Annotated in this window: 89 protein-coding genes, 1 tRNA gene, 3 pseudogenes and 1 riboswitch (1 of these 94 cut by a window edge); of the genes and pseudogenes, 58 read left to right on the plus strand and 35 right to left on the minus strand. The window is 71.7% G+C overall.

The window, feature by feature from the left end:
• From ACFVFH_RS20095 to ACFVFH_RS20110, 4 genes are all read right to left on the minus strand, one after another.
• Positions 1–262, minus strand: the beginning of a protein-coding gene (locus tag ACFVFH_RS20095) for an EamA family transporter (protein WP_383770335.1). Its footprint begins 590 nt before the window's first position; only the first 262 of its 852 coding nucleotides appear in the window; its start codon is at positions 260–262; its stop codon lies off the left edge, out of view.
• Complete coding sequence (locus tag ACFVFH_RS20100) at positions 259–759, minus strand: YbaK/EbsC family protein (RefSeq protein ID WP_383770337.1); 501 nt, start codon at positions 757–759, stop codon at positions 259–261. The genes ACFVFH_RS20095 and ACFVFH_RS20100 overlap by 4 nt, the downstream gene beginning before the upstream one ends.
• A gap of 62 nt (positions 760–821) precedes the next feature.
• On the minus strand, positions 822–2,459 hold the full coding sequence (locus ACFVFH_RS20105) for a penicillin-binding transpeptidase domain-containing protein (RefSeq protein WP_383770340.1): 1,638 nt from the start codon (positions 2,457–2,459) through the stop codon (positions 822–824).
• 185 nt (positions 2,460–2,644) lie between these two features.
• Entirely contained in the window at positions 2,645–4,411 is a 1,767-nt protein-coding gene (locus ACFVFH_RS20110; RefSeq protein ID WP_383770343.1) for a dolichyl-phosphate-mannose--protein mannosyltransferase, read from the minus strand.
• 61 nt (positions 4,412–4,472) lie between these two features.
• On the opposite strand from ACFVFH_RS20110, the gene rsmI reads away from it, so the two are divergent.
• The 14 genes from rsmI to ACFVFH_RS20180 all read left to right on the plus strand — a co-directional run bounded on the left by rsmI (position 4,473) and on the right by ACFVFH_RS20180 (position 22,680).
• Entirely contained in the window at positions 4,473–5,360 is an 888-nt protein-coding gene (gene rsmI / locus ACFVFH_RS20115) for a 16S rRNA (cytidine(1402)-2'-O)-methyltransferase (RefSeq protein WP_383770346.1), read from the plus strand.
• Positions 5,361–5,531: 171 nt separating this feature from the next.
• On the plus strand, positions 5,532–5,924 hold the full coding sequence (locus ACFVFH_RS20120; RefSeq protein WP_383770349.1) for a hypothetical protein: 393 nt from the start codon (positions 5,532–5,534) through the stop codon (positions 5,922–5,924).
• Between the two features lie 61 nt (positions 5,925–5,985).
• Positions 5,986–6,852, plus strand: a complete 867-nt coding sequence (locus ACFVFH_RS20125) for a TatD family hydrolase (protein WP_383770352.1) — start codon at positions 5,986–5,988, stop codon at positions 6,850–6,852.
• Positions 6,853–7,042: 190 nt separating this feature from the next.
• Entirely contained in the window at positions 7,043–8,062 is a 1,020-nt protein-coding gene (rsmA, locus tag ACFVFH_RS20130) for a 16S rRNA (adenine(1518)-N(6)/adenine(1519)-N(6))-dimethyltransferase RsmA (RefSeq protein ID WP_383770355.1), read from the plus strand.
• Positions 8,059–8,958 carry a 4-(cytidine 5'-diphospho)-2-C-methyl-D-erythritol kinase gene (locus ACFVFH_RS20135; protein ID WP_383770358.1) on the plus strand — a complete coding sequence of 300 codons (900 nt, stop codon included), beginning with the start codon at positions 8,059–8,061 and terminating at the stop codon, positions 8,956–8,958. The genes rsmA and ACFVFH_RS20135 overlap by 4 nt, the downstream gene beginning before the upstream one ends.
• 271 nt (positions 8,959–9,229) lie before the next feature.
• Positions 9,230–11,047: an ABC-F family ATP-binding cassette domain-containing protein gene (locus ACFVFH_RS20140; protein WP_383770360.1), complete on the plus strand. Its 1,818-nt coding sequence runs from the start codon at positions 9,230–9,232 to the stop codon at positions 11,045–11,047.
• 60 nt (positions 11,048–11,107) lie between these two features.
• Complete coding sequence (locus ACFVFH_RS20145; protein ID WP_383770363.1) at positions 11,108–12,859, plus strand: PQQ-binding-like beta-propeller repeat protein; 1,752 nt, start codon at positions 11,108–11,110, stop codon at positions 12,857–12,859.
• A 242-nt stretch (positions 12,860–13,101) separates the two neighbouring features.
• Positions 13,102–14,970, plus strand: coding sequence for a PQQ-binding-like beta-propeller repeat protein (locus tag ACFVFH_RS20150; RefSeq protein WP_383770365.1), 1,869 nt, complete (start codon positions 13,102–13,104; stop codon positions 14,968–14,970).
• A gap of 134 nt (positions 14,971–15,104) precedes the next feature.
• On the plus strand, positions 15,105–17,003 hold the full coding sequence (locus ACFVFH_RS20155) for a PQQ-binding-like beta-propeller repeat protein (protein WP_383770368.1): 1,899 nt from the start codon (positions 15,105–15,107) through the stop codon (positions 17,001–17,003).
• 315 nt (positions 17,004–17,318) lie between these two features.
• A complete protein-coding gene (locus tag ACFVFH_RS20160) occupies positions 17,319–18,047 on the plus strand; it encodes a LuxR C-terminal-related transcriptional regulator (RefSeq protein WP_383770370.1) in 729 nt (242 codons plus the stop codon).
• A 284-nt stretch (positions 18,048–18,331) separates the two neighbouring features.
• Positions 18,332–19,375: a galactose-1-phosphate uridylyltransferase gene (gene galT, locus ACFVFH_RS20165; RefSeq protein ID WP_383770372.1), complete on the plus strand. Its 1,044-nt coding sequence runs from the start codon at positions 18,332–18,334 to the stop codon at positions 19,373–19,375.
• Positions 19,372–20,352 (plus strand): UDP-glucose 4-epimerase GalE, encoded by a 981-nt coding sequence (gene galE / locus ACFVFH_RS20170; protein WP_383770374.1) that lies wholly within the window; start codon positions 19,372–19,374, stop codon positions 20,350–20,352. The genes galT and galE overlap by 4 nt, the downstream gene beginning before the upstream one ends.
• Positions 20,349–21,578 (plus strand): galactokinase, encoded by a 1,230-nt coding sequence (galK, locus tag ACFVFH_RS20175; RefSeq protein WP_383770377.1) that lies wholly within the window; start codon positions 20,349–20,351, stop codon positions 21,576–21,578. Before galE ends, galK begins: the two co-directional genes overlap by 4 nt.
• A gap of 322 nt (positions 21,579–21,900) precedes the next feature.
• Positions 21,901–22,680 carry a LuxR C-terminal-related transcriptional regulator gene (locus ACFVFH_RS20180; RefSeq protein WP_383770744.1) on the plus strand — a complete coding sequence of 260 codons (780 nt, stop codon included), beginning with the start codon at positions 21,901–21,903 and terminating at the stop codon, positions 22,678–22,680.
• Here the strand turns inward: ACFVFH_RS20180 and ACFVFH_RS20185 are convergent.
• Positions 22,639–23,136: a MarR family winged helix-turn-helix transcriptional regulator gene (locus tag ACFVFH_RS20185; protein WP_383770379.1), complete on the minus strand. Its 498-nt coding sequence runs from the start codon at positions 23,134–23,136 to the stop codon at positions 22,639–22,641. The genes ACFVFH_RS20180 and ACFVFH_RS20185 overlap by 42 nt on opposite strands.
• Positions 23,137–23,224: 88 nt before the next feature.
• Between ACFVFH_RS20185 and ACFVFH_RS20190 the strand changes: the two genes are divergently transcribed.
• Together ACFVFH_RS20190 and ACFVFH_RS20195 are read left to right on the plus strand one after the other, a co-directional pair.
• Entirely contained in the window at positions 23,225–24,022 is a 798-nt protein-coding gene (locus ACFVFH_RS20190) for a trans-aconitate 2-methyltransferase (RefSeq protein WP_383770382.1), read from the plus strand.
• Positions 24,022–24,387: a VOC family protein gene (locus tag ACFVFH_RS20195; protein ID WP_383770384.1), complete on the plus strand. Its 366-nt coding sequence runs from the start codon at positions 24,022–24,024 to the stop codon at positions 24,385–24,387. The genes ACFVFH_RS20190 and ACFVFH_RS20195 overlap by 1 nt, the downstream gene beginning before the upstream one ends.
• A gap of 1,811 nt (positions 24,388–26,198) precedes the next feature.
• Here the strand turns inward: ACFVFH_RS20195 and ACFVFH_RS20200 are convergent.
• Both ACFVFH_RS20200 and ACFVFH_RS20205 read right to left on the minus strand, forming a co-directional pair.
• Positions 26,199–26,888 carry a TetR/AcrR family transcriptional regulator gene (locus tag ACFVFH_RS20200; RefSeq protein ID WP_383770387.1) on the minus strand — a complete coding sequence of 230 codons (690 nt, stop codon included), beginning with the start codon at positions 26,886–26,888 and terminating at the stop codon, positions 26,199–26,201.
• Entirely contained in the window at positions 26,885–27,886 is a 1,002-nt protein-coding gene (locus ACFVFH_RS20205; protein ID WP_383770390.1) for an acyl-CoA desaturase, read from the minus strand. Before ACFVFH_RS20205 ends, ACFVFH_RS20200 begins: the two co-directional genes overlap by 4 nt.
• Positions 27,887–28,212: 326 nt before the next feature.
• Here ACFVFH_RS20205 and ppc point away from each other — a divergent pair, with 326 nt between their 5' ends.
• Positions 28,213–30,942 (plus strand): phosphoenolpyruvate carboxylase, encoded by a 2,730-nt coding sequence (gene ppc, locus ACFVFH_RS20210; protein ID WP_383770393.1) that lies wholly within the window; start codon positions 28,213–28,215, stop codon positions 30,940–30,942.
• A 27-nt stretch (positions 30,943–30,969) separates the two neighbouring features.
• On the opposite strand, the gene ACFVFH_RS20215 is transcribed toward ppc, so the two are convergent.
• From ACFVFH_RS20215 to ACFVFH_RS20240, 6 genes are all read right to left on the minus strand, one after another.
• Complete coding sequence (locus ACFVFH_RS20215; protein WP_383770395.1) at positions 30,970–31,440, minus strand: hypothetical protein; 471 nt, start codon at positions 31,438–31,440, stop codon at positions 30,970–30,972.
• Positions 31,441–31,693: 253 nt separating this feature from the next.
• On the minus strand, positions 31,694–32,287 hold the full coding sequence (pth, locus tag ACFVFH_RS20220; protein WP_383770398.1) for an aminoacyl-tRNA hydrolase: 594 nt from the start codon (positions 32,285–32,287) through the stop codon (positions 31,694–31,696).
• Positions 32,288–32,423: 136 nt separating this feature from the next.
• Positions 32,424–33,011, minus strand: coding sequence for a 50S ribosomal protein L25/general stress protein Ctc (locus ACFVFH_RS20225; protein WP_383770401.1), 588 nt, complete (start codon positions 33,009–33,011; stop codon positions 32,424–32,426).
• A 203-nt stretch (positions 33,012–33,214) separates the two neighbouring features.
• Positions 33,215–34,189, minus strand: coding sequence for a ribose-phosphate diphosphokinase (locus ACFVFH_RS20230; protein WP_030926792.1), 975 nt, complete (start codon positions 34,187–34,189; stop codon positions 33,215–33,217).
• Positions 34,190–34,310: 121 nt separating this feature from the next.
• Entirely contained in the window at positions 34,311–35,759 is a 1,449-nt protein-coding gene (gene glmU / locus ACFVFH_RS20235) for a bifunctional UDP-N-acetylglucosamine diphosphorylase/glucosamine-1-phosphate N-acetyltransferase GlmU (RefSeq protein WP_383770403.1), read from the minus strand.
• 182 nt (positions 35,760–35,941) lie between these two features.
• Positions 35,942–36,826 (minus strand): hypothetical protein, encoded by an 885-nt coding sequence (locus ACFVFH_RS20240; RefSeq protein ID WP_383770406.1) that lies wholly within the window; start codon positions 36,824–36,826, stop codon positions 35,942–35,944.
• A 155-nt stretch (positions 36,827–36,981) separates the two neighbouring features.
• Here ACFVFH_RS20240 and ACFVFH_RS20245 point away from each other — a divergent pair, with 155 nt between their 5' ends.
• Complete coding sequence (locus ACFVFH_RS20245; protein ID WP_383770408.1) at positions 36,982–38,298, plus strand: sensor histidine kinase; 1,317 nt, start codon at positions 36,982–36,984, stop codon at positions 38,296–38,298.
• An 85-nt stretch (positions 38,299–38,383) separates the two neighbouring features.
• Here the strand turns inward: ACFVFH_RS20245 and ACFVFH_RS20250 are convergent, their stop codons facing one another.
• Together ACFVFH_RS20250 and ACFVFH_RS20255 are read right to left on the minus strand one after the other, a co-directional pair.
• The gene (locus tag ACFVFH_RS20250; protein ID WP_383770410.1) at positions 38,384–38,917 is read right to left on the minus strand and encodes an SUKH-3 domain-containing protein; all 534 of its coding nucleotides are present in this window, start codon (positions 38,915–38,917) and stop codon (positions 38,384–38,386) included.
• Positions 38,918–38,927: 10 nt separating this feature from the next.
• Positions 38,928–39,452, minus strand: a complete 525-nt coding sequence (locus tag ACFVFH_RS20255; RefSeq protein WP_383770413.1) for a YwqJ-related putative deaminase — start codon at positions 39,450–39,452, stop codon at positions 38,928–38,930.
• A 315-nt stretch (positions 39,453–39,767) separates the two neighbouring features.
• On the opposite strand from ACFVFH_RS20255, the gene ACFVFH_RS20260 reads away from it, so the two are divergent.
• The 3 genes from ACFVFH_RS20260 to ACFVFH_RS20270 all read left to right on the plus strand — a co-directional run bounded on the left by ACFVFH_RS20260 (position 39,768) and on the right by ACFVFH_RS20270 (position 44,449).
• On the plus strand, positions 39,768–40,745 hold the full coding sequence (locus ACFVFH_RS20260) for an SMI1/KNR4 family protein (protein WP_383770747.1): 978 nt from the start codon (positions 39,768–39,770) through the stop codon (positions 40,743–40,745).
• 5 nt (positions 40,746–40,750) lie between these two features.
• The gene (locus tag ACFVFH_RS20265) at positions 40,751–43,321 is read left to right on the plus strand and encodes an SUKH-4 family immunity protein (protein ID WP_383770415.1); all 2,571 of its coding nucleotides are present in this window, start codon (positions 40,751–40,753) and stop codon (positions 43,319–43,321) included.
• A 234-nt stretch (positions 43,322–43,555) separates the two neighbouring features.
• Complete coding sequence (locus ACFVFH_RS20270; RefSeq protein WP_383770418.1) at positions 43,556–44,449, plus strand: cellulose-binding protein; 894 nt, start codon at positions 43,556–43,558, stop codon at positions 44,447–44,449.
• 318 nt (positions 44,450–44,767) lie between these two features.
• Here ACFVFH_RS20270 and ACFVFH_RS20275 read toward each other — a convergent pair.
• The 3 genes and pseudogenes from ACFVFH_RS20275 to ACFVFH_RS20285 form a co-directional block, all read right to left on the minus strand.
• A pseudogene (locus ACFVFH_RS20275) lies at positions 44,768–45,298 on the minus strand (XRE family transcriptional regulator); the annotation flags it as partial.
• Positions 45,299–45,319: 21 nt separating this feature from the next.
• Complete coding sequence (locus ACFVFH_RS20280) at positions 45,320–46,942, minus strand: cation acetate symporter (RefSeq protein WP_383770420.1); 1,623 nt, start codon at positions 46,940–46,942, stop codon at positions 45,320–45,322.
• Positions 46,939–47,343, minus strand: coding sequence for a DUF485 domain-containing protein (locus tag ACFVFH_RS20285; RefSeq protein WP_383770423.1), 405 nt, complete (start codon positions 47,341–47,343; stop codon positions 46,939–46,941). The genes ACFVFH_RS20280 and ACFVFH_RS20285 overlap by 4 nt, the downstream gene beginning before the upstream one ends.
• A 585-nt stretch (positions 47,344–47,928) precedes the next feature.
• Here ACFVFH_RS20285 and ACFVFH_RS20290 point away from each other — a divergent pair.
• The 13 genes from ACFVFH_RS20290 to ACFVFH_RS20350 all read left to right on the plus strand — a co-directional run bounded on the left by ACFVFH_RS20290 (position 47,929) and on the right by ACFVFH_RS20350 (position 68,873).
• Complete coding sequence (locus tag ACFVFH_RS20290) at positions 47,929–48,717, plus strand: ABC transporter ATP-binding protein (protein WP_383770426.1); 789 nt, start codon at positions 47,929–47,931, stop codon at positions 48,715–48,717.
• Positions 48,714–51,299, plus strand: a complete 2,586-nt coding sequence (locus ACFVFH_RS20295) for an ABC transporter permease (protein WP_383770429.1) — start codon at positions 48,714–48,716, stop codon at positions 51,297–51,299. Before ACFVFH_RS20290 ends, ACFVFH_RS20295 begins: the two co-directional genes overlap by 4 nt.
• 549 nt (positions 51,300–51,848) lie before the next feature.
• On the plus strand, positions 51,849–52,082 hold the full coding sequence (locus tag ACFVFH_RS20300) for a hypothetical protein (protein WP_383770431.1): 234 nt from the start codon (positions 51,849–51,851) through the stop codon (positions 52,080–52,082).
• A gap of 7 nt (positions 52,083–52,089) precedes the next feature.
• On the plus strand, positions 52,090–54,021 hold the full coding sequence (locus ACFVFH_RS20305; protein WP_383770749.1) for a BTAD domain-containing putative transcriptional regulator: 1,932 nt from the start codon (positions 52,090–52,092) through the stop codon (positions 54,019–54,021).
• A 4-nt stretch (positions 54,022–54,025) separates the two neighbouring features.
• Entirely contained in the window at positions 54,026–56,272 is a 2,247-nt protein-coding gene (locus tag ACFVFH_RS20310; protein ID WP_383770433.1) for a TOMM precursor leader peptide-binding protein, read from the plus strand.
• On the plus strand, positions 56,262–58,235 hold the full coding sequence (locus tag ACFVFH_RS20315; protein WP_383770436.1) for a TOMM precursor leader peptide-binding protein: 1,974 nt from the start codon (positions 56,262–56,264) through the stop codon (positions 58,233–58,235). The genes ACFVFH_RS20310 and ACFVFH_RS20315 overlap by 11 nt, the downstream gene beginning before the upstream one ends.
• A gap of 84 nt (positions 58,236–58,319) precedes the next feature.
• A complete protein-coding gene (locus tag ACFVFH_RS20320) occupies positions 58,320–59,897 on the plus strand; it encodes a nitroreductase family protein (RefSeq protein ID WP_383770439.1) in 1,578 nt (525 codons plus the stop codon).
• Positions 59,898–59,954: 57 nt separating this feature from the next.
• On the plus strand, positions 59,955–62,711 hold the full coding sequence (locus tag ACFVFH_RS20325) for a lantibiotic dehydratase (RefSeq protein WP_383770441.1): 2,757 nt from the start codon (positions 59,955–59,957) through the stop codon (positions 62,709–62,711).
• On the plus strand, positions 62,708–63,784 hold the full coding sequence (locus ACFVFH_RS20330) for a lantibiotic dehydratase C-terminal domain-containing protein (RefSeq protein ID WP_383770443.1): 1,077 nt from the start codon (positions 62,708–62,710) through the stop codon (positions 63,782–63,784). The genes ACFVFH_RS20325 and ACFVFH_RS20330 overlap by 4 nt, the downstream gene beginning before the upstream one ends.
• Positions 63,781–64,992 carry a M50 family metallopeptidase gene (locus ACFVFH_RS20335; RefSeq protein ID WP_383770445.1) on the plus strand — a complete coding sequence of 404 codons (1,212 nt, stop codon included), beginning with the start codon at positions 63,781–63,783 and terminating at the stop codon, positions 64,990–64,992. Before ACFVFH_RS20330 ends, ACFVFH_RS20335 begins: the two co-directional genes overlap by 4 nt.
• Positions 64,993–65,090: 98 nt before the next feature.
• Entirely contained in the window at positions 65,091–66,077 is a 987-nt protein-coding gene (locus ACFVFH_RS20340; protein WP_383770448.1) for an ABC transporter ATP-binding protein, read from the plus strand.
• Positions 66,078–66,135: 58 nt separating this feature from the next.
• Complete coding sequence (locus ACFVFH_RS20345; RefSeq protein WP_383770451.1) at positions 66,136–66,891, plus strand: ABC transporter permease; 756 nt, start codon at positions 66,136–66,138, stop codon at positions 66,889–66,891.
• Positions 66,888–68,873, plus strand: coding sequence for a TOMM precursor leader peptide-binding protein (locus ACFVFH_RS20350; protein ID WP_383770454.1), 1,986 nt, complete (start codon positions 66,888–66,890; stop codon positions 68,871–68,873). The genes ACFVFH_RS20345 and ACFVFH_RS20350 overlap by 4 nt, the downstream gene beginning before the upstream one ends.
• Before the next feature lie 107 nt (positions 68,874–68,980).
• On the opposite strand, the gene ACFVFH_RS20355 is transcribed toward ACFVFH_RS20350, so the two are convergent.
• Entirely contained in the window at positions 68,981–69,157 is a 177-nt protein-coding gene (locus tag ACFVFH_RS20355) for a thiazolylpeptide-type bacteriocin (RefSeq protein WP_073790073.1), read from the minus strand.
• 249 nt (positions 69,158–69,406) lie between these two features.
• On the opposite strand from ACFVFH_RS20355, the gene ACFVFH_RS20360 reads away from it, so the two are divergent.
• Both ACFVFH_RS20360 and ACFVFH_RS20365 read left to right on the plus strand, forming a co-directional pair.
• Positions 69,407–70,669, plus strand: coding sequence for an amidohydrolase (locus tag ACFVFH_RS20360; RefSeq protein WP_383770456.1), 1,263 nt, complete (start codon positions 69,407–69,409; stop codon positions 70,667–70,669).
• A complete protein-coding gene (locus tag ACFVFH_RS20365; protein WP_383770459.1) occupies positions 70,666–71,022 on the plus strand; it encodes a hypothetical protein in 357 nt (118 codons plus the stop codon). Before ACFVFH_RS20360 ends, ACFVFH_RS20365 begins: the two co-directional genes overlap by 4 nt.
• Before the next feature lie 226 nt (positions 71,023–71,248).
• Here the strand turns inward: ACFVFH_RS20365 and ACFVFH_RS20370 are convergent, their stop codons facing one another.
• On the minus strand, positions 71,249–72,247 hold the full coding sequence (locus ACFVFH_RS20370; RefSeq protein ID WP_383770462.1) for a helix-turn-helix transcriptional regulator: 999 nt from the start codon (positions 72,245–72,247) through the stop codon (positions 71,249–71,251).
• A gap of 1,064 nt (positions 72,248–73,311) precedes the next feature.
• Here ACFVFH_RS20370 and mfd point away from each other — a divergent pair.
• Positions 73,312–76,854 (plus strand): transcription-repair coupling factor, encoded by a 3,543-nt coding sequence (mfd, locus tag ACFVFH_RS20375; protein WP_383770465.1) that lies wholly within the window; start codon positions 73,312–73,314, stop codon positions 76,852–76,854.
• Positions 76,855–76,911: 57 nt separating this feature from the next.
• Here mfd and ACFVFH_RS20380 read toward each other — a convergent pair.
• The 4 genes and pseudogenes from ACFVFH_RS20380 to ACFVFH_RS20395 form a co-directional block, all read right to left on the minus strand.
• A pseudogene (locus ACFVFH_RS20380) lies at positions 76,912–77,312 on the minus strand (ATP-binding protein).
• Between the two features lie 46 nt (positions 77,313–77,358).
• Entirely contained in the window at positions 77,359–77,817 is a 459-nt protein-coding gene (locus ACFVFH_RS20385) for a hypothetical protein (RefSeq protein WP_383770468.1), read from the minus strand.
• Positions 77,818–78,161: 344 nt separating this feature from the next.
• Positions 78,162–78,740, minus strand: a complete 579-nt coding sequence (locus ACFVFH_RS20390; protein ID WP_383770471.1) for a PASTA domain-containing protein — start codon at positions 78,738–78,740, stop codon at positions 78,162–78,164.
• Positions 78,737–79,258: a SigE family RNA polymerase sigma factor gene (locus ACFVFH_RS20395; protein WP_383770752.1), complete on the minus strand. Its 522-nt coding sequence runs from the start codon at positions 79,256–79,258 to the stop codon at positions 78,737–78,739. The genes ACFVFH_RS20390 and ACFVFH_RS20395 overlap by 4 nt, the downstream gene beginning before the upstream one ends.
• A 307-nt stretch (positions 79,259–79,565) precedes the next feature.
• Here ACFVFH_RS20395 and ACFVFH_RS20400 point away from each other — a divergent pair, with 307 nt between their 5' ends.
• Positions 79,566–79,898 (plus strand): PadR family transcriptional regulator, encoded by a 333-nt coding sequence (locus tag ACFVFH_RS20400; RefSeq protein WP_073810844.1) that lies wholly within the window; start codon positions 79,566–79,568, stop codon positions 79,896–79,898.
• A gap of 635 nt (positions 79,899–80,533) precedes the next feature.
• Here ACFVFH_RS20400 and ACFVFH_RS20405 read toward each other — a convergent pair.
• Complete coding sequence (locus ACFVFH_RS20405; RefSeq protein ID WP_383770474.1) at positions 80,534–80,722, minus strand: hypothetical protein; 189 nt, start codon at positions 80,720–80,722, stop codon at positions 80,534–80,536.
• A 353-nt stretch (positions 80,723–81,075) separates the two neighbouring features.
• Between ACFVFH_RS20405 and ACFVFH_RS20410 the strand changes: the two genes are divergently transcribed.
• Positions 81,076–81,540 (plus strand): hypothetical protein, encoded by a 465-nt coding sequence (locus tag ACFVFH_RS20410; protein WP_383770477.1) that lies wholly within the window; start codon positions 81,076–81,078, stop codon positions 81,538–81,540.
• Here ACFVFH_RS20410 and ACFVFH_RS20415 read toward each other — a convergent pair.
• The 5 genes from ACFVFH_RS20415 to ACFVFH_RS20435 form a co-directional block, all read right to left on the minus strand.
• Entirely contained in the window at positions 81,506–82,288 is a 783-nt protein-coding gene (locus ACFVFH_RS20415; RefSeq protein WP_383770480.1) for an IS5 family transposase, read from the minus strand. The genes ACFVFH_RS20410 and ACFVFH_RS20415 overlap by 35 nt on opposite strands.
• A gap of 403 nt (positions 82,289–82,691) precedes the next feature.
• Positions 82,692–83,591 carry an NAD(+) diphosphatase gene (gene nudC / locus ACFVFH_RS20420; protein WP_383770483.1) on the minus strand — a complete coding sequence of 300 codons (900 nt, stop codon included), beginning with the start codon at positions 83,589–83,591 and terminating at the stop codon, positions 82,692–82,694.
• Between the two features lie 350 nt (positions 83,592–83,941).
• A complete protein-coding gene (locus tag ACFVFH_RS20425) occupies positions 83,942–84,649 on the minus strand; it encodes a hypothetical protein (RefSeq protein WP_383770486.1) in 708 nt (235 codons plus the stop codon).
• Positions 84,639–85,361 (minus strand): hypothetical protein, encoded by a 723-nt coding sequence (locus tag ACFVFH_RS20430; RefSeq protein ID WP_383770489.1) that lies wholly within the window; start codon positions 85,359–85,361, stop codon positions 84,639–84,641. The genes ACFVFH_RS20425 and ACFVFH_RS20430 overlap by 11 nt, the downstream gene beginning before the upstream one ends.
• A 99-nt stretch (positions 85,362–85,460) precedes the next feature.
• A complete protein-coding gene (locus tag ACFVFH_RS20435; protein WP_383770492.1) occupies positions 85,461–85,775 on the minus strand; it encodes a hypothetical protein in 315 nt (104 codons plus the stop codon).
• On the opposite strand from ACFVFH_RS20435, the pseudogene ACFVFH_RS20440 reads away from it, so the two are divergent.
• Both ACFVFH_RS20440 and ACFVFH_RS20445 read left to right on the plus strand, forming a co-directional pair.
• Positions 85,748–86,026, plus strand: a pseudogene (locus ACFVFH_RS20440) (UTRA domain-containing protein); the annotation flags it as partial. The gene ACFVFH_RS20435 and the pseudogene ACFVFH_RS20440 overlap by 28 nt on opposite strands.
• A gap of 269 nt (positions 86,027–86,295) precedes the next feature.
• Positions 86,296–87,030, plus strand: coding sequence for an HNH endonuclease family protein (locus ACFVFH_RS20445; protein WP_383770755.1), 735 nt, complete (start codon positions 86,296–86,298; stop codon positions 87,028–87,030).
• A 93-nt stretch (positions 87,031–87,123) separates the two neighbouring features.
• Here ACFVFH_RS20445 and ACFVFH_RS20450 read toward each other — a convergent pair whose 3' ends face one another.
• Together ACFVFH_RS20450 and ACFVFH_RS20455 are read right to left on the minus strand one after the other, a co-directional pair.
• Positions 87,124–87,861 carry a hypothetical protein gene (locus ACFVFH_RS20450; protein ID WP_383770495.1) on the minus strand — a complete coding sequence of 246 codons (738 nt, stop codon included), beginning with the start codon at positions 87,859–87,861 and terminating at the stop codon, positions 87,124–87,126.
• 152 nt (positions 87,862–88,013) lie between these two features.
• Positions 88,014–88,850 (minus strand): DUF4352 domain-containing protein, encoded by an 837-nt coding sequence (locus tag ACFVFH_RS20455; RefSeq protein ID WP_383770497.1) that lies wholly within the window; start codon positions 88,848–88,850, stop codon positions 88,014–88,016.
• Between the two features lie 219 nt (positions 88,851–89,069).
• On the opposite strand from ACFVFH_RS20455, the gene ACFVFH_RS20460 reads away from it, so the two are divergent.
• The 3 genes from ACFVFH_RS20460 (at position 89,070) to ACFVFH_RS20470 (ending at position 93,558) form a co-directional block, all read left to right on the plus strand.
• On the plus strand, positions 89,070–91,241 hold the full coding sequence (locus ACFVFH_RS20460) for an N-6 DNA methylase (RefSeq protein WP_383770500.1): 2,172 nt from the start codon (positions 89,070–89,072) through the stop codon (positions 91,239–91,241).
• A 119-nt stretch (positions 91,242–91,360) separates the two neighbouring features.
• Positions 91,361–92,023 (plus strand): hypothetical protein, encoded by a 663-nt coding sequence (locus tag ACFVFH_RS20465; protein ID WP_383770503.1) that lies wholly within the window; start codon positions 91,361–91,363, stop codon positions 92,021–92,023.
• Complete coding sequence (locus ACFVFH_RS20470; RefSeq protein ID WP_383770505.1) at positions 92,020–93,558, plus strand: protein kinase; 1,539 nt, start codon at positions 92,020–92,022, stop codon at positions 93,556–93,558. The genes ACFVFH_RS20465 and ACFVFH_RS20470 overlap by 4 nt, the downstream gene beginning before the upstream one ends.
• A 39-nt stretch (positions 93,559–93,597) precedes the next feature.
• Here the strand turns inward: ACFVFH_RS20470 and ACFVFH_RS20475 are convergent, their stop codons facing one another.
• Positions 93,598–96,192: a YfhO family protein gene (locus ACFVFH_RS20475; RefSeq protein ID WP_383770508.1), complete on the minus strand. Its 2,595-nt coding sequence runs from the start codon at positions 96,190–96,192 to the stop codon at positions 93,598–93,600.
• Positions 96,193–96,315: 123 nt separating this feature from the next.
• Here ACFVFH_RS20475 and ACFVFH_RS20480 point away from each other — a divergent pair, with 123 nt between their 5' ends.
• From ACFVFH_RS20480 to ACFVFH_RS20540, 13 genes are all read left to right on the plus strand, one after another.
• A complete protein-coding gene (locus tag ACFVFH_RS20480) occupies positions 96,316–97,278 on the plus strand; it encodes a glycosyltransferase family 2 protein (RefSeq protein WP_383770511.1) in 963 nt (320 codons plus the stop codon).
• Positions 97,275–97,676, plus strand: coding sequence for a GtrA family protein (locus tag ACFVFH_RS20485; protein ID WP_383770514.1), 402 nt, complete (start codon positions 97,275–97,277; stop codon positions 97,674–97,676). Before ACFVFH_RS20480 ends, ACFVFH_RS20485 begins: the two co-directional genes overlap by 4 nt.
• A gap of 158 nt (positions 97,677–97,834) precedes the next feature.
• The gene (locus ACFVFH_RS20490) at positions 97,835–98,491 is read left to right on the plus strand and encodes a SurA N-terminal domain-containing protein (RefSeq protein WP_383770517.1); all 657 of its coding nucleotides are present in this window, start codon (positions 97,835–97,837) and stop codon (positions 98,489–98,491) included.
• Between the two features lie 43 nt (positions 98,492–98,534).
• The gene (locus ACFVFH_RS20495; protein ID WP_383770520.1) at positions 98,535–99,497 is read left to right on the plus strand and encodes a nucleoside triphosphate pyrophosphohydrolase; all 963 of its coding nucleotides are present in this window, start codon (positions 98,535–98,537) and stop codon (positions 99,495–99,497) included.
• Positions 99,498–100,113: 616 nt separating this feature from the next.
• Positions 100,114–101,400, plus strand: coding sequence for a cytochrome P450 (locus ACFVFH_RS20500; protein ID WP_383770758.1), 1,287 nt, complete (start codon positions 100,114–100,116; stop codon positions 101,398–101,400).
• 105 nt (positions 101,401–101,505) lie between these two features.
• The gene (locus ACFVFH_RS20505) at positions 101,506–102,462 is read left to right on the plus strand and encodes a transglycosylase family protein (protein WP_383770522.1); all 957 of its coding nucleotides are present in this window, start codon (positions 101,506–101,508) and stop codon (positions 102,460–102,462) included.
• Positions 102,463–102,762: 300 nt separating this feature from the next.
• Positions 102,763–102,934, plus strand: a riboswitch (cyclic di-AMP (ydaO/yuaA leader).
• A gap of 3 nt (positions 102,935–102,937) precedes the next feature.
• On the plus strand, positions 102,938–103,705 hold the full coding sequence (locus ACFVFH_RS20510; RefSeq protein WP_383770526.1) for a transglycosylase family protein: 768 nt from the start codon (positions 102,938–102,940) through the stop codon (positions 103,703–103,705).
• Positions 103,706–103,992: 287 nt separating this feature from the next.
• Positions 103,993–105,273 carry a phosphopyruvate hydratase gene (gene eno, locus ACFVFH_RS20515; protein ID WP_383770529.1) on the plus strand — a complete coding sequence of 427 codons (1,281 nt, stop codon included), beginning with the start codon at positions 103,993–103,995 and terminating at the stop codon, positions 105,271–105,273.
• Positions 105,274–105,381: 108 nt separating this feature from the next.
• Positions 105,382–105,852, plus strand: a complete 471-nt coding sequence (locus ACFVFH_RS20520; protein WP_329197884.1) for a septum formation initiator family protein — start codon at positions 105,382–105,384, stop codon at positions 105,850–105,852.
• A 62-nt stretch (positions 105,853–105,914) separates the two neighbouring features.
• Positions 105,915–106,448, plus strand: coding sequence for a DUF501 domain-containing protein (locus tag ACFVFH_RS20525; RefSeq protein ID WP_383770532.1), 534 nt, complete (start codon positions 105,915–105,917; stop codon positions 106,446–106,448).
• A gap of 283 nt (positions 106,449–106,731) precedes the next feature.
• Complete coding sequence (locus tag ACFVFH_RS20530; protein ID WP_383770535.1) at positions 106,732–107,673, plus strand: exopolyphosphatase; 942 nt, start codon at positions 106,732–106,734, stop codon at positions 107,671–107,673.
• 452 nt (positions 107,674–108,125) lie between these two features.
• Positions 108,126–109,511, plus strand: a complete 1,386-nt coding sequence (locus tag ACFVFH_RS20535; RefSeq protein WP_383770538.1) for an NAD(P)/FAD-dependent oxidoreductase — start codon at positions 108,126–108,128, stop codon at positions 109,509–109,511.
• 278 nt (positions 109,512–109,789) lie between these two features.
• Positions 109,790–111,094, plus strand: coding sequence for a class I SAM-dependent methyltransferase (locus ACFVFH_RS20540; protein ID WP_383770541.1), 1,305 nt, complete (start codon positions 109,790–109,792; stop codon positions 111,092–111,094).
• 90 nt (positions 111,095–111,184) lie between these two features.
• On the opposite strand, the gene ACFVFH_RS20545 is transcribed toward ACFVFH_RS20540, so the two are convergent.
• Both ACFVFH_RS20545 and ACFVFH_RS20550 read right to left on the minus strand, forming a co-directional pair.
• Entirely contained in the window at positions 111,185–113,716 is a 2,532-nt protein-coding gene (locus tag ACFVFH_RS20545; protein ID WP_383770544.1) for an ABC transporter permease, read from the minus strand.
• A 58-nt stretch (positions 113,717–113,774) separates the two neighbouring features.
• Complete coding sequence (locus ACFVFH_RS20550) at positions 113,775–114,545, minus strand: ABC transporter ATP-binding protein (RefSeq protein ID WP_383770547.1); 771 nt, start codon at positions 114,543–114,545, stop codon at positions 113,775–113,777.
• A 515-nt stretch (positions 114,546–115,060) separates the two neighbouring features.
• Between ACFVFH_RS20550 and ACFVFH_RS20555 the strand changes: the two genes are divergently transcribed.
• Positions 115,061–115,146: transfer RNA gene (locus tag ACFVFH_RS20555), tRNA-Leu, on the plus strand.
• Positions 115,147–115,343 lie beyond the last annotated feature (197 nt).

Consider the following 115,343-nt stretch of genomic DNA (forward strand, 5'->3'; position numbering starts at 1 on the left):
TCTGCCCGAAGTCGCCCAGGGTGAACGAGCGCATCAGCAGCAGCATGTACGCCACATGGAGCCCGGCCGAGACCAGCAGATACGGCCAGGCACCGGCGGCCGGGAACGGGACGAAGAGGGCGGCGGCCGCGCCGATCAGCAGACCGCCGCCGGAGATCAGGGTGAAGGAGACGAGCTGGTCCTTGATCGCGTGCGCGATGGCGTTCCAGCTGGCGTGGGTGACCGCCGCGATCAGGACCGCGCACGCGACCAGCGGCGTCACTTGGACTGCTCGCGCACGTCCACCACGGTGCCGCCGGCGTGTCCGATCAACGAGGCGGGGTCGAGCGGGAAGACGGTGTGCGGGGTGCCCGCCGCCGCCCACACCACGGCGTGGTCCAGCAGCCCCCGGTCGGCCAGCACCCGGGTCTTCGTACGGTGCCCGAAGGGCGGCACGCCGCCGATGGCGTACCCGGTCGTCTCCCGGACCAGCTCGGCCCCGGCCCGCTCGACCTTCGCGGCGCCCAGCTCCGCGCGTACCCGCTCCACGTCGACCCGCGAGGAGCCGTCCATCAGGACCAGCACGGGGGACCCGTCCGCCTCGAAGATCAGCGACTTGACGATCTCGCTCAGCTCGCAGCCGATCGCGGCGGCGGCCTCGGCGGCGGTGCGGGTGGCCTCGGGGAAGCGGCGGACCTCGACGTCGAGGCCCAGCTCCCGCAGGGCCTCGGCGAATCGGGGGTGGGCCTCGGCGGCGGCGGTGGCATCGGAAGTGCTCATGCCCCGCACGCTAGCGAACGGCGCGCGGGGCATGCGACGGGGTTCCGTACGGCGTCCGGTGTTCAGGACCCCGCGCGGAGCACGGCGGCGACCACCGGGCCCGCCGCGTCGCCGCCGTGGCCGCCGGCCTGGACGACCGCGGCGGCCGCCAGGTCGTTGTTGAAGCCGGTGAACCAGCTGTTGGACGTGGCCTGGCCGTCCACCTCCGCCGAGCCCGTCTTGGCGCCCTTGTCGCCGACGACCGAGGCCATCGCCGCCCTGCCGGTGCCCCAACTGGCGGTCTGCCGCATCATGCCGGTGAGCTGCTGAGAGACGGAGGCGGGCAGGGAACGCGCGGCGGTGGCGATCGGGCGGCCGTCCAGCTCCGGGGAGACGATGATCGGCTGACGGAAGGTGCCGGTCCGGGCGGTGGCGGTGATGGAGGCCATGTTGAGGGCGTTCATCTGGACCGTGCCCTGGCCGATGTACTGCGCGGCGGCCTCGCCCTGGGTCTCCTCGGGCACCTTGCCGTCGAAGGTGACGACGCCGGTCTGCCAGTTCAGGCCGATCCCGAAGACGTCACGGGCCTCCTTGGGGAGCGCCGCGTCGTCCTTGGTGTCGTCGATCAGCTTGATGAAGGCCGTGTTGCAGGACCGGGCGAAGCTGGTCGTCAGGGTGCCGTCGCCGATGGAGAACCCGTCCAGGTTCTTGAAGGTGCGGCCGTAGTACGTCGCGGTCGGCGGGCACTCGATCTTCTGGCCGGCCGAGGTGAGGCCCTTCTCGATCAGCATCGCCGCCGTCACGATCTTCATCGTCGAACCGGGGGCCTGCGTGCCCTGCATCGCCGCGTTGAAGCCGGTGGCCGGGTTGTTGGCGACCGCGCGGATCGCACCCGTGGACGGCCTGACGGCGACCACCGAGGCCTGGCTGAACTTCTTCACCGCCAGCTCGGCCGCCGCCTGGGCGCCAGCGTCCAGGGTGGTCTGCACCTTGCCCGGCCTGCCCTTGGTGAGGGTGAGCAGGGTCTTGCCGGGGCTGCCCGCGTCCGCGCTCTCGATCCAGGTCTCGATGCCCGCGGTGCCGCCGGCCTTCTCGCCGTACTTCTGGCGCAGCGTGTCCAGGATCGAACCCAGCGACGGGTACTTCTCCTTGGTGAGGACCTTGCCGTTGTGGTCGACGGCCTCGATCGAGGGGGCCGATGCCTCGCCCGTCTTGAGCGAGGCGCCGTCCTTCAGCTCCGGATGGATCACGGCGGGGGACCAGTCCACCAGCGGCCTGCCGGTGGTCTTCCCGCGGACCACGGTCAGCTCGGAGGAGTACGACCAGGGCTTGGACTTCCCCTTGAAGGAGACGGTCGCGTTCACCATGTACGGCACCTTCGGGCCCACCGCGGGTCCCGGGGTGATCACCGCCTTGGTGACATGGGCACTCTCGCGGTAGCCGGTGAGGGCCGGTCCGGCCTCGGCCGCGTTGTTGGTGAGCTGGGACGCGGTCTCCGGGTCGCCGCTCGCCCAGGCCTTGAGGAACTTCTTCGACGCGTCGTCGATCTCCGCCTTGGTGACCGGGCCCGTCTTCACCTCGGCGGAGGTGGACGTGGTGTCCGTACCCCCGCCCCCGCCGCCGCCCAGCCCGTCCAGGATGTTGTACGCCCCGTACCCCACCCCGCCGACCACGACCGCGAACACCCCGCCGACTATCGCTACCTTCGCTCCACTGCGCATACCTGCAGTCCCCCTCCCCAGGAGTTCCTTGTTGAACGCGTTCAACAAGATGCTGCTGGGCACCCTACGGGATGGCGGGGAAGGCCGGGGCGGTCGTTATCGGAACGCGATGCGAGGGGCGCGGGCACAGGGAGTGACCGGAGCGCGGGGGCCGTAGCGCCCGGCTCCCGCCCCGCGCACATCCATCAGATCCAGGTGTCCAGCCACATCCGGTCCCGCCACGACCCGTCCGGGATCGGGGTGCCCGTGTAGATCGGCCAGAAGTAGATGAAGTTCCAGATGATCAGCAGGACCAGGACGCCCGCCGCGATCGCGCCCAGGGTCCGTCTGCGCTCCCCCGAGGGGTCGCCGGTCACCAGGCCCAGCTCCTGTTTCGTCCCCGTCCCGGCCGCCGGGCCCAGCAGCGCGCCGATCATCATCGTCACCGCCAGACACAGGAACGGCACGAACACGACCGCGTAGAAGAGGAAGATCGTCCGCTCCTGGTAGAGGAACCAGGGCAGCCAGCCCGCCGCCACACCGCAGGCGATCGCGCCCGCCCGCCAGTCGCGACGGAAGAACCACCGCCACAGCACGTACACCAGGGCGAAGCACGCCGCCCACCACAGCAGCGGCGTCCCGATCGCCAGCACCTCGCGCGAGCACTTGCCGGTCTCCGACGCCGCGCAGCCCGACTGCTCCTCCCAGAAGTACGAGACGGGCCGGCCGAGCACGATCCAGCTCCACGGATTGGACTGGTAGGTGTGGCCGGACGTCAGGTTCACATGGAACTCGTAGACCTGGTACTCGTAATGCCACAGGCTGCGCAGCCAGTCCGGCAGCCAGCTCCAGGCGCCGCCCCGGCCCTCGGTCTGCGCCCAGTCGCGGTAGTAGCCCTTGCCGGTGACGATCCAGCCGGTCCAGGAGACGAGGTACGTCGCGAGCGCCACCGGGACCGTCGAGACGAACGCGGGCAGCAGATCCCGCTTCAGCACCGTCAGATACGGGCGGACCGCACCCGCCGTCCGCCGCGCGCCCACGTCCCACAACACCGTCATCAGGCCGAAGCCGACCATGATGTACAGGCCGTTCCACTTGGTGGCGAAGGCCAGCCCCAGCATCAGACCCGCGGTGATCCGCCACGGACGCCAGCCCAGCCGCAGCCGCTCCGCGACCTCCGTGTCCGGGCGCAGCACCCCGTCCTCGTCGACCGGCAGCGCCGCGGCGAGCCTGCGCCGCGCCCAGTCGCGGTCGATCAGCAGCGCGCCGAACGCCGCCAGCACGAAGAACATCAGCACCAGGTCGAGCAGCGCGGTACGGCTCATCACGAAATGCAGACCGTCCACGGCGAGCAGGGTGCCCGCCAGACAGCCCAGGAACGTCGAGCGGAACAGCCGCCGGCCGATCCGGCACAGCATCAGCACCGACAGCGTGCCGAGCAGCGCCACCATGAAACGCCAGCCGAACGGCGTGAACCCGAAGAAGTGCTCACCGAGCCCGATGACCCACTTGCCGACCGGCGGATGCACCACATAGCCCGGGTCCACCGGGATGTGCACCTTCGACGGGTCCGAGAGGATCAGCTTGTCGATGTCCTTGGGCCAGTCGCCCTCGTACCCCTGGTTGATCAGGGCCCAGGAGTCCTTGGCGTAGTACGTCTCGTCGAATATCAGCGCGTGCGGGCTGCCCAGCTTCCAGAACCGCAGCACCCCGGCGACCAGTGCCACCAGCAGCGGACCGCCCCAGGCCGACCACCGCACCAGACGCCCGGCCAGCGGCGGGGAGACCCCGAGCACCGCCCACAGCTGGGCGCCGGGCCGGGTGTACGGCGGGACCAGCCGCTCGCGCAGCCCGATCCCGGGCCTGGGCACATGGCCGAAGCGGCGCAGCCGCTGCTGCCAGGAGGCTGGTTCTTCGCCGTGCGGTTCCCCGGCGTCTTGGCCCTGCCGGGCTTCGGGCGCAGTACTCGTCACCGCGCCATCGTAGGGAACGCCGCTGTGCGAACGCTGCCGCCCGTGCTGGAAGGATGGCACCGTGACTGGAACGACTGGAACGCTGGTACTCGCAGGAACCCCCATCGGCGACGTGGCGGACGCCCCGCCCCGCCTCGCCGCCGAGCTGGAGACGGCGGACATCGTCGCCGCCGAGGACACCCGGCGGCTGCGCCGCCTCACCCAGGCGCTCGGGATCCACACCACGGGACGGGTCGTCTCCTATTTCGAGGGCAACGAGTCGGCCCGTACGCCCGAACTCGTCGAGGCGCTGACCGGCGGCGCCCGCGTCCTGCTGGTCACGGACGCGGGGATGCCGTCCGTCTCCGACCCCGGCTACCGGCTCGTGGCCGCCGCCGTCGAGCAGGACGTCAAGGTCACCGCCGTCCCCGGACCGTCCGCCGTGCTGACCGCGCTCGCCCTGTCCGCGCTGCCCGTCGACCGCTTCTGCTTCGAGGGCTTCCTGCCCCGCAAGGCGGGCGAACGGCTCGGGCGGCTGCGCGAGGTCGCCGACGAGCGCCGCACCATGGTCTTCTTCGAGGCCCCGCACCGGCTCGACGACACCCTCGCCGCGATGGCCGAGGTCTTCGGCGAGGGCCGCCGGGCCGCCGTGTGCCGGGAGCTGACCAAGACGTACGAGGAAGTGAAGCGCGGCCCGCTGGGCGAGCTGGCCGTCTGGGCGGCCGAAGGGGTACGCGGCGAGATCACCGTCGTCGTCGAGGGCGCGGCCGACTCCGGACCCGAGGAACTGGACGCCGAGGAGCTGGTGCGCAGGGTGCGGGTGCGCGAGGAGGCGGGGGAGCGGCGCAAGGAGGCGATCGCCGCCGTCGCCGCGGCCGCGGGGCTGCCCAAGCGTGAGGTGTTCGACGCGGTCGTGGCGGCAAAGAATGCGGCGCGAACCGTCCCCGAGAAAGGCAAAGGACTATCGTGAAAAGCAAAGCGAGAGCCGCGTATCGGGCCTTTCTGCCACGACCGGGCCAAAAGCGCTCCAACAGTCGACAGGGCCCGGTGCGCTGCTGCCGGTAGAGGCGTCCACTGGTTGCAGGACGCATTCTCCGGAGCGCTTGTCCGGAGTGCCTGTCCGACGGACAAAGGAGCGGGCATGAGCGAGATCGCAGCAATCACCGCACACGAGGCGTATGCCTTCGCCTGCATGAGGTGCGGACACGGCTGGGAACAGGCCTACGAGATAGAGCACCACGTCGACGGATCCAACCAAGCTTTCGTCATATACAAGGCGGACGGGGAACGTGTCCCCTCGCCCCTTTCCAGGCCCAGTTGCTCCAACTGCGGCGGACACGTGGTCCGGATCATGCGGGCCGGACGGGTCTCGACCGTTCAGCAACTGCTCCTCAACCCCCGGTCGGCCCGGTCGGCCCGGCCGACCATCGAGGACAGCGACGCCCGGGAGGGCGAGGCCGTGACTGCCGTACCCGCGGGCGCGGGGCACCACTGGCACCTGTCCGATCTGCTGCACCCCTTCCACCGGAAGTAGAACCCCCGGCTCCACCGAGGGCGGGGGCCATCGGCGTGTCCTCGTACGTACGATCGTCGTCATGAGCCGTACCGAAGCCCCGCCGCTGCCCGAACCCCTCCGGGTACCGGTCGCCGATTCGCACACCCATCTGGACATGCAGGACGCGACCGTCGAGGAGGGCCTGGCCAGGGCCGCGGCGGTCAATGTGACCACCGTGATCCAGGTGGGCTGCGACGTCGCCGGCTCGCGCTGGGCCGCCGAGACCGCCGCCGCGCACCCGCAGGTGCACGCGGCGGTGGCACTGCACCCCAACGAGGCCCCGCGCCTCGTCCTCGGCGACCCGGACGGCACCGCGCGCCAGGGAGCACGGGAGCCCGGCGGACCGGCGGCGCTGCACGAGGCCCTCGCGGAGATCGACGCACTGGCCGCGCTCGACCACGTGCGCGGGGTCGGTGAGACCGGGCTCGACTACTTCCGCACCGGCCCCGAGGGCGTGGCCGCCCAGGAGGAGTCCTTCCGGGCCCACATCGAGATCGCCAAACGGCACGGCAAGGCGCTGGTCATCCATGACCGCGAGGCGCACGCCGACGTGCTGCGCGTCCTCGCCGACGCGGGCGCCCCGGACCGGACGGTGTTCCACTGCTACTCCGGGGACGCCGAGATGGCCCGGATCTGCGCGGCCGCCGGGTACTTCATGTCCTTCGCGGGCAACGTCACCTTCAAGAACGCCCAGCCGCTGCGGGACGCCCTGGCCGTCGCGCCGACGGAGCTGGTCCTGGTCGAGACCGACGCCCCGTTCCTGACACCCGCCCCGTACCGGGGCAGGCCCAACGCGCCCTACCTCATCCCGGTCACGCTCCGCGCGATGGCCGAGGTGAAGGGGGTCGACGAGGACACCCTGGCGGCGGCGATCGCGGACAACACGGCCCGCGCCTTCGACTACTGAGCGAGTGCCGGGCGGCCGGGCGGCGGGTGCTGAGCGGCCGGGCGGTGGGTGCTGAGCGGCCGGGCGGCGGGTGCCGGGCGGCCGGGCGGCGGGTGCCGGGCGGCCGGGCGGCGGGTGCCGGGCGGCCGGGCGGTGGGTGCTGAGTGGCCGGGCGGCGGGTGCGAACCGTGCGGCGCCTTACGCTTTACAGGTGAGCACCACTGAGCCCGATGCCCTCCTGGGCCCCGCAGACATCCGCGAACTGGCCGCCGCGCTGGGCGTACGCCCGACCAAGCAGCGCGGCCAGAACTTCGTCATCGACGCCAATACGGTCCGCCGGATCGTACGGACGGCGGAGGTCCGCCCGGACGACGTCGTCGTCGAGGTCGGCCCCGGGCTCGGCTCGCTGACCCTGGCGCTGCTGGAGGCGGCGGACCGGGTCGTCGCCGTCGAGATCGACGACGTGCTGGCGGCCGCGCTGCCCGCCACCGTCGCCGCCCGGATGCCGGGGCGCGCCGACCGGTTCGCTCTGGTGCACTCCGACGCGATGCTGGTCCGGGAGCTGCCGGGACCGGCGCCCACCGCACTGGTCGCGAACCTCCCGTACAACGTCGCCGTGCCGGTCCTGCTGACGATGCTGGAGCGCTTCCCGTCCATCGAACGCACCCTCGTCATGGTCCAGGCCGAGGTCGCCGACCGGCTGGCCGCCCGGCCCGGCAACAAGGTCTACGGCGTGCCGTCCGTGAAGGCCAACTGGTACGCGGACGTCAAACGGGCCGGCTCCATCGGCCGCAACGTCTTCTGGCCCGCCCCCAACGTCGACTCCGGACTGGTCTCCCTGGTCCGGCGCACCGAGCCGATCGCGACCAGCGCCGAGCGGACCGAGGTCTTCGCGGTCGTCGACGCGGCCTTCGCCCAGCGCCGCAAGACGCTGCGCGCGGCCCTGGCGGGCTGGGCGGGCTCCGCCCCTGCCGCCGAGGCGGCCCTGGTCGCGGCCGGGATCTCGCCGCAGGCCCGCGGCGAGTCGCTGACGGTCGAGGAATTCGCCGCCATCGCCGAGCACAAGCCCTCCGGGGCCACGGGGAACCCTCCTCCCGGGGCCACCGGGAACCAGCCCTCCGGAACCACCGGCGCCGAGCCTTCCGGAACCACCGACAGCAAGCCCTCCAGGGCCACCGGCAACGAGCCCTCCGGGGCCACCGGCAACGAGCCCTCCGGGAGTGGCGAGTGAGCGTCACCGTCCGCGTACCCGCCAAGGTCAACGTCCAGCTCGCGGTCGGTGCCCCGCGCCCCGACGGCTTCCACGACCTGGCCAACGTCTTCCTCGCCGTCGGCCTGTACGACGAGGTCATCGCCACCCCCGCCGACGAGCTGCGGATCACCTGCTCCGGCCCGGACGCCGCCCAGGTCCCGCTGGACGCGACCAACCTCGCCGCCCGCGCCGCGCTCGCCCTGGCCGAACGGCACGGCATCGCACCCGATGTGCACCTCCACATCGCCAAGGACATCCCCGTCGCGGGCGGCATGGCGGGCGGCAGCGCCGACGGGGCCGCCGCCCTGCTGGCCTGCGACGCCCTCTGGTCCACCGGCGCCACCCGGGACGAGCTCCTGGCCATTTGCGCCGAGCTGGGCAGCGACGTCCCGTTCAGCCTGGTCGGCGGCGCGGCCCTCGGCACCGGACGCGGCGAGTGGCTGACCCCGGTCGAGGTCGGAGGCACCTTCCACTGGGTCTTCGCGGTCGCCGACGGCGGGCTCTCCACCCCGGCCGTCTACGCCGAGTTCGACCGGCTCACCGCGGACACCCACGTCCCGGCCCCCGAAGCCTCCCCGGCGCTCCTCGACGCCCTGCGCGCCGGCGACCCCGCCGCGCTCGCCGGGGCCCTCTCCAACGACCTCCAGCCCGCCGCGCTCTCCCTGCGCCCCTCGCTCGCCGACACCCTCGCCGCGGGCACGGCGGCCGGTGCCCTGGCGGCCCTGGTCTCGGGCTCCGGGCCGACCACCGCGTTCCTGGTGGCGGACGCGGAGTCGGCCCGGAAGGTGGCCGAGTCCCTGCTCACCTCGGGCACCTGCCGCAACACCCGCACCGCGGTCTCCCCGGCACCGGGCGCGGTGATTCAGCGGCCGTAGTGGTAGCGGCAGGCAGCGATGCGTACCTCGTCCTCGACTCCGGCGCGCGTCACCACGACCTCTTCGCGGTCGTTGACGACAGCGCTCAGGTCTCCGCGTACTCGGCGCGCGATTCCGTATAGGTCATGGTTCGCACACTCGCCCCCCGGCGTGAGCCCATGGACAGGAAGCTGTACGTACCAGGCGCCCGGTAGGCAAGACCACCCGAGGGAGACCCGCCTTCGGGCCCCGTACCCTGGGAAGCCGATCCATCCCCCCGGGCAGGAGTGAAATGGCCGTCAATCTGGTCAATGTCGAGCAGGTCAGCAAGGTGTACGGCACCCGTGCCCTGCTCGACGGAGTGTCCCTCGGGGTGTCCGAGGGAGACCGGATCGGGGTCGTGGGCCGCAACGGCGACGGCAAGACGACGCTCATCCGGATGCTCGCCCGGCTGGAGGAGGCGGACAGCGGACGCGTCACCCACAACGGCGGGCTGCGGCTCGGCGTCCTCACCCAGCACGACTCCCTCGACCCGCAGGCGACCATCCGCCACGAGGTGATCGGCGACCTCGCCGACCACGAGTGGGCGGGCAGCGCCAAGATCCGCGACGTCCTCACCGGGCTCTTCGGCGGGCTCGCCCTGCCGGGCTTCGAACACGGCCTGGACACCGTCATCGCCCCGCTCTCCGGCGGCGAACGGCGCCGGATCGCGCTGGCCAAGCTGCTCATCGCCGAGCAGGACCTCATCGTCCTCGACGAGCCCACCAACCACCTCGACGTCGAGGGCATCTCCTGGCTGGCCGGCCATCTGCGCGCCCGCCGCTCCGCGCTCGTCTGCGTCACCCACGACCGCTGGTTCCTCGACCAGGTCTGCACCCGGATGTGGGACGTCCAGCGCGGCACGGTCCACGAGTACGAGGGCGGCTACAGCGACTACGTCTTCGCGCGGGCCGAGCGGGAGCGGATCGCCGCGACCGAGGAGTCCAAGCGGCAGAACCTGATGCGCAAGGAGCTGGCCTGGCTGCGCCGCGGCGCCCCCGCCCGCACCTCCAAGCCGCGCTACCGCATCGAGGCGGCCAATGAACTGATCGCCGATGTGCCGCCGCCGCGCGACACCAGCGAGCTGATGAAGTTCGCCAACGCCCGGCTCGGCAAGACCGTCTTCGACCTGGAGGACGTGACCGTCCAGGCCGGCCCCAAGACGCTGCTCACCCACCTCACCTGGCAGCTCGGTCCCGGTGACCGGATCGGCCTGGTCGGGGTCAACGGCGCGGGCAAGACCTCGCTGCTGCGGGCGCTCGCCGAGGCGGCCCGCACCCAGGGCGACGCCCAGCCCGCCGCCGGGAAGGTCGTCGTCGGCAAGACCGTCCGGCTGGCGTACCTCTCCCAGGAGGTCCACGAGCTGAACCCGAACCTGCGGGTCCTGGAAGCGGTCCAGCAGGTGCGCGACCGGGTCGACCTCGGCAAGGGCCGCGAGATGACCGCGGGCCAGCTCTGCGAGCAGTTCGGCTTCTCGAAGGAGAAGCAGTGGACCCCGGTCGGCGACCTCTCCGGTGGTGAGCGGCGCAGGCTCCAGATCCTGCGGCTGCTGATGGACGAGCCCAACGTCCTCTTCCTCGACGAGCCCACCAACGACCTCGACATCGAGACCCTGACCCAGCTGGAGGACCTCCTCGACGGCTGGCCCGGGTCGATGATCGTGATCTCCCACGACCGGTTCTTCATCGAGCGGACCACGGACCGGGTGATGGCGCTGCTCGGCGACCGCACGCTGCGGATGCTGCCGCGCGGGATCGACGAGTACCTGGAGCGCAGGCAGCGGATGGAGGAGGCGGCCACGCCCTCCGCCGCCCCCGCGACGGCCAAGGAGAGCGCCGCACCGGCCGCGGCGGTCTCCCCGCAGGCCGCCCGCGCGGCGAAGAAGGAACTCCAGAAGGTGGAGCGGCAGCTCGACAAGATGTCGACGCGGGAGACCACGCTGCACGCGCAGATCGCGGAGCACGCCACGGACTTCGAGAAGGTGGCCAAGCTCGACGCGGAGCTGCGGGAACTGGTCGCCGAGCGGGACGAGTTGGAGATGCGCTGGCTGGAACTGGCCGAGGACGCCTGACGGCTACGGTGCGTCAGGTGTGACGGTCGTGGCTGGTGGGGCGGGTGGTAGAAAGAAACCTTGCCCGGCGCAGCAGCCGGACCGGTCCGCACGAAGGGGGACGTGCTGATGACCCAGCCGCCCGGCCAGCAACCGCCGCAGGGAGGCTTCGGCGCACCGTACGAGCCGCAGCCGGGTACGTACGGACCACCGCCGCCCCAGGCCGCCGCCGGCCCCTACGGCCCACCCGCGCAGCCGGGCCCGTACGGCGCTCCCGCGCAGCCCGGCCCGTACGGCTCCCCGGCCCAGCCGGGTCCTTACGGTCAGCAGCCCCAGCCCCCGTACGGTCCGCCGCCGCAGCCGGGCGGTCCGGCGGGCGGCGGTGGCGGAGGGTTCTTCCGGGGCCGTCGCGGGAAGGTCGTCGGGGCCGTGATCGCCGTGGCGCTGCTGGCGGGCGGGGGCGTCTGGCTGGCCACCGGCGGGAGCGACGAGCGGCCCACCGCGAAGTCGAGCCCGGCCCCCGGGCCCTCCACCGACGAGGACAAGGGCAAGGGCAAGAAGAAGGAGCCGGGGCCGAGCGATCTGCGCGCCGAGGCCGACGGGATCAACACCCTGCGCGACCCCGGCGAGGCCAAGGTCCTCTGGCTCCAGGAGGGCGGAGTCGACCTGCCCCGCAACGGCGCGAGCGTGTACGGCCCCTGGTTCGTCGGCGACACCGTCGTCAAGGCGATGTTCCACACCGTCTCCGGCTATTCGACCGCCGACGGCAGCGAGAAGTGGAGCTTCCGGCTGCCGGGCAAGGTGTGCGGGGCCCCCTCGCAGGCCACGACGGACGGCAAAATCGTCTTCGGGGTCGAGAGCGGCAACGGCACCGAGGCCGAGTGCAACGCGCTCCAGATGGTGGACCTCAGGACCGGCAGCGGCGGCTGGTACAAGACGTACAAGCGGCAGGGCACCTGGGACCTGCTCTCCGACGTGGCGATGGCGATCAACGGCGACACCGTGACCGTCGGGCGCACCACCAGGACGGATGCTTTCCGGGTCAGCGACGGCAAGGTGCTCTTCGGTGAACTCCCGGGCAACTGCCAGCCGTTCGGCTTCGCGAGCGGACCGCTGGGGATCGCGGCCGCCAGCTGCCAGACGGAGGCCGACGACCACAAGGAACAGCTGGTGGAGCGGATCGACCCGGTCAGCGGGAAGGTCCTGTGGAAGTACCGGGTCAAGAAGGGCTGGGAGGTCTCGCAGTTCTACTCGGTCGACCCGCTGGTCGTCTCCCTGAAGAAGGAGGGCGGCTGGGCCATCCTCACGCTCGACTCGAACGGTAGGTACCGCTCCCAGCTGGTCGGCGGCAAGGAGAACTACCGGGTGGAGTGCGACGCCGAACTCATCACCGGCGGCGGGAACCTCGACAACTGCCTCGGGGTGGCGGCCGACGAGCGGACGGTCTACCTGGCGACCGAGGCCACCGAGTCCGACTCCGGCTCCACCAACAAGGTCGTCGCCTTCGACGTGGCCGACGGCCGGGTCAAGTGGCGGGCCACGGCCCCGGCCGGGCAGACCATGATGCCGATGCGGGTGGAGAACGGGCGGCTGCTGCTGTTCGTGGAGCCGTCGAGGAAGAAGGGCGGCGGCATCGCCGGCCTCGCGCCGACCGGCGGCACCCCGCGGATGCTGCTGCGGCACCCGGACGGAGGTGTCCGGACCGAGCGGACCCTCTTCGAGCCGAGGGTCGCCTATGTGGACGGCCGCTCCCTACTGATGAGTACGAGCATCAGCGGAGTCGCGGACGGGGACGAGAAGCGGGCCAAGTCGATGGAGATGTTCGGCAACTGACACCCAGGCGTAACGGAGGCATCACGGGCCGGTTCTCCCTTGGGAACAGGGGATGGACCGACCCGGTGCCCGGAGTACTGCGGGTGGTACAAAGAAGGCCCGCTCGACTGTCGTAACACTGCGGGATCCATGCCCGATTCGCTCCTTTCCGGGAACTTCAGGGGGTTTCGGCCCCGTGGTGCTCCGCGGAATCGCGGGGGAGATCGGAACGGGCACCGGACCGCACGAAGGGGGACGTGCTGATGACCCAGCCGCCCAGCCAGCAACCGCCGCAGGGAGGCTTCGGCGCACCGAAGGAGCCGCCGGGAACTCCTCAGCCGCCCCAGGGCCCGCCCCCGGGAGCACCGCAGCCGCCCCAGGGCCCGCCGCCAGGAACCCCGCAGCCGCCGCAGACCCCGCCGCCCACCCAGCCGGGCTACGGCTACCCGCAGGCCCCCGGCAACGGCTACCCGCAGCAGCCGGGCCAGGCCCCGGGCTACCCGCAGCAGCCCGGCCCGTACGGTCAGCAGGCCCCGGGCCCCTACGGTCAGCAGCAGCCGGGCCCGTACGCCCAGCAGCCCGGCCCGTACGGTCAGCAGCAGCCGGGTCCGTACGGCCAGCAGCCCGGTTACGGCTACCCGCAGCAGCAGTACCCCGGCGCACCCGTCCCCGGCGGTCCGGGCGGTGGCGGCCCCTCCAAGCGCAAGCCCGCGATCATCATCGGTGCCGCGGCCGCCGCGCTGCTGGTGATCGGCGGCGGCATCTACCTGGCCACGAGCGGCGACGGCGACGACAAGCCGGTCGCGAAGGAGAGCGGGGACGCCAAGCCGAGCACCTCGCCCTCCGTCAACGAGGGCAGCGGCGACGGCGACGGCGAGGGCCGTGGCGCCGACGACGACCTCAACGCCGGGCGCAAGTCCGGCGAGTCCAAGGTCCTCTGGTTCAAGAAGAACGACATCGATCTGCCGCGCAACGGCTCCGACGTGTACGGCCCCTGGGTGGTCGGCGACACGGTCGTCAAGGCCATGTACCGCTCGGTCGTCGGCTACTCCGTGGCCGACGGCAAGCAGAAGTGGGACCTCAAGCTGCCCGCCGACCTGTGCGCGGCGCCCTCGCAGCCCACCACCAACGGCAAGATCGTCATCGGGGTCAAGAACGGCACCACCGACAAATCGGACTGCGCGGACCTCCAGATGATCGACCTCACCACCGGCAAGGCCGGCTGGAAGAAGGCGATCAAGCAGAACGGCACCTGGGACTTCCTCTCGGACATCTCGCTGGCCATCAGCGGCGACACCGTGACGGTCGGGCGCACCGGAAACTCCAACGCCTACCGGGTCAGTGACGGCAAGGAGCTGTTCGGCAAGCAGTCGGGCAACTGCCAGCCGTTCGCCTTCGCGGGCGGGTCCAAGCTCATCGCCGCCTCCAACTGCCGCACCTCCGACGCCGACAACCCGCAGCAGCAGATCCAGGAGCTGGACCCGGTCAGCGGGAAGCCCCGGTGGACGTACCAGCCCAAGCGCGGCTGGCAGGTCGACCGGGTCTACTCGGTGGACCCGCTGGTGGTCTCCCTGAAGAAGGACAAGGAGTGGAGCATCCTCGCCCTGAAGCAGAACGGAACCCTCCGCTCCGGAATCGTCAGCGACAAGGGCGACAAGTTCGCCCCCGACTGCGGCAGCGCCTTCGCCATCTTCGGCAAGTCCCTGGAGGGCTGCACCGGGGTCGCCGCCGACGCCAACACCTTCTACATGGCGACCTCGCCCGACTCCGGCGGCACCGCCCGCACGAACAAGGTCGTGGCGTTCAACCTGAACACCGGCAAGCCCCGGTGGAAGGCCGCGGCCCCGGCCGGGCGCACGGTGAAGCCGCTGCGCATGGAGGGCGCCGACGTACTGCTCTACGTGGAGCCCAGCTACCAGAAGGGCGGCGGCATCGCCACCCTCGCACCGACCGGCGGCACCCCGCGGATGCTGCAGAACCACCCCGCGTCGACGGCCGAGATCGAGAACGACTTCTACAACTCGAAGATCGTCTACGCGGACGGCCGCTGCTTCGTCGCGAGTGGCCGGGTCAGCGCCAGGAACGACAAGGAAGAGCTGGAGACGAAGACCATGATGGCCTTCGGCAACTGACGGCTCACGAAGCCCTTCGGCGGCCGCACCAGGCCGTCAAAGCCCCACGGCTCACCGCCGGCGGCGGACGGAGCACGACCGACCGCCGCCGGTTCCGTCCCACCGACTCCCTTTCCCCCAGAGGTACGTACGCCATGACGCAGCCGCCCCAGCCGCCCAACGAGCCGCCCCAGGGCGGATTCGGCGCCCCGCAGGATCCTCCGCCGGGTGGATTCGGCGCCCCGACCCCGCCGCCCGCCGACGCCCAGCCGCCCGCCGACCCGTTCGGCAAGCAGCCGGCCACCCCGCCCGCCGGTGGATTCGGTGCCCCGACCCCGCCGCCCGCCGGAGCCCCGCAGCAGCCGGGCCCCGGCTACGGCTATCCGCAGACGCAGCCGGGCTACGGCTACCCGCAGGGCCCGCCCCCGCAGCCCGGCTACGGCTACCCGCAGGCCCCCGTGCCCGGTCAGCCGCAGCAGGGGTACGGCGTCCCGCAGGGCCTGCCGCCCGGCCAGCCGCCGCTCCAGGGGTACGGCTACCCGACCACGCCGATGCAGCAGCCGCCCCAGCCGCCGCAGCAGAACGGGAACGGCGGCAAGAAGTTCTCCACCCAGATGCAGATCATCGTCGCCGCCTCGGTCGCCGTGGTACTGATCGTCGGCGGCGGCATCTGGTACGCCTCCGGCAGCGGTGACGACAAGCAGGACAAGGCCTCGCAGTCCAGCGGCTCCACCGAGGGCAAGGGCGGCGAGAACAAGGGCGGTGCCGCCCCCGACGGCGCGGGCACGGAGAAGGCGCCCGCGGACCCCAAGTCCAAGGTCGCCTTCCAGCTGCCGCTGCCGAAGGTCACCGACGTCACCAAGGTCGACGGCTCCTGGCTGACCGACAAGGCGTACGTGAAGTCCGGGCTGAACGAGGTCGTCGCCTACGACCCGGCCAAGGGCACCAAGCTGTGGTCCATCCCGCTGGCGGGCCAGGTCTGCGCCGCCTCGCGCCACATGTCCAAGGACTACCGCACCGCCGTCGTCTTCGAGCAGAGCAAGCCCACCAAGGCGCTCAAGTACCCGCCGTGCAACCAGGTCGGCGCGCTCGACCTGAAGACCGGCAAGCTGCTCTGGAGCAAGTCGGTGACCGCCGCCACCAGCGGCGACGCCCCGGTCAGGTTCGACGAGGTCACGGTCAGCGGCACCACGGTCGCCGCGGGCGGAACCGAGGGCGGCGCCGCCTTCGACCTCAACACCGGCGCCGAACGCTGGAAGCCCAAGGCCACCACCGACGGCTGCTACGACAAGGGCTACGGCGGCGGCGACGCGCTCGCGGTGGTCCGCAAGTGCGGTACGTACGACGACCCGCAGCTCGTCGTCCAGGCGCTCAACCCCACCTCCGGCGCCCCGATCTCCTCGTACAAGATGCCGCCCGGCGTCGACTACGCGAGCATCGTCTCCACCAAGCCGCTGGTGGTCGCGGCCGACGTCGGCGACACCGCCGGTGACGGCAGCGGCATCTCCGACTTCTTCTCGATCGACGCCTCCACCGGCAAGCTGCTCACCCGGATCGCCGCGGACGGCGAGAAGTACGCCGCGCGCTGCGCCTCCACCGAGGTCGAGGGGTGCAGCCAGCTGGCCGTGGGCAACAACCGGATCTACGTGCCGACCGAGGACCACGAGGGCTCCGGCGACTACGGGGACACCAACGAGATCGTCTCCTTCGACCTCACCACCGGCAAGCCGACCAGCGACCGGGCCGACGCGGGCGACCGCTACACGATGTTCCCGATCCGCATGGACGGCGGCAACATCATCGCCTACCGGGTCCCCCCGTACGACAAGGGCGGCCAGGTCGTCTCCATCGACGGCGCCACGTTCAAGCAGACGGTGCTGATGGAGAACCCGAGCGACGAGTCCATCCGGGACGCGGAGACCAGCTTCACGCCGGACTACTCCGAGTTCCGCTACAGCGACGGGCATCTGTACCTGGCCAGCACCATGGTCAGCAAGCCGAGCGGTTCGCTGGACACCAGCCGCCGACTGGCCGTCAGCTTCAGCAGGGACTGAGCACCGGCCGCGACACGCGCGGGGGTGGTGTCCGTTCCGGAACGGACACCACCCCCGCACGCGTGTCCGGCGCCGGAAGCGGCCCGGCCCCCTCCGGCGCATGGGCCCCGGAAAGCGGTCCACAACGGTCGGCAGACCGTGCGCAACGGGTGATCAGCCGGACATGACACACCATCAACCGGTCCTGAACATATGCCAATTCGGCGTTCGGGAGCCTTTTGGCCGGTAAGACGCCCCCGACGTCGAACAAGCGTGTAGCTTGCCGGGTCAGGAAAGCCGGGGGCCCGGTGTGCCGGTGCTACGGGGGAGTGTCCGATGGGTGTGCGGCTGATGGTGGTCGATGATCACAGACTGCTCGCCGAGGCACTCGCCTCGGCGCTGAAGCTGCGGGGCCATCGCGTCCTCGCTGCCGCCGCGCCGACCTCCGGGGCGGCGGAACTGGTGGTCAGCAGGGCCCCGGAGGTCTGCCTCTTCGGCACCGCCGCACCCGCCGAGCCCGGCACCTTCGACCCGATCGTACGGATCCGCCGCGAGCGCCCCCAGGTGGCCGTCGTGGTGCTCGGGCCGGTGCCCAGCCCGCGCGGGATCGCGGCGGCCTTCGCGGCCGGGGCCGCGGGATACGTCCGCCACGACGAGCGCATGGAGGGCGTCGAACGGGCGATGGCCAAGGCGCGCGCCGGAGAGGCGGTGGTGGCACCGCAGCTCCTCCAGGGCGCCTTCGCCGAACTGCTCAACCCCACCGCGGCACCGGACGACGAAGGACAGCGGCTGCTGCGGATGCTCACCCCGCGCGAGGTCGAGGTCCTGGTGCGGGTCGCGGAGGGGGAGGACACCCGGCTGATCGCGGCCGGGATGCGGATCGCGCCGAGCACCGCGCGCACCCATGTGCAGCGGGTGCTGATGAAGCTGGGCGTCGGCTCCCGCCTGGAGGCCGCGGCACTGGCGGCGCGTACGGGGCTGCTGGACCGTGCGGGGCCGGTGGACCGTGCGGGTCTGCCGGGCTGTGACGTACCGCCCGCCCGGCCGGGGCGCCCCGGCCTCTGAGCCGCCGCACCGCGGCCCGCCCTTCTGCCCCCACCCGTACGGCGCCGGACGCCGTACTCCGACACCTGACGCCTGCCGCCTGACCGGCTGCTGCCCTGATGCCTGGCGGTCTGCTGCCTGCTGCCCGGCGCCGGGCCTCCCGCACGGCCCGACCGGCGCGGATCGCCCGCCCCGGACCACCCTTGGCCGGACCGCGGCTGCCCCCGTACGCCCGGGGTGGCGCACTCATTGACGCCTTTGTTGATTTGTGGTTCATTGTGTTTGTTTATGTTTGGAGGAGCCTGGTGAAGAAGACGGTTACGACGCTCGCCGACGGTCGGGAGCTGCTCTACTACGACAGCCGTGACGACATCGTCCGGGACGCCGTCGACCGGCGCCCCCTCGACGCGGTGTCGACCTCGTCCGAGATCCGCCGTGACCCCTTCCTCGGCGACAGCGTCGCCATCGCCTCGCACCGCCAGGGCCGCATCTACCACCCGCCGGCCGACGAGTGCCCGCTCTGCCCCTCGCGGGACGGACGGCAGAGCGAGATCCCCGAGGCCGACTACGACGTCGCCGTCTTCGAGAACCGCTTCCCCTCGCTCGCCGGTGACTCCGGCCGCTGCGAGGTCGTCTGCTTCACCTCCGACCACGACGCGTCCTTCGCCGACCTCACCGAGGACCAGGCCGCCCTGGTCCTGGAGGCCTGGACCGACCGCACCGCCGAACTCGCCGAACTCCCGCAGGTCAAGCAGGTGTTCTGCTTCGAGAACCGGGGCGCCGAGATCGGCGTCACGCTCGGCCACCCGCACGGGCAGATCTACGGGTATCCCTTCGTCACCCCGCGCACCGAGCTGATGTTCCGCTCCATGGCGGCCCACCGCGCCGAGACCGGCGGCAACCTCTTCGACGACGTGGTGGCCCGCGAGGTGGCGGACGGCTCCCGGATCGTCATCGACGCCGAGCACTGGGTCGCCTTCGTGCCCTACGCCGCGCACTGGCCGTACGAGGTCCACCTCCACCCCCGCCGCCGCGTTCCCGACCTGCGGGAACTCGACGAGGCCGCACGCACGGAGTTTCCACAGGTCTATCTGGAACTCTTGAGGCGATTCGACCGGATCTTCGGCCCCGGCGAGCCGCCGACCCCGTACATCTCGGCCTGGCACCAGGCTCCGTTCGGCGTCCCCGGCAGGGAGGACTTCGGGCTCCATCTGGAGCTTTTCACCATCCGACGTACCTCCGGCAAGCTGAAGTTCCTCGCGGGTTCCGAATCCGGCATGAACGTGTTCATCAACGATGTGCCGCCGGAGGCCGCGGCCCAGCGACTGCGAGAGGTAGCGAGCGAGTGAGCAAGCCCCAGAAGAAGTACCTGGTCACGGGCGGCGCGGGATACGTCGGCAGCGTGGTCGCCCAGCACCTGCTGGAGGCCGGACACGCGGTCACCGTTCTCGACGACCTCTCGACCGGGTTCCGGGAGGGCGTCCCGGCCGGGGCCGAGTTCATCGAGGGCCGCGTCCAGGACGCGGCGAAGTGGCTCGACGCCTCCTACGACGCGGTGCTGCACTTCGCCGCGTACTCCCAGGTCGGCGAGTCCGTCACGGACCCGGAGAAGTACTGGGTGAACAACGTCGGCGGCTCCCTCGCCCTGCTCACCGCGATGCGCGACGCCGGGGTGCGCACCCTGGTCTTCTCCTCCACGGCCGCCACCTACGGCGAACCGGCCACCACCCCCATCACCGAGTCCGACGCGACCGCGCCCACCAACCCCTACGGCGCCACCAAGCTCGCCGTCGACCACATGATCACCGGCGAGGCGGCCGCCCACGGACTGGCCGCGGTCTCGCTGCGCTACTTCAACGTGGCCGGGGCGTACGGAAGTTGCGGGGAACGGCACGACCCCGAGTCGCACCTCATCCCGCTGGTCCTCCAGGTCGCGCTCGGCCGGCGCGAGTCGATCTCCGTCTACGGCGACGACTACCCCACCCCCGACGGCACCTGCGTCCGCGACTACATCCATGTCGCCGACCTCGCCGAGGCCCACCTGCTGGCGCTGGACGCGGCCACCGCGGGCGAGCACCTGATCTGCAACCTCGGCAACGGCAACGGCTTCTCGGTGCGCCAGGTCATCGAGACCGTCCGCGAGGTCACCGGCCACCCCGTCCCCGAGACCGCGGCCCCCCGCCGCGCCGGAGACCCCGCCGTGCTGGTCGCCTCCGCCGCCACCGCCAGGGAACGGCTCGGCTGGACGCCGTCCCGCGCCGACCTGACCGCCATCGTCACCGACGCCTGGACGTTCGCCCGCCGAGAGGAGCCCACCGCCCCATGACCGAGACCGACGAGCCGACCGCTTCCCCCACCGGAACCAGCGAGCCGACCCCCTCCCTCACCGGCGGGAACCATGAGCTGACCGCCTCCTTCACCGAGCTGTACGGGCATGCGCCCGAGGGGATCTGGGCGGCCCCGGGCCGGGTCAACCTGATCGGCGAGTACACCGACTTCAACGACGGCTTCGTGATGCCGCTCGCCCTGCCGCACACCGCGCGCGCGGCCGTCGCCCGCCGCACCGACGGCGAGCTGCGGCTCCACTCGACCGATGTGCCCGGCGGCGTCGTCCAGCTCCGGATCGACGAACTGGCCCCGCACCAGGGCCACGGCTGGGCGGCCTACCCCGCCGGAGTCGTGTGGGCGCTGCGCGAGGCCGGCCACCCGGTGACCGGCGCGGACATCCAGCTCACCTCCTCGGTTCCCACCGGAGCGGGCCTCTCCTCCTCCGCCGCGCTGGAGGTCGTCACCGCGCTCGCCCTGAACGACCTCTTCGGACTCGGGCTGTCCGCACCGGAGCTGGCCGTACTCGGCCGCCGCGCCGAGAACGACTTCGTGGGCGTGCCGTGCGGGGTCATGGACCAGATGGCCTCCGCCTGCTGCACCGAGGGCCACGCCCTGCACCTCGACACCCGCGACCTCACCCGGCGCCAGATCCCCTTCGACCTGGCCGCGGGCGGACTGCGGCTGCTGGTGGTCGACACCCGGGTCAAGCACGCGCTCGGCGACGGCGCGTACGCCGAGCGTCGGGCCGGCTGCGAGGCGGGCGCGGCGGCGCTCGGCGTACGGACCCTGCGCGAGGTGCCGTACGAGGGCCTCGGCGCGGCCCTGGACACCCTGGCCCTGGCCGACGTCGACGAGTCCGTGGTGCGCTACGTACGCCATGTGGTCGGCGACAACCAGCGGGTGGAGCAGGTCATCGCGCTGCTCGACGCGGGCGACGTGCGCTCCGCGGGACCGGTGCTGGTCGCCGGACACGTCTCGCTCCGCGACGATCTGCGGGTCTCCTGCCCCGAGCTGGACCTGGTGGTGTCGGCGGCCTGCGAGGCCGGGGCGCTCGGTGCGCGGATGACCGGCGGCGGCTTCGGCGGCTCGGCGATCGTGCTGGTGGAGGAGGAACGGGCGGACGCGGTCTCCGAGGCCGTGCTGAAGGCGTTCGCCTCGGCGGGGTACGCGGCGCCGGGGATCTTCCCGGCCGTCCCCTCGGCAGGCGCCCGCCGCCTCGTCTGAGCCGCACGGCCCCGCTCCGGGCCTCCCTTCTGTCCCAGGACGGAACACACACCACACCCGGGGCGGCCGGAGCCGGCCAGTTCCGCGAATCGCCTTCCCGCCCGGCCCGTCGGCCGTACCCTGATGCACAGCACCGGTGGGGGCCGGTGCTGATTCAGGGGTACGAGACAGTCGGGTACGGCGCCCGGGGCGGGTTGCAGTCGGCATACGGCGGCGGCCGTGGACTGCGGTCCATTCCCCGAACCGGGCGCCGTACCCGCACTGATCTGTCCCTTCGGCGGGCCGGGGGTGGCCCTGGAACAGATGCGGCATGGGGGTGCCTGTGGTTCGTATCCGGGTTCTCGTGGTGGACGACCACCGTATTTTCGCCGAGTCGCTCGCAGCGGCACTGGCGGCCGAGCCGGACGTCGAGGTGGCGGCGGCGGGCAGCGGTCCCGCGGCCTTGCGGTGCCTGGAGCGGGCCGCCGCCGAGGGGCGCGGCTACGACGTGATGCTGGTCGACGCCGAGCTGGGCACCCTGGGCCCGGCGGGCGACCGCAGGGCACCGGTCCCGGTCCCCGCCGACGGGGAGAACGCCCCGGTGGACGGCATCTCCCTGGTGGCCGGGGTCCGTGCGGACCGGCCGTCCGTGCGCTCCGTGGTGCTCGCCGAGAAGGACGACCCGCGCCGGGCCGCCCTGGCGTTGCAGGCCGGGGCCTGCGGCTGGGTGGCCAAGGACTGCTCGCTCCAACGGCTGCTGGCGGTCGTCCGCGGAGTGCTGCGGGACGAGACACATCTGCCCCCGGCCCTGCTCACCGGCGTACTGCGGGAGCTGACGGCGGCCCGCAAGCACCGTACCGAGAGCGAGCGGCTGGTCGAGGCGCTGACCCCGCGCGAACGCGAGGTGCTGCGCTGCATGGTGGCGGGTCTGGGCCGCAAGGCGGTGGCCGAGCGGCTCTTCCTCTCCCCGCACACGGTCCGTACCCATATGCAGAACGTGCTGGGGAAACTGGGCGTGCACTCCACCCTGGCCGCGGTCGCCCTGGCCCGCCGGGCGGGCGTGGGCCCGGCCGACCAGGCCCTAGCCGGGGATGTTGTCGAACGGGGCGGTCAACTGGCGTAGCAGCCCCGCCAGTTCGCCCCGCTGCTGGGTGGAGAGTTCGCCCAGGATGGCGCGCTCCTGGGCGAGCAGCCCGGCCAGCGACTGATCGGCCTTGTCACGCCCCTCGGCAGTGAGCCGGACGAGCACGCCGCGGCGGTCGCTGGGGTCGGGGAGCCGCTCGACGAGGTTCTTCTTGGTGAGCCGGTCGATACGGTTGGTCATCGTGCCGGAGGTGACCAGGGTCTGGGTGAGGAGCTGCCCGGGGGAGAGCTGGTAGGGAGCGCCGGCGCGCCGCAGCGACGTCAGTACGTCGAACTCCCACGGCTCCAGGTTGTGCTCGGAAAACGCGATCCGGCGGGCCCGGTCCAGATGCCGGGCCAGGCGGGAGACGCGGCTGAGCACCTCGAGTGGTTCCACGTCGAGGTCGGGGCGCTCACGGCGCCATGCAGCGACCAGTCGGTCGACCTCGTCCTCCATGTGGATCAGTGTAGAGGGTCTGTCGACATGAAGTCTCTTGATTTCAAGTGTCTTGACATCGAGAGATTTCTGACGTGATCCTGAATCCATGACCACACCCACCTGGGACCCGCAGCAGTACCTCCGCCACGCCGACCACCGCACCCGCCCCTTCCTCGACCTCCTCGCCCGCATCCCCGAACTCCCGACCGCCCCCGCACCCCGCATCGCCGACCTCGGCTGCGGCGCCGGCAACGTCACCGCCCTGCTCGCCGACCGCTGGCCCGAGGCCCGCATCACCGGCTACGACAACTCCCCGCAGATGCTCGAACGGGCCCGCGCCCACGCCGGCCCCCACCTCGACTTCGCCGCGGCCGACGCCACCACCTGGACCCCCGCCGAGCCCCACGACCTGATCGTCTCCAACGCCCTGCTCCAATGGGTCCCCGGCCACACCACCCGCTTCCCGGACTGGCTGGACGCCCTCACCCCCGGCGGCACTTTCGCCTTCCAGGTCCCCGGCAACTTCGACCAGCCCAGCCACGTCCTCATGCGCGAACTGGCCGAATCCCCGCGCTGGCGCGACCGCCTCTCCGGCACCCTCCGCCACGCCGACGCGGTGCTCACCCCCACCGCCTACCTCGACGCGCTGACCGCCCCCGGCACCACGGCGGACGTCTGGGAGACCACGTACCTCCACCTCCTCCAGGGCCGGGATCCGGTGCTGGACTGGGTGAAGGGCACCGGCCTGCGCCCCGTCCTGACCGCGCTGGCCGACGACCCCGAGGCCCGCGACGCCTTCCTCGCCGAATACCGCGACCTGCTCCGCACCGCCTACCCCCAGGGCCCGCACGGCACCGTCTTCCCGTTCCACCGCCTCTTCGTCGTGGCCCGCAAGGAGAAGTGATGATCGCCGTCCTCGACCACGTCCAGCTCGCCGCCCCCCAGGGCTCCGAGGACGCCCTGCGCGCCTACTACACCGACACCCTCGGCATGACGGAGATCCCCAAACCCTCGGCCCTCGCGGCCCGCGGCGGCTGCTGGTTCCGGGCGGGCCCGGTCCAGCTCCACCTCGGCATCGAGCAGGACTTCCACCCGGCGAGGAAGGCCCACCCCGGCCTGCGCGTCACCGACATCGAGGCATACGCGGCCCGGCTGGCGGAGCGCGGCGCCGAGGTGCACTGGGACGGCGCCCTGCCCGGCCACCGCCGCTTCTTCAGCCACGACCCGGCGGGGAACCGGCTGGAGTTCCTGGAGCCGCTGGACGGCTGACGAGCAGCGGCGCTCAGCCGTACCAGGCGGCGTCGCAGACGCACTCGCGGCGCGGGACGGCGAGAAAGCGGGACGACAAGGGCACCGGCTATCTCGACGGCGTCCTGAAAAGCATCAGCAAGTCCATCGGGAGAATGGTCGACCAGGTCTTCGCGTCTGGTGGAGACGTGCGAACACACGGCATATGTTTGGCACTGCACGGCGGCGTCGGTGGAATGGGAAATATTGGCGGCTGCGCCCTTGCCACCAAGACATCAAATGGATCATGGGAGCACCAACGTCGGAGGCGGCTTGGGTATTGAGGCAGGTCTGGAAGCCGGAGTGAACCACACTTGGACTTATACACACTGAACGCAGTCTTCTGGCCTGCCACCCGCCGGTTGAGGGGGGCAGGCCAGGGGGCTGTGCAATGTCTACGGTAATTGTCGCAGGAACGTTGTGCTGTTTACTCAGCTTTCGGGGGATCTCAGGCACAGTACATATCGAATCAGGGATGGAGCGCCTTGATAATTATCTTCTCGTTGATCTTCATGCTAATGGGTTTCAGTCTGCGCAAGAACTGGCTAGGTGTCACCGACTGGATATCCGGCGGATACATAACTCCGACACCTTCGACTCATCATCTGTCTCTTCCATGGCGTTTTGCTCGCGGATTCGGGGCGTTGCTCATGGCGTTCGGAATCTTCATAGCGGTCGTCTTTCTCTGGGGCGTTGTGCGCGACGCCGGGGGGCTGTGATGGCCTTCCTGGTTTTCATGGCACTCTTCCTGCCTCTGGGGTTGCTGGTGCTGAGAAATTCGGACAGGTGGACACAGGGGTTCAGGGAAGCGCTTGAAGGGGCAGGGATGCGGCGGGGCCTGATCTCTGGGATCGCTGTGGGCTGGACCATAGTCGGGGCTCTGGCCGTCGTGGCGATCCTCGTTGTGTCCATTGGCTGATCCGATGGGATGGCTCGGAGCCGCAAGACAAGGCGGCATCGAGTCAGGACGGCAGTAAGTAAGAGAATGTCTCACGTAGAACTCGTAATACGATCTTGTGACCTCAGGCGTTGCATCGCTGTCCGGGCATAGAGATCGAGTTCCAACCCAGTGGCCACTAGCTACTGAGAGGTCATATGGGATACGTGGGAGTTGCTGTGATGGTTATAGGTGGGCTAGGCCTGATCGTCTCAACGCGGGGGCAACGCGACTGGAAAAACTGGACAAGACGCCAGAAGGCGGGGGCCTCGCTGAGCGCTGTGATCCTCGTAGCCGGACTCACTCTGATGGGCATCGACCCTGGATCTGGTACCTGATCCTGGATGCACCGGTTCGGCCTGGGAGCGGGTGGGCTCCCAAGCCGGCAGGTGCGGGTTGCAGGGGCGCGAGGTGAGATTCGGGTTCCGGTCGGACGATCGGGGGAACGTAGTGATCGCCTACCCTCTCTGCCAGGCGCATACGGATTCCGGAGTCGAAGTCACTGTTCGTGTTCGGCGCGGAAGTGCGAGCAGCTTCAAGAAGTTGTGGGGGCCGCTTCCGAGGAGGTGAATCAAGGCGTGTTCACCGTGGGGACTCCAGGCAGCTTCCGCCAGGAAGGCACGCCCCTCGCAGGGGTGGACCACACCATGCACTCGGGGAAGTGCACGTGGCGCTTCGGATTCGGGCCATCCTGGACTGACCTGTGTCGACGCACGTGGAACCGCTTAGCAAGGGCGGCGGTGTTTCAGCTGGAAGAACAGCGACTGCCGGGCGCAGGAACCGCCCGCTCTCCCGGGAACGGCGCTCCACTCGCCCTATTCGGGCCGATCCGGCTGAACGGGTGACCACCCCCCGTTCAGCTCTTGCGGTGCCCGATCAGTCTCGGCTTCGCCTCCAGGTTCTCCAGGCCGTGCCAGGCCAGGTTCACCAGATGGGCGGCGACCTCCGACTTCTTCGGCTTGCGGGCGTTGACCCACCACTGGCCGGTCAGCGCGACCATGCCCACCAGCGCCTGCGCGTACAGCGGGGCCAGCTTCGGATCGAAGCCCCGGGCCTTGAACTCCAGGCCCAGGATGTCCTCCACCTGGGTGGCGATGTCGCTGATCAAGGAAGCGAACGTGCCGGTCGACTGGGCCACCGGGGAGTCGCGGACCAGGATGCGGAAGCCGTCCGTGTACGTCTCGATGTAGTCCAGCAGGGCGAACGCCGCCTGCTCCAGCAGCTCACGGGGATGGCCCGCGGTCAGCGCGCTCGTCACCATGTCCAGGAGCTGGCGCATCTCGCGGTCGACCACGACGGCGTACAGACCCTCCTTGCCGCCGAAGTGCTCGTACACCACCGGCTTGGAGACACCGGCACGGGAGGCGATCTCCTCGACCGAGGTGCCCTCGAAACCCTTGTCGGCGAAGAGGGTGCGGCCGATGTCCAGCAACTGCTCGCGGCGCTCCTTCCCGGTCATCCGCACCCGGCGGGTACGCCGGGCGGAAGGGGAAGGACGGGTGTTCTCGCTGCTGGTACTGGAGTCGGTCGCCACGTCGTCAATCATGCCGCGTCGGCGGACTCGCGGTCGCGCCGGGAGTCGATCCGGCGGGACTCGATCCGGGCGGCGTCCGGCCAGCGCACATCGTGCGCCCAGCCCAGCTTCTCGAACCAGCGGATCAACCGGGCGCTCGAATCGATCTGACCGCGCATCACGCCGTGCCGGGCGCTCGTCGGATCGGCGTGGTGCAGGTTGTGCCAGGACTCGCCGCAGGACAGGACCGCGAGCCACCACACGTTCCCGGACCGGTCACGCGACTTGAAGGGCCGCCTGCCGACCGCGTGGCAGATCGAGTTGATCGACCAGGTGACGTGGTGCAGCAGAGCCACCCGGACCAGCGACCCCCAGAAGAAGGCCGTCGCCGCACCCCACCACGACATCGTCACCAGACCCCCGACCAGCGGCGGGATCGCCAAGGACACGGCCGTGAGCGTCATGAAGTGCCGGGAGACGGCCCGGAGCGCCGGATCCTTGATCAGGTCGGGGGCGTACTTCTGCTGCGGCGTCTGCTCCTCATCGAACATCCATCCGATGTGGGCCCACCACAAGCCCTTCATCAGCGCGGGCAGAGTCTCGCCGAAACGCCACGGCGAATGGGGGTCGCCCTCCGCGTCGGAGAACCGGTGGTGCTTGCGGTGATCGGCCACCCAGCGCACCAGCGGACCCTCCACGGCCAGCGAACCCGCCACGGCCAGGGCAATGCGCAGCGGCCGCTTCGCCTTGAACGAACCATGCGTGAAATAGCGGTGGAAACCGATCGTGATGCCATGGCAGCCGATGAAGTACATCGCCACGAGCAGACCCAGATCGAGCCAGCTCACACCACGGCCCCAGGCCAGCGGCACCGCCGCGACCAGCGCCACGAACGGCACCACGATGAACAGCAGAAGGGCGACCTGCTCGATCGACCGCTTGTTGTCCCCGCCCAGCGTGGCGGAGGGAAGAACCTGACCGTCGGCCGCCGATGGCTGGGCATCGTCGATCACGGAGGGGCTGGTGTTCATGGGGAGTCCCCTGGGGATGAGGAATACGACGGATAGCTCTGGCTACGGTTCCGTAACCTACGGACACGTAAGTATGGCAGCGCGCGGGCCCACCGCACGAGAGCGCGACCGGCCACCCACGAAGGGGAAACCCGATCGGGCCGCCAACGGGGCCGACGGAGTGGACACCTATCCTGGTGGAGTCGGACAGCGCGGTCCGCACTCTGCTCTCCCGGGGTGGCGCCAGCACCGCTGTCTGTCGTGGCCCCCGGAGAACCCCCGGGGCCGCTGCCTGCCGCGGCCTCCGGTGAAACCCCGTGCTCAACCACTGCAAGGAGCCGCACACCGTGAGCAGTGCCGACCAGACCCCCGCCGCCAGCCCCGAGCTGCGCGCCGACATCCGCCGCCTCGGCGACCTCCTCGGCGAGACCCTCGTACGCCAGGAAGGCCAGGAACTCCTCGACCTCGTCGAGCGGGTCCGCGCCCTGACCCGCACCGACGGCGAAGCCGCGGCCCAGCTCCTCGGCGACACCGACCTGGAAACCGCCGCACAACTCGTGCGCGCCTTCTCCACCTACTTCCACCTCGCCAACGTCACCGAACAGGTCCACCGCGCCCACGAAATGCGCGACCGGCGCGCCGCCGAGGGCGGCCTCCTCGCCCGTACCGCCGACCGGCTTAAGGACGCGGACCCCGACCACCTGCGCGAGACCGTCAAGAACCTCAACGTCCGCCCCGTCTTCACCGCACACCCCACCGAAGCCGCCCGGCGCTCCGTACTCAACAAGCTCCGCCGCATCGCCGCACTCTTGGAGACCCCCCTCGTCGACGCCGACCGACGCCGCCAGGACCTCCGCCTCGCCGAGAACATCGACCTCATCTGGCAGACCGACGAACTACGCGTCGTCCGCCCCGAGCCGGCCGACGAAGCCCGCAACGCCATCTACTACCTCGACGAACTCCACGCCAACGCCGTCGGCGACGTACTGGAGGACCTCGCCGCCGAACTCGAACGCGTCGGCGTCGAACTCCCCGCAGGCACCCGCCCCCTCACCTTCGGCACCTGGATCGGCGGCGACCGCGACGGCAACCCCAACGTGACCCCCGCCGTCACCTGGGACGTGCTCATCCTCCAGCACGAGCACGGCATCACCGACGCCCTCGAACTCATCGACAACCTGCGCGGACTCCTCTCCAACTCCATCCGCTACACCGGCGCCACCGACGAGCTGCTGACCTCCCTCCAGGCCGACCTGGAACGCCTCCCCGAGATCAGCCCCCGCTACAAGCGGCTGAACGCCGAGGAGCCCTACCGCCTCAAGGCCACCTGCATCCGCCAGAAGCTCGTCAACACCCGCGAGCGCCTCGCCTCCGGCACCCCCCACCGCCCCGGCTGCGACTACCTCGGCACCGCCGAACTCCTCGCCGACCTCGAACTCATCCAGACCTCACTGCGCGAGCACCGCGGCGGACTCTTCGCCGACGGCCACATGGACCGCACCATCCGCACGCTCTCCGCCTTCGGCCTCCAGCTCGCCACCATGGACGTCCGCGAACACGCCGACGCCCACCACCACGCCCTCGGCCAGCTCTTCGACCGGCTCGGCGAGGAATCCTGGCGCTACGCCGACATGCCCCGCGACTACCGGCAGAAGCTCCTCGCCAAGGAACTCCGCTCCCGCCGCCCCCTCGCCCCCACCCCGGCCCCCCTCGACGCCGAGGGCGAGAAGACCCTCGGCGTCTTCCACACCGTCAAGGAAGCCTTCGAACGCTTCGGCCCCGAAGTCATCGAGTCCTACATCATCTCGATGTGCCAAGGTGCCGACGACGTCTTCGCCGCCGCCGTCCTCGCCCGCGAAGCCGGACTGATCGACCTCCACGCAGGCTGGGCCAAGATCGGCATCGTGCCGCTCCTCGAAACCACCGACGAACTGCGCGCCGCCGACGTCATCCTCGACGAAATGCTCGCCGACCCCTCCTACCGCCGCCTCGTCTCACTCCGCGGCGACGTCCAGGAGGTCATGCTCGGCTACTCCGACTCCTCCAAGTTCGGCGGCATCACCACCTCCCAGTGGGAGATCCACCGCGCCCAGCGCCGCCTCCGCGACGTCGCCCACCGCTACGGCGTACGCCTGCGCCTCTTCCACGGCCGCGGCGGCACCGTCGGCCGCGGCGGCGGCCCCTCGCACGACGCGATCCTCGCCCAGCCCTGGGGCACCCTGGAAGGCGAGATCAAGGTCACCGAACAGGGCGAGGTCATCTCCGACAAGTACCTCATCCCCGCACTCGCCCGCGAAAACCTCGAACTGACCGTCGCGGCCACCCTCCAAGCCAGCGCACTCCACACCGCACCCCGCCAGTCCGACGAAGCCCTCGCCCGCTGGGACGCCGCGATGGACACCGTCTCCGACGCCGCCCACGCCGCCTACCGCAAGCTCGTCGAAGACCCCGACCTGCCCACCTACTTCCTCGCCTCCACCCCCGTCGACCAACTCGCCGACCTGCACCTGGGCTCGCGCCCCTCCCGCCGCCCCGGCTCAGGCGTCTCGCTCGACGGACTGCGCGCCATCCCCTGGGTCTTCGGCTGGACCCAGTCCCGCCAGATCGTCCCCGGCTGGTACGGCGTCGGCTCCGGCCTCAAGGCCCTGCGCGAAGCCGGACTCGACACCGTCCTGGACGAAATGCACGAACACTGGCACTTCTTCCGGAACTTCCTCTCCAACGTCGAGATGACCCTCGCCAAGACCGACCTGCGCATCGCCCGCCACTACGTCGACACCCTCGTCCCCGACGAACTGAAGCACGTCTTCGCCGACATCGAGGCCGAACACGCACTCACCGTCCAGGAAGTCCTCAAGATCACCGGCTCCACCGAACTGCTCGACACCAGCCCCGCCCTCCAACAGACCTTCGCCATCCGCGACGCCTACCTCGACCCCATCTCCTACCTCCAGGTCTCCCTCCTGGCCCGCCAGCGCGAAGCCGCCGCACGCGGCGAAGAACCCGACCCGCTGCTCGCCAGGGCCCTGCTGCTCACCGTCAACGGCGTCGCCGCAGGCCTCCGCAACACCGGCTGACCCCCACCGGACCGGGCGCGGCCCCGCTCACAGCGCGAAGAACGTCGCCACGAGCAGGGCCGCACCCGCGATCCCGGTACACCAACCGGTCCGCGACATCCGCAACCCCCCACCGATCACCAGACCCGCCAACAACAACGCACCACCCAGCGGCACCCAGGCATGCAGAAAACCCGGCGTCCCGGTCCGCACCACATCATCCGTACCCGGCTTCACCACCACCGGGAACCGATCACCCCGGCGCGCCGCCACGGAACTGTCGATCGTCACCCGCGACCGCGCCGCCGCCTGCCCCGACGGCGCGAACGGCCCCGTACAGACATCGGCACCGCACCCCGTCACCGTCATCGTGCCGTGCTCACGGCCCTTGGCCAGAATGATGTGGTGCGCCTCGTCCCAGGACGACAGCACACCCGCCACCAGCAGCAACAGAACAACACAGCCCATGGCGGCGTTGCGGGCATGGACCAGGGCGCGGTGGGAGGAGCTCCGCTTCATGGGGAGCGATCCTTGGGCAGACCGGGGCCACCGGTCAACTCGTGGCCGAAAAACGCCGGGGTACCGGCAGAAATGTCAGAGTTGTACGCACCACCGCCCCCTACGAGTCGCACGCGCCACCGCGCAAACACCGCCCCCTACGAGTCGCACGCGCACCAACCCGCCACGCAACGCGCTACGAGTTGTACGCGCACCAACCCCGCCACGGAACGCCCTACGAGTTGTACGCGCACCAACCCCGCCACGCAACGCGCTACGAGTTGTACGCGCTCTGCGCCCGCTCCAGACCCTCCGCCAGCAGACTCTCCACCGAATCCGCCGCCCGGTCCACCAGATACGCCAGCTCCTTGCGCTCCACCGACGAGAAGTCCTTCAGCACGAAGTCCGCGACCTGCATCCGCCCCGGCGGCCGCCCGATCCCGAACCGCACCCGGTGATAGTCCGCCCCCATCGACTTGGTCATCGACTTCAACCCGTTGTGACCGTTGTCGCCACCACCCAGCTTCAGCCGCAACGCCCCGAAGTCGATGTCCAGCTCGTCATGGACCGCCACGACATGATCCGTCGGCACCTTGTAGAAATCACGCAACGCCGTGACCGGCCCGCCCGACAGATTCATGTACGACATCGGCTTGGCCAGGATCACCCGCCGACTCGCCGGTCCCGGCGGCCCCATGCGCCCCTCCACCACCTGCGCCTGCGCCTTCTGGGCCCGCTTGAACTTCCCGCCGATCCGCTCGGCCAGAAGATCGGCCACCATGAAACCGACATTGTGCCGGTTCGCCGCGTACTCGGGGCCGGGATTGCCCAGGCCCACGATGAGCCAGGGTTCGGTGGCGTCGGACATCTGCGCTCGGTCTCCTCGCGTACGACGGCTGATTGCGCTGAATACAGGAAAACGGGGCGGCAGGTCCCGAACAAGGAACCGCCGCCCCGTCAGTGAAGCAGTGAAGCAGTCAAGCGGTGAAGCAGTACGACGAGGCTCAGGCCTCGGCGCCCTCGCCCTCGGCACCCTCGGCAGCCGGCTCCTCGGCCTGCGCGGCGACGACCTGAAGCACGACGGCCTCCTCGTCACCGGCCAGCACGGAACCCTTGGGCAGCGGGATGTCCTTGGCGAGAACGGACGCACCCGCGTCCAGACCCGCGATGGAAACCGTGACCGACTCCGGGATGTGCGTGGCCTCGGCCTCGACCAGCAGCGTGTTCTGGACGTACTCCAGCAGGTTGCCGCCCGGGGCCAGGTCGCCCTCGACGTGCACCGCGATCTCCACGTTGACCTTCTCGCCGCGCTTGACGGTCAGCAGGTCGACGTGCTCGATGTTGCCCTTGAGGGCGTTGCGCTGCACGGCCTTCGGGATGACCAGCGCGTCCTTGCCGTCGATCTCCAGACCGATCAGGACGTTGGCGGTCTTGAGCGCCATCATCAGGTCGTGACCCGGCAGGGTGACGTGAACCGGCTCGGCACCGTGACCGTAGACGACCGCCGGAACCAGGTTGGCACGACGGGTCCGACGGGCGGCACCCTTGCCGAACTCGGTACGGACCTGGGCGTCGAGCTTGACCTCAGCCATGACTGCACTCCTCGTAAGGTGACAAAACTTGGACGGTCACCCGGCCCACGACAGGCCTGCTACGAAGAGCGCGTCGATAACGGACCACCGTACATACGAGTACGGCCTCCCTCGCCGAGCAACTCACTGAGTCTACCCGGCGGAGAGGCCGCCCCCAAAGTCGATCTTCGGAGCCGCCGCTCCGACGACCGCTCCCGCTGCTCCTACTGCTCCTCGAAGAGGCTCGTGACCGAACCGTCCTCGAAGACCTCACGCACCGCACGCGCGATCGTCGGCGCGATCGAGAGCACCGTGATCTTGTCGAGCTCCAGCTCACCCGGCGTCGGCAGCGTGTCCGTGAACACGAACTCGCTGACCTTCGAGTTCTTCAGCCGGTCCGCGGCCGGACCCGACAGCACACCATGGGTCGCCGTCACTATGACGTCCTCGGCGCCGTGCGCGAACAGAGCGTCGGCGGCGGCACAGATGGTGCCACCCGTGTCGATCATGTCATCGACCAGGACACAGACCCGGCCCTTCACATTGCCGACCACCTCGTGAACGGTCACCTGGTTGGCGACGTCCTTGTCACGACGCTTGTGCACGATCGCCAGCGGAGCATCCAGCCGGTCGCACCAGCGGTCCGCCACCCGCACACGGCCGGCGTCCGGAGAGACGATCGTCAGCTTCGTACGGTCGACCTTGGCACCCACGTAGTCCGCCAGGATCGGCAGCGCGAAGAGGTGATCCACCGGACCGTCGAAGAAGCCCTGGATCTGGTCCGTGTGCAGATCCACCGTGAGAATGCGGTCAGCACCCGCCGTCTTCATCAGATCGGCCACCAGACGCGCCGAGATCGGCTCACGACCACGGTGCTTCTTGTCCTGCCGGGCATAACCGTAGAACGGCACGATCACCGTGATGGAACGAGCCGAAGCACGCTTCAGCGCGTCCAGCATGATGAGCTGCTCCATGATCCACTTGTTGATCGGAGCGGTGTGGCTCTGGATCAGGAAGCAGTCGGCACCACGAGCCGACTCCTGGAAGCGGACGTAGATCTCACCATTGGCGAAATCGAAGGCCTTCGTCGGCACGAGGCCGACACCCAACTGGTGCGCGACCTCCTCGGCCAGCTCGGGGTGGGCGCGGCCGGAGAAGAGCATCAGTTTCTTCTCGCCGGTCGTCTTGATCCCGGTCACAGCACAGTCTCCTCAGACGTGTTCCTGGCGCTGCGCGCATGTTGTCCCGATGCGCAACGAGCCAGCCGAAATGGGGTGAGCATCTATCACGGTACGCCGTGCTCGGCGTACCTGTTTCCGGTCAGCTTTCGCTGTTGTGTTCCGACACGGCGGCCTGAGCCGCCTGCGCGGCGCCGCTTCCCGGACGCTTGCGGGCCACCCAACCCTCGATATTCCTTTGCTGGCCGCGGGCGACGGCCAGCGAACCGGGCGGTACGTCCTTGGTGATGACCGAGCCGGCCGCGGTGTAGGCACCGTCCCCGACCGTGACAGGCGCCACAAACATATTGTCCGACCCGGTACGGCAGTGGGAGCCGATCGTGGTGTGGTGCTTGGCCACGCCGTCGTAGTTCACGAAGACGCTGGCGGCCCCGATGTTGGTGTGGTCGCCGATCGTCGCGTCGCCCACGTAGCTCAGGTGCGGGACCTTGGTGCCCTCGCCGATCGTGGCGTTCTTCATCTCCACGTACGTACCGGCCTTGGCCTTCGCGCCGAGCCGGGTGCCGGGCCGCAGATAGGCGTACGGGCCGACCGTCGCGCCCTCGCCGATCTCCGCCCGGTCCGCGACCGTGTTGTCCACCCGCGCGCCCGCCCGGACGACGGTGTCCGTGAGCCGGGTGTTGGGGCCGACCTCGGCGTCCTCGCCCAGATGCGTGCTGCCGAGCAGCTGGGTGCCCGGGTGCACGAGCGCGTCCCGCTCGTAGGTGACGGTGGCGTCGATCACCGTGGACGCCGGGTCCACGACGGTCACACCGGCCATCATGGCCCGCTCCAGCAGCCGCTGGTTCAGCAGCCGCCGGGCCTCGGCCAGCTGCACCCGGTTGTTGATGCCGAGGATCTCGTGGTGGTCCCCGGCGACCGAGGCGCCGACCCGGTGCCCGGCCTCGCGCAGGATGGAGAGGACGTCGGTGAGGTACTCCTCGCCCTGGCTGTTGTCGGCGCGGACCTTGCCGAGGGCGTCGGCGAGCAGCCGGCCGTCGAAGGCGAAGACTCCGGAGTTGATCTCCCGGATCGCGCGCTGGGCGTCGGTGGCGTCCTTGTGCTCGACGATCGCGGTGACCGAGCCGTTGGCCGGGTCGCGGACGATACGGCCGTAGCCGGTGGAGTCCGGGACCTCGGCGGTCAGCACGGTGACGGCGTTGGCGTCGGCCGTGTGGGTGGCGGCGAGCGCGAGGAGCGTCTCACCGGAGAGCAGCGGGGTGTCGCCGCAGACGACGATCACGGTGCCCTCGACGACCCCGCCCAGCTCTTCGAGACCGACGCGCACGGCGTGGCCGGTGCCCTTCTGCTCGGCCTGGTGGGCGGTCCGCAGCCGGTCGTCGGCGGCGGTGAGCTGTGCGGTGACCCGCTCGCTGCTGTGGCCGACGACCACGACGAGGTGTTCGGGGTCCAGTTCGCGGGCGGCGGCGACGACATGTCCGACGAGCGGGCGCCCGGAGATCTCGTGCAGAACTTTGGGGGTCTTCGACTTCATGCGGGTGCCCTCACCCGCTGCGAGGACGACGACGGCTGCCGGGCGGTTGACGCTCACGGGTATGTCCTTCGGCTTCGGGTGGGGGACATCCGAAGGATACCGGGGGGTTATGGGGCAGGCATGGGTGAGGGCCCCGACCTCGGAGGTCGGGGCCCTCGCGAGCGGGCTCCCCCACCAGGATTTGAACCTGGACATACGAGACCAAAACTCGCAGTGCTGCCTGATTACACCATGGGGGATTAATCCCGGCTAAACCGGACATTGTGTCGGCTCGCCGGAGCGGCACTCAACACTATGCCGTACCAAGTGCCTTCTACGCGACGATAAAGGTCGGCGCTCTTGGTGACGTAGATGATCAGGCAGCCGCGGTATGCCTCGGTGGTGTTCTTGCGGGTGGTCCTGGGGTTGTGCTTCTTCAGGGTCGTCTTCTGGAGCGAGGAGGCGGGAACGCCCGCCAGGTCTGCCCAGAACTGCTCGGCCTCGGTGACGTTCCCCGACTCGTGGATGCTGACCCGGAAGTGCATGCGCTCACGTGGGACCTCAAGCAGTTCGAGCCAGCGAAGGTACAGCGTGATCACGTTGGGGTCGCTGTTGATGAAATGAAGGCTCTCGCGGCGACTGTATGTCTTGTCCTTGGCGCCTTCGGCCCAGTACAGGGCTACTCCGGCGAGGAAGAGTTCCCGGTCCGACAGCTGGCCGACCGCATCTCGTGCGCGATCCTTGACCCGGCTTCGTTCCTCGTCCTGGAAGGCGCGCAGGCGCGACAGCCCGGCGTTCATGAGGGCGCGGCGCTCCTCGTCCGTGTAGCGCGGCTCCGGCTTCGGCAGATCCCGTACCCACAGTGAGATCGAGCTCTTCGAGCACCCCAGCTCGACTTGGATCTGGTCGTACGTCATGCCCTGGCTGCGCAGTTCCCGGGCCTTCTCCCGGAGGTCGTCCTTGGCGCGTGGGCGTTTCGTCCACTCCGGTGCCGGCTCGCCCCTGACCAGGCGGCCCAGGAGGTCGTTGTTGTGGATGTGCAGCCGGTCGCGGATCTGCCTGAGGCTCAGGCCCTCCCGGCGCAGGGTGACGGCCTGCTCGCGCAGCTCTTCGAAGTTGGCGTACTTGCTCGTGATTTCCGTCATGCGACGAGCGTCGTCCGGAATGCGGACGTCCGGTGCGAAAGCCTGCTCGATTCACCATTTCAAGCGATATGCGGCCGTTCTGTCGCTGTTCGGCGGGAGCACGTGCTGTCCCCGTCGCCCGAAAACGGGGTGCGCCCGCCCGTAGGGTGGACGGCATGACCGCAACGGGGGCAGACCGGGCAGCGGCGGGAACGACCACCCGCGGCTACTGGTGGTGGGAGCGGCGGCGCAGTGTCGCCCTGGATGTGGGGCTCGGGCTCCTGTCGGCGCTGGAGTGCGCGCTGGAAGGGGTGGAGTTCGCCGGGGACACCGGGTTGCCGGTGCCGATGGGGGTGTTGTTCGGGCTCCTGGCGGGGTCGGTCCTGGTGGTGCGGCGGCGGTGGCCGCTCGCGGTGGTGCTGGTGGCGATCGCGACCACGCCGGCCGAGATGGGCTTCCTGATGGGCCTGGTCGGCCTCTACACGCTGGCCGCCTCCGATGTGCCGAGGCGGATCACCGCGGTGCTGATGGGGATGTCCTTCGCGGGGACGTTCATCGTCACCTATGTACGGCTGCGGCAGAGCGTCGCCCAGCAGGACGACTTCGGGCCGGGGGACTGGTACGTACCGCTGATCTCGCTCTTCATGTCGCTGGGGCTCACCGCGCCGCCCGTGCTGTTCGGCCTCTACATAGGGGCCCGGCGGCGGTTGATGGAGAGCCTGCGGGAGCGGGCGGATTCGCTGGAGCGGGAGTTGTCGCTGCTCGCCGACCGGGCGGAGGAGCGGGCGGAGTGGGCGCGTACGGAGGAGCGTCACCGGATCGCCCGCGAGATGCATGACGTGGTCGCCCACCGGGTGAGCCTGATGGTGGTGCATGCCGCCGCGCTCCAGGCCGTCGCTCCGAAGGATCCGGCGAAGGCGGTGCGGAACGCGGCGTTGGTCGGTGACATGGGCAGGCAGGCGTTGACGGAGTTGCGGGAGATGCTGGGGGTGCTGCGGGCGGGGGATCCGGTGACGGCCCGCCCGGCTTCGGTGCCGCTGGCGTCGGTCGGTCAGGCGGCGGCCGCAGCGGCTGCGGCGGCGACGGAGGACGGGCCGAGGCTGGACGAGGTGGAGACCCTGGTGGGGGAGTCCCGGGCGGCCGGGATGACGGTGGAGCTGTCGGTGGACGGCGAGGTGCGCGCGTATCCGCCGGAGGTCGAGCAGACGGCGTACCGGGTGGTGCAGGAGGCGCTGACGAACGTCCACAAGCATGCGGCGGGTGCGAAGGCCTGGGTGCGGTTGGCGCACCGGGGTGAGGAGGTCGCGATGCAGGTGGAGAACGGTCCCTCGGACGCGGCGACGGCGGATGCCGGGTTGCCGAGCGGGGGTAATGGTCTGGTCGGCATGCGGGAGCGGGTGCAGGGGCTGGGGGGTGTCTTCGTCTCGGGTCCGACGGATGCGGGTGGTTTCCGGGTGTCGGCGGTGCTGCCGGCGCGGGGGGCGGCGGCCTGACCCCCGAGGGGCCCCGGGTTTGAGGGGCGGTGGTGCGTCGGGTGGGTTCTCGGGTCCGCCCCGGGGTGCGCCCCGCCCCTGGCCGTCAGCTCGGGGCGAGGCGTTCGGGCTGGATGCCGGAGATGAGGGTGGCGAGTGCCTGGTCGATGTCGGGGCCGAGGTACCAGTCGCCGGTGTGGTCGATGCTGTAGACGCGGCCTTCGCTGTCGATCGCCAGGACCGCCTGTCCGTCTCCTTCCTCGCCCAGCGGGCTGACCTCGGTGTTCAGTGCCCGGCCGAGGTCGCCGAGGGTGCGGGCGAGGTGGAGTCCGCTCAGTGGGTCGATGCGTACCGGTGCGGGTGCGATCTGGCGGCCGGGTGCGGAGGCGGAGATGTGGAGTCCGCCGAATTCGGCCCAGGCCTCGACGGCGGCGGGGAAGACGGCGTGCTGGTGTCCGGCGGGCGAGGTGTGCGAGCGCAGTGCGTCGGCCCATTCCTCGGCCCGGCGGATGTCCCAGCGGCCGGGTTGCCAGCCGGCGGCGCGCAGGGCGGCGTCGACGGCGACGGGGAAGCGGGTGGAGTCGTGCCGGTCGCGTTCGGCGGGGCCCGTCTGTGCGGGCAGGTCGGTTCGGTCGTGCATCGGCGTGCGGTCAGCCCTTCTCGGCGGTGGTCGCCGCCCCGGCGGTCGTGAGGTCGACGGGACGTACGCCGAAGTGGGCGAGCATCGCCGTGCAGGAGCGGCAGGGTGGTGCGTAGCTGCCGTGCAGCGGGTCGCCGTCCTCGCGGATGCGCCGTGCGGTGAGTCGTGAGTGCTTGAGGGCGCGTCGGGCTTCGCCGTTGGTCATCGGCTTGCGCTGGGCGCGCTTGGAGCGGGTCGACTCCGCCGCGGTGAGCTGGCGGGAGAGCAGTATGGCTTCGGGGCAGCGGCCGGTGAAGCGTTCGCGTCGGCCGCTGGGGAGGGTGTCGAGGAAGTCCTGGACGAGTGGGTGCAGTACGGGGGGCTGGTCGCCCTTGCCCGCGGTGCAGGTGAAGGTCTCGCCGCGTACGGAGAGCGCGGCCGCGACGGCGGGCAGGATGCCGTCGCGGCGGTGGTGCAGGCGGGGTGTGCGGCCCGTGTCGGTGCTGCTCCAGCTGAGGCGCGGGTCCCCGGATGTGACTGATTGTGCAGTGGTCATGGTGCTTTCCCTCCCGTGCCCGCAGCGGTAGCTGCGCGATGTGCACGCCCCCGAGTTGCGGTGACAGCCTGCCAAATGTCCGGGCTGGTGGGGAAGCTGGGGCGGTGAAACGTGTCTCCGTGTCGTCTGTCGGGGGTGGTGGCGTTGCTCGTCCGTCACGTCGTTGTGACGGTTCGTGACGGGTGCGGAGGGGGAGTCGTACGACAGGTCACATGGGCGAGACCGGGCCTTGCGGCACCGCATAGGCTGTGCCCGGACCGTCGACCCTCGGGCAGGCCGGTCCTCACCAGCCAGACGCAGCAGGGGGCAACCGCCATGACGACAGGTCGGCTCGGGCAGCAAGCCGCGCCACCGAACGCGGCCTACGCCGGGCAGCTCGTGCATTTTCCGGATCCGGTCCGGGCGTCCCGCCATCCTGGTGGTGTGCGCATGGACGGGAACGGCAGCCCGGTCTTCGCGCCGTACGCGCGTGCTGCGGCGGAGGTCGCCGAGCCGCCGCAGGGTTTCGGGGTGGACGAGTTGCGGCTCACGGACTACGTGTCGGCCAATGCGGCGCTGGCGGCGAGCGGTCATGAGCTGTGGGACACGATTCCTTCGGTCGCCACTCCGCACGGCTGGACGTGGCACCACGTGCCGGGGGGTCGGCGGATGGAGCTGGTCCCGGTCGAGGTGAAGGCGTTGCTTCGGCATCACGGTGGGCTGGCGGCGACGGCGGTGGACCACGGCAAGCGGGGGACGCGCCCGTTGCAGGAGACCCGGCCGGCGCATTTCCGGCTGCCGAAGGGTGCTGTGGCGGTGAGCGAGGCGCAGGTGCTGAACGTCGAGGAGGATCTCGGTTACCGGCTGCCGGGTGCGTACCGTTCGTTCCTCAAGGCGGCGGGGGGTTCGGCGCCGGTCGGCGCGGCGCTCGACGCGGAGCTGGGGCTCCTGGTCGATCAGCCGTTCTTCACGGTGCGGGAGCAGGCCGCGGCGAACGATCTGGTCTACATCAACAAGTGTCTGCGTGATCACCTCACCAAGGACTTCCTGGGTGTCGGTTTCGTCCAGGGCGGCATTGTCGCGGTGAAGGTGAAGGGAAGCGGCGTCGGTTCGGTCTGGTTCTGTGCGTACGACGATGCCCGGGATCGGGACGGCTGGAATGTTCAGGAGCGGGTGGACCGGCTGCTGCTGCCGTGCGGTGATGACTTCGACGCCTTCCTGCGGCGGCTGGCGGGCAATCCGCCGGAGCTGGAGACCGTGGCGAACCTGATGGTGGACGGCGGCTTCGCGCGGGCCGTCCCGGTGGAGGGGTGAGCGCGATGGTGACCTTCGCTCAGGCGCAGGAGCGCGCGGACGAGTGGATCAACGGCGATGTGCCCGCGTATCAGCACCGTGAGGTGCGGGTGCGGGAGTTCGAGCTGGGTTTCGTGGTGTGGGGCGAGGACCGGGCCGAGGGTCCGGTCTCGGACGGTGGTGCGCAGCGGCTGGTGATCGCCCGGGACAGTGGCGAGGCCACTTTGTGGCCGGGGCTGCCGGTGGGTGAGGTGATCCGGCGCTACGAGGAGGAGTACGGCGCTCCCGTGGTGGCGGCTGCTGCTCCGGAGCCGCCCCAGCGCATCGATCTCAATCAGACGTCGTTCCTGTTGAGCCCCCCGGAGTGGCTCCAGGAGGCGGCCGACAAGCTGGGCATTCCGGATCGCCGGGAGGGTCAGGGCGGGAACGTGGCGCCTGCGGCCGCTCCGGGCGTTCCGGCGGCCGCTCCGGGCGTTCCGGCGTCCGGGGTTCCGCCCGTTTCTCCGGTTCCGCAGGCTTCGCCGCTTCCTCCGGCTTCTCCGGTGGTGCCGGGTGGGCAGGGCGGGCCGGTCGCGTACGAGCCCACGGCCAACGACGGTGTCCCGGTGTCCCCGCCGAATGTGCCGGACGGGTCCACTCCCTGGGCCGGTACGGACACGAACGCGGACAACGACGAGGGGGCGGTGCCGCTGCCCGCCACGGTGTTCGCGCCGCCGCTCTCGGGTGCCGATGACGAGAACACCCCGCCGCCGGTCGTGCCGGCGGATGCGCCGACCGCCCTGATGTCGGGGGGCAGCCAGCTTCCCCGGACGGCGATCGCGCCGGGCCTGCCTCCGCAGGGGGGCGCCCCGGCTGGTCCGGGTGCTCCGGGTCCGGGCGCTCCGGCGGGTGTGCCGGGTCCGGGTGCTGGTGACATCGCCGATGCGGCCACCAGCAAGGCCGCGGTGACGCCGCGTGGGGCGCGTGGTTCGTCGACCCCGCCGCCGCCCGGTGCTCCCGGGACTCCGGGTGCCAGGCCGGGTGCGCCGGTGCCGCCCCCTTCGGGCCCGGGTGCGCCCGGTGCCCCGGCGGGCGGGTACCTGCCGACGCAGCTGGCCCCCCAGGTGGGCTCGCCCGGAGCGCCGCTGCCGCCTCCGGGTCCGCCCGGCGCCCCGCTGCCGCCTTCCGGGGCGCCTGGGGCTCCTGGTGTGCCTGGTGTGCCTGGGGTTCCTGGGGCGCCTGGTGCTCCGGTGGCTCCGCCGGGTTCGACGCCGCCGCCGGGTGGCGGTATGCACCATGCTGCGACGATGTTGGCTGATCCGAGCATGGGTGGCCCTGGTGGGGTCCGGCCTCCTGGTCCGCCCGGTGCTCCTGGTGTGCCTGGGGTTCCTGGGGCGCCTGGTGCTCCGGTGGCTCCGCCGGGTTCGACGCCGCCGCCGGGTGGCGGTATGCACCATGCCGCGACGATGTTGGCTGATCCGAGCATGGGCGGCCCCGGTGGGGTCCGGCCCCCCGGTCCGCCCGGCCCCCCTGGTCCGCCCGGTCCTCCCGGAGTGCCGCAGGGCGGCGCCCCCGGCCCCGTACCGCCGAATCCGCAGGCCCCGCCGCCCCCGGCGTACGGGTATCCGCAGGCGCCGTCCGGGCAGCCGACCGTCGGCCCCGGCTATCAGGCCGTGCTGCGCTACCGCGCGCCCGATGGCAGCGAGCAGCAGCTGATCCGGCGTTCGGCGCCCGGCACCCCGCACCCCGAGTGGCAGATGCTGCACGAGCTGCGGGCGATGAACGTGCCGCCGCAGCAGGTCATCGAGCTGCACACCGAGCTGGAGTCCTGTGAGCTGCCCGGTGGGTACTGCGCGCGGATGATCCGTGAGACCTGGCCGCAGGTGCGGATCACCAGTGTCGCCCCGTACGGGACCGATCACGCCAGCCGCCAGCAGGGCATGCAGCATCTCCTCACCCACCAGGGCGAGCTGCACCAGGTGGCGGACGGGCCCGCCCGCCCGGCGCCGGTGCGGGCGCCGCTGCCGCAGATGCCGCCCGCGATGGCGGCACCGCCGGAGGCCATCGCGGACGAGTTGTTGCAGACCTTCGGGCCGCAGGGCATCTGCCGTTTCGATCAGCGGGCCGTCTCCCGGCAGGGGGTGCCCGAGACCGTGGCGCGGACGCTGGTGTGGGCGGGGCTGCCCGCCGACTTCGGGCCGTTCTTCTGGGCGCAGCCGGGTCAGCCGGTCGTACCGACGCTGGCCGAGCTCGCCGCGCAGCGTCAGGTGCAGGCCGCTCCCGACGCGGGGTCGTATCTCGTCATGGGGTCCGACTTCGGGCGGGCGATCTGTGTCCAGTACGGGACCGCGAACATCGTGGCCGTGCCGGTCGAGGCGGGGCCGGGCGGGCAGTCGGTGGCGCCGCAGTTCGTGAACACCGGGCTGCCGGAGTTCCAGCGTTCGATGGCGCTGCTCGGCCGGATGTGGCGGCTGCGCTTCGGGCTCGACCCGGAGCAGGCGGGGCGCTGGACGGTCGACTTCCAGGCCCAGTTGGTGGCGTTGGACGCGGCGGCGCTGGCTTCGCCGGAGAGCTGGTGGTCGGTGCTTCTGGAACAGATGTGGGACGGGCTGATCTGATCCGGCGGCCTCGCTGACGGCGCCCGGTTCCCGAGAGGGGGGCCGGGCGCCGTGCTGTGTGGTGCGGGGGCCGGGCCGGGTGCTTCGGGTTCCTGTGGGGCTCGCGGTGCCCGGGGCGCCTGTGATGCCTGTCGCTTCCGTCTGGAAATCAGTTGATCGATTCCGACTTCTTGGCCAATTGCCGCATCCTTGACGTGTCGCTGATGGTCGGAGAGTCGGAAAGAGGCTTCAAGGATGAGTTCTGCACCGGTGTCCGCGCACGGCTTCGTCGGCGGGCGGGGACGGGGCTACCGTCCGGAGCAGGTGGACCGCGCGGTGGCCGGGCTGTCGGCGGAGCGGGACGCGGCGCTGGACGAGGTGTCCCGGCTGACGGCGTTGGTGGAGGAGCTGTCGGCGGAGTCGGTGCGGCTGAGCGAGGTCGTCGCCACGCTCGCCCCGCAGACCTATGAGTCGCTGGGTGAGCGTGCCCAGCAGATCCTGGCGCTCGCCGAGGGCGAGGCGGAGACCGTGCGGGGTGCGGCCCAGGAGGAGGCGCAGGCGCTGGCGGACGCGGCGGACGAGGCGGGCCGCGGGGTCCGTGCCTCGGCGCGGGCGGACTCCGAGGCGATGCGGGCGGCGGCCGCGCGGCACGCGGACGAGACGCTGGCCGCGGCGCGGGACACCGCCGACACCACGGTCGCGGAGGCCCGCGAGGAGGCCGCGGAGGTGCGGGAGCGGGCGGAGTCCATGATGGCGGAAACGATTCGCCGCACGGAGAGCGTTCTCGCGCACCAGGAGCAGGAGCACTCCGAGCGGTGGCAGGCGGCCGAACTCGAACTGGCCGAGGCCGAGGCCGCGCAGGCGGCACACCATGACGAGCTGACCGAGCGGGCGGAGGCCCTGCTGGCCGAGGCGCGACGGGCCCTCGCGGAGACGGAGGAGGCCGCCCGGCACGGCCAGGAGGACGCCGAGGCGCAGGCCGCGGAGCTGCTCGCCGGGGCGAGGGTCCGCGAGGAGCGGGTGGTCCGGGAGACGGAGAGGATCGTGCGGGAGCACGAGGAGGGCCGCGAGGAGGTGCAGGCGCACATGGCACACGTACGGAATTCGCTCGCGGCGCTCACCGGGCGGGTGACCCCGGCGGAGGACTGAGCGGAGCGAGGGTCGAGCCCGGGAGGGGCCGAGCCCGGAGGAGGACTGAGCCGGGCGGAGGACTGAGCCGGGCGGAGGACTGAGCCCGGCGGAGGACTGAGCCGGGCTTCGGCTGGGTTCCATGCGCACGTGCGGTGCCTGAGCGGCGGGGGCGACCAGGTCCGCTGGGCGGCCCGGACCTTCTGGTCCCCTCAGGTACCCGTCGGTATATGCCTGCCAGGGCACGTACACCGGTGGTTGGCGCGCTTGCCGAGAGTCGCCGGGACGGCACGAAGCCCTGCCCGTCCCCTGCCGGACGGGCAGGGGACGGGCAGCGCCTCACTCCGGTGGGCTGCTGTACCGCTCCAACGTCGCCTTGCTGGTGGACCGGTCGACCAGACGCAGTTCCCACGGCCCGGTGTTCACGTCGAAGTCCTTGCCGAACCCGACCCACTTCCCGGCCATGCGTCGGCCGGTCGGCTCCACGAGGAGCTGAACGGCCCCGTGGTAACGGGCGCCGTTGTAGTAGCCGTCCGCAGCGGTCTGCTCGACCCATGACCCGGTGACCACGTTGCGGTCGACGGTCAGATCCAGTGTGAGCGGGCTGTCGGGGTTGCTGCTCGCCCCGGGCAGGCTCTGAGCGGTCAGCCGGCTCCCGTGCTGGACGATCACGACGTAGTGCTTGCCCTCGTACGTCTCCGCCCGGCTGGACGAGTAGAACTCGTAGCGGCTGAGCCACACCCCCGAGAACGTCTCGTCAGTCGCCTGTACGGCCTTCTGCGCACCTGCGGAGGCGGAGGTGACCCCGCCTTCTGCTCCTGCGTCCATGTCGTGCCCTCCTTTGCCGTCCGTGCGGACTCTTGCCAGGGGTGCTGTGCGGCGGGGCCGGGTTCAGTGGTGGGGTGGTGTCGGGCGTACGCCCGCCAGGATTCGGGGTTCCTCGCCCTGGTAGAGCCGGCGTGCCGCCGGGGCCGTGTGGCGGGGGAGGACCGTGCCCAGCCAGCCTGCCAGGAACCCGGCGGGGATGGAGACGAGTCCGGTGGTGGTGTACGGGAACCAGTTGAAGTCGTGGTCGGGGAAGACCGAGGTGGGTGAGCCGGAGACCAGGTTGGTGCCGGTGATCAGTACCAGTGTGGTGAGGGTGCCGACGACGAGCGTGCAGAGCAGTCCGGCGCGGGTGAAGCGCCGCCAGAACATGCTGTAGACGAGCGCCGGGGCGAAGGCGGACGCGCCGACGCAGAACGAGAGCGTGGCCAGCGCCTGTACGTTCCAGTGCCTGGCCACGACGGCGAGCACGGTGGCGAGCAGTCCGACGACGATCGCCGAGAACTGCGCCGTACGCATCTCCGACAGGCCGGGCAGGGGCTTGCGGTCCGGGTCGCGCACCCCGTGCAGGCCGTGGGCGAAGAGGTCGTGGGCGAGGGAGTTGGCGCAGGACAGGATCATTCCGGCGACCGAGGCGAGCAGGGTCAGGAAGATCGCGGTCGTCATCGTCGTGATGACCAGGGCCCCCATCCGCGTGCCGTTCGCGACCTCTCCGCTGATCTGGAGGATCGCGCTGTTCCCGGAGGCCCCGGCGGCGGTGATGCCCTCGTGGCCGACGAGGGCTCCCGCGCCGAAACCGATCACGACGAGCAGCAGACAGATCGTGGCGACCACGGCGACGGCCCAGGACATCGAGCGCCGGACGGCCTGGGTGGAGCGGGCGCTCGCCATGCGCATGGTGACGTGCGGCAGGCAGGCGGCGCCGAGGACCACGGTCAGTTCGGAGCTGACCATGTCGAGTCCGCTGCCCTCGAACTGGAGCCCCGAGCGGAGGTAGGCGGCCCCCGCGCCGCTGCTCTGGCGGGCGGCCGAGAGCAGGGAGTCGGTGTTCCAGTCGAAGCGGTTCATGATCAGTACGGCGATGGTGAAGGAGGCCACGAAGAGGACCACGGTCTTCACGATCTGGATCAGCGAGGTGCCCTTCATCCCGCCGATCGCCGCGTAGCCGATCATCAGGGTGCCGAGTCCGATGATGGCGCCGGTGCGGAAGCCCGAGGTGTCGAAGCCCAGGATGAAGGCGAGCAGATCGCCGCTGCTGGCGAGCTGGACGACCATCATCGGGACGAGCGCGGCGAGGGTGGCCGCGCAGGCGGTGATGCGGACGGCGCGGCCGGGGGCGCGGCGTACCAGCAGGTCGCCCATGGTGAACCCGCCCGCGTTGCGCAGCGGTTCGGCGAGCAGGAACATCAGCAGGACGAGCGAGAGGGTGATGCTCAGCGCGAGGATCATCCCGTCGTAGCCGGTGAGGGCGATGATGCCGGTGGTGCCGAGCACGGTGGCGGCGGAGAGGTAGTCGCCCGCGAGGGCGAGGCCGCTCTGCATCGGCGAGAGCGACCGGGAGCCGGTGTAGAACTCGTCGAGGTCGTCGCGGTCCGGGCCGGTCATCACGCAGAGCAGCAGCGCGACGGTGCCCACGGCGAGGAAGGCCACCAGGGACATCGACTGCGCGGAATTGTCGAATCCGTTCACCGTGCCGCTCCCGCTCTTCGGATGCGGGCGGCGAGCGGGTCGACCGTGCGCCGGGCGGTGCGCTCGTACACGACGATGGCGAGCACCGTCACGGGGAGCTGGCAGAGCCCCAGGGTCAGGCCGAGGTTGAGGCCGCCGAACAGGGGGACGTCCATCAGCTCCTTGGCGAAGCCGGAGAGCAGCAGGAAGGCGACGAAGTAGCCGAGTGCGGTGAAGGTCGCGACGCGTCGCAGCAGCCGGTACGCGGTGCGCAGCCGGCGGAGGTCGCTGTGGCGGCCGGGTGCGGGTGCGGGGGTGTCGGCCGGGCCCGGCGGTCGGTCGGGCGGTGCCTGTTCCGAGCTCTGCCAGGGGAGCAGGTAGTCGAGGTGGTGGGGGGAGGGGGGTGGGTTTCCGTGCGACATCGGGGTGCTGCTCCTTGCATGGCTCGGGTCCTGGTCTGGACGGCAAGGCAGGAGTGCGGGTGCGGTCGGAAGCGCGAATATTACTCGCGGGTACGGCAGTTGGGGAGGGGGTGGCCCGAATTGCAGGGGGTAATGGCTCAGTTGCATGTGGTCCCGTGAACGGGGGGTGGCGGCCGGGCGGGAAGGAGGCCCCGGCCGCCCCCGCCTCCGCACCCCTGGGTCCAGTCCCTGATACGGGCCTCCACCCAGGGGTCGAGACCCTTAGGGGGAGGTCCTTACTTCTGGGCAGGGGCGGTTCCTCCCGGCGGAGGACGTGGGGGCGGGAGCCCGTTCCTTAACGTGTTCCTACACCGCGAAAAGCGGCTGGATCCCACCGCGGAGGCGGGGGACACGGGGGCCGGGGTGGGGGAGACCCCACCCCGGAGCGGTGCCGGGCACCCATGCTTGCCGGGCACCGGCGGCCGGGACCCGCTCCCGGCGCCGGACTCCGCACACGCACACGCACACGCATACGCATACGCACCGACGCGACCGACGACGGATCAGTCGACGCGTCACCACGATGACCGACATAGGAGATAAACCGTGACAACGGCTGTGACCATTCCCAGGCACGGGGGTACTGGAGGGCGTACGGCCGTTGCTGCGCGGGCGCGGCAGGTCGTCAAGGCGTACGGGGCGGGGGAGACCCGGGTCGTCGCGCTCGATCATGTCGATGTGGACATCGCCCGCGGAGAGTTCACCGCGATCATGGGCCCGTCCGGCTCCGGCAAGTCGACCCTGATGCACTGTCTGGCGGGCCTGGACACCGTGAGTTCGGGGCAGATCTTCCTCGACGAGACCGAGATCACCGGGCTCAAGGACAAGAAGCTGACCCAGCTCCGGCGGGACCGGATCGGCTTCATCTTCCAGGCGTTCAACCTGCTTCCCACGCTCGACGCGCTGGAGAACATCACGCTGCCGATGGACATCGCCGGCCGCAGGCCCGACGCCGACTGGCTGCGTCAGGTCGTGGAGACCGTGGGCCTCGCCGAGCGGCTGAAGCACCGGCCCACCGAGCTCTCCGGCGGCCAGCAGCAGCGCGTCGCGGTGGCCCGTGCGCTCGCCGCCCGGCCGGAGATCATCTTCGGCGACGAGCCCACCGGGAACCTGGACTCCCGGGCCGGTGCCGAGGTGCTGGGCTTCCTGCGCAGGTCGGTCGACGAACTGGGCCAGACCATCGTCATGGTCACCCACGACCCGGTGGCCGCCTCCTACGCGGACCGGGTGCTGTACCTGGCCGACGGACGCATCGTCGACGAGATGCGCGACCCGACGGCCGAGCAGGTCCTCGACCGCATGAAGGACTTCGACGCGCGCGGGCGGACCTCATGACCGTCTGGAAGACATCGAGGCGGAACTTCTTCGCCCACAAGGGACGCATGGCGCTCTCCGCCGTCGCGGTCCTGCTGTCGGTGGCGTTCGTGTGCGGCACGCTCGTCTTCACCGACACCATGAACACCACGTTCGACAAGCTCTTCGCCGCGACCTCGGCCGATGTCACGGTCACCCCGAAGGCCGCCGAGGACGACGACCGGGGCCCGCGGAACGGCAAGCCCGCCACGGTCCCCGCCTCCGACCTCGGGCGGATCGCGAAGGCCACCGGCGCGAAGGCGGCCGAGGGCGCGGTCAGCAGCATGTCCGTCACCGTCGTCGACAGCCATGACAAGAACATGGGATCGACCACGGGCGCCCCGACGATCGCGGGCAACTGGACGCGGAACGACCTGCGTTCGATGGAGATCTCCTCCGGTCACGCCCCGCGCGGCCCGACCGAGGTGATGGTCGACGCCGACACCGCCGAGAAGCACCACCTGAAGCTCGGCGACGAGCTGCGCACCATCACCGCCAACGGCGACATCCGGGCGCGGATCAGCGGCATCGCCACCTTCACGGTCACCAACCCCGGCGCGGCGGTCGTCTACTTCGACACCGCCACCGCGCAGACGAAGCTGCTGGGCCGGCCCGATGTCTTCAGCCTGCTCTCCGTCACCGCCGAAGCCGGTGTGGCCGACGAGCAGCTGAAGAAGAACGTCGCCGCCGCGCTCGGCGACACCTCCGCCTACGAGCTCCGCACGCAGCAGGAGTCCGCGGACGCCAACAAGGACTCGATGGGCTCCTTCCTCGACGTCATGAAGTACGCGATGCTCGGCTTCGCCGGGATCGCCCTGCTCGTCGGCATCTTCCTGATCGTCAACACCTTCTCGATGCTGGTCGCCCAGCGCACCCGTGAGATCGGCCTGATGCGGGCCATCGGCTCCAGCCGCAAGCAGGTCAACCGGTCCGTGCTGATCGAGGCGCTGTTCCTCGGCGTCGTCGGCTCGCTCCTCGGGGTGGGCGCGGGCGTCGGCCTCGCCGTCGGCCTGATGAAGCTCATGGGCGCCGTGGGCATGGAGCTCTCCACCGGGGACCTCACCGTCGCCTGGACGACCCCGGTGATCGGCCTCGCGCTCGGCATCGTGGTCACCGTCGTCGCCGCGTACTTCCCCGCCCGCCGGGCCGGGAAGGTCTCCCCGATGGCCGCCCTGCGCGAGTCCGGTACCCCGGCGGACGGCCGCGCGGGCAAGGTCCGGGCCGCGATCGGCCTGGTCCTCACCCTGGCCGGTGGCGCGGCGCTCCTCGGCGCGACCCGGGCCGACAAGTCGAGCGAGGGCTCGCCCCTCCTCGGCGCGGGCGTCCTTCTCACCCTGGTCGGCTTCATCGTGATCGGCCCGCTGCTGGCCGGGTTCGTGGTCCGGGTGCTGAGCGCGGTCATGCTGCGGATGTTCGGCCCCGTGGGACGGCTCGCCGAACGCAACGCGCTGCGCAACCCGCGCCGTACCGGAGCCACCGGCGCCGCGCTGATGGTCGGCCTCGCCCTGGTCGCCTGCCTCTCGGTCGTCGGCTCCTCCATGGTCGCCTCGGCCACCGAGGAACTCGACAGGTCCGTCGGCGCGGACTTCATCGTCCAGCCGGCCGGTGGCGACGGATCGCCCCTCGTCGACCAGGCGGTGAAGGCCCTGAAGGCCGTGCCGGACATCGAGCACCTCACCGGCTACAAGTCCGTGGGCGCCCGGCTGACCGCCCCCGACGGCACCACCGTGCACGACGGCCTGGTCGCCGCCGACCCCACGTACAAGGACGACGTCCGCCGCGAGACGGTCTCCGGCGAGCTGGCCGCCGCGTACGGCAAGGACGCCATGTCGGTCGGCGAGACGTACGCCACCAAGCACCACGTCGAGGTCGGTGACCGGATCACCGTCGCGTTCGAGGGCGGCAGGACCGCGAAGCTGAAGGTCGCCGCGATCACCTCGGACGACGTGAACATCGACAAGGGCGCGATGTACACCAGCGTCACGACCGCCGCGCGGTACGTCCCCGCCGACGCCCTGCCGGGCAACATGCTCATGTTCGCCAAGGCCGCGGACGGCAAGGAGAAGGAGGCGTACGCCGCGCTCAAGAGCGCCCTCGCCAAGTACCCGCAGTACGAGGTGCGGAATCAGGCCGACTACAAGCAGCAGCTGAAGGACCAGATCGGCCAGCTGCTGAACATCGTCTACGGCCTGCTGGCGCTCGCGATCATCGTCGCGGTGCTCGGGGTGGTGAACACCCTGGCGCTGTCGGTGGTCGAGCGGACCCGGGAGATCGGTCTGATGCGGGCCATCGGCCTCTCCCGCAGGCAGCTGCGCCGGATGATCCGGCTGGAATCGGTGGTCATCGCGGTCTTCGGCGCGCTGCTCGGTCTCGGCCTCGGCATGGGCTGGGGCACCGCGGCCCAGAAGCTGCTGGCGCTGGAGGGCCTCGGCGTCCTGGAGATCCCGTGGCCGACGATCCTCACGGTCTTCGTCGCCTCGGCCTTCGTGGGGCTGTTCGCCGCGCTGGTCCCGGCGTTCCGGGCGGGCAGGATGAACGTTCTGAACGCCATCGCCACGGACTAGGCCCCGTCCGCGAACCGCCGTCTGCCGTGCGACGCCCGGCACGCACGCTCGCCGTGTTGTCGGGGGCGCCCCGATGCGTCCAGTCCCGATACGTCCAGTCCCGATACGTCCAGTCCCGATACGTCCAGTCCCGATACGTCCGGTATCGGGGCGGACCTCCGCCTTGCGCTCGCACGCGCCGGACGACCGCGGTTCGAAGACAGGTCCTGGGACGGCCGCCGACGTAGGATGACGGAATCCGGTCCCGGGGTGTTCCTCCAAACACTCCGGGGCCGGATTCCGTGTCTCTCCGGGAGGTTCCTCCAAGCCCCGGGGGCGCGGATTCCGCGCGGCCCGGCGTGCCCGGTCCCCGTGCTCCGCCGGGGGTTCCCGGCGCGGCGGCCCGGTTGCACGAAGCTGCCGCGGCGCGTGCAGCAAGCTGTCACGACGGCCCCTGCTGTCCTGCCTTCCCCGCTGGCATGGTCGTCCTGCCGGGGCACCCCCGGCAGGACGACACAGCCGAAGGGGACAGAAGTGTTCGGTTCTCCGCATTCATGTCGGCCGGCCATCGTGATCCGTACCGCCGCCGCCACCCGCACCGCGGCCGTCACGGGTCTCGCACTCGCCGCACTCACGCTCGGTACTCCCGCCGCCCTCGCCGCCCCGGGGGCCGATACGGACGGACAGCGTCCCGCCCACGGGGTGGTGCGGGTCTGCACGGAGGTGGAGGCGTTCCTCGCCCGGCTGCCGCTGCCCGCACCGGCACCGGTGCCGGTCTGCAAGCTGGTCAACGGCTGGGACTAGGGCCTTGATGCGGTTCCAGCTGCTCGGCCCCCTGACCCTCGCGGACGGACCCGAGGCCGTGGTGCTCCAGCCGTCGAAGCCGACGATCCTGCTCGCGGCGCTCCTCCTGCACGCCAACTCCGTCGTGTCCGCCGACTACCTCCAGCGGGCCGTGTGGGGAGAGGAACAGCCGGCCACCGCCAAGGCCGCGCTCCAGACCTGTGTGCTCCGGCTGCGCAGGCTCTTCGCCAAGCACGGCGTGACCGAGACATCGATCGAGGCGGTTCCCGGCGGCTACCGGATCACCGCCGGACCGCACACCCTGGACCTGCTCGGCTTCCGCGACCAGGTCCGCCGCGCGGTGCTGCTCTCCGACGACCCGGAGGCCGAACTCTGCGGGCTCAAGGACGCGTTGTCGCTGTGGCAGGGCTCGCTGCTCGCCAATGTGCGCTCCGACGTGCTGCACCGGGACGAGGTGCCGCGCCTCGCCGAGGAACGGCTGCGGAGCGTGGAACGCGTCTGCGACCTGCTGCTGGGGCTCGGACGGCACGGTGAGGCGCTCGTCGAACTGTGGACCGCTACGCGCGTATACCCGGGACACGAGCGGCTCCACGAGCTGCTGATCGAGGCGCTCTACCGGACCGGGCGGCAGACCCAGGCGCTCGCCGAGTACCGGAGGGTCAAGGGGTTCCTGCTGGACGAGCTGGGGGTCGATCCGTCACCCGCCCTCCAGCAGCTGGAACTCGCGATCCTGCGGGGCCGGGACCTGGGCCCCGTGGGCCCCCGGACCGCGCTGCCGGGCCGTCCCCCCGCGCCGGGCGCACGGCACAACGACGGGGGCCCGAGAGCGCTGGAAGGACCGGCGGCCCCCGCCGCGGACACGTCGGCACCCCCCGGCACGCCCGCCGGGGAGGTGGCCCCGGACCCGGCGGCGGGTGCGGCACGCCCGGGGGGCGGCCCGGACGTCCCCGCGCCGAGGGCCGTGGCGCGCGCCGCCGCGGCCGCGTCGCCCGAGGCCCGCCCCGTACCGAACTTCACGGGACGCGAGAACGAGACCGCCGCGATGGCCGCCCGGCTCACCGGGGCCGTGGCCGACGCCGACCGGCATCCTCCGCCCATCCTGGTGTCGGGGGCGCCCGGCGTCGGCAAGTCGGCCCTCGCCCACCACGTCGCCCACCTGGTGCGGGACGCCTTTCCCGGCGGCCGCGCGGTCGTCCGGGCGACCCGGCCGGACGGGGAGGCCCGTACCGCCGCCGACCTCGCGGCGGAGGCGGCCGAGGTGCTGCGGCCCGGCGCGGACGGCGCGCGGGTCCTGCTCGTCCTCGACGACGTCGTCCGGGCCGATCAGGTGCGCCCGTTGCTGCCCGCCGTCGCACGGGCCCAGGGAGCGGTGATCGTCACCAGCCGGATGGGCCTCGCCGGACTCGTCGCCACGCACGGCGGCTGGGTGCACCGGCTCTCGGTGTTCACCGCGGCCGAGTCGTACGCGCTGCTGGTCTCCGTCCTCGGCGCCGAACGCGTCGAGGCGGAACCGGAGGCCGCCCACCGGCTCACCGCGCTGTGCGGCCACTTCCCGCTCGCCCTGCGCATCCTGACGGCCCGGCTGCTGACCCGGCCCGCGCTGACGCTCGGGGACGCCGTCGACTGGTTCGGCGACGATCCGCTGGCCCGCCTCGCCCTCCCGGACGCGCCGGGGCTCTCCGTGACCGCCGTCCTCGACGCGGCGCTGAACCGGCTCGACCCGAGGCTCTCCGCGGCCTTCCACCGGGCCGCGACCGGCACCGGGGCCGCCTTCACCGCCGACGACGTCCCGGACACCACCGAGGCGGTCCTGGAACGGCTCGCCGACGCCGGGCTGCTGGAGGACGGCCCGCCCGGCCCCTACCGGATCCACGAACTGCTCCGCGCCCACGCACGGAGAACCGACCAGGAACGCATCCGCCGCACAGAGAAGGTGTGACCCCATGGCCGAGACCGCCGCCACCACCGAGCGCGCCCCCGATGCCGTGCCGACGGCCGAACCCGCCCGAAGCGCCTCCGCCCCGGCGGCGTCGGCCTTCGACACGCTGTCCGGGACCCGGCCGCGCATCCGCCGGGACGTGCTGTTCACCGAGACCCCCGGCGGGGTGCTCTTCCACAACGCCGACGGCGGCTTCCACCTGGCCGGACGCACCGCCTACCGCTTCGCCTCCCTCGTCGTGCCCCATCTGACCGGTGACCACCGGCTCGCCGACCTCTGCGCGGGCTTCGGCCCCGCCCAGCGGGCGATGGCCGCGGAACTCGTCAAGACGCTCTACGCCCGCGAGTTCGCCCGCGACGTGCCCGAACCCGGCACCGGACCGGGCCCGGTGCCCGACGAGGTCGCCGGGCGCTTCGCCGCGCAGATCGCCTACATCGACCACTACGCCGACGGCGCACCGGAGCGCTTCGCCCGGTTCCGCGCCACCCGGGTCGCCGTCCTCGGCGACGACGAGACCGCCCGCTGGTGCGCGCTGAGCCTGCTGCGCAACGGATGCGTACGGATCGGTACGAGCGCGGAGTCCGACGAGGTCACGGCCGAGGCGGACCGGGCGGCCGCGCACGTCGAACGGGTCACCGCCGGGGCCGGTGCGGGCTGGCCGGAGCTCGACGGCTACGACGTCGTCGTGGTGACCGGCGCCGGTGCCGGGCCGCGCACCCAGCGGCTGCTGGCCGCCGGGGTGCCCGAGGGCCGGACACTGATCCCCGCCTGGCGGTTCGGCGAGCGCCTGGTCGTGGGACCGCTGGCCACCGCCGCGTCCACCGGCTGCTGGTGCTGCGCCGTGCTGCGGCTGGGCGGCAACGTGGACGCGGGAGCGGCGGCGGAGCTGTGGAGCCGGGCGGCCGGGGCGGTGCCGGTGTCCTCGGACGCCGTGACCGGGCCGGTCGCCGCGATGGTGGGCAACCTCCTGGGGTACGAGGTCTTCCGCCTCACCACCGGCGCGCTGCCCGCCGAGACGAACCGCCAGGTCCTGATCCAGGACCTCGCCTCGCTGGACGTCGTGGCCGAGCCGGTCGCCCCGCACCCCCGCTGCGCACGCTGCGCGGACGCGGGCGGCCACACGCCCGCCGGGGCCCTGCCGGACGGGCTCGCCCTGCCGGTCACCGCGACGGTGGAGACCGCCCGCGACGCCGAGGAGCTGGTCGAGGAGCTGAACCGGCACGGCGCGGCGACGGTGCGCCCGCACACCGGGATCTTCCGGAGCTGGGACGACGAGGCGCTGACCCAGACCCCGTTGAAGATCAGCCGGGTCGAGGTGGCGCTCGGGGCCGGGGAGCGGCGCCGGATCGCCGCCTTCGACGTGCACCACCTGGCGGGGGCGCGGATGCGGGCCCTGTACGCGGCGGCGGTCGCGTACGTCGAACACGTGGTGCCGCTCGACGTGCCGGCGGCGGCCGGGGCGGCGGACCGGGTGCTGGGCCCGGACGCGTTGACCACCGGCGGCGGCACCGGGGCGGTCCCGGACGCCTGGACCGTCGCCACCTCGCTGACCGGCAAGGAGGCGGTCCGGGTGCCCGCCGCCGCCGTGCGGTCCTTCGGCGCGTACAACCGGGGGCGCGTCCACCTCGCGACGACGGCCGGTTCGGGGGCCGGGGCCGACGCCCGGGAGGCGGCGGGGACCGGCCTGATGTCGGCCCTGGGGCACGACGCCCTGCTGCGGGCGGTCCGCGGCACCACCGGGGTCCGCCCGGTCGCCGTCGACGGCGACGATCCGGAGCTGGTGTTCCTGCTGAAGTCCGCCGCCAATCTGGATCTCGCGGTCGAGCTGCTGGACCTGGGCGAGCACGGGCGCACCACGGCCCACGCGGTGCTGGCCCGGGAGGCCGAGGGCGGCAGTGCCCGGGGGCGCTGGGCGGTCGGCGCCGGGCTCTCCCGCCGGGCGGCGGCCTGTGCGGCGCTGCGGGACCTGCTCGGGCAGGCGCAGCTGGCCGCCGAGGACCCGGGCACCCCGGTGGACACCGGCGACCCGCTGGTCCGGGACCTGGCCGCGGCGAGCGTCGCGGTGACCGGTGCGCCGGTCGCCGTGGAGGGGCCCGCCACCACGTTCGACGCGGTCCTCGACGCGCTGCGGGCGGCGGGCCGGGACGCGCTGTACGTGCCGACCACCCCGGCCGACCTCGCCGCGGGCGGCATCAGCACCGCGCGGGTGCTGCTGACGGCGGACGGGGAGGCCGGCGCCGATGCCCGTTGACACCCCGGTCCGGGAGGCGCCCGTACTGTCCCGGACCGCGCACGCCCTCGCGGCGGCGCTCCGGGAGGCGCTGGCCGGATACGGCACCCCGCACCCGCTGGACGTGGCACCGCTCGGGGTGCGTGACGCCTTCGCCGATGTGCCGGAGGATGCGGACACATACGGCTCCCGCCGGGCGGACGCCGTACCCGTGCGGTTCTACGGGCGGCACGCCGTCGTCGGCCCCTTCGTGCCGGGCGGCGGTGCCCGGACCGGTGCGCCGGGCTGCGTCCGGTGCCTGGAGCGCCGCTGGCAGGCGGTCCGCTCCGTCGCGCTGCGCGAGGCGCTGGAGCTCGGCTCCGGAACCCGGGCGGCCGGGGAGTCCCCGTACCCCACACCGTTCGCCGTGCACGCGGTGGCCGGACTCGTCGCCGCCAGGCTCGCCGGTGCCGGGCCGCGGACCGGCACCCGATGGGCGGTGCACCTGGTGGACCTGGAGACGCTGACGGTCCGGCACTATCCGGTCGTCCCCGACCCCGAGTGCCCGCGCTGCGGGACGGGCGAGCCGGACACCGCCGAGGCGGCGGAACTCGTGCTCGGCCCCGCGCCCAAGCGCCGCCCCGGCGGCTTCCGGGTCCGGGACATCGAGGCGTACGACCTGCCGGTCGAGCCCTACGCCAACCCGGTGTGCGGCTCGCTCGGCCCGTCCGTCGTCCAGGACGTCTCCTCCACCTCCACCTCGGCGGCCATCGGCTGCTTCTCGATGCGCTCGGGCGCCTATCTGCGCGAGACGTTCTGGGGCGGCCATGCCGACACCTACGCCGCGTCCATGCGGATCGGGGTGCTGGAGGGGCTGGAGCGGTACGCGGGCATGCGGCCCCGCGCCAAGCGGGCCGGTACGACGGACTCCCTGGACGCCCTGCGCGCCCGCGGCGAGCACGCGCTCGACCCCCGGACCTGCGGGCTGTACTCGGAGGCGTTCCACCGTGCCAACCCCCGGGTCGCCCCCTTCACCCCGGACCGCCCGATCCCCTGGGTCCACGGCTGGTCGCTGCGCGACGGGCGCACGGTCCTGGTGCCCGAGGTCCTGACGTACTACCACGCCCCCGGGCTGGAGAACCGCTTCGTCCAGGAGAGCTCCAACGGCTGTGCCTCCGGCGGCTGCCTGGAGGAGGCCGTCTACTGCGGGCTGATGGAGGTCGTCGAGCGCGACGCCTTCCTGCTCACCTGGTACGGGCGGGCCGCGCTGCCGGAGGTCGACCCGGCCACCAGCCGCCGCCCCGCCACCCGGCAGATGACCGACCGGCTGGAGATGTACGGCTACGAGGCCCGCTTCTTCGACACCCGGATCACCTTCCCGATCCCGGTGGTCACCGGGGTGGCGGTGCGCCGGGACGGCGGGCCGGGCCTGATGTGCTTCGGCGCCGGGGCCGGGCTCGACCCGGAGGCGGCCCTGGCCGGGGCGCTGTGCGAGATCGCCACCGACGCGGTCAACCTGCCCCGCCGCACCGAGCGGGACCGGGACCGGCTGCGCGCGATGGCCGCCGACTTCGACCGGGTCGAGGCACTGCACGACCACCCGCTGGTCTACGGCCTGCCCGAGATGGGCCACCACGCGCACTTCCTGATCGGCGCACCGGGCGCGCCCCGCCCCGCGAAGCGGTCTTTCGACGAGCTGTACGGGAACGGGTCGGTGCCGCCGGTCTCCGACGATCTGCGCGAGGACCTGATCCGGTGCGTGGACGCCGTCGCCGCCGCCGGATTCGATGTGGTCGTCGTCGACCAGACCATGCCCGAACAGCGCGAACTGGGGCTGACCACGGTCAGTGTCCTGGTGCCGGGGCTGCTGCCGATCGACTTCGGCCGGAGCAGGCAGCGCGCCCTCGGCATGGACCGGCTGCGCACCGCGCTGCGCGTCGCGGGGCTGCGCGACCGCGATCTGACCGACGCCGACCTCAACCCGGCCCCGCACCCCTTCCCATGACCGCCGCCACCGCCCGGGGCCGCCCGCCGCGACCGTTGCCCCGCCGACCGCCCCGCACCCCTTTCCGTGACCGAGGAGCCCGCCATGGGGTACGCCCATGAATACGCCGCCGCGATCCTGCACCGCGGCCGCATCCCGATGGACCCCGCCGACTACGTGCCGAACTGGTCGGACGGGCCGCGCAAGACCAAGTTCTACCCCGGCACCGACAGCATGCCGCTGCCCGACTGCGACTACCCGGCCCACGCGGACCTGGACCGGGGCCTGGCCCGGGAGACCGGCGGGGACGGGGCGTTCGACCTCGCGCTGCTGTCCGGGATGCTCCGCGACTCCTACGGGCTGACCGGCCGCCGCCTCGGCGTCCAGACCAACACCGATCTGAACGCCCTGCCGTTCTACCCGCTCGCCAACTGGTCCCGGGGCACCGCCTCCGGCGGCGGCCTCTACCCGGTGGCCGTGCACTGGGTCTCCGGGGCCGGTGCCCCGGTGCCGCCCGGGGTGCACTACTACTCCACCCGCCACCACGCCATGCAGCGGCTGCTGACCGGCGACGTGACGGGCGAGGTGCGGGCCGCGCTCGGGGACGGGGCCCCGGGCCCGGACACCGACCAGTACCTGGTCCTGTCCATCAAGTACTGGCAGAACTCCTTCAAGTACAACAACTTCTCCTTCCACGCCGTGTCCATGGACCTCGGCGCGTGCGTGCAGACCTGGCGGATGTGGGCCGGGGCGCGCGGGCTGTCCGTGGAGCCCGCGCTCTGGTTCGACGAGGAACGCCTCGGACGGCTGCTCGGGATCGACACGGCACAGGAGGGCGTCTTCGCCGTCGTCCCGCTGAAGTGGGCCGGTTCCGCCGCCTCCCGCACCCCCGGCCCGGCCCCGGTGTCGGTGCGCCACCGTGATCAGGAGCGCTCGCGCACCGTCCTCGGCTTCGACGCGCTGCGCCGGATGCAGGCCGTGACCGCCGCCGCGGCCACCGAGCGCCCCGCCCCCTGGGCGCTCGCCCCGGCCGCCGCGCACCCCGTCGTCGCGGACCGCCCCGCGACGCCGCTGCCGCCCTGCCCGCCGCTCTCCACCGATGTCCGCACCGCGCTGCGCGCCCGCCGCAGCAGCTTCGGCCGCTTCGATGCCCAGCGCCCGCTGACCGCCGAGCAGTTGGCCTCCTGCCTGGCGGCCACGGCGGCCGGTTCGCTGATCGGAGGGGACGGCGGCGGGCACCGGCTGGCGAAGCTCTACGCGTTCGTCGGCCACGTCGACGGGATCGAACCGGGGGCGTACGAGTACGACCCCGACGCGCACGGTCTGCGCCTGGTGAAGCCGGGCGCGCCGGGCGCCTTCCTCCAGAAGAACTACTTCCTGTCGAACTACAACCTGGAGCAGGCGGCGGCGGTCCTGGTGCCCACCGTCCGCACCGACGCCGTCCTCGACGCCGTCGGGGACCGCGGCTACCGCCTGGTCAACGCCACCGTCGGGGCGATCGCCCAGACCACGTACACCACCGCCTCCGCCCTCGGCGTCGGCTGCGGCGTCGCCCTGGGCTTCGACAACATCTCGTACATCGAGGAACTCGGCCTCGACGGGACCGGCGAGGCCCCGCTGCTGATCATGATGATCGGCAACGAGCGGCCCGCCCCGGCCGACTTCCGGTACGAGATCGCCTGAGTGCGCCCGCCCCACGAGCACCACGAGACGACCGGAACGAGAAGGGGAGATCCCGCCATGACGCCGGAACACCCGGCCACCGCCGCCCCCGCGGCCGTCACCCGCCCCCGCTTCGTGCTGCGGGTCGCCGGGCTGCCCGTCGACAGTGTGCGGGGCCTGCGCTGCCCGGACAGCCGACGCTGGGCCGACGACGTGCTGCGCGCCACCGAACGGGTGCGCGCCGACGGCGAACGGCTCGGCGACCTGCTCCACGACCTGGTCGGCGGGAGCGAGGACGAGACGCTGCGCCGCACCCTGCTCGCGCTGCGCCGCGACCTCTTCAACAACCGGCTGCCCCGGCCCGCCGCGGCCGACCGCGCCCTGACCCTGCTGCGCGGGCTCGGCGGCCCGGCCGGCGACGCGCTGACCGCCTGGCTCGCCGCACGGCACCGCCTGGAGGAGCAGCGGGCGGCGGGCGCCGCCCTGCTCGCCGGGGAGACCGCCCGCGCCCGCGTCCAGCTGCGCGCCCTGGCGGGGGAGGAACGGCTGCGCAAGGCGCTGCTGCTCGCCTCCCCGGCCCTGGACGCGCAGCTGGACGCCTACGTACGGTCCGACGCCGCCGCGCCGCCGGACCGCAAGCAGCGCAAGATCGAACGCTCGCTGCTCTCGTACCTGTACCGCACGGCGTGCAAGACGAGCCCGTTCTCCACGTTCACCGGGGTCGCCCTCGGCACCTTCGGCGAGGGCGGCGGCCCGGACGGCGGCTCGGACCGGGGCCTGCGGGTGCGGATCGACGACGCGTGGGACGGCAGGCTGCGGCTGAACGTCGCCGCCGTCGGACGGCTCGCCGAGGCCGTGATCGCCGACCCGGCGCGCCGGGCCGACCTGCCGGTCGCGCCCGCCTCCGGCTGGGGCCGCGACGACGACCGGGTGCGCTACGTCCGCCGCTGGATCACCCAGGGCGACGAGGACACCGCCGTCACCTTCGACGCGGTGAAGGACCGGCTGTTCTTCCTGCGCCGCAGCGGCACCCTGGAACGCCTCCTCGGCCTGTTCGAGGAGCGCGGCACCCTCCGGTACGGGGAGCTGACCGACTGGCTCGCCCAGGACCGGGACGCGGACCCCCAGGAGTGCGCCCAGTACCTCCAGGCGCTGCTGGACATCGGCATGGTGCAGGTGCCGTGCCTGCGGACCGAGGTCCACGACACCGATCCGCTGCGCGCCTTCCAGGACTCGCTGCGCGGGCTCGGCCGCCCCTGGGCCGACCGGCTCGCCGGGCGTCTGGAGGCCCCGGCGTCCGGCATCGAGCGGTTCGCCGACGCGGACCCGGCCGAACGCCGTGCGCTGATGGGGGAGTTGCGCGGCGCGCTGCGCGCCCTCCAGGAGGAGGAGCTCGGCGTGGACGGGGCCCGGGTCCCCCAGACCCTGCTCTACGAGGACGTGGCGGCCGGACGCCACGCCGGACTGTCGGCGTCCGCCTGGGAGCGGCTGGCGGCCGGGCCGCTCGGGGCCGTGGAGCGCGTGCTCCCCGCCTTCGACCTGACGCTTCCGCAGCGCATCACCTTCCAGGGGTTCTTCCTCGCCCGCCACGGGCAGGGCGGGCGCTGCGACGACCTGCTGAAACTGGTCCACGACTTCCACGAGGACTTCTTCGACCAGTACATGTCGTTCACCGCGAAGCGCACCGCCTTCGACGCGGACGGCTCCTACGTCCCCGAGGAGAACTGGCTGTCGCTGCCGCAGCTCAAGGCCCTCGACACCGCCCGGCAGACCTTCGTCGAGCGGATGCGCGGTCTGTGGGCGGCCTGGGAGGCGGACCCGGGGAACAGGGCGCGGACCGGCGCGGCGGAGATCCGGGTGGACGGCGCCCTCCTCGACGAGGTCGCCGCCGAACTCGACACCGTACGCGGGGAGTTCGCACCGATGGCGCACCATGTGCAGATCGCGGACCGGCCCGGTGACCCGCTGGTCGTGCTCAACCGCTCCTACGGCGGGGTGTCCTTCCCGTTCAGCAGGTTCACCCACCTCTTCGACGGCCTCGACGAGCAGCTCCTGGCCGCCACCGCCGATCTGCTGCCCGACGGCGCCGTCCTGGCCGAGGTCACCGGCGGGCCGGTCACCAGCAACCTCAACCTGCACGGCCGTCTCACCGCGTACGAGATCGTCTGCCCCGGCGAGCGCGGCACCCTGCCCGAGGAGTACCGGATCCACCTGGACGACCTGCACCTCGTCCACGACCGCGACGCCGACCGTCTGGTGCTGCGCTCCACCCGGCTCGGCCGGGAAGTGGTGCCGGTCTATCTCGGCTACCTCGTCCCGCTCGCCCTGCCCGAACTGCCCCGCACCCTGCTCCTGCTCTCGCCGACCTCGATGTCCCCGCTGAACGTGTGGGGCGGTGTCCCGGAGGGCGTGCCCGTGGACGGGGTCACCGGCCGGCCGCGGGTCCGGCACGGCAGCGTGGTGCTCAGCCGGCGCAGCTGGAGCGCGCCCGCCGCCGTGCTGCCGCTGCGCGCACCGGGCGGGGCGGACGACGCGTGGTTCCTGGGCTGGCAGGCGTTCCGCCGTGCCCACGGGCTGCCGGACCGGGTCTTCGCGACCGTCGCCGACAGCGGGGCGCGCGGCGCGACCGGTGCCAAGCCCTGCTACGTCGACTTCGACAGCCCGCTCTCGCTGGCCGCGTTCGAGGCCCTGGTCAAGACGGCCGGGGCGCGGGTCGTGTTCCGGGAGATGCTCCCCGACGAGGACGGCCTGCACACCGTCTCCGGCCGGGGCCGCCACGTCGCCGAACTCGCGGTGGAGACCGCCGCCCCCGTCGAAAGGACCGACCCGTCATGAGTACGGCACAGCCCGCGCGGACCGCCCCCGGCACCGGCCGGGGAGCCTGGCAGGCCACACACGTCTTCTACGCCGCCAACCCGCGGCCCATGCTGACCCGGTGCGTCCGCCCGCTGGTCGAGGAGCTGGCGGCGGACGGTCTGCTCGACGGCTACTTCTTCATCAACTACTGGCTGGAGGGGCCGCACGTCCGGCTGCGGATCAGGCCCTCCTCCCCCGGGGCCGAGGCCGAGGTCCGGCGCCGTACGGAAGCGGCGGTGGACGCGTTCCTGGCCGAACGGCCCGCCCTGTACGAGGTGGACTCCGGCTTCCTCAACGACTTCTACAACACCCTGTTCGACATCGAGTTCCCCGGCGCCGAGCGCGGTCGCTTCACCGACGACCAGGGCCGGATGCGGCTGCGGCCCAACAACTCGCGCAGCGCCGAGCCGTACGAGCCGGAGTACGGCAAATACGGCGGCCCGGCCGGGATCGAGCTGGCCGAATGGCATTTCCGGCACTCCAGCGACCTGGTCATCGACGCTTTCCGGACGAAGAACCTCCATTTGCGGACCGTGCTGCTCGGCACCTCCGCCCAGCTGATGATGGTGATGTCCGCCGCGTTCCTCCCGGACCGCACCGAGCTGGCCGACTACCTGGACAGCTATTACGAGTTCTGGCACAAGGCGTTCCCCGGTACGGGGTTCATCGGCAGCGACGAGTACGACCGCAACTACGCCGCCATGGCGCCCGGTCTGGCCGCCCGGTTCGCCGGTGTCCGCGCCGCCGTCGCCGCACCGGTGGGGGCGGGGGCCGGGGAGGGCGGCCCGGCACGGCTGCCCGGCTTCCTCGCCGGATGGGCCGAGCACTGCGCCGAACTGCGGGAACGCGCGGTCCGGCTGAGCCGCGACGGCGACCTCGTGTTCCGCTCCTGGGACGGGGAGCGCGACGAAGTCGTCACCGATCCGGCGGCCGCGCTGCCGCTGCTGCTCTCCCCGTACATGCACATGACCAACAACCGGCTGCATGTGACGATCCGGGACGAGGCGTATCTCGCGCACATCCTCGGCCGGGCGCTGCGGGAGACGGGATGAGCGCCACCCCGCCCGGGGCCGCCGGGGGACTCGCCGGGTACCGGCCCGAGCTGGCCCCCCAGGTCCTGCTGAGCGACGCGATGCTCCAGGGCGCGGCCACGGTGCACCTGATCAAGGACACCGCCGGGGGAGGCTCCTTCCGGGTCGGCGCCAAGGAGCACTTCCTGATCGCCCGGATGGACGGCAGCCGCAGCCTGGCGGAGATCGGCGAGGAGTACGCGCGGGAGTACGGGCGCAGGCTGGACGGCGCCCGCTGGCAGCAGATCCTGCGGATGCTCGGCACCCGGGGACTGCTGGCGGGGGCACCCGCCCGCCCGGCCGACGGCCCCGTATCCGCATCCGCATCCACGTCCGCGTCCGTGCCCGTATCCGCACCCACGTCCGTATCCGCGCCCGTGCCGCCGCCCGTTCCCGCGTCCGCTCCCGCCGTGCCGGAGCGCGGGCTGTTGCGCGGCAGCATCCGGCTGGTCGCCGACGCGGACGCCACCACCGACCGGCTGCACCGGGCGGTCGGCTTCCTGCTGGCGCCCGGCTGGCTGGTGCCGCTGCTGGCCCTGGTGCTGGCGATGGAGACGGTGCTCGCCCTGCGGGCCGGTGAACTGCTCGACGCGACCAAGGCGCTGTTCGGTAATCCGGTGCTGCTGGTGGGGGCCGCCACGCTGCTCTGGTTCAGCACCGCGCTGCACGAACTGGCCCACGGGGTGGTTGCCCGGCACCACGGCGGCACCGTGGCCGAAATCGGACTGCGCTGGCGGCTGCCCGTGGTCATCATGTACTGCACGGTCGGCAACTACCTCTATTTCGGCTCCCGTTGGCAACGCATCCAGACGGCGTCGGCCGGTGCCGTGATGAACCTGCTGTTCCTGCTGCCGTTCTGCGCGCTGTGGCTGTTCGCCCCCCTGGACACCGCGACGCGCGACGCGCTCGGCGCGCTGCTGCTCCTGGGCAGCGTGCAGGCGCTGGCCATGCTCGTCCCGTTCCCGCCGCTCGACGGCTACCGGATCGCAAGCCAGCTGTGCGGGGCCACCGAACTGGCCGGTTCGACCGTCGCCTACCTGCGCCTGGCCGCCCGCCGCGACCCCGCGGCGGGCGACTACCCGCGCCGGGCCCGGATCGCGTACCGGGCGTACGCGCTGGGCACGGTCCTGGTGCTCGTGGGCATCGCGGCAGCCGTCGTGGCGGCGGCCCGTCACTTCCTGACCACCTGACCCCCCGACCGCCCGCCCGGCGGTCCCCGCCGCCGACCGTCCCCCTCCCCAGGCCCGACCCATCAGACCGCCGATCAGCGGCGGACAAGGAGAACTCCATGACCCCCACCGCCCCCTCCGCCTCCCCGGGCAACCAGGCAGACCCGGACGGCGAACGGTCCGCAGCGGCCGTCGTCCTCGACGCCGTGCACAAGAGGTACGGCGACCGGAACGCCGTCGACGGGGTGTCGTTCACCGTGCGGCGCGGCGAGTTCTTCGGGCTGCTCGGTCCCAACGGGGCGGGCAAGACCACCCTCGTGGAGATCATGGAGGGCCAGCGGAAGGCCGACTCCGGGACCGTCGCCGTGCTCGGCGTCAGCCCCTGGCCGCGCAACCCGGAGCTGCTTCCCCGGCTCGGCGTGCAGACCCAGAGCTCGGCCTTCTTCGTCCGCCTCACCGCCCGCGAGCACCTGCGCACCATGGCCGCGCTCTACCGGACGGACGACGCGGCGGCGGACCGGGCGCTGGCCTCCGTCGGCCTCACCGAACAGGGCGGGACCCGGGTGGACGACCTCTCCGGCGGTCAGCGCCAGCGCCTGGCCATCGCCTCCGCGCTCGTCCACGAACCCGAAGTGATCTTCCTGGACGAGCCCACCGCCGCCCTCGACCCCCAGGCCAGGCGCGCGCTGTGGCAGGTGCTGCGCGACCTCAAGGGCGAGGGCCGCACCATCATCTACACCACCCACCACCTCGACGAGGCCGAGGCGCTGTGCGACCGCGTCGCGATCATGGCCGAGGGGGCCGTCGTCGCCCTGGACAGCCCCGCCCACCTCATCGCCGCCGCCGCTCCCACCACCCGGTTGGTCGTCCCCGACGACCGGATCACCGCCGAACAGGCCCGAGCCATCGACGGCGTCGACGCCGTCACCGAGGAACCCGGCGCCCTCGTGCTGGAAACCCTCGAATCCGGCAAGGTGCTCGCCGCGATCGACGCCCTGGCCGGACTGCGCGGCGTACAGACCCGCACCGCCGGCCTGGAGGACGTCTACCTGGCGCTCACCGGCACCGGCACCGGCTTCGACCCGGACACCTCCCCCCAGCGGTAGCGCGCCCCCACCGCCCCGCCCCACCCACCGACTTCAGCAGTGATACGGAGACCTCCCGATGAGCGCATACGCTGCGCTGAGCCAGGCCGGATACCGGGCCTACACGCGCGACAAGACCACGCTCTTCTTCACCTTCGCCTTCCCGCTCATCTTCCTCGTCGTCTTCGGCCTGATCTTCCACGGGAAGACGGTCGAGGAGAGCGGACTGCCCTACATCAACTACATCGCCCCCGGCGTCCTGTCCTGGGGCGTCGGCAACGCCGCCGTCTTCGGGGTCGGCTTCGTCCTCATGCAGTGGCGGCGCGACGACATCCTGCGTCTCATCCGGATGACCCCGACCCCGGTCTTCGCCGTTCTCGCCTCGCGGTACGTCCTGGCGCTCGCCATCGGCGCCGTCCAGGCCGTGCTCTTCGTGGCCGTCGCCCTGCTGCCCCCCTTCGGCCTGGAACTGGACGGTCGCTGGCCCCTCGCCCTGCCCGTCCTGGTGCTCGGCATCACCGCGTTCCTCGCCCTCGGCGTCATCGTGGGCAGCTACACGCGGACACCCGAGGCCGTCGCCGCCGTCGCCAACTGCCTGATGATCCCGATGGCGTTCCTGTCCGGTTCGTTCTTCCCGCTGGACGCGATGCCGGGCTGGATGCAGAACCTCTCCCGGGTGCTGCCGCTGCGCTACCTCAACGACGGGATCTCCGGCTCCCTGACCGGCGGCGGCACCACCGGTGACATCGGCCTGGCCTGCGTGGTGCTCGCCGGGTTCGCCGTCGTCCTCGGCGCCGTCGCCCTCAAGACCTTCCGCTGGAGCGACAAGTCATGACGACGGCACCCGCCACATCCCCGGCACCCGCTCCGCCCCCGGTGCGCGGCGAGACCCCGCTGGAGGAGGCCCGCGCCGCGCTGCACGACGAACTCGCCCGCCGCCACCGGGAACTGCCCGCCCCGGTGACCCTTCCCGCCCCCCGCGTCGTGCCCCTCGGCGCCGCCGACACGCTCGGCTTCGGAAGCCCCGACCCGTACGCGGACCTCCGCCCGGCCGCCAACGTCCAGCTCACCTCCCGCGCGGTGCTGATCGGCCCCTGGGGCGGCGAGCCGGACACCACCGCCTGCGGCCAGTGCCTCGCCATGCGCTGGCAGCGGCTGCGCAGCCGCTCCGAGCGCGAGGCCCTGGAAATCGGACGGCGGCCGAACGGCGCCGCCCACTGGCCGGTCCTCACCCCCTACGCGGCCGACGCCGTCTGGGCCCTGTACCGGGCGGTCCTCGGCGGCGGCCACGACCTGCCCGGGGCCTCCGCCGCCGACCGGGCCCTGCCCCGGGTCAGCCGGATCGATCTGGTCACCCTCGCCACCGCGACCTTCCCGGTCCTGCCCGAGCCGCTCTGCCCGTCCTGCGTCCAGGAGGTGCCCGACACCGCCGAAGCGGCCCGCATGCACCTCGGGCCGACCCCGAAGCCGGACCCCGACGGCTACCGGCTGCGCCCGCTGTCCGCGTACCCGCTGCCGGTCGCCGCCCTCGTCAACCCGGTCTGCGGCGCCCTCGGTTCGGACCTCTGGATCAACCCGACGTCCACCACCACCGCACCCGCCGCCGGCACCCACTTCGTCCGCGGCTACGCCGGTCTGAACGACGTCACCTGGAGCGGCCAGGCCAACAGCTACGACACCAGCCGCGTCCTCGCCCACCTGGAGGGCCTGGAACGCTACGCGGGCACCACGCGCAGGCGCGGCACCTCGCCCGTCGTGGACAGCTACCATCGCCTCGCCGACCACGCCCTGGACCCCGCCGCCTGCGGCCTCTACGCCCCCGAGACCTACGCGAACGACCCGATGGTCTCCCCGTTCGACCCCGACCGCCCCATCCCCTGGGTGTGGGGCCACTCCCTGCGCGACGACCGGCCGGTCCTCGTACCCGCCCGGCTCGCCCACTACAGCGCCGGGGTCGAGGCCGACAACTTCGTCTTCGAATGCTCCAACGGCTGCGCCACCGGCGGCAGTCCCGAGGAGGCGATCCTCCACGGGCTGCTGGAGATCGTCGAACGGGACGCCTTCCTGCTGGCCTGGCACGGCCGGGCCCCGCTCACCGCGATCGACCTCACGACCTGCCGGTCCCCTGCCGTCCGCAGCATGATCGACCGGGCCGGACTGCACGGCTACGACGTCCACGCCTTCGACACCCGGATGGACCTGGCCGTGCCCGTCGTCACCGCCCTCGCCGTACGCCGGGACGGCGGACACGGCACCCTGTCGTTCGCCGCGGCCGCCGGATTCGACCCCGAGGCGACCGTGGAGTCGGCGCTCTCCGAAGTCCTCACCTACATCCCGCACCTGCCCTACCAGGTCGCCGAACGGCACGCCGAACTCACCGCCATGGCGGCCGACTTCGGCCGGGTGCGGCAGCTCAAGGACCACGCCCAGCTGTACGGGCTGCCCGAAATGGCGGTACACGCCCGGGAGTACCTGGAACCGGTCGACGTGCGCCCGCTGGCCGACACCTTCGCCGACTGGCAGCCGCACCGCCCGCGCACCGGCGACCTGCTGGACGACCTGCATCTGCTGCGCGACCGGATCGCCGCCGCCGGACACGATGTCATCGCCGTCGACCAGACCACCCCCGAACAGCGCCGCATGGGCCTGCACACGGTCGCCGCGGTCGTCCCCGGCCTGCTGCCCCTGGACTTCGGCTGGGCACGCCAGCGCGCCCTGCTGATGCCCCGGCTGCGCACCGCGCTCCGGGCCGCGGGCAGACGCGCCGACGACCTGCCGGAGTCCGCGGTCAAACGGGTCCCGCACCCCTTCCCGTGACCGCACCGGCCGGGGCGGACGGGCGCCGGCAGCACACAGGCCCCCTCCGTGCCCACGGCACGGGGAGGGCCTGCGGCCACGCGGACGACGTACGGCCGGCGGACCGGTCAGGCGCAGCAGGAGGTGGTGCTGGTGGTGCTGGAGCAGGTCGACGTGGAGGAGCAGGACGTCGAACCGGCGAGCACGACCTCCGCGGCGTCCGAGTAGTCCGAGATCTCGAAGGTCTCCGACTCCAGCTCCAGGATCTCGTCGGCGAGGGTGGCGAGCTCGGTCTTGGGGGCCATGGTCTTCTCCCTTGGTCGTCGGGGACGAACCGGCGGATCCGGCGCCGTTCCCCTGCACTGACGCCATTCCAGCGGGGGCCGCTGTCGGATCGGCAGCGGTTTCGCTGTCAGACCGCTGACACCCCATGACAGCGGAACGCCGCGTTACTGAAGCCGGGGCGGCGCAGGCTGATGCCGCCGGCCCCACACGTGCCCGGCGGGCCGGGCGGACGACGACCCGGCCCGCCCAGCGGAACGAGGTGAGATGACATGCAGGAGACGACGGAGCCCCCACGAAGGCCCGGACCTCCCGCGGTGGCGCGGGAGGTGCTGCGCCCGGCGCTGGAGCTGTACCTCGACACCCACGCCCACCCCGAGCCGTCCGGGGCCGAACAGCGCACCGCGGACCTGTTGGCCGCCCGGCTGGAGGCGAGCGGCTGCGCGGTGACCCGGAAGGTCGGCGGCGGCCACGGACTGGTCGGCGTCCTGCGCAACGGGGACGGCCCCACGGTGCTGCTCCGCACCGAGCTGGACGCCCTCGCGGTCACCGAGCGCACGGGCCTGGCCTACGCGAGCACCGTCCCGGGCGTGATGCACGCCTGCGGCCACGACCTCCACCTCGCCTCGGTCGCCGGCGCGGTGGACGAACTCGACCGGACCAGATCCGCCTGGCGGGGCACGGTCCTGGTGGCGGGCCAGCCGGCCGAGGAGACGCTGACCGGGGCGCGGGAGATGCTGGCGGACGGCCTGTACGAGCGCTTCGGCACCCCGGACGCGGTGCTCGCCCAGCACACCTCGCCCGCGCCCGCGGGGACCCTCGCGCACGCGGCGGACCCCGGTGCGCCGCTGATGGCGGCCGGCGCGTCGGTGGAGGTCACCCTGCACGGGCGCGGGGGCCACGCCGGGACCCCGCACCTGACCGTCGACCCGGTCCTCACGGCGGCGGCGACGGTGCTGCGGCTCCAGTCCGTCGTCTCCCGGGAGACCGCCCCGGCCGAGCACGCGGTGTTGACCGTCGGCGCCATGCGGGCCGGGAGCCCCGGCAACGTGATCCCGGACACCGCACACCTCTCGCTGTGCGTACGGGCGCTCTCCGAACCGGCCGTCGACCGGATGGTGGCCGCCGCGCTGCGCATCGTACGGGCCGAGTGCGCGGCGTCCGGCTGCCCCGAGGAACCGGACTTCACCGTGACCGCCCGCTCGCCCGCCCTGCTGACGGACGCGGCCGCCACCGCCGTGGTGCGCCGGGCGCACGAGGAGCTGTGGGGCCCGCACCGGGTCGTCGGCACCGGCCCGCTCACGGCCAGCGAGGACTTCGCCCTGTTCGGCGCCGGGGGAGTGCCGCTGGTGTACTGGCTGCTCGGGGTCACGGGGGCCGGGCCGTGGCGCCGGGCCCGGGACGGCGGCCCGCCGCCACCGCCGAACCACGCGCCGGAGTTCGCCCCGGACGTCCGTACCGCCCTGCCCGCCGGGATCGTGGCCATGGCATCGGCCGCGCGGCGGCTCCTGGACCCGGCGGGGAGCACCCCATGACCCGCCGGGGCGAGACGGCCCACGGGACGGGCTACGAGACGGCGTACGAGACGGCGCATGGCACCGGTTGCGAGATGGCGTACGGCACCGGCCACGAGACGGCGTACGGCACCGGCCACGTCGACCTGGTCGCCGTCCGTCGCGACGGCTCGGCCGCGACCGGCGAGACCACCGTCGTACGGCTGCTGAGCCTGCTGCCCGCGCACTGGCCGTGCACCCCCCGGTCGGTGGGCCCCGACCGGATCACCCTGCGCATCGGCCTCGACGGGGCCGTCGACCCGGACACGGTCCGCCGGGCCGTCGCGGACGCCCTCGCCGACCGGGCGCTGGACGGCTGGACGGAGGAGCCCTGACACCCGCGAACGCTCGGGTCGGGTCGGGCCGTGTTGCCGGGGTGGCGGGGGCCGGGGTGTGCGGGTCGGGCCGTGTTGCCGGGGTGGCGGGAGCCCGGGTGCCCGGACCCGGCAGTGTTCCCGGGGCGACGGGGGCCGGGGCTCGGACCCGGCAGTGTTCCCGGGGCGACGGGGGCCGGGGTGTTCAGATCCGGCCGCGTTCCCGGGGCGGCGGAAGCCAGGCTGCTCAGATCCAGCCGCGTTCCCGGGCCAGCAGCGCGGCGTGGGCGCGGCTCGCGGCGCCGAGGGTCTGCATCAGCTCGGCCACGTACCGCCGATAGGTGCGCACCGAGACGCCCAGTTCTCGCGCGCCCGCCTCGTCCTTGCCCACGGAACACATGGACACCAGAACCCGGCGCTCGGTCTCCGACAGCCGGTCCTCCGCCGCTCCCCCCGCCCCGCCCTCCGCCTGGGCGAGGTCCGCCGCCTGGTCCCAGATCTTCTCGAAGAGGGCGATGATGTTGCACACCAGGCCGCTGCGGTGCGCCAGCAGCGCGCCACGCGAGGTGTCGTGCGGGTCCAGCGGCACGAGCGCCGCCTTGCGGTCGTAGACCAGCAGCCGTTCGGCGCCGCGCTCCGTCACCCGGATCATCGCCCCGTGACCGGCCAGCTCCTTCAGATACGCGGCGGTCGCCGGATCCCGCAGGGCATCGCGGATCACCACGTTCCGGATCTTTACGCCGCGCCGCAGACACCGCAGATCCAGCGGGCGTGAGCGGGCGATGTTCTCCGGCGACAGCTTGGTGTACGGCTCCACGGAGAGGATCTCCTCCCGCGCGAAGAACGCGAGGTCGTCGATCCGGTTGCGGATCTGCGCGAGCCCCTCCAACTGCTCGATCCCTGCCGGGGGCGGCTTGCGGGTGTTCTGCTCCGCGCGCAGCCCGTCGATGACGTGCCGGGACCGGGTGACGCGCTGGAACTCCTGGTGCAGGGCGTGTAACCGCAGGTCGATCAGGCGTGCCACGGCGATCTCGGGATCGGTCGGGAAGACGCGCAGATCCGGTTCCTCGGGGTGGAGCAGCCCCAGTTCCTGGAGCCGGTCGACGTGGGTGCGCGCGGACGCCGGGGACGTGTGCAGCAGGAGGTGCAGATCGTCCATGGTGGTGCCGGGGTTGCGCAGGAAGTGCCGGTACGTCTCTTCCTCGGCCTCCGAGACTCCGAACACGGACATCTCGTTGTCGCCCACGTGTGCCCCCGCTGCCTGGTCCCCGTACGGCCGCACGCATCCCCGGAGGTCGACCGCCGGATCCGGTCTGCGGCTGCCGTACTGACTGCCCGTGCACCTGCTTGTGGAATCTTTCGGCCAAAGAGTAGACGCTGAGATCATTTCTGTGAGGGCCCCGAACACAACTGTGTGCGAGATGGAGGCGAACGGTGTGTGTCCCGCGACGAGCGGCCCTCCGCGCACGACGGACGGTCCGGGCGCCCGGCGGCCGGGACCACCCCGGCCCACGACACATTCCGGCCACGGCGCCGCGCAGCGACGCGCGCTCGCGGTGCCGGTGGCGGTGGCGGCAGCGGCAGCGGTGGCGTGCCGGGGGCCGGGGGCCGTGGGCCGTTCCGCGGTGATGCAGTCCCGGGCCCGCGAACCGGTCGGTGGCGGTGTGCGTTCTGGTCTTTTCCGCGCCCCGGTTGGTGGTGGTGTGCGTTCTGGTCTTTTCCGCGCCCCGGTTGGTGGTGGTGTGCGTTCTGGTCTTTTCCGCGCCCCGGTCGGTGGCGGCGTTCGCTCCGGTCCTTTCCGTAGCCCGGTCGGTGACGGTGTTCGCGCGGGTCTCTTACGCGCCCGGTCGGTGGTGGTGTTCACGCCGGTCCGTCCGTGGTGCGTTCGGCGGTGACGCTGTGCCGCGCCGGCTCCATGGTCCGTTCGGCGGTGGTGTCGCGCCGTCCACGGCCCGTCCGGAACCCGCCGCCCGCCCCGCCCCGGGGTGGAGCGCGGGCGCGGGGGCCCCGGCGGAGTCGTAGGCTGGTGGTCCCCGGCCCGTCCGGGGGTGGCTCCTGGACCGTGCCGGGCCCGGCACGCGCGGGCGCGACAGCGAGGGCCCGGCCACGGGCGGGCGCCCGTGGCGCCCTGTCGCCGCCCGTGCCCCGCCCGTGGCGCGGACCCGTCGACGAGGACCGCGCGCACCGCACGCGTTCCCGGCCCGGCCCGGAAGCCGCCCCCGCACACGTGTCGGGCCCTTCGCGTTGTCCCGCCCCTGGCAGCAGCCGGCTGCCGGGACCTGCCCTTCGTTAACCGGACGGAAGCCCTTCATGAGCCTGCACGGTCTGCTGGATGTCGTCGTACGTGACCCGGCGCTCGACGAAGCGGTGAAGGCCGCCGGCGATGGCCACCGGATGCATGTCGACCTCGTCGGCCCGCCCGCCGCCCGCCCCTTCGCCGTCGCCGCGCTGGCCCGCGAGACCGGGCGGACGGTGCTCGCCGTCACCGCGACCGGCCGGGAGGCCGAGGACCTGGCGGCCGCGCTGCGCACCCTGCTGCCGCCGGACACGATCGCCGAGTTCCCGTCCTGGGAGACCCTGCCGCACGAGCGGCTCTCGCCGCGCTCGGACACCGTGGGCCGCCGCCTCGCCGTGCTGCGGCGCCTGGCGCACCCGAGGGCGGACGACCCCGAGACCGGCCCGGTCTCGGTCGTCGTCGCGCCGATCCGTTCCGTGCTCCAGCCGCAGGTCAAGGGGCTCGGCGACCTGGAACCCGTGGCGCTGCGCATCGGCCGGAGCGCCGATCTCGGCAAGACCGTCGAGGCGCTCGCGGCGGCCGCGTACTCCCGGGTCGAACTGGTCGAGAAGCGTGGCGAATTCGCCGTGCGCGGCGGCATCCTGGATGTCTTCCCGCCGACCGAGGAGCACCCCCTTCGGGTGGAATTCTGGGGCGACGACGTCGAGGAGATCCGCTACTTCAAGGTCGCCGACCAGCGGTCGCTGGAGATCGCCGAGCACGGGCTGTGGGCGCCGCCCTGCCGCGAGCTGTTGCTCACCGACGAGGTGCGGGAGCGGGCCGCCGCGCTCGCCGAGGCCCACCCCGAGCTGGGCGAACTCCTCAACAAGATCGCGGAGGGGATCGCGGTGGAGGGCATGGAGTCCCTCGCCCCGGTCCTCGTCGACGACATGGAGCTGCTGCTCGACGTGTTGCCGAAGGGCTCGATGGCGCTGGTCTGCGACCCGGAGCGGGTCCGTACAAGGGCCGCCGACCTGGTCGCCACCAGTCAGGAGTTCCTCCAGGCGTCCTGGGCGGCGACCGCAGGCGGCGGAGAGGCCCCGATCGACGTCGGTGCGGCCTCGCTGTGGGGCATCGCGGACATCCGGGACCGGGCCCGTGAGCTGGAGATGATGTGGTGGTCCGTCTCCCCGTTCGCCGCCGGCGAGGCCGACGAGGCCGATGAGGGCGCCGACACGCTCAAGCTCGGCATGCACGCCCCGGAGGCGTACCGGGGCGACACCGCCCGCGCGTTCGCCGACACCAAGGGCCGGCTCGCCGACGGCTGGCGCACGGTGTACGTCACCGAGGGCCAGGGCCTGGCCTCCCGCACCGTCGAACTGCTGGGCGGCGAGGGCATCGCCGCCCGCCTCGACCCGGACCTGGCGGAGATCACCCCGTCCGTCGTCCACGTCTCCTGCGGCGCGATCGACCACGGCTTCGTGGACCCGGCGCTGAAGCTCGCCGTGCTCACCGAGACGGACCTCACCGGCCAGCGCACCGCCACCAAGGACCTGGGCCGGATGCCGGCCCGCCGCCGCAAGACGATCGACCCGCTGACGCTGGAGACCGGCGACTACATCGTCCACGAACAGCACGGCGTGGGCCGCTACATCGAGATGGTGCAGCGCACCGTGCAGGGCGCCACCCGCGAGTACCTCCTCGTCGAGTACGCCCCCGCCAAGCGCGGCCAGCCCGGCGACCGCCTGTACATCCCGACCGACCAGCTGGAGCAGGTCACCAAGTACGTCGGCGGCGAGGCGCCCACCCTGCACCGGCTCGGCGGCGCCGACTGGACGAAGACGAAGGCGCGCGCCAAGAAGGCCGTCAAGGAGATCGCCGCCGACCTGATCAAGCTGTACTCGGCCCGGATGGCGGCCCCCGGCCACACCTTCGGCCCGGACACCCCCTGGCAGCGCGAGCTGGAGGACGCCTTCCCGTACGCGGAGACGCCCGACCAGCTCTCCACCATCGCCGAGGTCAAGGAGGACATGGAGAAGTCCGTCCCGATGGACCGGCTGATCTGCGGCGACGTCGGCTACGGCAAGACGGAGATCGCGGTACGGGCCGCGTTCAAGGCGGTCCAGGACGGCAAGCAGGTGGCCGTGCTCGTCCCCACGACTCTCCTGGTCCAGCAGCACTTCGGCACATTCACCGAGCGCTACTCCCAGTTCCCGGTCAACGTACGCGCGCTCAGCCGCTTCCAGTCCGAGACCGAGTCCAAAGCAACTCTCGAAGGGCTCCGCGAGGGCTCCGTCGACCTGGTCATCGGCACCCACCGCCTCTTCTCCTCCGAGACCAGGTTCAAGGACCTCGGCCTGGTCATCGTCGACGAGGAGCAGCGCTTCGGCGTCGAGCACAAGGAGCAGCTGAAGAAGCTCCGCGCCAACGTGGACGTCCTCACCATGTCCGCGACGCCGATCCCCCGTACGCTCGAAATGGCCGTGACCGGCATCCGCGAGATGTCGACGATCACCACCCCGCCCGAGGAGCGCCACCCGGTCCTCACCTTCGTCGGCCCGTACGAGGAGAAGCAGATCGGGGCGGCGATCCGCCGTGAACTGCTCCGCGAGGGGCAGGCGTTCTACATCCACAACCGCGTCGAGTCGATCGACCGGGCCGCCGCCCGGCTCCGCGAGATCGTCCCGGAGGCCCGTATCGCGACGGCCCACGGCCAGATGTCCGAACAGGCCCTGGAGCAGGTGGTGGTGGACTTCTGGGAGAAGAAGTTCGACGTGCTGGTCTCCACGACGATCGTCGAGTCCGGCATCGACATCTCCAACGCCAACACCCTGATCGTGGAGCGCGGCGACAACTTCGGCCTCTCGCAGCTCCACCAGCTGCGCGGCCGCGTCGGCCGGGGCCGCGAGCGCGGCTACGCCTACTTCCTCTACCCCCCGGAGAAGCCGCTCACCGAGACCGCCCACGAGCGCCTCGCCACGATCGCCCAGCACACGGAGATGGGCGCGGGCATGTACGTGGCGATGAAGGACCTGGAGATCCGTGGCGCGGGAAATCTTCTGGGCGGCGAGCAGTCCGGCCACATCGCGGGCGTCGGCTTCGACCTGTACGTACGCATGGTGGGCGAGGCGGTCGCCGACTACCGGGCCTCCCTCGAAGGCGGCGTGGAGGAGGAGCCGCCGCTGGAGGTCAAGATCGAGCTGCCGGTCGACGCCCATGTCCCGCACGACTACGCCCCCGGCGAGCGGCTGCGTCTCCAGGCGTACCGCGCCATCGCCTCCGCCACCACGGAGGACGACATCAGGGCGGTCCGCGAGGAGCTCACCGACCGCTACGGCAAGCTGCCCGAGCCGGTCGAGAACCTCCTCCTGGTCGCCGGCCTGCGCATGCTGGCCCGCGCCTGCGGCGTCGGCGAGATCGTCCTCCAGGGCCCGAACATCCGGTTCGCCCCGGTGGAACTGCGCGAATCCCAGGAGCTCCGTCTGAAGCGCCTGTACCCGCGTACGGTCATCAAACCCGCCGTCCACCAGATCCTGGTCCCCCGCCCCACCACCGCCAAGGTCGGCGGCAAGCCGGTCGTGGGGCGCGAACTGCTGGCGTGGACGGGGGAGTTCCTGACGACGATCCTGGGGTCGTAGTTCCTGGAGCGGTACGTGAAGAGGTCCCGCCGGACACCCGCCGGGACCTCTTCCTCGTCATGGGGTGGCCGGTCTTTTGAACGTGAGCCAGACGGTCTTGCCGACGACGTGGTGGTCGACGCCGAAATCGTCGGCGAGTTCACTGACGAGGTGTAACCCGCGCCCCGAGCAGGCGTCGTGGTCGGGGCGCCGGGGCGCCGGGCCGTCGGGAGACCGGAGCCGCTGTCGCGAACCTCCAGCCGCACCAGCTCCTCGTCCCCGTGGAGAACGACGCGGAATTCGCGTCCCGGTGGTACGCCGTGCAGCAGCGCGTTGGTGGCCAGTTCCGAGACGCACAGCTTGATGTCCTCGATCAGAGGGTGGAGTTTCCACTCGATGAGGACGCCGGTGACGAATTCGCGTGAGGCGCCAACTGAGGTGCGCCTGCGGGGGAATCGCCGTTGCTGCGACAGGGACACGGCGGTTCACCGCCTTGCTCGCGGGCCGCTGCGCGAAGCGGCCCTGTTATCTGCGGCAAGGGGAATCCGGTGCCCGTCCTGCTGCTGCCGACCGGGAAGGCGCTGACCGTCCGGACGGCGGCCGACGCTGCGCGGCGTTGTTGGCGAGGGTGGTGTCGTCCTTTCCGGCCTTGATCTCCTGGCAGACGTTGAGGGCCTTGCCGATGGCCTTGGCCTGGTCGGCGGCGAGGGCGGGGTCGACGGCCTTGAGGGCGGCGATCAGCCCGGCGGTCTGGGCGACGTCGGGCGACGGGACGCTGCCGACGGCCGGTGCGCCGGCGGCGGCCGGTGCGCTGGATGCCGGGGAGGCGGCGCTGCTGGCCGGGGCCGCGCTGGTGGTGGCGGGTGCGGGCGCGACGGGGGCGCTGCTGGTGGCGGAGGCGCTGCCGCTGCCGTCGTCGTCGCAGGCGGTCAGGGTGAGGAGTGCGGCGGCGGTCAGGCCGACCGTGAGAAGTCGGAGTCTCATGACTGACGCGGTGTCAGCAGCGAGGGTGCGGCGGTGCCGTTGTCGCTGGACCGTGACGAGGCCATGGCGCGGCCGGGACGGGGAGTCGGCGGTCGGCGCGCACGGGCGGAGCGTCTGTGCGCGCATGCTCCGCCGACGCCACGGCCCTGCGCCCCACCGGCAGGAGCCCTTCCCCCCACCGGTAGGAGCCCTCCCCCCCACTCCCCTCCCCGCACGCGCCCCTCGGAAAAGTCCAGCAGCGGCCCGGAGGGGCGGGCGTCCAGCCGGTGCGCCGCGGTCGACGGACTGCCCGGCACCGGCCCCTGGGTCACTCGGCCGGTGCGCGGGCCGAAGGGCCCGGTCGCTCAGGTTCTGCCGGGTTTGCCCGTCGAGACCAGCAGGAGGACGGACGAGCCCGGTGCCACCGGTTCTGCGCCGCCCCGGGGCTGACTGCTGATCACCTGCCCGGCGGGAGCGTTCCAGTCCGTGTGCCGCATGATCGTGCAGCTCAGTCCGAGTCCGCGCAGCAGGCTTCCGGCCTGCTCGACCGGCATGCCGGCCAGGTCCGGCAGCGCGATGCCCGCTCCCGTGGTCTGCTCCTTTTTCTGTCCCGGAGTCGCATCGGCGCTTCCGCTCTTGGGGGTGCCGGTGGCGAGCGGGGTGCACGCCCCGTTCGCCGGTGAGGACAGGGACGGGGAGGCGCCGGGCGCGGACGGCACGGGCTTCAGCGCGAAGAACCCCACCGTGGCGCACGCCAGCACGCAGCACGCCGCAGCGGTGCCGAGGAGCGCCCGGCGGGTGCGGCTGCGGCTGACGGCTCGCTCGATCGCGGCCGCGTCGACGACCGGAGCCGTCGGCCCGTCGGCGAAGGAGGCCACCGCGGCACGCAGCTCGGCTTCGAGGTCCGGCTCGAACGGGGCCGGTCCTGACGACGTGTTCCTCACTTCGTACCTCCGAAAGCGGCCGACGGCGTGTGCGGCGCCTGGGCGCCCGATACGGAATCGCGCAGCTTGGCCAGGCCGCGGGCGAGCTGGGACCTCACCGCACTCGAAGAGATGTCCAGGACGTCGGCGATCTGCTGGGTGTCCAGATCGTGCAGGTAGTACAGGACCACCACGCTGCGCATGCCCATCGGCAGCCCGAGCAGTGCCTCGATCAGTTCCGCGCGCAGATCCACCTGCCCGAACCGGTCCCGGGGGTCGGCCGTCTCGGGCACCCCCGACAGTCCGGGGCGCTCGCCCCGGCGCGACAGCCGCCGCCAGCGGTCGTTGGCCAGGTTGACCAGCACTTTGCGCACGTACGCCTCCGGCGAGTCCGCCACCGCGACCTTCCGCCACTGTCGGCACGCCCGCTCCAGCGCCTCCTGCACCAGATCCTCGGCCACGTGCACGTCACCGGTCAGCGCATATGCGGCGCGGAACAACGCTCCCGACCGCTGTGCGACGAACTCCGTGAATCCGATGCCCGGACCGCTCCTGCGAAACCTCACCTGCCGACCTCCTCTCCTCGTTCCGTTCCGATCACTGCCCCCATGACGGCGGAACGGGGCCGGGTGCTGCACCGAGCCGCCGGTAGTGACGTGAATCACAGCCGGGACGGAAGGGTGTCCCAGGATCTCGCGCCGCTGCCGCCCGGGGTGCGGGCGGGGCCCGGCGAAGCGGAGGGCCGCCGGGCGGGCGGCCCGCAGTCGGCCGAGAAGAACGGGGGCGCCTCTTGCCAGATACTACGGTGACCGTACTACGGTGTGCCGGGTGAAGAACAAACGCTCCATGCAGGAGCCGACCTTCCTCCTCCTCACCGCACTCGCCGACCGGCCGCGCCACGGCTACGCGCTCGGGGACGAGGTCGCCGCGATCTCCGACGGGCGGGTGCGACTGGGCGCAGGCAGCCTCTACGGCACCCTTGACCGCCTGCTGGCTGAGGGGCTGATCCGCGTCGAGCGCGAGGAGACGGTGGACGGACGCCCCCGACGCGTGTTCACCCTCACCCCGGACGGAGAACAGTCGCTCAGGACCGAGGCCGACCGCCTGCGCTCCGCCCTGCGCGAGGCGGACCGCCGCCTGGCGGCACCCCGGACCCGTTCCGCAGGAGGCTCGGCATGACCTCGAAGCACCCCTGAACGCCTGGCTTCTCCGGCGGGCCCTCGCGCTCTACCCGTCCTCGTACGGCACCGGCGCGCTCGCGGAGGTGACCGACTTCGCCGCCCGCCGGATCGCTCTCCGGTCCGGCCGGAGGGCTGCGCGAGGTGGCCGATGTCGCCGGGCACGGAGTCCGGGTCCGGCTCGGCCTGGTCTCCCACCGCCCGACGGGCCGGGCGTTCGCCACCGCGGCGCCGATCGCCGCCCTGCTCGCCGGAACCTACGCGGCAGCCTCGGTCGTGCGCGACGTGCGAACCGCCTTCAGCCCCGAGACCCACGGCTCCTCCACCAGCGGCTTCCCCGACGGAGGCCCGCTCCTGGCGGCGGTCTCGTTCCTCGTCCCGGCCGCGCTCACGGCCTGCGCGGTGGTGGCCGACCGCTGGTCCGCCGCACGGGTCCTGGCCCTGCTGGCCGCCGCTTCGGCGGCACTGTTCTGCCTGCTGTCCTACACCGGGCCGCTCGGCCCGGACCGAGCCGCAGCAGCCGGACTCGGCCTCGGCCCGCGCGGGTTGGGGCTGATCACGCTCAACACCCTGATCCTCCTGCTCGCCCCGCCCGACCGGGAGCGCCGCATCCGGAGCGAGAGATCGTATGACCGGCTATGCGCTCGCCCCGCCCGACCGGGAGCGCCGCCCCGGCACCGGGCCTTCGCCGCCGCCCCAGGGATGGGCCGTGGTGACGACCCGGCAGGCGTCGAAGACGAACAACGGGCGGCGGAAGACCGCCACCAGGCTGCGCAGCGGGTGCCGGACCACGTCCGGCACCCGCTGCCGGGAACGGGGGGCCATCCCTGCGGGCGCGGGGAGCAGTCGCGCATCCGGCGCAGCGCCTCGTCGGCCTGGGGGCCATCCCCGCCCGCGCCGGGGCGCCGTAGAACGCCCCGTACCGGGACGCCTGCTCATCCGTCAGAAACTCGACCGCCACAACGGCCTTCCGAAGATCGACAACATCGACCCGCGAAGGTTGGAGCCCACGATCAGCCCAGGTCAACGGCCTCCGGAGACCGGCCCGGCCTTAGAAGCCGTTGTCGTACCGAAGGTGATCGCTGAGTTTCTGCTGGTCAGGAGTGAGGGCGGCGTCTCGGCGGCAGGGATGACGTGTCGTGTCGTCGCTTCGCTGGAGGTGCTTGGTGCCGTCGGTCATGGGGTTGCTGGAGGAACGGGAACGCGCGGCCCGACAGCGGGTTGAGGGTCTCCAGGCGGAACTTCGGGACGCGGAAGCCGCCTGGGAGCGGTTCGTGATCGCCCGTGAGACGGTCTCGCAGGTCCTGGCGGAGCCTGACGAAGGCGTGCAGGCTCCGGTCGCCGGGGCCGAGCGGGCTGTGCCGGCGGCGGGTGCGGTGCCCGGCTCGGTGGTGCCGGTGTGGCGGGCAGGGCTCGACGCCACCATCCTCGCGCCGGACTACCGGCGGATCATGGACATCGTCGCGGGACGGGGCGAGGCGGTGGACTGTCGGCAGCTCGCCTCGGCGCTCGGCCTGGAGCCGCTGCCGGCGAAGGTCGAGGGAGTGCGGTCGAAGGCCAAGCGCCTGGCCGCGCGGGGCTGGCTGGCCGAGGAGAGTCCGGGGATGTTCAGCAGCGTCGACGGGCGAGGCGGCGGCTCATGACCATGCTCATCGACCACCAGATCATGGTCTCCGAACTGTCGGTGCGGGCCTCGTAGTCACGGGCCAGGCGGCGTGAGCGCATCAGCCACGCGAATGTCCGCTCGACCAGCCACCTCTTGGGCAGCACTACGAACCCCGAAGCGTCGTCGCTGCGCTTGACCACCGTCAGCGCGAAGCGCAGAACACTTCGGGCGAAGTCGACAAGCTTTCCCGTGTAGCCGCCGTCCGCCCACACCAGGGCGATCCGCCAGTGCCGCCCGCGCAGTGCGGCCAGCACCCTCTGCCCGGCCTCGCGATCGGTGACCGAGGCCGCGGTGACCATCACGACGAGCAGTAGGCCGAGTGTGTCGACCACGATGTGTCGCTTGCGCCCGTTCACCTTCTTCCCGCCGTCGAAGCCCCGCGTCGCGGCGGGCACGGACGTGGCCCCCTTCACCGACTGCGCGTCGATGACGCCAGCGGTCGGCTCCCGGTCACGACCCGCAGCCTCGCGGACCCGGTCCCGCAGCCGGTCGTGCAGTTCCCGCGTGAAGCCCTTGTCCCGCCACCTGCGCCAGAAGGCGTAGACCCGGTCCCAGACGGGGAAGTCGGCCGGCATGGCCCGCCACTTGATCCCGTTGTCGACCAGGTAGCGCACCGCGTCGATCATCTGTCGGTGGCAGTAGCCCTCCGGCTGCCCGCCCCTGCCCTCCAGCCATCCCGGCACCGGCAAGGACACACGGACTTCGGCCCACTCGGCGTCCGTCATGTCGGACGGATAGGTCCGCGCCCGCTCGGGACGGTCGGCCGCATTTCCGAACCGGTGAGCGAGGCAATCACACGACCGGGGAACCGAGTTGGACTCCACGGGCAGGACAGCGCAAGACTGCAACATGAGGGCCTCCTGGGCTTCGGGCTTCGACAATCCCGAGCTGACCAGGAGGCCCTACCTTCATGCACGCTCCCACTGAGGATCACCCGACCGAGCTGCACTCATCGAACCGACGCTCACCATGATCGGTACGACAACGGCTACTCATGCCTTACGGCGCCCCATGGCCTCTGAGCTGCGCTTTTGGCTACTCAACCCCAGATAACGGACGCAGGCGGTGGCCGAGTTGAAGCAGAAGATGAGCGAGGCAGCGTAAAATCTGTCTTCGCACCGCATCGGTTCAGTCTGTGTCGGCCAGCCACTGGTCGATGAGCGCCTTGCCAATCGAATCGATCCGGTACGGGCCGCCGAGAGCAGCGTCCGCCAGCCGCGCGCGCAGTTCCGCGGCCGTGAACCAGCGTGCCTCCACCACTTCCACGTTGTCCACATCGATCGCGTCGGAAAGGGCCTCGGCGCGAAACCCGATCATCACCCCCGCCGGGAACGGCCACCCCTGGGAACCCTGGTAGGTCACCGCACCCACGGTGACGCCGGCTTCCTCCCGCACCTCGCGGCGCACCGTGTCCTCGAAGCTCTCGCCGATCTCGACGAACCCGGCCAGGGTGCTGAAGCGGTTCGGGCCGGATGCCGCATGGCGGCCGAGCAGGCAGCGCCGGGGCGTGCCCGGAAGCTCGACTAGCACGATCACGGCCGGTTCGATCCGCGGGAACAGCAGCTTCCCACAGTTCTGGCAGGTCCGCAGGTGGCCACCATTGCAGGACCGGGCCGGGCCCCCGCAGGCGCCACAAAACCGCTGATTGCGGTTCCAGTGCAGAATTCCCCGCGCGTACGCCAGCAGACCCGCTTCGTCCGGCGTGATGGTGGGAACCATCGCCCGCACGTCCAGCATCCTGTCCGCGCCGGCCAGCTCGACGGCGCTCTCCCGTTCGAGCCCGGACACATCAGCCGCGAACACCGCCCTCTCGCCTTCGAGGCCGAGCAGCACCCGGTCGCCGGCCGCGACGAGGATGTCCCTCGCCTGGGCCAAGGGCAGCCGCAACGGCGTTTCGTTTCGCACCAGGCACTGGTCCTGCCACAGGGGAATGACCTGGGTACTGGCCCTGGTCAGCAGTGCCTCGATCCAGTCCGAGTCTCCGCGCCGATCAACGACACGGTCGAGCCCCAACCCGCTGTAGTACACCGTTCCTCCTGGATCACAGTGTCCGCCTGTCCTCGACAGTAGCGGATACGTCCGCCGACACCCTCCGCAGCCAGAACTTGCCTAAGAAGCCGTTGTCGTACCGAAGTTGATCGCCGAGTTTCCGCTGGTCAGGAGTGAGGACGGCGTTTCAGCGGCAGGAATGGCACGTCATGTCGTGGCTTCGGTGGAGGTGCTTGGTGCCGTCGGTGATGGGGCTGCTGGAGGAGCGGGAACGTGCGGCCCGGCAACGGCTTCGGGCTTCGACAATCCCGAGCTGACCAGGAGGCCCTACCTTCATGCGTGCGCCCACTGGAGATCACCCGACCGAGCCGCACCAGTCGAACCGATGCTCACCGTGATCGGTACGACAACGGCTTCTTAGCGCACGATCTGGCATGGATGTTCCTCAACCCCCAGGTCCCGGTCCGTGAGATACCCAAGTAGGCTTCGAGAGCCTCCTTGATCACTTCATAGGGCGAAGAGTCGGTTCGGCGCGCGTGATCATGAAGCCATTCCTCCAGGTCCGCCGGCAAGTATTTGGCGCGATTATCAAGATTCTCCAGCCTCGTCACCCACCGGCAATTATCTGGACTGTAACCCAGATTGTTGTCAATCCGGTCGATCTCCTTTCCGTCCATGTAGTCGCTGGCTAGCGCCCAGTCTCGAAAAGTGACAAAGTCCTGCCACTCATCACAGACAGTGACGCCTTTGAGTGAATAGCGGTGCGCATGTCGATGGGTGGTGTTTTTGCAGCGGTATTTCATAGATGCCCAGACGCCGTAAAGGCGGGTCTTGTGATCGCCATGTGTTGTAGTGCGGGCCCTTGTCGTCTCGCTGGCAAGGCATCCGCAACTGCGGGTGTTTCCGGACCTGAGGCTTGAGAGCCGAATTTCCTTGCGCGTTCGTTTCTCGCATGAGCATTCAACGAGGACCCGCGGAATCCACTCGCCTCTGCGACTCTGGCGCCTGTCGAGGAACTCGATGATCGTCAGCCGCTCATGGACGTCGCCGACGGCGGCCGGTGGGCGCTTCGCTGCCCCCTTGCGCTCACTGGCCATCGCCGCCTCCTGCCTGCCGGTTCGCTTCACGGTGGGCTTCCAAGGATCGGCGGATCACGGTGCAGGTGTCGGTGCCGTCGCGGGCTGCCCGCGCTTCGAGCGCCTCATGCAGTGGGGCTGGGAGAAACCTGCTTCGGTTCATGAGATTCTCAAGGTCGGTGACCCACCGGCAGTTCTCCGGGGTGTAACCCAAGTCGTTGTTGATCCGGTCGAGTTCCAGACCCTCTTGATATCCACTCTCCTCTGCCCACCGGGCGAAGGTGAGGAAGTTCTCCCAGGCTGGATCTACCATGACTGCTATGTCACGGCCACCATATGTGGGATATTTTTCCGACTTTGGATTTCCGCATCGCTCTCGCATGCTGGTCCAGACACTGTGAAGGCGACTGCGGGATTTTCCGTGATATCGGTATCTTTCATAGACCTGAACCTGACCGTTCCATACTCTCTCGACATGGATTCGGGCTTCCGGGTCGCCATCAACGCTCGCGTAACAGTAGCCGCAGGCGGACGTTTTCAGCTTCTCCAGCGCATCCTCCCGGACATGCTTTTCTCTCTTGCAGGCCGTGCAGCGGGCGGGGACAAAAAACCGGTTCCGCTTGGCTGACTGCCCGCTGCGGCCCGTCAAGAGCTTCGGGAACGACGGCCCGGTCACCTCGTGGATGCCGAGCACGCTGCCGACCGGCAGGTCCTCACGTTTCCTTGCAGGCAATGCAACTCCCCTCAGTGATAGCGGACTTGATCAGGCATGGGCGCTGTCTCGCCATCTTTCCGCAGGGCAGTGACGATGGCCGGGGCGACCGCCTCGGGGTCATTCGGAGCGTGGTAGGCCGATGGCGATGACGGCTCCGGTCTGTGTGTCCAGCTGCCGGTGGAGGGCTTCGTTGTCGTGGTGGAGGGCGGCGATGACCGTGGCGGAGGCGTCGAGTCGTCCCAGGAGCCGGGTCTGCTCTCGCTTGAGATTCCTCAACTCTGGGTTTAGTTCGTGGAGTTCGTCATCGCGCCGGGCTTCGCCGGGGGTGCGGGCGTCGGTGGCGGCCGTGCGGTGGTCCCATTCGGCGAGGATGCGGTGGGCCCGGTTCATCGTGGCCCGGCGGACGCCGGCGTGGCACGGCGATGGAGGCACGCCGGAAGATCCCCGGCGGCACGCCGATACTCCTCGCCGAACTGGGCTACCCGCCCCGGCTCAGTGTGGACCGGGTCTCCGCCCGGATTCCCGCACAGGAGCAGTGCCGGGCCCTGCGGCTGCCCGGTGACCTGCCGGTGCTCCGCACCCTGCGTGTCGTCTACAGCGACAACGACCGGCCCATCGAGGCGACCGTCATGGTCAAAGCGGGGCATATGTACGAGCTGCAGTACGAGTTCACAGCCGAGTGAGCGCCGCAGGAGGCGGGGGAGGTGCGGGAGCCGTCAGTCGGCGACCTCCCGGGCCACCCGTTCCAGCCGGGGGCGGAATCGTACATCTGGGTAACGTACATGGATGTGCCTCAAGTGACTGGTGGCTCGGCCGGTGTGATTCAGGCCGCAATCTCCCGAAGCGTCGGCATGTGCATGCCCGCGAGGAGAAGGCATCCGTAGGATTCCCGGATTCAGCTTTCTCCCCGTCAGGACGGTTTCGAGTGATATCCCCCCGTGCTTCCCGAGTGATGCTGCCCGCCCTCAGCGTGGCCGCGGTGCTGGCCCTGTCCGGCTGCGACCCGGAGTCCTCGCCCTCCAAGGGGGACGGCGGTGGGCGGGCCGTCACCGGATTCGGGGCCAGCCCGCTCGACAACGCCGACGGTACGAAGCCCGGCCTCGCGCCGCTCACCTCCGAGGCGGACCGGGCGGCCGGGCGGAAGGTCATCGAGAAGGTGACGACGAAGGGCCGGGGGCCGAAGACCGGTTACGCGCGGGACAAGTTCGGCTACGCGTGGAAGGACTCGGTCGACGGGATACCGCTCGCGAGGAACGGCTGCGACACCCGTAACGACCTCCTCGCCAGGGACGGCAAGGACGTGAAGTTCCGGTCCGGTTCGGACTGTGTGGTCGTGTCGATGACCCTCAAGGACCCGTACACCGGCTCGACCATCGACTGGCGCAAGCAGCAGGCCACCAAGGTCCAGATCGACCACGTCATGCCCCTCTCGTACGACTGGCAGATGGGCGCCGCGCGCTGGAACGAGGCCAAGCGGCAGCAGATCGCCAACGACCCGCTCAACCTCATCCCGGTGGACGGCCCGGCCAACAACGCCAAGCGCGACTCGGGGCCGGCCTCCTGGCTGCCGCCGTACAAGCCGGTCCGCTGCTCGTACGCGGTGCGGTTCGCGCAGGTGTCCCTGAAGTACGAACTGCCGGTCACCACCGCCGACAAGAAGGCGATGCTGGAGCAGTGCGGCGGGTGACCGTCCGGGCGGGCCGCTGACGGGGCGGGTGCCGGACGGGCGGAACCCGCCCCGGGGCGGGGCGGGTTCCGGTGGGCCGGTGGTCCGGGGGCTTCAGGTCCTCGGCGCGTTCGCCGTGAACGGCTGGTCGAACGCGGAGAATTCGACTGTCGCGGGGGTGGAGCCGCCGCCTCCCGTTCCGCCGTGCGGGAGGCGCAGCTCCAGCTTCAGCAGGAAGGGCTTGCCGGTGGTGGCGATGGCCGCCGTCCATTTCCCCTCGGCTGCTTTGCCGGTGACCGTCAGGGCGGGGGCGTCGGAGCCGGGGGCGGTCGTCCTTCCTTTGCGGGCCGTTCCGCTCTGCGGTGCGAAGGGGCCGAGGAAGGTCTCCCGGTCGCAGTAGCGTTCGGCCAGCTCCGCGTGGTGGTCGCCGGGGGCGGGCTTCGTCCAGCGGCCTGCGCGGCCGGCGGTATCGGTGGCGGTTTTGGCGGTGGCGGCGGGGGCTGTGGCGGTGGTTCCGATGTCGGATCTGATACGGACCGTGCCGCCCGTCCGCACCAGCTCCAGAGTGCCGGTCGCGCCCAGGGAGAGCGTGACCGTGCACGCGCCCCTGATGTCCGTGGCCACGAACGCCTCGACCGGGCCCTCGGGGGAGGTCGTCTCCACCGCCATGCGTACCGACTTGGCGGCCCGGGTCGCCGCGAGGGCCTTGTTGACGACCTCGGGGCCGGTCAGCCGCGCATAGGGGGCGGTGGAGTCGGGGGCGTCCTCCGGAAGCATGCCGCAGGCCGTCGCGAGGGCGAGGGCGGTCGCGGCACTCAGGGCAGCCGTCGAGGCGCGGGCGAGAAGGCGCATGGTGGGCGGCTCCGGTCTCTCCGGTTCGTTCTGTCCGGTTCGCGTTCTGTGCGGTGCGTTCTGTGTGGTGCGGCCTCTGTGGTGCGGCCTGTGTGGTGCGGCCTCTGCGGTTCGTTCTGTGTGGTTCGTTCTGGCCGGGTCCGGGAGGACGGTCAGAGCTTCAGGTCCCACTGGGTGGCGTCGTACGTGAAGCCGGGGTTGACCTCGACCGTCAGGTCCTTGGCGTCCGCCGGGGCGTCGAAGGCGAACTGGACCGTGACCTTCTTGCCTGGCAGGACCGTGCCGCTGAAGCCCGCGCCGACCTTGTTGTCGAAGATCTGCTCGGCGTCCACGCCGTCCTTCCCGGCCCGCGCCGAGACGCTGACCAGCGCGGAGTCGAACTTCTCCTTGCCCGCGTTCTCGATGACGACGGCGACCCGGTAGGCCTTCTTGCCCTTGGTGTGTCCGGCGGCGTAGGCGTCCGGGGTGTACGAGGTGGCGTCGCCGACCGTGACCGTCAGATCGTCGTCGTACACGGCCGAGTCACCGGCCTCCAGCGCCTTGCCGGTGTCCTTCTTCTTCGCGTCGTCCTTGCCCTTCGCGGAGTCGTCGCCGGGCTTCGGCTTCGCGGAGGCCGTGGTGTCCGACACCGCCTTGTTGAGGTCGTCCACGGCGTCCCCCACGGCCTTGAACGTGATCACCGCACCCACCACCGCCAGGATCAGCGCGATCAGGCCGAGCACGGCGCCGAAGGTGGTCACGCCCTTGTTGGTGGCCTCGCCGCGCTTCGCCCGGCCCCGGCCCGCCAGGCCGAGGATCAGGGCGATGAGGCCGAGGACGCCGGCCAGCCAGAACAGGAACGGGACCAGGCCGGACACGGCGCCGATGACACCCAGGACGAGAGCGGCGATGCCCAGTCCGTTGCGGGCCGGGCGCGTCCCCGGCATCTGGGCGGGGGCGTACGGCTGCTGGGGCTGCGGGGACTGCGGCGGCTGCGTGAACTGGGACATGGCTGTGCCCTCCGGCAAAAGCGGAAATGGATGGTGAGCGGCCTCGTGCACCGCTCCGGTGTTGCGATGGGTCAATCACAGCAGAGCTTGTGAACCGAGTCAACACGGTTCATCGTGAAGGGGTTGGTGCACGCTGTGAATCGATGTCGTGTGAACCGGGTCGGTATGCTCGCCGACAAGCCAGTACCGGGACGAGCGCCAGGACCAGGGAGACAGTCAGTGCCGGAGAACTCGACAGAGGTGACCGCGGCCGGGATCGCACGGCTGGCCGGAGTGGGGCGCGCCGCGGTCAGCAACTGGCGCCGCCGCCACGCCGACTTCCCCAAACCCGTCGGGGGCACCGAGACGAGCCCGTCCTTCGACCTGTCCGAGGTCGAGCAGTGGCTCCGCGACCAGGGCAAACTCGCCGAGGTCCCGCTGCGCGAACGGGTCTGGCAGCAGCTCTCCGGGCACCCCGCCGGTCCGGTCCCCGCCCTGGTCCACACCGGCTGCGCCCTGCTGCTCCTGCGAACCTCCCCCCACGCCTGGCCGGAGATCACCGCCGCGTCCGACGAAGGGATGGCCGGCGTGCTCTCCCTCGCCGTCGACAAGGCGCTCACCGCCCGCTTCGGCCCGGCGGAAGCCGGACGGGCCGTCCACGCCCCGAGCCCGGCCGAACTGCTCCCCTCCGTACCGCTGCTCCGCGCCGCCGCCGAACTCGCCGCGGAGACCGGGGCCCAGGAGACCTTCGAGTTCCTGCTCGGACGTCAGCTGGACGCCAACCCCCGCCAGTACACCCTCACCCCGCCCGGACTCGCCGAGCTGATGGCCGCCCTGGCGGAGACGGCGGAGCGGCCCGCTCGCACGGTCCTCGACCCGGCCGCGGGCACCGGAGCCCTGCTGCGCGCCGTCGGCCGCCCGGCCGCCCTGTACGCCCAGGAGGCCGATCCCGACCTCGCCGCGCTCACCGCGCTGCGACTCGCCCTGCACACCGACACCGGCTGCGCCCTGGCGGCACGGACCGCCGACACCCTGCGCGCCGACGCCTTCCCGCAGCTCGCCGCCGACGCCGTGCTCTGCCACCCGCCGTTCAACGAACGCAACTGGGGCCACGACGAACTCGCCTACGACCCGCGCTGGGAGTACGGTTTCCCGGCCCGCACCGAGTCCGAGCTCGCCTGGGTCCAGCACGCACTGGCCCATCTGCGCGAGGGCGGCACCGCCGTGCTGCTGATGCCCCCGGCCGCCGCCTCACGCCGCTCCGGCCGCCGGATCCGCGCCGATCTGCTGCGCCGCGGCGCCCTGCGCGCCGTCATCGCGCTCCCGGCCGGGGCCGCGCCCCCGTACGGCATCCCGCTCCACCTCTGGGTGCTCCGCAAGCCCGGCAGCGGTCGGCACCCCTCGCCCGAACTGCTGCTCGTCGACACCGCCGAACCCGCCGAATCGCCTTCGGCGGGCCCGGCGCAGGCCGCCCCCACGGGCGGGCGCGACCGGCTCGACTGGCAGGCCGTGCACCGCGCCGTCCTCGCCGCCTGGCAGTCCTTCGAGGGCCCCGGACGTGCCGACCGCCCCGGACGTGCCGATCACGCCGAACGCGCCGAACGCGCCAGCCACGCCGACCGCCCCGGCCACGTCGAACGCGCCGACCACTCCGCCCGCCCCGGCACCGGCCGCGCCGTGCCCGTCATCGAACTCCTCGACGACGACGTGGACCTGGCCCCCGCCCGCCATCTGCCGCCCGCCGCCGCGGGCGGACCCGCCGAGCTGATCCGCGTACGGGAACGTCTCACCGAGACGCTCGGCCTCACCGGCACCCTCACCCCGCCCGCCGTGACCCCCTCCGACCCGGCCCACTGGCCGCTCACCACCGTCGGCGAACTCGCCCGCGCCGGCGCCCTCCAGCTCCGTACCGGCGGCTCCGGCACCGGCCAGGGCCCCGTCCTCACCGAACACGACGTCCTCGGCTCCGCCGCCCCCTCGGGAAGCCTGCCCGCCGACGGACCCCCCGAGGAGCCCGTACTCGTCGAACCGGGCGATGTCGTCGTCCCCGTGCTCGGCGGCGGCTCCGTCGCCCGGGTCGTCGACGACGCCACCGCGGGCGCCGCGCTCGGCCGCAACCTCCAGCTGCTGCGCCCCGATCCGGCCGCCCTCGACCCCTGGTTCCTGGCCGGGTTCCTGCGCGGCACCGCCAACAACCGCCAGGCCAGCAGCTACGCCTCCACCGCCACCCGGCTGGACGCCCGCCGCCTCCAACTGCCGCGCCTGCCGCTCGCGGAGCAGCAGCGGTACGGGCAACGGTTCCGGGCCCTGGCCGAGTTCGAGGACGCCCTCAGACTGGCCGGACGGCTCGGCGGACAGCTCGTCCAGGGGATGTACGACGGGCTGACGGACGGCACGGTCGCGCCGGGGTGAGCTGAACCACAGCGGATCCGTACAACCCGGGGCCGGTTGTCGGTGTCGCCCTTTACGCTCGGTCTGCGTGCACGGAGCGTGTGCGCGGATGTTCAACGACCAGGTCTCCAGGAGCAGCCATGTACGCCCCGGGTCATCCGCCGACGCCGCCGCGCCGGGTTCCCAGCCGGGCCTGGATCGTCTCCATGCGGGTGCTGTTCGTCGTGCTCTCGGTGGGCTCGGTCGGGATACTGCTGTGGAGCCCGCTGCTCCGCCTCGCGATCGTGCGCCGCAGGGCGTCCGACTGGTGGCTGACCGGGGCCGGGTTCGTCTTCGTCTGCGTGCTCATCCCGATCCTCGGCCGGGACGGCAACGACGAGCCGACCGGCATCGACAACGTCCTCATCCCGCTGCTGCTGGTGACGATGCTGGGCTCGATCGCGTACTACCTGGTCGGAGACGTCCGCCACTACGAACGGCTGACGAAGCAGCACCCGATGGTCGGCTACTCCGCCGTCCCGCCTGCGCCGGGGTACGGATACGGGTACCCGTACGCGCCCACGGTGCCGACGCGGATGCCCTCGGCCGTGCCCATGCCCGCCCCAGTGCCCCGGCCGGCCGCCCCGGCGCCCGTGCCGCCGGTACAACCGGCACAACAGTCCCAGCAGCCGCAGCCGCAGCCATCACCTCAGCAACAGCAACAACCTCATCCCCACCCCCACCCGCACCCCCACCGCATCGACCAGGTCCGCGCCGAACTCGACGAATTGAGCGACTACCTCCGTAAGGAGGAGGGCCGGTGAGCGGCCGTCTCATCGGCGGGCGGTACCAACTGGCGACCATCCTCGGCCAGGGCGGCATGGGCCAGGTCTGGACGGCCTACGACCAGCGCCTGGACCGCCGCGTCGCGGTGAAGCTGCTCCGCCCCGACCGGGTCACCGGCCCCGTCGACGGCGAGGCCGCCGACGAGCTGCGCCGCCGCTTCGTCCGCGAGTGCCGGGTCACCGCCCAGGTCGACCACCCTGGCCTGGTCACCGTCCACGACGCGGGCAGCGACGGCGACGACCTGTTCCTCGTCATGCAGTACGTCGAGGGCGCCGACCTCGCCGACCACCTCGCCGAGCACGAGCCGTACCCCTGGCAGTGGTCCGTCGCGGTCGCCGCCCAGCTCTGCGCCGTCCTGTGCGCCGTGCACGCGGTGCCGATCGTCCACCGCGACCTCAAGCCCCGCAATGTGATGGTGCGCCCGGACGGCACCGTCACCGTCCTCGACCTGGGCGTCGCCTCCGTCCTGGACACCGACACCACCCGGCTCACCCACACCGGTTCACCGATCGGCTCCCCGGCCTACATGGCCCCCGAGCAGGCGATGGGCGGCGCCGTCGGCCCGTACACCGACCTGTACGCCCTCGGCGTCCTCCTTCACGAACTGCTCAGCGGGGACGTGCCGTTCTCCGGGTCCACCGCCCTCGGCGTGCTGCACCGCCACCTCTACGAGCCGCCGCTCCCGGTCCGCCGGATCAGGCCCGACATCCCCGAGGCGCTGGAGACCCTGGTGCTGCGGCTGCTCGCCAAGGACCCGCAGCACCGCCCGTCCGGCGCCCAGGAGGTGTACGAGCACCTCGCCCCGCTGCTCCCGCCGCCGGGCACCGCACTCCGTACCGGACCGCTCGACCCGACCCGCCCCTTCCTCCGCCCGCACGCCCCCTGGCCCGACCGCGCCTCCGCCCCGCCCCCGCCACCGGCCCCGCCCGCCCCCGCGGCCGCCCGGCCCGATGTGGCCGCCGCCGTCGACGACGTCAAGAGGCTGCTCGGCGAGGGCCGGATCACCCAGGCCGTGGACATCCTCGGCTCGATCCTCCCGGTCGCCGCCGCACAGCACGGCGAGGACTCCGCCGTCGTCCGCATCCTGCGCAAGCAGTACGCGGCGACCCTGATGGACGACGGGCAGTACCGCCGCGCCCTGCCCGAACTGCGCCGCCTCGCCGACGACCGCGCGGCGGAGGCGGGCCCGGCCGACGCGCAGACGCTCCAGTTCCGCTACGACGCGGCCCAGTGCCTGGAGCAGCTCGGCGAACCGGCCGCCGCCCTCGCCGAGTACCGCGCGGTCCTCCCGTACCACGAGAACCACGGCACCACCGGCGGCGACCCGGCCCGCTCCTTCGAGATCCGCAACCGCATCGCCCACCTGCTGCTCGCGCTCGGCGACCATGTGACCGCGCGCGTCCAGCTCCAGGCGCTGCTGTACGACGCCGAACGGGCCTACGGCCCCCACCACCCGCTGCCGGTGGAACTGCGCCGCAGGCTCGACCGCCAGGTGGAGGTCCGGGGCGGCTGACCACCGCCCCAGGAGCGGGCGCCCCGCCCCCGGGGCGGGTCAGGCATCCACGGGCTCCGGTGTTCCGGTGTGCCGGGGCTGCCGTGCGGGACCGGGCCGCCCGGCCCCCGCGTCCCGTCGCCGCCGGTACGCGAGCACCGCCCCGCCGAGCACCAGCGCGGTGAGCGCCCCCGCCCCCGCCAGGGCCCCCGCCCGCAGCCCCGGCGGCCGGAACGTGCAGTCGACGGCCGTGCCGTCGGCCGGGGCCGGGGTGGCGACCAGGCCCAGATAGCTGTCGGCGGGGCGGCCCTGGCAGCTCCAGCCCGCGATCCGGGGCGCGGCGAGCACGACCGTTCCGGTGGTGCCGGGCGGCAGTTCGGCGCGTACGCCGTGGTCGGTGACGTGCACGGCGTACGCGCCGGTGCGCTTCAGCCCGGCGACCGCCGAGGACAGCCGGGTCCGGTCCAGACAGCCGACCGCTCCGTGCGGCACGGTCCCGGCGCGTACCGGGGCCAGCGCGACGTGTACGTTCCCGTCCTCGCCGACCGTGCCCAGGTGGTGCATCGCGGCACGCCGGGCCGGCAGCTGCCCCTTGAACTCGACCTCCGGGCCGTCGCCGAGCCGGGCCCGGCCGAACATGTCGGGCGCCCACAGATACGCCTCGGTGCCCGCCGGGCAGGCGGCGGTCAGCGTGTACGCGCCGCGCCCCACCCGGTAGTCGTCCGCCCCCTTGTCCGCCACCGCGCCGCCGTCCGCCGCGCGCAGCGCCGTCGCCGGGACCGTGTAGACCCGCGAGCCGAGCAGCAGCTCCTGGTTCCGGAACGGCGAACGGCCGTACGCCACCGGCCCGTCCGCGGCCGCACGGCCGTCCGTCAGCGCGGGCCCGCCCGTCCCGCGCACCGTCACCAGCGGCGGCACCTCGGCACGGCTCGCCGTCACCGGCCGGCCGTCCGTGCCGCCCATGCCCGTGTGCCCGGCGCCCTGGTGCGGATCGCGCGGCCCGCGCACCCGCGCGCCGACCGAGAAGACCGCGTCGGTGACCGGGTTGTCGAGGCTTTGCAGCGCCCGCCCGTTCGAAGTCCACCCGCCGCCCAGCGCACGCATCGTGCGGGTCAGCACATCGGGTGTGTGGCTGCTGTAGTACGAGCCGCCCTGCCCGCCCACCAGCAGCGGATCGTTGGCGGTGGTCTGCTCCCGGCCGGGATCCGTGCGGTAGTCCGGCCAGCCGTCGGCGCCCGCGACCACGGCCGCCCAGGTCCGCTGCCGCTGACCCCAGGGCGCGTAGTCGTCGAGCCGGTTCAGCCGCTCCCGGTCGAAGTACGCGGTGGACGCGGCGGCCTGCCCGGCCTGGGCGCCGATCAGCAGCACCGCGGCCAGCACCGCGAACCGCCGCCCCCGCCCGACCAGCAGCAGCGCGCAGACCGCCGCCGCCAGCCCCGCCGCGAACAGCGGGTACGTCCACCCGGTGACCAGCGCGCTGAAACCGGCCCCGGCCGCGAGCAGCACCAGGACCGCGACCCCGCCGAGCAGCGCCCGCCGCCCCGGCCAGCCGTACGAGACCGAGACCCAGGCGGTGATCACCACCAGTCCGGCCAGCACGAACGTCTGCCGGTACGGGCTGCCGTTGGGCGTGGCGAAGGCGTGCCACAGCAGATGCGTCGGCTCCCACTGCAACGACAGCGCGACCCCCGCCACCAGCCCCGTCCACGCCCACCGCTCACGCCCCGGCACGGACCGCTGGAAGGCCGGCGCACAGGCCAGCAGCAGCGTGCCGGTGCCGAGGAAGAGCGCCGGGGTGAAGAAGCTGTACGTGGCGGGCAGCAGCCGGGCGAGCACATCGGGCCAGGCGGCGGGCGCGAACGCGCGGTCCCAGCCCGGGTAGGCGTGCTTGGTGCCCAGATAGACGGGGAGCAGGACGGGCGCCGCGAGCCCCACGCCCACCCCGACCGTGCAGACCGCCCGCACCAGCGCCCGGACCACCGTGCGCCGGTCGTCCCGCTCGGTGAAGAGCCGGACCGCCAGCACCAGGGCGGCTCCGAGCGTCGCCATGTACGCCGTGTAGAAATTGGCCACCCACACCACCGCGACGAGCAGCGGCCCGGCGATCCGGTGCCGCCCCGTACGGGCCCACTCGGCGACCAGACAGAGCAGCGGCAGGGCGACCAGCCCGTCCAGCCACATCGGGTTGTACGAGGCCTCGGCGACCGACCAGCCGCACAGCGCGTACGAGCCGCCGAGCGCCCCGGCCGCCCACCAGCGCCCGCCGCGCAGCGTCAGCAGGAACAGGGCCATCAGGGCGGCGGCCGACGCCATCTTCAGAACCGTCACCACATAGACCGCGAGATCGATCCGGTCACGCGGGAAGACCCCGACGAGCAGGGCGAACGGGCTGGTCAGATAGGTGCCGAGATCCGGCAGGAAGCTCGTCCCGAAGCCGGAGGACCAGTTGAGCAGCAGCCCGCCGTCGGCGTTTCCGTGCAGCAGGTCCCACAGCCGGGCGTGGAACGGCACGAACTGATTGCCCAGGTCGTTGACGCTGCGCGTGTACGGCCCGAACGGGAAGACGCGGGCCACGGCGTCTCCCGCGCAGACCGCGGCGACGGTGAGCAGCGCGGCGAGCGAGCCCGCGCGAAGGCGGGGGCGGGAAGTCGGCATACGCAGGAATATGCCAGCTTCGAACGCCCAAACCCGCCCCGAATTGGGTCAGTTCACGTGATGGACGCTCACCGGCCACGTACTGCATCGGGTTCCGACATCTGGCCGCGCTGATGTACATCCGTGCTGATCTCGCTGGTGGTGCCTTGTTACAACGAGGAAGAGATCCTCGAACGCTTCCATGAACGTGTCACGGACGAAATGGCCGGGCTGGGACATGAATTCCAACTGGTGTTCGTCGACGACGGCAGTGCGGACCGGACCCTGGTGATCCTCCAGGAACTGGCCGCCGCCGACCCGCGGGTGCGCTATGTCTCCTTCAGCCGCAACTTCGGCAAGGAGGCCGCCATGCTGGCCGGTCTCCAGCACGCCGAGGGGGACGCCGTCGTCATCATGGACGCCGACCTCCAGCACCCGCCCGAGCTCGTGGGCCGGATGCTCCAGGAGCACGCGCAGGGCTACGACCAGGTGATCGCCCGCCGCACCCGCAAGGGCGACCGGGTCACCCGCACCCTCAGCGCCCGCGCCTACTACTGGCTGATCAACCGGCTGGTGGACGTGGAACTGGTCGACGGCGTGGGTGATTTCCGGCTGCTCTCCCGCCGCACCGTCGACGCCGTACTGGAACTCACCGAATACAACCGGTTCTCCAAGGGCCTTTTCGCCTGGGTGGGATTCCGTACGACGACCTTCAGCTACGAGAATGCCGTCCGCGAGCAGGGAAGTTCCGCCTGGACCTTCGGAAAGCTGCTCAATTACGGCCTCGACGGTCTGCTGTCCTTCAACAACAAGCCGCTGCGCGCCGCGCTCTACCTGGGCATGCTGTTGCTGTCGGTGGCCTTCGCCTATGCCGCGTGGATCGTGGGTGTCGCGCTGGTGCGGGGGGTGGACACCCCCGGCTATGTCACCCTGATCGTCGTGGTCACCGCGCTCGCCGGGGTCCAGATGGTGATGGTCGGGGTGGTCGGCGAGTACGTCGGCCGTATCTACTACGAGGTGAAGCGGCGCCCGCACTTCCTGGTGAAGGCCACGAACACCGGGGCGTCGCACCGGACACGGGAGCCCCAGGAGTTCGTACGCCGATGACGGTCACCGCGCAGATGGCCCGGTTCGCCCTCGTGGGGGTGGTGAACACCGGCACGTACTACGGCTGCTACCTGGTGCTGCTGACATGGCTGCCCTATATCGCCGCCCATGTGATCGCCTTCGCGCTGAGCATGGTCGGGTCCTTCTTCCTGAACTCCTGGTTCACCTACCGGACCCGTCCCACCTGGCGGAAGTTCCTGCTCTTCCCGCTCACCAACGCCGCGAACTTCGTCATCACGACCGGTGGCGTCTATCTGCTGGTCGACCTCGCCGGGTTCAGCAGCCGGTACGCCCCCCTGGTCGCGGCCGCGGCGGCCATCCCCATCACCTTCGTCGTCTCGCGCACGATCATGCTGCGGCCGGAGCCCCGGACCCCGTCGCCCGAACGCGTGCCCTGAACCCCGCCGGGCGGTCCGGGGCGGCGCCGGCCGGGCCCACATCCCCAACTCCTTCCGAATCGTTGGTCGAATCAGTGGCCCCAGCCACGTCCACTGCCTAACATCGATCACCGCAAGGTCTTGTGCACTGATGCACAAAGTCTCCCCGGGAGGTTCCTTTGCACCGCCGCCGTCGCACCGCGCTCACCGTCTCCGCCGCCCTGCTCGCCGGCGCCCCACTCCTGTCCGCCTGCGGCAGCGAGGCCCACCCGGGCGCCGCGGCCGTCGTCGGCGGGGACCGGATCGAGGTCTCCACGCTTCAGAGCCAGGTGGCCGCCGTGCGCGAGGCCCAGCGCGATTCGAAGGACGCCTCCCAGCTCATCGACAAGTCCGGACAGCTCGGCCGGGCCAAGCTGCACGGCATGATCTTCGACCGGGTCCTGGACCGGGCCGCGCAGGACGCGGGCGTCTCCGTGAACCGCAACGAGATCCAGCAGATGCGCAAGGCCGCGGCGGCCCAGTCCGGCGGCGAGGAGCGGCTGCGGGCGGCGATGCTCCAGCAGAGCTGGGTGGCCCCCGGCCAGATCGACGCCGTCCTGCGCGAGCAGGTCCAGCTGACGAAGCTCGCCCAGGCGCTCGGCGCCGACCTCCAGCAGCCCGCAGGGCAGCAGGCCGTCGGTGAGGCGCTCAGCAAGGCGTCGAAGGCGCTGCGCGTCGACGTCAACCCGCGCTACGGCACCTGGGACGACAAGCAGACCCAGCTGGCCGACTACAAGGCCCCCTGGATCAGCCAGGTCACCAAGCCCGCCGGCGCGAACGCCGAGGCGGGCGCCTGACCGGCCGAACGGTCGGCGGAAGCGGCCGGGGTAGATTCGAACGGTGAACGCTGAAGACCCCGGCCGTATCGTTCTGCTCACCGCCAGCCACCGCGTCGCGCCCGGCCTCCTGTCCTGGCCCGCCTGGCAGACGCTGCGCACCGCCGACCGGGTGCTCTGCGCCGAGCCGGACCACCCGCAGCTGCCGTACCTGCGCGAGGCGGGCGTCACCGCCGAGCACTCCGCGCCCACCGCGGCGGAGCTCGTCGACGCCTGCGCGGGCGGCCGGTCCGTCGTCGTCCTCGTGGGCGGCGAGGGCGACCGGCCGCTGACCGACGGCCTGGCCCGGCTCGCCGGATCGGGCCGCGTACACATGCCCGGCCTGGAGCTGCTGCCCGGTTCGTACGACCTGCCGGGGGCCCGGCTCCTCGATCTGGTCCAGATCATGGACCGGATCAGGATCGAATGCCCGTGGACCTCGCAGAAGACCCACGAGGGCCTCGCCAAGTACGCCATCGAGGAGGCGTACGAGCTCGTCGAGGCGATCGAGGACGGCGACCGCGACGAGCTGCGCGAGGAACTCGGCGACGTGCTCCTCCAGGTCGTCTTCCACGCCCGGATCGCCGAGGAGGCCGAGGAGGAGCCCTTCTCCGTCGACGACGTGGCCGCGACCCTCGTCGAGAAGCTGATCCACCGCCACCCGCACGTCTTCGGCGACGAGAGCGCCGAGACCCCGGAGGACGTGCACGCGCACTGGCTGCGGACCAAGGCCGTCGAGAAGCAGCGCGACTCGGTGACCGACGGGGTCCCGCTCGGCCAGCCCGGCCTGGCCCTGGCGGCGAAGCTGGCCGGCCGGGTCCGTACCGCCGGGCTCGACGTGCCGCTCCCCAGTGGTGAAGGCATCGGCTACGAACTCCTCGCCCTCGCGGTGCGCGCGGAAGAGGACGGCATCGACCCCGAGGCCGCCCTGCGGGCCGCGGGCCGCGCCTACCGTGACGCCATCAGGGCGGCGGAGGGCAACGCGTAGGCCCTCTCGTCCGACTCGTGCCGGGCTCGCGCGCCCCGGCGCCGCACCTCGCCGCGTCGTCGTCGGCCACCGGGGCGGTGCACCGACGGCCAGGAGAGCCACGCACAAGCGGCGGGTGGCGACGAGGGTCACGTACAAGGCGGTGAGCGGTGCCGTGGGCCACGTGCAAGGTGGCGGGTGGCGCCGAGGGGCGTGCGGCGCCGAGGGGTACGTGCAAGGTGGCGAGCGGCCCGGAGGGCGCCGGAGTGCGCCCCGGGGCAGCGGATAACGTCGGGGGGTGAACCGCAGCCCCGCCGACCAGCCCGCCGACCGCCCCACCGCCTGCCCCGCGGACCAGCCCGCCGACCGCCCCACCGCCTGCCCCGCGGACCAGCCCGCCGACGGCTCCGCCGCGTGCCCCGTGGACCAGCCCGCCGACCGCCCCGCAGAGCAGCCCGCCGACGGCTCCGCCGCGTGCCCCGCAGACCAGCCCGCCGACCGCCCCGCGGACCAGCCCGTCGACGGCCCCGCCGACCAGCCCGCCGACCGCCCCGCCGCCTGCCCCGCAGACCAGCCCGCCGACGGCTCCGCCGACCGCCCCGCGGACAGCCCCGTGGACCAGCCCACCCCCTGCCCCGTGGACCAGCCCCCCGCCTGCCCCGTCGACGTGCCCGAACTCTTCACCTGGGAGTTCGCCACCGACCCGTATCCGGCGTACGCCTGGCTGCGCGAGCACAGTCCCGTGCACCGGACCGCGCTGCCCAGCGGGGTCGAGGCATGGCTCGTGACCCGGTACACCGACGCGCGGCAGGCGCTCGCCGACGCCCGGCTCTCCAAGAACCCGGCGCACCACGCCGAGCCCGCGCACGCCAAGGGGAAGACGGGCATCCCGGGCGAGCGCAAGGCCGAGCTGATGACGCATCTACTGAACATCGACCCGCCGGACCACACCCGGCTGCGCCGCCTCGTCTCCAAGGCGTTCACCCCGCGCCGGGTCGCCGAGTTCGCGCCGCGCGTGCAGGAACTGACGGACCGCCTCATCGACCGCTTCGTCGCGGAGGGGAAGGCGGACCTCATCCACGACTTCGCCTTCCCGCTCCCCATCTACGCCATCTGCGATCTGCTCGGCGTCCCGCCCGAGGACCAGGACGACTTCCGGGACTGGGCGGGCATGATGATCCGCCACGGCGGCGGCCCGCGCGGCGGGGTCGCCAGGTCGGTGAAGAAGATGCGCGGCTACCTGGCCGAACTGATCCACCGGAAGCGGGAGAACCCGGGGGACGACCTGATCTCGGGGCTGATCCGGTCCAGCGACCACGGGGAGCACCTCACCGAGAACGAGGCCGCGGCCATGGCCTTCATCCTGCTCTTCGCCGGATTCGAGACCACGGTCAACCTCATCGGCAACGGCGTCCACACCCTGCTGCGCGACCCCGGGCAGCGCGAACGGCTCCAGCTCTCCCTCGACGCGGGGGAGAGCGGACTGCTGGAGACCGGGATCGAGGAACTGCTGCGGTACGACGGACCGGTGGAACTGGCCACCTGGCGGTTCGCCACCGAGCCGCTGACACTCGGCGGACAGCACATCGCGGCCGGGGACCCCGTGCTCGTGGTGCTCGCCGCGGCCGACCGCGATCCGGCGCGCTTCGAGGACCCCGACACGCTCGACCTCGCCCGGCGTGACAATCAGCACCTCGGATACGGGCACGGCATCCACTACTGCCTGGGAGCGCCGCTCGCCCGACTGGAGGGACAGACCGCGCTCGCCACGCTCCTGACCCGCCTTCCGGACCTGCGGCTTGCGGTGGAACCTACCGATTTGCGGTGGCGCGGCGGGCTCATCATGCGTGGACTTCGCACGCTCCCCGTGGAGTTCACGCCGGGGCTCACGACCACCGGAAATGACGCCTCGTCAACTCTGTGACTTTCACGTGATCTGTGCTGCATCGACTTGTGACGCGCGTTCGAGTCCCGCTAGGTTCACCGTTCGACTCACCAGTCACATGTCAGTCACACGGAAGGCAACCCCATGGGCTCCGCGAACGGCAGACACCGTCGCCCCCGTCAGGCACCCGCCATCGTCGTCGCCGCGGGTGTGACCGGATCGGCGATCGCCATCCCGCTGCTCGGCGCCTCCGGCGCGCACGCGGCCGACGCCACGACCTGGGACCGGGTGGCCGAGTGCGAGAGCGGCGGTGCGTGGAGCGCCGACTTCGGGAACGGCTCCTACGGCGGCCTCCAGCTCTCGCCGCAGACCTGGAAGGCCTACGGCGGTGAGGCGTACGCGGAGCGCGCCGACCTCGCCAGCCGGGCACAGCAGATAGCGGTGGCCGAGAAGGTCCTGGACGACCAGGGTCCGAAGGCGTGGCCCAGCTGTGCGGTCATCTCCGGCCTCGCGGCGGACGGGACGCTGCCGGGGGTCGACCCGGGCTCGGTGCCCGCCGACGACCCGTCCGGGAGCACGAAGCCGGCTGACGACACGTCGGCGGACCCGTCCGACGACACCACACCGGCCCCCGACGCCTCGGACGGTCCGGACGCCGTGGAGGGCGAGGAGGGCTCGGACGGGCCCGCCAAGCCGTCGGAGAAGACCTCGCCGTCCTCGAAGACCCCGTCGACCACCCCGTCCTCGAAGACTCCCTCCGAGGCGCCCCGCGACACGTCCGGCCCAAAGGACTCGTCCAGTGGGGTGGGCGGCAAGCACCGGGGCACGCCGGCCCCCGAGGGGAGCGACGGCACGGACGGCGGCCGCGAGTCGGGTCGCCACGCCTCCCGCGGCGGCGACACGCGCGACACGGCCGAGCCGACGGCTGAAGACGGCACGTACACCGTTCGGCCCGGCGACAACCTCTGGGCGATTGCTGATGCACAGAAGGTTCCCGGCGGCTGGCCCGCGCTCTATGAGGCCAACAAGGAGGCCGTGGGTGCCGACCCGGACCTCATTCTTCCTGGCCAGAGCCTCGATCTCGACATGAAGGACCAGTGAGGGCAGTCTGATAATCGCCTAAAGGTGCCCCGAAAATCGGGGCAGTTCAGGGACCTATGTCCGCTTATGCGTAAGTGAGACATGGGTCTCTTTGCGTCAACTGGCGTGTCGCGCCCGGGAGGCCCTTCCGTATCGCGTCCCACCTGCGGAAACATCAGATCGTCAGATGCAAGTACGGGCTGATTGTCCGATGTGTCCATCTTTGAATGTGAGGGTTGCGTATGTTTACGGTCGGAACCGCTCGCACCGCGGGCCCCGTCGACCGTCACGCCGAATCCTGCCGTCGGTCGAAGGGAACAGACGCGTAAAGCGCCGTAGGCAGGAGCGGGGGACCCAGGTAAGCGCCGGGCCCGATCGTCGAGAGACGCATCAGGACCGGCTTGGGGTGAAGTCGCGTGCTAGGACGTGCGACCGGGCAACTCACTTGGCCCGAACCCGACAGCTCACCTCGTAGGCGTCGGTGAGGAGAAGTTCCATGCTGCTTTCCAGCAAGGGCAAGCACCGCCGCCCGTCCAAGGCCGTCCGCATCGCCACGCTCGCCGGTGTCGCCGGTGCCGCGGTCGCCGTGCCCCTGATGGGCGCGACCAACGCCTCCGCCGCCTCCGTCGCCACCTGGGACGCCGTCGCCCAGTGCGAGTCCGGTGGCAACTGGTCCATCAACACCGGCAACGGCTACTACGGCGGTCTGCAGTTCTCGCAGTCCAGCTGGGCCGCCGCCGGCGGTACGCAGTACGCCCCCCGCGCCGACCTGGCCACCAAGGCCCAGCAGATCGCCACCGCCGAGCGCCTCCTCGACATGCAGGGCCCCGGTGCCTGGGGCTGCGCCGGCGCCGGCAACCTGACCAACGACGGCGTCGACCCGGGCGTCGACACCGGCTCCTCCTCTTCCTCCTCGAACTCCTCCGCGAGCTCCGGCGCCTCCGAGCAGCAGAGCGCCCCGGCCGCCCCGAAGAAGCAGGCCCAGCCGAAGCCGGCCGAGCGCACCGAGGCCCCCGCCGCCTCCCGCTCGGACCGCTCCGACGCCCCGCGCGCCGAGTCGAAGAAGACCGTCACCACCCCGACCGGCGAGAAGGTCAAGAAGGGCGACGGCGAGTACAAGGTCGTCTCCGGCGACTCCCTGAGCAAGATCGCCGCCGACCACAAGGTCGAGGGCGGCTGGCAGCAGCTGTTCGAGCTGAACAAGGACATCGTCAAGAACGCCGACCTGATCTACCCGGGTCAGCAGCTGCACCTGACGAAGTAGTCGCGGCTCCCTCCTCCCCGAGCACCCCGGCCCGGCGCGCGTTCCCCCCATGCGCGCCGGGCCGGGGTTCCGGCGTCTTCGCTCGGGGGAGCGCCCGAGTGTTCACTTGTTGTAGTTACTGACCGGTAAATTTCTGGCCGTTTGTCTGGCTATGTCTGCGCTCGGGCCCTTTTTCGTCCCAGGGGTCGGGCGGTCGTCGGGCTCAGCGGGCCGGGCCGGTTAGGCTCTTGTCGCAAGGCCAAAGCGACCCTGCACAAACAGCGTCATATCCCAGAAGGAGATGCCTCGTGCCGTCCATCGACGTCGTCGTAGCCCGGGAAATCCTCGACTCCCGCGGAAACCCCACGGTCGAGGTCGAGGTCGGCCTCGACGACGGCAGCACGGGCCGTGCTGCTGTTCCGTCCGGCGCCTCCACCGGTGCGTTCGAGGCCATCGAGCTTCGCGACGGTGACCCCAACCGCTACCAGGGCAAGGGCGTCGAGAAGGCCGTCCTGGCCGTGATCGAGCAGATCGGCCCGGAGCTCGTCGGCTACGACGCCACCGAGCAGCGGCTCATCGACCAGGCGATGTTCGACCTGGACGCCACCGAGAACAAGGGCTCGCTCGGCGCCAACGCCATCCTCGGCGTCTCGCTGGCCGTCGCCCACGCCGCCTCCGAGGCCTCGGACCTGCCGCTCTTCCGCTACCTCGGCGGCCCGAACGCGCACCTGCTGCCCGTTCCGATGATGAACATCCTCAACGGCGGCTCGCACGCCGACTCCAACGTGGACATCCAGGAGTTCATGATCGCGCCGATCGGCGCGGAGTCCTTCTCCGAGGCCCTGCGCTGGGGTGCCGAGGTCTACCACACGCTGAAGAAGGTCCTGAAGACCAAGGGCCTGTCGACCGGTCTCGGCGACGAGGGCGGCTTCGCGCCGAACCTGGAGTCGAACCGCGCCGCCCTCGACCTCATCCTCGAAGCCATCAAGGAAGCCGGTTACACCCCGGGCAAGGACATCGCGCTCGCGCTCGACGTCGCCGCGTCCGAGTTCTACAAGGACGGCAAGTACGAGTTCGAGGGCAAGTCCCGTTCGGCCGCCGAGATGACCGAGTACTACGAGGAGCTGGTCTCCGCGTACCCGCTGGTCTCCATCGAGGACCCGCTGTACGAGGACGACTGGGCCGGCTGGAAGGTCATCACCGACAAGCTCGGCGCCAAGGTGCAGATCGTCGGCGACGACCTCTTCGTCACCAACCCGGAGCGCCTGGCCCGCGGCATCGAGGAGGGCTCCGCCAACGCCCTGCTCGTCAAGGTCAACCAGATCGGTTCGCTGACCGAGACCCTGGACGCCGTCGAGCTGGCCCAGCGCAACGGCTTCAAGTGCATGATGTCCCACCGCTCCGGCGAGACCGAGGACGTCACCATCGCCGACCTCGCGGTCGCCGTGAACTGCGGCCAGATCAAGACCGGCGCCCCGGCCCGCTCGGACCGTGTCGCCAAGTACAACCAGCTGCTGCGCATCGAGGAGATCCTCGACGACGCCGCGGTCTACGCGGGCCGCTCGGCGTTCCCGCGATTCAAGGGCTGATCATCCCTTTCGGCCCGTCCGGGGCCGAAGGCCATGGCATCCGTCCGTCCCCGCACTCGGTCCCGTACCGTGTGCGGGGACGGACGTGCGTAGTGGGGAGGCGGAGAGATGGCCGCGAAGGACCGGGACCGGTTCTCCACCGCGACCCGGCTGCGGTTGCTCGGTGAGCAGACCGCCGCCCGTGTCTACCGTTCCCAGAACCGCCGCCAGGCCCGCCGCTCACGGCTCACCGGCCGGGCGGCCTTCCTGGCCCTCGTCGTCTGCTCCCTGGTGGTCGCGCTCGCGTACCCGATGCGGCAGTACGTCTCGCAGCAGGACGAGATCGCCGACCAGGAGCGGCTGGCGCAGGAGGCCAGGGCCCGCACCGAGGAGCTGCGCGACGAGAAGGCGCGCCTCCAGGACGATGCCTACATCCGGCAGCTGGCCCGTACGCATCTGCATTACCTTCTTCCCGGGGAGACCGGTTACACGGTGATCGACCCCGACGCGGTCAAGGAGCGCGAGGGCAGGACGGACGGGTCCGGCCGGCCGTGGCACTCCAACCTCTGGGACGGCGTGGACAGCGCCGACCGCGACTGACCCCCTCTTCACCCCTCTGCAGAACCGCTTGTTCGAGCAGCCCGACCAGAACCTAGGCAGGCATGGAAACGCCCCCTCCCCAGACCGAGTCCACCGCGCCCACCGAGGCGGACATCGCCGCGTTCCAGCAGCAGCTGGGCCGCCCGCCGCGCGGTCTGCGCGCGATCGCGCACCGCTGCCCGTGCGGCAACCCGGACGTGGTCGAGACGCAGCCCCGGCTGGAGGACGGCACGCCGTTCCCGACGACGTACTACCTGACGTGCCCGCGTGCCGCGTCCGCGATCGGCACGCTGGAGGCGAACGGGGTCATGAAGGAGATGACCGAGCGCCTCGCCACGGACCCCGAGCTGGCCGCCGCGTACCGGGCCGCCCATGAGGACTACCTCGCCCGGCGCGACGCCATCGAGGTGCTGGAGGGCTTCCCGAGCGCGGGCGGCATGCCGGACCGGGTGAAGTGCCTGCACGTCCTGGTCGGCCACTCGCTGGCCGCGGGACCGGGCGTCAACCCGCTGGGCGACGAGGCGATCGCGATGCTGCCGGAGTGGTGGCGCAAGGGGCCGTGCGTCTCGCCGTGCGGCGCGCCGGACGAGGGCTGACCGTTCGCCTCCCGGGGCTCTGCCCCGGACCCCGCTCCTCAATCGCCGGAGGGGCTTGATTCGGGGCTCTGCCCCCGGATCCCCGCTCCTCAGTCGCCGGAGGGGCTTGATTCGGGGCTCTGCCCCCGGACCCCGCTCCTCAGTCGCCGGAGGGGCTTGATTCGGGGCTCTGCCCCCGGATCCCCGCTCCTCGGTCGCCGGGGGGCTTGGACTGCTCCTCGGCCACCGGAGAGGTTTGGTTTGCTCCCCGGTCGTCGGAGGGGCCTGATTCGGGAGTATCTGCATGAGCCGCGTGGCCGCCATCGACTGCGGTACCAACTCCATCCGTCTGCTCGTCGCCGACGTGGACCCGTCCACCGGTGAGCTCGTCGAGCTCGACCGGCGGATGGAGATCGTCCGTCTCGGCCAGGGCGTCGACCGCACCGGCCGGCTCGCCCCCGAGGCGCTGGAGCGCACCTTCGCCGCCTGCCGCCAGTACGCGGCGGTGATCGAGGAGCACGGCGCGCGGCGCCTCCGCTTCGTCGCCACCTCCGCCTCCCGCGACGCGGAGAACCAGGACGAGTTCGTGCGCGGCGTGCGGGAGATCCTGGGCGTGGAGCCCGAGGTGATCAGCGGCGACCAGGAGGCGGAGTTCTCCTTCACCGGAGCCACCAAGGAACTCATGGGCCGCGATCACCTGGCGAAGCCGTATCTCGTCGTGGACATCGGCGGCGGCTCCACCGAGTTCGTCGTCGGCGACGACCGGGTACGGGCCGCGCGCTCCGTGGACATCGGCTGCGTACGGATGACCGAGCGGCACCTGGTGCGCGACGGCGTCGTCAGCGACCCGCCCGACCCCGCCCGGATCGACGCGATCCGGGCCGACATCGAGGCCGCCCTCGACCTCGCCGGGGAGAGCGTCCCGCTCACCGGGGCGGGCACCCTCGTCGGCCTCGCCGGGACGGTCACCACCCTCGCCGCGATCGCCCTGGGGCTCGACGCGTACGACTCCGAGGCGATCCACCACTCCCGGATCTCCTTCGACCAGGTCCAGGAGATCACCGGACGGCTCCTCGGCTCGACGCACGCCGAGCGGGCCGCGATCGGCGCGATGCACCCGGGGCGGGTCGATGTGATCGCGGCCGGGGCGCTGATCCTGCTCGCCGTGATGAAGCGGACGGGGGCCCGTGAGGTCGTCGTCAGCGAACACGACATCCTCGACGGCATCGGCTGGTCGATCGCCTAGGAAGCAGGCCCCTCGGGAGGCGCCGTGCACGGTGTCGTCCGAGGGTGCTCACGCGTACCTTGGCCTGCACCTTTGAGCCCCTGTGGGCCGCTCGGGCGGTGGTTTCGGAGACACCCCACGACGAAGTTCGTGAACTTCTTCACAAGGAATTCGGTCCCACGGGGGGCAGTTCTCGTCCGTATGGGCATCCGCAGCCCCTCGCGGGGGTGCCGAGCCATGGTGCGGGAGTGTTCCGGACACGTTGCCGGCAGATGAACCGGAGCGGTGGTTCGGCCCGTCCGCAGGGCCAAGGTCCAGCTCACAAGCGGTGAACAACGTGTGTCGTCACGCCGTGGTTCCCCTCCGGTGCCATGACCTGGGTCACGTGGGCGGCGAAGTGTAGCAGAAGGGCGCTCATACCTTGTGAAGGGGCTCACGAGCCCACCCCGGGAGGGGGGTGGATACTCGATGGCATGAGCACCACGGAGCGTCCCAGGATCCTCGTAGTAGGCGGTGGGTACGTAGGCCTGTACGCAGCTCGGCGCATCCTCAAGAAGATGCGCTACGGCGAGGCGACCGTCACGGTCGTCGACCCCCGGTCGTACATGACCTACCAGCCCTTCCTCCCCGAAGCTGCTGCCGGCAGCATCTCGCCTCGGCATGTCGTCGTCCCGCTGCGACGCGTCCTGCCCAAGGCCGAGGTCCTCACCGGCCGCGTCACGACCATCGATCAGGACCGCAAGGTCGCCACGGTCGCGCCGCTCGTCGGCGAGGCCTACGAGCTGCCCTTCGACTACCTGGTCATCGCGATGGGCGCGGTCTCCCGCACCTTCCCGATCCCCGGCCTCGCCGAGCAGGGCATCGGCATGAAGGGCATCGAGGAGGCCATCGGCCTGCGCAACCACGTCCTCGAACAGTTGGACAAGGCCGACTCGACGACGGACGAGGACGTCCGCCGCAGGGCGCTGACGTTCGTCTTCGTGGGTGGCGGCTTCGCCGGCGCGGAGACCATCGGCGAGGTCGAGGACATGGCCCGCGACGCGGCGAAGTACTACACGAACGTGAAGCGCGAGGACATGCGCTTCATCCTCGTCGACGCCGCCGACAAGATCCTTCCCGAGGTCGGCCCGAAGCTGGGCACCTGGGGCCGGGAGCACCTGGAGTCGCGGGGTGTCGAGGTCTTCCTCTCGACCTCCATGGACTCCTGCGTCGACGGCCACGTCGTCCTGAAGAACGGCCTGGAGGTCGACTCCAACACCATCGTGTGGACGGCCGGCGTGAAGCCGAACCCGGCGCTGGCCCGCTTCGGCCTGCCGCTCGGTCCGCGCGGTCACGTGGACACCTCCGAGAAGCTCCAGGTGCAGGGCACCGACTACATCTGGGCCGCGGGCGACAACGCCCAGGTCCCGGACATGGTCGGCCGCAAGGCCGGCAACCCGAACGCCTGGTGCCCGCCCAACGCCCAGCACGCGCTGCGGCAGGCCAAGGTCCTCGGCGACAACGTCATCTCCGGCATGCGGGGCTTCCCGCAGAAGGAGTACAGCCACGCCAACAAGGGTGCCGTCGCCGGTCTGGGGCTGCACAAGGGCGTCGCGATGATCGTCATGGGCAAGATGAAGATCAAGCTCAAGGGACGTCTCGCCTGGTACATGCACCGTGGCTACCACGGTCTGGCGATGCCGACCTGGAACCGCAAGATCCGGATCTTCGCCGACTGGACCCTCGCGATGTTCCTGAAGCGCGAGGTCGTCTCGCTCGGCGCCATGGAGACGCCGCGCGAGGAGTTCTACGAGGCGGCCAAGCCCGCCCCGGCCCCGGCCGCCGTCAAGGCCGAGGGCGAGAAGGCCAAGGCCTCCTAGCCCGCGCGCGGGCCCACTCGCCCGCGCAGTACACGCACGACGCCCGAAGGGGCCGCCCGCCATCCGTGGTGCGGGCGGCCCCTTCGGCGTACCCGGCCCCCATATGTATGCGGTGTACAACCATTTTGCCCTTCCATTGCGCTGTAGCGGGATGGGGCGCGCCTCACGGAGTGTTGACGGTGACGTACCTCGTCGTGGCGCACGGGTGCCCGGCGTGGTTACAGGCATGTTCGACCATGTTTGGGCAGATTGGGAACACCATCACGGAGGTGTGCGCCATGGCAGACGCCGCGTTGCGGCTGACCGCTCTCGCCGAGGAGTTGCTGGGAGAAAGGCTGCCGGTCCGTATCCGGGCCTGGGACGGCAGCGAATCCGGACCGCCCGGTGCCCCCGTCCTGGTGATCCGGAACCGCCGCGCCCTGCGCCGGCTGCTCTGGAAGCCGGGCGAACTGGGCCTGGCCCGCGCCTGGGTGGCGGGCGAGCTCGACATCGAGGGCGATCTCTACGAGGCCCTGGACCTGATGGCGGCACTGATCTGGGAGCGCGGGGACGACACGAAGGACGGCGTCCATCCCGTCCGCGACCCCCGGGTGCGGGCCTTCGCCAAGGGCCTGCTGCGCCTGGCCGGGCCCTGGCCCCCGCCGCCGCCCCCGCCCGAGGAGATGCGCCGCCGCAGCGGCACCCGCCACACCAAGGGGCGCGACAAGGCGGCCATCAGCCACCACTACGACGTGGGCAACGACTTCTACGAACTGGTCCTCGGCCCGTCCATGGTCTACTCCTGCGCCTACTGGGAGGACGGCGGGAACCTTGAGGACGCCCAGCGCGACAAGCTCGACCTGGTCTGCCGCAAGCTCGCGCTGAAGGAGGGCGACCGCCTCCTCGACGTCGGCTGCGGCTGGGGCTCCATGGCCATCCACGCCGCCCGCGAGTACGGCGCCCGGGTCACCGGTGTCACCCTCTCCGTCGAACAGGCCGCCTTCGCCAGGAAGCGCATCGCACAGGAGGGCCTGACCGACCGGATCGAGATCCGGGTCCAGGACTACCGGGACGTCAGGGACGGCCCGTACGACGCCATCTCGTCGATCGGGATGGCGGAACACGTCGGCGCGGTCCGCTTCCGGGAGTACGCCGACGACCTCTACGCCCTCCTCAAGCCGGGCGGCCGGCTGCTCAACCACCAGATCGCCCGCCGCCCCGAACAGGACGAGTCCGCCTACCACGTGGACGACTTCATCGACGCCTATGTCTTCCCGGACGGCGAACTGGCCCCGGTGGGCCGGACCCTGGCCACCCTCGAAGAGGCCGGTTTCGAGGCCCGCGACGTCGAGTCGCTGCGCGAGCACTACGCACTGACCCTGCGCCGCTGGGTCGCCAACCTGGAGAAGCACTGGGACCGCGCGGTCCGGATGACCTCGCCCGGCCGGGCCAGGGTCTGGCGCCTCTACATGGCCGCCTCCGCGCTCTCCTTCGAGCACAACAAGATCGGCGTCAACCAGATCCTCGTGGTGCGCCCGGCGGAGGGCGGGGCCTCCCGCACCCCGCTGCGGACCCGCGTCTGGACGGCGTCCGCGACCGGCTGACACCCGAACGGCCCGGGGGCCGGTACGCGCGGCGTCGTGCTGCGTGTACCGGCCCCCGGGCCGTGGTGGGGCGGATTCCGCCCCGTCCCGCTATTCGGTCTTGATCGCCGTCAGCATGTTCAGCTTCGCGGCGCTGCGGGCCGGCCAGAGCGAGGCCAGCACCCCCACGATCCCCGCCAGCACCAGGAAGACCGCGATCCGGTCCCACGGGAGGACCAGCACGTACCCCGGGATGTCCGAGGACAGGGTGTGCCCGATCGCCCAGCCGAGGAACACGCCGAGCACGACACCGACCACCGCACCGAAGAGCGAGATGACCACGGCCTCCAGCCGGATCATGCGCTTCACCCTGCGCCGGTCCAGGCCGATCGCCCGCAGCATGCCGATCTCCTGCTGACGCTCGAAGACCGACATCGCCAGGGTGTTGATGACCCCGAGCACCGCGATGATCAGCGCCATGGCCAGCAGCCCGTACATGATGTTCATCGCGAGGTTGACCGTGCCGCCGAACATGTCACGGATGGCCTGACGGTCCATGATGCTCATCGCCGGGTTGTCGCCCAGCGCCTTCACCACGGCCTGCTCGTTGGCGTCGGAGGCGCCGCCGTCCATCTTCAGCCAGATCTCCCGGATGTTCGTCAGGCTGCCGTGCGCGTCGGCGAGGTCCTTCGGCATCAGGACCGGGGAGAGCATCTCGTTGCCCTTGAAGACCGCCCCGATCTTCACCTGGCCCTTCTTCTCGTCGTCGAAGGTCACCGGCAGGATGTCGCCGGTCTTCCAGCCGTTCGACTTCGCCGTCTTCTCGGCGACGGCGATCTCGCCCCGCTCCAGCGCGTCGAGCGAGCCGGAGACGGTCGGCAGCGTGAAGAGCTTCTGCACGTCGCCGGGGGCGACGCCGGACGCGGAGTGGTAGTCGCCCTTGACCTGGAGCGAGGCGGCCTGCTGGGCCGAGACCGCCGAGACGCCGTCGGCCTTCTGCAGGGCGGTGAGCGCCGACTCGTCGAGCGAACCGCCGCTCGCCATCGTCACCATGTAGTCGGCCCTGATGTTGTCCGTGGTCATCCGGTCGACCGCCTGGCCGAGGGTGACACCGAGGACCGAGATGCCGGTGACCAGCGTGAGGCCGATCGCCAGCGCGGAGGCGGTGGCGCCGGTACGGCGCGGGTTGCGGACCGCGTTCTGCGCGGCCAGCTTGCCGGAGACCCCGAACAGCCGCTTCAGCAGCGGGCGGACCAGCGCGATCACCGGCCGCGAGAGCAGCGGGATCAGCACGATGACACCGATCAGCGCGAGGAAGGCACCCGCCGCGATGACGGTCCGGCCGGTCGATCCGGACTTGGACGCGCCGGCCACGATCGCCGCCCCGCCGAGCAGGGTGAGCACCGCGCCGATCGAGTTGCGGACCACCAGGGACTTGACGGTCGCCGTGGCGTGCACGCTGCTCATCGCCGCGACCGGCGGGATCTTGGCGGCCCGGCGGGCGGGCAGCCAGGCGGCCAGCACGGTGATCAGGACACCGACGGCGAACGCGGCGACGACCGCGGTGGGCGAGACGATCAGCGGCCCGGCCGGGATCTTCCCGCCGAACATGCCCATCGCGGAACGCAGTCCGACCGCGAGGCCGAGTCCGAGGGCGAAGCCGACGACCGAGGCGATCAGGCCGACGACGGCCGCTTCGAGCAGCACCGAGCGCTTGACCTGGCGGCGGGAGGCGCCGACGGCGCGCATCAGTGCCAGTTCCTTGGTGCGCTGGGCCACCAGCATGGTGAAGGTGTTGGCGATCAGGAAGACACCGACGAACAGGGCGATGCCGGCGAAGGCGAGCAGCATGCCGTTGAGACCGCTCAGACCGGTCTCGATCTGCTTGGCCTGGTCGTCCGCGAGCTCCTTGCCGGTCTGGGCCTCGGCGTCCTTGGGCAGCAGCGGCTTCACCTCGGCCAGCAGCTTCTCGGCGGAGACACCGGGTGCGGCGGACACATTGGCGTCCCTGAACACACCGGGCTTGAGGTAGAGCTTCTGGGCGACCTCGGTGTCGAAGAGGACCAGGCTGCCGCCCGCGTTGACCGCCCCGTCCTCGGTGGTGAAGACACCGGAGAGGGTGTACTCCTTCACCGGACCGTTGGTGGCGACCCGGACCTTGTCACCGACGTGGTACTCGCCCCGCTTCGCGGTCTCCTTGTCGAGCGCGATCCGGTCGGCCGAGACCGGGCCGGTCCCGTCGACGAAGGTGTAGGCGGAGTCCTTGCCGCCCTTGCCGGGGGAGAAGTTCCCGCCGGTGTTCGACCAGCCGTTGCCGATCAGCTTGCCGTCGGGGTCGGCGACCCCGGCGAAGCCGGAGACCCGGCCGGTGGCGTCGGCGACGCCGTCCAGGCCCTGGATCTTCTTCAGGGTGGCGTCGGTGATGCCGGACGTCTTGTTGTCGTCGCGCTGGTCGGCGTAGGTGGTGACGGCGACGGCGACGTCGTCGTAGCTCTTCGCCGACTGGTTGCGCAGGGCGTTGCCGAGGGTGTCGGTGAAGACCAGGGTGCCGGAGACGAAGGCCACGCCGAGCATCACGGCGAGGACGGTCATCAGCAGCCTGGCCTTGTGCGCGAGCACATTGCGCAGGGCGGTACGGAACATGTCTGTCAGTCCTGGGATGGGGAGGGGTACCGGGTGAGGGCGCGGGGGAGGGCGGGGATCAGCTGGTGCGGCCCTTGGCGTCGAACGCCTTCATCCGGTCGAGGACCCCGTCCGCGGTGGGGTTGAGCATCTGGTCCACGATCGCCCCGTCGGCGAGGAAGATCACCCGGTCCGCGTAGGAGGCGGCCGCCGGGTCGTGGGTCACCATCACCACAGTCTGGCCCAGCTCGCGCACCGAGTTGCGCAGGAAGCCGAGGACCTCGGCGCCGGAGCGGGAGTCGAGGTTGCCGGTCGGCTCGTCACCGAAGATGATCTCCGGCTGCGAGGCCAGCGCGCGGGCCACCGCGACGCGCTGCTGCTGGCCGCCGGAGAGCTCGGTCGGCCGGTGGGACAGCCGGTCGGAGAGCCCCACCATGTCGATGACCTGGCGCACCCACGCGGCGTCGGGCTTGCGGCCCGCGATGTCCATGGGGAGCGTGATGTTCTCGTACGCCGTCAGCGTCGGCAGCAGGTTGAACGCCTGGAAGATGAAGCCGATCTTGTCGCGGCGGAGCTGGGTGAGCTGCTTGTCCTTCAGGGAGCCGAGCTCCGTGTCGCCGATCCGTACCGAACCGCTGCTGAAGCTGTCGAGACCGGCCACGCAGTGCATCAGCGTGGACTTGCCGGAGCCGGACGGGCCCATGATCGCGGTGAACTCGCCCCGGGGGAAGTCCACGGTGACCCGGTTCAGAGCGGTGACCCTGGTCTCGCCCTCTCCGTAGACCTTCGACAGATCCGTGGCGCGGGCGGCCACCGTGGTGACGCGGGGTGCGGTGGAAAGGGTGGTCACGGGAATCTCCTGTGTCGGGGCTCCGGCCGAGGACTCGTCCGGGTTCTGTTCGGAACCCTTCAATCCTCGCCGCCGTCCCGTCGCCGGTCGTCAGCCCGCGTGCCCGTTCCATGGGCAGTCTTGAGTCGCATCGGGGAGTCCTTCGGGTCCTCCTGCGGTATGACACCGACCCCGAGGAGTCGGTCCGGGGACTGAGGGCCGTCCCATGGGCACCGGCGGATCAGGAGGCGGAGTCCGGCCCGCTCCCGGGAGTCCCGGGGCGTGTCCGCCGGCGCGTGCGCGGCGGTCGTCGGCGCGCGCCCGGTCGATGCGCCGTCCGGGTGCGGCGACTTTACGTCAATCCGGATTGCCGGCCGCCGCGCCCCTTACCCCGCCCAGGCATGTGGCGATGCGCTTCCACGGGTGCTGACGACCCCTCAAGCGGTCAATAAAATAAGACAACATCGCGCCAATGATCCGCTGTTCGGGGGAAGTCCCCGGATAGGGTCATGTGCCAACGCGGAGCCGCGCGCCAGGCCTGGATGGTGGAATGCAGACACGGCGAGCTTAAACCTCGCTGCCCCTCGGGGGCGTACCGGTTCGAGTCCGGTTCCAGGCACCACTACTCACTGGCCGGCCGAGCCGGCGGAAGGCTCCGCCCGAAGCCGTTTCCGGGCCCGAGCGCCACTCGCAGCGTATGTCCCGTGGATCCAGCCTTCGCTCCCGTCGCTGGAGTGATGACGCCGTACCGGTTGGTCGGAACGTTACTTGACCGCGCGTCCGGAGGGTATGGGGCGAGCCGGTTTTCATAGGTGGCGC

Origin of the sequence: Streptomyces sp. NPDC057697 (assembly GCF_042799335.1) — a bacterium.
In the GTDB taxonomy this organism is placed as follows: Bacteria; Actinomycetota; Actinomycetes; order Streptomycetales; family Streptomycetaceae; genus Streptomyces.

Bases quoted from the DNA above. Each gene is read 5' to 3' on its own strand.
- ACFVFH_RS20100 (WP_383770337.1), bottom strand. From the start codon at position 759: ATGAGCACTTCCGATGCCACCGCCGCCGCCGAGGCCCACCCCCGATTC.
- ACFVFH_RS20105 (WP_383770340.1), bottom strand. From the start codon at position 2,459: ATGCGCAGTGGAGCGAAGGTAGCGATAGTCGGCGGGGTGTTCGCGGTC.
- ACFVFH_RS20120 (WP_383770349.1), top strand. From the start codon at position 5,532: ATGAGCGAGATCGCAGCAATCACCGCACACGAGGCGTATGCCTTCGCC.
- ACFVFH_RS20125 (WP_383770352.1), top strand. From the start codon at position 5,986: ATGAGCCGTACCGAAGCCCCGCCGCTGCCCGAACCCCTCCGGGTACCG.
- ACFVFH_RS20140 (WP_383770360.1), top strand. From the start codon at position 9,230: ATGGCCGTCAATCTGGTCAATGTCGAGCAGGTCAGCAAGGTGTACGGC.
- ACFVFH_RS20150 (WP_383770365.1), top strand. From the start codon at position 13,102: ATGACCCAGCCGCCCAGCCAGCAACCGCCGCAGGGAGGCTTCGGCGCA.
- ACFVFH_RS20155 (WP_383770368.1), top strand. From the start codon at position 15,105: ATGACGCAGCCGCCCCAGCCGCCCAACGAGCCGCCCCAGGGCGGATTC.
- ACFVFH_RS20160 (WP_383770370.1), top strand. From the start codon at position 17,319: ATGGGTGTGCGGCTGATGGTGGTCGATGATCACAGACTGCTCGCCGAG.
- galK (WP_383770377.1), top strand. From the start codon at position 20,349: ATGACCGAGACCGACGAGCCGACCGCTTCCCCCACCGGAACCAGCGAG.
- ACFVFH_RS20185 (WP_383770379.1), bottom strand. From the start codon at position 23,136: ATGGAGGACGAGGTCGACCGACTGGTCGCTGCATGGCGCCGTGAGCGC.
- ACFVFH_RS20190 (WP_383770382.1), top strand. From the start codon at position 23,225: ATGACCACACCCACCTGGGACCCGCAGCAGTACCTCCGCCACGCCGAC.
- ACFVFH_RS20195 (WP_383770384.1), top strand. From the start codon at position 24,022: ATGATCGCCGTCCTCGACCACGTCCAGCTCGCCGCCCCCCAGGGCTCC.
- ACFVFH_RS20200 (WP_383770387.1), bottom strand. From the start codon at position 26,888: ATGATTGACGACGTGGCGACCGACTCCAGTACCAGCAGCGAGAACACC.
- ACFVFH_RS20205 (WP_383770390.1), bottom strand. From the start codon at position 27,886: ATGAACACCAGCCCCTCCGTGATCGACGATGCCCAGCCATCGGCGGCC.
- ACFVFH_RS20215 (WP_383770395.1), bottom strand. From the start codon at position 31,440: ATGAAGCGGAGCTCCTCCCACCGCGCCCTGGTCCATGCCCGCAACGCC.
- pth (WP_383770398.1), bottom strand. From the start codon at position 32,287: ATGTCCGACGCCACCGAACCCTGGCTCATCGTGGGCCTGGGCAATCCC.
- ACFVFH_RS20225 (WP_383770401.1), bottom strand. From the start codon at position 33,011: ATGGCTGAGGTCAAGCTCGACGCCCAGGTCCGTACCGAGTTCGGCAAG.
- ACFVFH_RS20240 (WP_383770406.1), bottom strand. From the start codon at position 36,826: ATGACGGAAATCACGAGCAAGTACGCCAACTTCGAAGAGCTGCGCGAG.
- ACFVFH_RS20245 (WP_383770408.1), top strand. From the start codon at position 36,982: ATGACCGCAACGGGGGCAGACCGGGCAGCGGCGGGAACGACCACCCGC.
- ACFVFH_RS20250 (WP_383770410.1), bottom strand. From the start codon at position 38,917: ATGCACGACCGAACCGACCTGCCCGCACAGACGGGCCCCGCCGAACGC.
- ACFVFH_RS20255 (WP_383770413.1), bottom strand. From the start codon at position 39,452: ATGACCACTGCACAATCAGTCACATCCGGGGACCCGCGCCTCAGCTGG.
- ACFVFH_RS20260 (WP_383770747.1), top strand. From the start codon at position 39,768: ATGACGACAGGTCGGCTCGGGCAGCAAGCCGCGCCACCGAACGCGGCC.
- ACFVFH_RS20265 (WP_383770415.1), top strand. From the start codon at position 40,751: ATGGTGACCTTCGCTCAGGCGCAGGAGCGCGCGGACGAGTGGATCAAC.
- ACFVFH_RS20270 (WP_383770418.1), top strand. From the start codon at position 43,556: ATGAGTTCTGCACCGGTGTCCGCGCACGGCTTCGTCGGCGGGCGGGGA.
- ACFVFH_RS20285 (WP_383770423.1), bottom strand. From the start codon at position 47,343: ATGTCGCACGGAAACCCACCCCCCTCCCCCCACCACCTCGACTACCTG.
- ACFVFH_RS20295 (WP_383770429.1), top strand. From the start codon at position 48,714: ATGACCGTCTGGAAGACATCGAGGCGGAACTTCTTCGCCCACAAGGGA.
- ACFVFH_RS20305 (WP_383770749.1), top strand. From the start codon at position 52,090: ATGCGGTTCCAGCTGCTCGGCCCCCTGACCCTCGCGGACGGACCCGAG.
- ACFVFH_RS20310 (WP_383770433.1), top strand. From the start codon at position 54,026: ATGGCCGAGACCGCCGCCACCACCGAGCGCGCCCCCGATGCCGTGCCG.
- ACFVFH_RS20315 (WP_383770436.1), top strand. From the start codon at position 56,262: ATGCCCGTTGACACCCCGGTCCGGGAGGCGCCCGTACTGTCCCGGACC.
- ACFVFH_RS20320 (WP_383770439.1), top strand. From the start codon at position 58,320: ATGGGGTACGCCCATGAATACGCCGCCGCGATCCTGCACCGCGGCCGC.
- ACFVFH_RS20325 (WP_383770441.1), top strand. From the start codon at position 59,955: ATGACGCCGGAACACCCGGCCACCGCCGCCCCCGCGGCCGTCACCCGC.
- ACFVFH_RS20330 (WP_383770443.1), top strand. From the start codon at position 62,708: ATGAGTACGGCACAGCCCGCGCGGACCGCCCCCGGCACCGGCCGGGGA.
- ACFVFH_RS20335 (WP_383770445.1), top strand. From the start codon at position 63,781: ATGAGCGCCACCCCGCCCGGGGCCGCCGGGGGACTCGCCGGGTACCGG.
- ACFVFH_RS20340 (WP_383770448.1), top strand. From the start codon at position 65,091: ATGACCCCCACCGCCCCCTCCGCCTCCCCGGGCAACCAGGCAGACCCG.
- ACFVFH_RS20345 (WP_383770451.1), top strand. From the start codon at position 66,136: ATGAGCGCATACGCTGCGCTGAGCCAGGCCGGATACCGGGCCTACACG.
- ACFVFH_RS20350 (WP_383770454.1), top strand. From the start codon at position 66,888: ATGACGACGGCACCCGCCACATCCCCGGCACCCGCTCCGCCCCCGGTG.
- ACFVFH_RS20355 (WP_073790073.1), bottom strand. From the start codon at position 69,157: ATGGCCCCCAAGACCGAGCTCGCCACCCTCGCCGACGAGATCCTGGAG.
- ACFVFH_RS20360 (WP_383770456.1), top strand. From the start codon at position 69,407: ATGCAGGAGACGACGGAGCCCCCACGAAGGCCCGGACCTCCCGCGGTG.
- ACFVFH_RS20365 (WP_383770459.1), top strand. From the start codon at position 70,666: ATGACCCGCCGGGGCGAGACGGCCCACGGGACGGGCTACGAGACGGCG.
- mfd (WP_383770465.1), top strand. From the start codon at position 73,312: ATGAGCCTGCACGGTCTGCTGGATGTCGTCGTACGTGACCCGGCGCTC.
- ACFVFH_RS20385 (WP_383770468.1), bottom strand. From the start codon at position 77,817: ATGAGACTCCGACTTCTCACGGTCGGCCTGACCGCCGCCGCACTCCTC.
- ACFVFH_RS20400 (WP_073810844.1), top strand. From the start codon at position 79,566: ATGCAGGAGCCGACCTTCCTCCTCCTCACCGCACTCGCCGACCGGCCG.
- ACFVFH_RS20405 (WP_383770474.1), bottom strand. From the start codon at position 80,722: ATGGCCCCCCGTTCCCGGCAGCGGGTGCCGGACGTGGTCCGGCACCCG.
- ACFVFH_RS20410 (WP_383770477.1), top strand. From the start codon at position 81,076: ATGGGGTTGCTGGAGGAACGGGAACGCGCGGCCCGACAGCGGGTTGAG.
- ACFVFH_RS20415 (WP_383770480.1), bottom strand. From the start codon at position 82,288: ATGACGGACGCCGAGTGGGCCGAAGTCCGTGTGTCCTTGCCGGTGCCG.
- ACFVFH_RS20425 (WP_383770486.1), bottom strand. From the start codon at position 84,649: ATGGCCAGTGAGCGCAAGGGGGCAGCGAAGCGCCCACCGGCCGCCGTC.
- ACFVFH_RS20445 (WP_383770755.1), top strand. From the start codon at position 86,296: ATGCTGCCCGCCCTCAGCGTGGCCGCGGTGCTGGCCCTGTCCGGCTGC.
- ACFVFH_RS20450 (WP_383770495.1), bottom strand. From the start codon at position 87,861: ATGCGCCTTCTCGCCCGCGCCTCGACGGCTGCCCTGAGTGCCGCGACC.
- ACFVFH_RS20455 (WP_383770497.1), bottom strand. From the start codon at position 88,850: ATGTCCCAGTTCACGCAGCCGCCGCAGTCCCCGCAGCCCCAGCAGCCG.
- ACFVFH_RS20465 (WP_383770503.1), top strand. From the start codon at position 91,361: ATGTACGCCCCGGGTCATCCGCCGACGCCGCCGCGCCGGGTTCCCAGC.
- ACFVFH_RS20475 (WP_383770508.1), bottom strand. From the start codon at position 96,192: ATGCCGACTTCCCGCCCCCGCCTTCGCGCGGGCTCGCTCGCCGCGCTG.
- ACFVFH_RS20485 (WP_383770514.1), top strand. From the start codon at position 97,275: ATGACGGTCACCGCGCAGATGGCCCGGTTCGCCCTCGTGGGGGTGGTG.
- ACFVFH_RS20505 (WP_383770522.1), top strand. From the start codon at position 101,506: ATGGGCTCCGCGAACGGCAGACACCGTCGCCCCCGTCAGGCACCCGCC.
- ACFVFH_RS20510 (WP_383770526.1), top strand. From the start codon at position 102,938: ATGCTGCTTTCCAGCAAGGGCAAGCACCGCCGCCCGTCCAAGGCCGTC.
- ACFVFH_RS20520 (WP_329197884.1), top strand. From the start codon at position 105,382: ATGGCCGCGAAGGACCGGGACCGGTTCTCCACCGCGACCCGGCTGCGG.
- ACFVFH_RS20525 (WP_383770532.1), top strand. From the start codon at position 105,915: ATGGAAACGCCCCCTCCCCAGACCGAGTCCACCGCGCCCACCGAGGCG.
- ACFVFH_RS20530 (WP_383770535.1), top strand. From the start codon at position 106,732: ATGAGCCGCGTGGCCGCCATCGACTGCGGTACCAACTCCATCCGTCTG.
- ACFVFH_RS20535 (WP_383770538.1), top strand. From the start codon at position 108,126: ATGAGCACCACGGAGCGTCCCAGGATCCTCGTAGTAGGCGGTGGGTAC.
- ACFVFH_RS20540 (WP_383770541.1), top strand. From the start codon at position 109,790: ATGGCAGACGCCGCGTTGCGGCTGACCGCTCTCGCCGAGGAGTTGCTG.
- ACFVFH_RS20545 (WP_383770544.1), bottom strand. From the start codon at position 113,716: ATGTTCCGTACCGCCCTGCGCAATGTGCTCGCGCACAAGGCCAGGCTG.